Source organism: Sphingobacterium sp. Ag1, from assembly GCF_000988325.1.
In the GTDB taxonomy this organism is placed as follows: domain Bacteria; phylum Bacteroidota; class Bacteroidia; order Sphingobacteriales; family Sphingobacteriaceae; genus Sphingobacterium.
The window spans coordinates 1-82,526 of sequence record NZ_LBGU01000022.1; the positions used below are offsets into that span (position 1 = coordinate 1).

An 82,526-nucleotide genomic window follows, 5' to 3' on the forward strand; every position below is an offset into this window, starting at 1 on the left:
TTGCATATAAAAAGCAATTTACTGCGGTGAGTTAACAGCTGTAATGGAAGATGATCGTTCTCTTTTAACCAGAAGTACCAGGTCGCTATGTAAACCCATTACATGGTATTCATTAAGGTATAAATTAGAAAAATAACCTATTGTGTTAATAAATTAAGTGCTTAATAATTTTATTACACTTCTTTAATATAATCTCTCTGGAGACTGCCCAAATACTACGCAAATTGGTCATAAATACTCTTTTTTACTGAAAGTCGAGGAAAACTGGCTATAGGTAACATTAAATTAACAGCTGATTGATGTAATGGTAATTTGTTGTTAATGTTAATCTAATATTCTGCTAATAGCTTTGCAGAAACAAAAAACAAATAAATTGGAACCACAATTACAACTTAGAAGAATCGCTGCAGTCGTAACGCTAGCAGTAGCTGCGTCAACAACAGTTTATGCACAAAGTAGTGGGAAGTTAATGGGGACTATTACGAACAGTAAAACTGGTGAAACAATCACAGGAGTAACTGTGCGTATTTTAGGAACATCAAGGGGCGGAAGCTCTGATGTGTCCGGGAAATACAGTATTCCAGCTTTACCAGCAGGTAGATATACTGTAGAATATATTTATATTGGTTACTCGACGAAGCAAGTTACCGAGGTTGAGATTAAAGCGAATGATTTGACCAATTTAGATATCGTTCTTGATAATTCAGAAGGACAGGTGTTGGATCAAGTTGTGGTTACAGGATCTTTTAAGAAAGAATCTATTGGTGCATTATATTCGCAACAAAAAAATAGTGCATTGATTTCTGATGGTATTTCGAGTGAGCAGATCAGAAGATCGCCAGATAAAAATACATCCGAAGCATTGCGTCGTGTCAGTGGTACGACGATTCAAGATAATAAGTTTGTAATCGTTCGCGGTTTGAGTGACCGCTATAACGTTGCTATGATGGATGGCTCGGTATTACCAAGTACAGAAGCCAATCGTCGTGCATTTTCATTTGATATTATTCCAGCGGCTTTAATTGATAAAATTACAATTTCGAAGACTGCAACACCTGATCTTCCTGCGGACTTTGCCGGGGGGGCAGTTCAAATTTCTACAAAAGATATTCCAGATCGAAATTTTGTCTCTTTCGGCTTAGGATATGGTTATAATTCTGCATCAACATTTAAAGATTTTTTACAAACTAAAAAGAATGTTCAAAATTATTTAGGTTTTGATGATGGATCAAGTCAATTGGCTAAAAATTTTCCATCTCGTGTAGATGTTGATGGACAGCTATCTCAAAAATGGCAAAGACTGGCACTAAAATCACTTCCGAATGATTTTAGTATTCAGACAAAAAGTGCGTTGCCTTCACAGACATACCAATTTTCTTTGGGGCGTGTAAAACAATACGAAAATAATAGTCGTTTTGGAGCTTTATTTTCTGTAAACTATCGTAATTCGCAGAATATTCTTCCAAATATTGAACGCAATTGGTTTACCTATGATTATCGGGATCAACAGTACAAGTTCTCTACTAATTTAGGTGCTTTAGCGAATTTTGGTTATACATTTGGAAAGAATAAAATAACTTGGAAAAACTTGTACAATCGAACTTATGATAACACATATACGGAGCGATTTGGAACAGATGGTAGTTCATCTTCCATTAACAAGTTTTATGCATTTGATTTGATGCAAAAATCCCTGTTTAAATCTACGCTAGATGGTGAGCATGTATTGAGTGATAAAAATGATAAGATTAAGTGGACGGCGTCTTGGAGTAATATTGGGAATAACCAGCCGAATCAAACTAAAATAAATTATCAGAAACACGAGGATTATGCAAATGACGCTTCTGTTCCATATCTTGCAAATTTGACCACTGTGGGTAAAGCGAATTCAAGGCTGTTTGCTGATTTGAATGAGAATATCTTTTCCGGAGAGGCGAGTTATTCTACGCCTTTGAATTTTTTAAACGCACCAAGTACTTTTAAAGCAGGAGCTGGAAGCCAATTTAGGAAGCGTAATTTTGACGCTCGATTTGTTGGTTTTGAGTTAAATACGTTAGCGGTTAGCGGAGAGGAACAAACACGTATATTACAGCTTGCTCCGGATCAAATTTTTTCACCTTCACTGATTGATCAAAACGTATACAAATTTGGTGAAGTAAAAGGAGATGGTGATATCTATCATGCAAAATCATTATCGACGTTTGGTTATCTAATGATGGACCAAAAATTTGCAGATAAGTTCAGGATCGTTTACGGATTGAGAGTTGAAAATTACAATGTTCAAGTTGATGCCCTGCGGATATTGTCAAGTAAGATTGAAAAAAGTGTTGATGACAGCAAACTTGATTTCTTACCGTCGGTCAATATGACGTATAGTTTAACTCCCAAAACCAACATCAGAGCTTCATACTATCGTACTTTAGCGAGACCTGAATTTAGGGAATTAGCCCCATTCTCATTCTACGATTTCGAGAATATGGGAATGATTATTGGTAACGAGAAATTAAAAAGGAGTTCTATCAATAACGCGGATTTACGTCTCGAATATTATCCTTCTGCTGGCGAAATACTTTCTTTATCAGCTTTTTACAAAGGGTTTAAGGATGCAATTGAACCGTTCCGTTACGACGTGAATTCCACACCAGATATCAGTTATTTCAATGCACCTAAAGCTGACTTATATGGTATTGAAGTGGAAGCACGTAAAAATTTGAGTTTTATTGATGAACAAGAATTCTTAAAAAATACCATAGCATATCTAAATGTTTCGTTGGTACATTCTAAGGTGAAAAACCCGACTGATTTGGATTACATTGATAAATCAAGACCTATGGTAGGGCAGTCTCCATACGTTATAAATGCTGGTTTACAACACACAGCACTTGATAATAAATTAAGCCTTAATATACTTTACAATAGAATTGGTAAGCGTATAACGCAGGCGAGTGGGGTTCGTTTCGCAAGTACTTGGGAAGCTCCACGAAATGTGTTGGATTTCCAGGTGGGGTATAAATTGATGAAAAATAAAGGCGAGATTAAACTTAACGCGGGAGACATCTTAAATAATGCCATCAATGTTTATTATGATAATAAACAGTTAAATATTCCTAATGAGACCAGCTTTAAGTATAAGCCAGGTTCAAACTACTCATTGTCATTTAATTATACATTTTAGATTATAATATAAAATTAACAGGAATTTAATTTAGAGGTTAAAGTAATTGAATTTATTTGTACAGTATATAAAACTTAAAAAATGAAAAAAAGATTTTTATTCTTATCCTTATCTGCATTGTTAGTTGCAGGGGCATGTAAAGAAACTACAATTACAGATAATGGTGATGGAACAGAAACTCCGACGAATCCAGGGAATCAAAATGTGGTCGAAATTTCAGGAGAAATTACAAGTAACACCACTTGGACTTCCGATAAGATTTATGTGTTGAAGGGATTTGTGTATGTATCTAATGGTGCAACGTTAACAATTCAGCCGGGTACGATTATCAAAGGTGATAAAGCAACCAAAGGAACATTGACAATTACACGTGGTGCAAAAATAAATGCTGTTGGAACAGTTGAAAAACCAATTGTGTTTACATCAGGTTTGGCATCAGGAGCTCGCTCGCATGGAGATTGGGGAGGCCTTATCATACTTGGTAAAGCGCCTGTAAACCAAGGAAACGATGTTAAAATTGAAGGTGGTTTAGCAGCTCCAACTGGTAAAGACGACAAGAATTATATCTACTATGGTGGTACTGATGCTGCGGACAATTCTGGAACATTAAAATATGTTCGTATAGAATTTGGCGGAATTCCTTTTTCCCCAGATAATGAGATTAATGGTTTGACATTGGGTGGTGTTGGTAGTGGAACAACATTAGATTATATTCAGATATATCGTTCGGGAGATGACGCTTTTGAGTGGTTTGGTGGTACGGTAAATGCAAAACATTTATTGGCAGTAGGTACTTGGGATGACGATTTTGACACCGATTTTGGTTATTCAGGAAATGTTCAGTTTGCCGTGGCTCAGCGTGCTAATGCTGCAGCCGACGTTTCGCAATCTAACGGTTTTGAATCGGATAATAACGGCAGTGGAACAGACCAAACGCCAAAAACGGCGGCGGTCTTCTCGAATGTATCTATTATCGGGCCGATTTCTAAGGATGGATTTTCCCCAAATGCTAATTTCCAACATGGTATCCAACTCCGTCGTAATTCCTCTATCAGTGTTGTAAATTCTGTCATTTCAGGATTTCCTATTGGAATTTATGTTGATGATACAAAGGTTACTACAGCAGAGTCAACCTCGAAGAATGTTGTTGATGGAAATGCGTTATTTGCTAATAATTTGTTTTATGGAAATCCAGTAGGGATAAAGACGACTGCAGCGACGAGTATTGCAGCTCAGGTAGAAGCGTTAATTAAAGCAAATAATACCTTTGAAAATAAAATGTACGCTAGTAGTTTGTTTACATCTCCTTACAGTTTTGGAAAGGATTTCTCCAGTTCTCCGGCAAATCCAAACTTTACGTTATCAACTGGATCGGCAGCTGCAATAGGAGCAAACTTTACAAATGCGAAAGTTTCCGGTAGCTTCTTTGATAAAGTTGCTTATAGAGGTGCTTTTGGAACAGAGGATTGGACAGCTGGCTGGGCACATTTTGATCCGCAATCTTTGCCCTATACAACGCCTGGACAAGTGAAGTAATTATAGTTTAGTTAAATAGATAATAGAAAATCCTGCCTTGTGTAGGATTTTTTTTTAATGTGAGCGGTATGAAAAAGTGGTACCGGCTTCTGAGAGCTTTCTCGCTGCTACATGAATTAGTTGCGAAAAAATTGACTAGCCTTTTGTGGCAGAGGCTGGTCAACGTCTGGTCGAAGTTTATCCAAGGTCGATTGTTCATCAGAAGCAGACATGAGCATGGCCCGGACCAAAGCGCACTCAACTTAATTATTGGCTGGTGACTTATATTTCGGAAACAGATTTTTTGTCGCATTTTCAGTCGCCAAATCGTTATATAGTCAAATAAGATAAATTATAAAACATGAAAAAAGCAATTTTCTTGGTTGTAATCGGTGTTCTCCTTCTTTTTGGATGTAAAAAATCGGATGATACCAATGATTCCCCATCTTCTGGACTGAAAGTTGAAATAAAAGGAATTTCCGGTTGGGGTAATTTTGTAAATATCAGCATTGATCAAAATAAGACTGAAGTAAAATATTCTAAGTTACCTTCGGGTGCACCTCAAGATTCAAAAGATAAGAGTTATAAAACAAGTGAAGACACTTTTAGAAAGTTATCCTCTTATGTCGAAACCTATAATTTAATGGAGGCTAAAATTCAAGAATGCGCAAGTTGTGCAGATGGAACAGATTATGTGATCACAATCAAATCCAGTGGGAAGGAAAATACGGTAACAATTGCAGCCTACCGAACCGATGGTAAGTATGCAGATGTACTTGATTTTATAGGCAAGCTTTAAATCAAAAAAAAGCGATGTGGAGGATTACTTATTCTTCAACAGAGTGACGTTTTTACCTCAGTTCTTTGATATAAAGTCAATGTGAAACCCCGGTATAGAGTATCATTTTACCTCGGCTCATAATGATAGACAATCTGATAGGACTGATTTTTAAGTTGTTCGGAGAGCTGTCCAATATCCAAACTCTGTGCTTGAGGAGTAGGCTCACAGACTGAATAATATTTTCCATTGTACAAAATAGCATCACCGATGGGATGTTCAAATTGAACGGCCATGGTTACATGGGTGGGATAGAGCAGGGTGATCATCGGTAGATTGTAGATTTCCTTTACCAGATAAAAAAACAAGGCAACACGGTCATCACAGTCACTGTATTTATTCAATAGCGTTTGTTCTGCAGAAAGGCGTTTCTCGGTTCCGAAATTCTCTTCGTCATTTTCATACAAGAATGCATAGCGGGTGAACCGCATTAAATAATCGACACCTTCTTGTTGATTTTTTCCTTTTAAATTTTCCTTGAGTGCAGGAATCAGCGATTGATAAGTCTCTTTGCTGAGTGGAATATTGAAATAAGTTTCGAAATCTACACCAGGATAGTTTTTAAAAAGGTCACTGATATCTTCATTCAACTTGACGTTAAAATGGTAGGCTTTATGTCCATAATTGAACTCAATTTGCTTCTCTTTATAATTAGCTGGTACAAAATCAGGTAATTTTGTGATTTTATAACTAAAATCTTCAATAGCTTCTGGGACTTTAATCTTAACGGGGATATAGGTGTCTGCGCGTTGAAAGAGCTTCCCATAATCATGAAAATTTAAACAAGTATACTTCTTTCCGTCAATTTCAAAAAAAGGAATATCAGAAATGTCTTCTTTGTTTTGAATGAAAAATATAATCTGATTATTCCCCACAGCCAAGCGGGCATCATAACCCGATTTGCACATTAAAAACCATTTATATAAAGTATAGCGTGTATAATTTTCAGCTTTCGGGGCAATTTGTTGTGCGGTGCGACGAATCAGCTGATAATAGACCCAATCATTCAAATGATGTTCATCTTTGTATTCGAGTAAACTGTTTACAAGTTGTATGTAATCGGTTTGATCAGCGATTTGATAGAATTTTTGCACATGAGCTATCGTTAAGCTGTCTTTGAATGGAATATTAAAGGCGGGTGGAACATCAATGGATACCTTCCCATCATAAAAATCGAAATCATGATGTTGCGCCCAAAGTTGTTGTGAAGCACAGGTTAACCAAATTAGCATGGTCAAAAACATCCGATGTATTTCCCTTAATTTCAATTCTTAACAATTTGATAACATTGTAGTAATATAAAATTAACGATAAAATTTGCTTTTTTTGTGCATTGAAGGAATTATTATTAAAAAATTACAATCTATTTTTAGGTTTTAGATACTCCTTTTTCATTTTTAAAATCCGTATCTTCGTGCAATGGATAATTTTATTGTTTCTGCACGTAAATACCGCCCGATTACCTTTGATTCGGTTGTAGGTCAGCAACACATTACGGGTACCTTAAAGAATGCGATACACAACAACCAGTTGGCGCAGGCATTTTTGTTTTGTGGTCCCCGAGGTGTTGGTAAAACGACCTGTGCACGTATTTTAGCGAAAACAATTAATTGTGAAAATATTTTAGCAGGCACCGAACCTTGTGGCGCATGTGATAGCTGTAAGTCTTTCCAAAATGGAAATTCTTTCAGTATTCATGAACTGGATGCGGCATCCAATAATTCCGTAGACGATATCCGTAACTTGATTGATCAAGTGCGTATACCGCCGCAGGCTGGAAAATATAAAATCTATATCATAGATGAGGTGCATATGCTTTCTCAAGCGGCCTTTAATGCTTTTTTGAAGACTTTAGAGGAACCACCTTCCTATGCCATCTTTATTCTGGCGACTACAGAAAAACATAAGATTTTACCTACTATTCTTTCGCGCTGTCAGATTTTCGATTTTAATCGGATCAAAGTGGAAGATATGGCCAGTCATTTAGCTCGTATCGCTGATGGAGAAGGCATTGCTTATGATCAGGACGGTTTGCATATCATTGCCCAAAAGGCAGATGGTGGTCTTCGGGATGCCTTGTCGATGTTCGATCAGATCGTCAGTTTTTCCAATAAAAATGTCACGTATCAAGCGGTAATCGATAATTTGAATATCTTGGATTACGATTATTATTTTAAGCTAACAGATGCTATTTTAAGGGAAGATGCGGCACAAACTTTATTGATTTTCAATGAGATTTTAAATCATGGATTTGATGGCAGTCATTTTATAGCTGGTCTGTCAGCGCATTTCAGAAATTTACTGGTGGCTAAAGAGCCAACTACGCTTAAATTATTGGAAGTAAGTGATAGTATTCGTCAAAAGTATTTACAGCAATCCCAAAAAGCCTCTCCAGGATTTTTGTTGTCTGCATTGAATATTTCCAATCAATGTGAAATCAACTATAAGACAAGTAAAAATCAACGCTTACAAGTTGAACTTTCACTCCTCAAGACATGTCATATTGCAAGTGCAATTAAGCTGAGCCAGCTAGGGTCCATACAGATTCCTTCGGCAGCCGAGGGTTTTAAAAAAAAACTTCCTGAGCCAGTAGCGGGACAACCACAACAAAGCTCCGTAGCTCTTAGTCCGCAAGCGACTTCTCTAGCGAATGCTCCTGTCGTTGAAAACCAGGTGACACCGCGTCAGCAGGCTAACCCCGTAAATTATCAGGCTTCCGAGACAAAGGAAGAGGTGAAAAAAGATACTATTTCCAATGAGCCTCCTAAAGTAAAAAAAGGGGGCTGGGGTGCATCTACTACAGCAATTATTCCGTCTCTGCCGGATTTGAATACCATATACGATAACAATGCGGTGGCCAAGGAAGGTGATGAACCTGAATTAATACGTGGAAGCGAACAGCGTGATGTTTCATTCGGCCAATTTATTGCTGTTTGGAATAGTTATGCTGAGCAGCTGAAAGCAGAAAACAAGATTAACTTGTATACCATGATGACTGCTATGCAACCCCGTTTAAATGGAGTATTGATTGAAATTGATGTCGAAAATGGTGTTCAGATGGATGTATTGCAAAGCGCAAAGGTTGATGTGCTGAATTACCTGCGTGTGAAACTTCAGAATTTTTCGCTGGATTTGCAGGGGGTGATGATGGAACATACTATTTCACGCAAACCCTATACTTCACAGGAGAAATATCAAGCTATGGTCAACAAAAATCCGCTCTTAGATACTTTGCGGAAGGAGTTTAACTTGGGGCTAAGCTAATTCAAACACAATAGTTATTTTTTATTTTTGTACATTTGCAAACTCTTCTATGAAGAGGCAGATATTTAGTATTTATTATGCAAGGAAATTTTCAGAGACGTGATCGCGACCACGGGGAAAGACGTGAAGTGAATCAGATGGTATTTGGTATTCGTGCTGTCATCGAAGCAATCGATAGTGGTAAAGAGATCGAGTCATTATTTATACAACGTGGTTTGAGCGGTAGTTTGATTCTAGAATTGAAAGCCTTGTTAAAAGAACATAATATCGCTTCTCAACAGGTGCCAATTGAAAAATTAAACCGGATAACACGTAAAAACCATCAGGGAGTAATTGCTGTTATTTCTCCAATTACTTATCATGACATTGAGGAACTTCTCCCTCAGATTTATGAAAAAGGTGAAACTCCTTTGCTTTTGATGCTGGATGGAGTGACTGATGTGCGTAATTTGGGGGCTATTGCACGGACTGCTGAATGTTCTGGAGTACATGCCATCATTGTCCCTAAAAAAGGCTCGGCTGAGGTCAATCCTGATGCGATCAAGACATCTGCTGGCGCACTCTATAAAATCCCTGTCTGTCGCCATGATAGCCTCTCAAAAGTTGGTAAATTTTTGATTGATTCAGGTGTGCAATTGGTTGCTAGTACAGAAAAAACAACCTCGAGTATCTACGACGTAGATTATACGGCTCCAACTTGTGTTATTATGGGTGCGGAGGACGTTGGTGTTTCCAATGACCTAATCCGCATTGCCGACCACCTGGCCAAGATACCAATGTACGGTGAAATAGGTTCGTTAAATGTGTCTGTTTCGGCCGCAGTAGTGATCTATGAAGCGATTCGTCAACGGATTGTTAAAAAATAATATAATTGATTATAGAAAAGCCTTTGTTTTTGACAAAGGCTTTTTTTGTAGGCTAGATTTTATAAATTTCTTCAATCTCCAATTCGTATTTTTGTAAGATAACTTTTCTTTTCATTTTTAAAGTCGGTGTCAAGTCACCCGTTTCAACAGTCATTTCGTTGGGGACAATAGCGAACTTTTTGATCTGCTCCCAGGCGCCAAAATTTTGATTAATGCGTTTGAGTTCCGATTCGATTTTCTGCTTCAGCTCTGGGCTATTTAGAAAATCTTGTTTAGAAAGATTAGTAAGGGTGGGAAAAGTACCTTTTGACCATTCTAGTAGCTTATTATAGTTGGGAACAATCAAAGCAGCAGGAAATTTACGGGCTTCCCCAATTACCATGGCCTGCTCGATAAATGAGGATTCTACCAGCTTAGATTCGATCTGCTGAGGAACAATGTATTTTCCTCCAGAAGTCTTGAACATCTCTTTCTTGCGGTCTATAATTTTGAGAAATTTACCGTCTACCCATTGACCGATGTCTCCAGTGTAAAGCCAACCATCTTTGATCACTTCAGCTGTTGCCTCCGGATTTTTATAGTACCCAATCATGTTATTTTCACCTTTGGTTAATATTTCTCCATCGGCCGCGAGCTTAACTTCAATATGAATTAACGGTAAACCTACTGTTCCGATTTTCATACCCCGTTTGTAGCAGTTTACGGCTATGCATGGACCTGCCTCCGTGAGGCCATATCCTTCATATATTGGAATTCCTGCTGCCATATACAGACGGATCAATTTCTCCTGTAGGGCGGCACTTCCAGAAGCAATCCCCTTGATATCGCCACCCAATGCGTCGCGCCATTTTGAAAAAACTAATTTGCGTGCAATACTAAGCTGAAAATCATACCACCAAGAACGCCCCGCCAGTTTGTATTGTTCGCCGAGGCTTAAGGACCAGAAGAAAAGTTTGCGTTTAAGCCCTGTCAACTGCTCTCCTTTAGCCAATATCTTTTCATAAACTTTCTCCAATACACGGGGTACAGCCGAAAAAATATGGGGTTTTACAGATTTAAAATCTTCACCTATGGTATCCATAGATTGGGCAAAGAAGATGGTCAACCCTTTGTACATATAAACATATTGGAACACGCGTTCGTATGCATGACATACAGGAAGAAAGGAAAGGGCACGATCACCACGTTCTACCGGAAAGGAATATTCACTACTCAATGTATCTGCCAATAAATTTCGATGGGACAACATCACACCCTTAGGGTTGCCTGTGGTGCCAGAGGTGTAAATGATCGATGCTAATGTATCTGTTTGGATACCACCACGCAGTTGGTCTAGTGTTTCATCCGGAATGATTACGCCCTTCGCAACAAAGTCCTCCCAGTGATTGAGGTCATTCTCCTTGTCGAGACTGTAAATAGCGCGCAGTTGCGGGCAATCACCTTGTATCGCTGATATTTTTGTGTATAGTTTCTTTGAACTAACAATACAATTTCTGATTTCCGCATGATTGAAAATATACGTATAATCTGAAGTCGAAATATTGGGATAGATGGCGACGACGACAGCACCGATTTGCTGGATTGCAAAATCCAAAACATTCCACTCGATACGATTCTCACTTATCAATGCCACTTTCTCTCCCGGTTGAACACCTAGGGCGATCAAACCTTTTGATGTTTTATTGACCCGTTCAATAAATTCGGTATTACTTACTTTTACCCACTCGTTGTCTTTTTTGAAAGAAAACATAGGGAAATCTGGCGCAATAGCATATTGCAAGCTTGCTAAATCAAATAATCTCGTTGCTGTTGGCATGTTGGAAATCCAGTTCGTGTAATACCGCTAATTTACGGTTTTTTATAGATACTATTGTATTAGCGGGCGAGATTACGATAGCCGTACGGGGGGATATAAAAGAAAAGACTCTGGCATCGCAAGCTGATCGCTATTGTGCCAGAGTCTTTAACTCTTATGCTAAATACGAATGATTAGTATTTGCTTTTTGATTCTTTACGTTTTCCGGAGAAATCACGGAAGCCACCGCCATTGCTGCTACGCTCACCACGATCACGGCGCTCGCTACTGAATCCGCCTTCGCGTCTTCCGCCACGTTCACCGCCTCCAAATCCACCTTCACGTCTTCCGCCGCGATCACCACCACGGTATCCACCTTCGCGTCTTCCGCCACGATCACCACCCCGGCTTCTTCCGCCACGGTCGCTACGACCTTCACCTCTTGCTTCACCAGATACTTCGATACGTACTTGACGACCGTTGTAATCTACACCTTGGAATCCTTGGAATACTTTTTCTACTTCTGCATCTTGAACTTCGAAGAATGTGAACACACCTTTCAAATCAATTTTACCGATTGATTTTCCTGAAATATTCGCATTGTTACAGATGAAGCCCAACATGTCTCCACGAGAGAATTCATCTACTGAACCTAAGTTCATAAATAAACGCGTGTAGCCTTTTGAACCTTCACGTGAACGACCATCACGTCTATCACCGCGGTCTTCACGACCACCGTCACGCGCTTCGATATTTAAATCAGGTGCATTTTTGTAATAATCCAAGAAACGGTTGAACTCAAGAGAAGCGAATCTTTTGATGATATCTTCTTTTGAAAGTGACTCCAAATTTTCCATAATTGCAGGCAAGAATGGGCTGATCTGTTCGTCGTTTACTTCAACATTTTCAATCTTTTTAACGATAGAAAATAACTGTTTTTCGCAAACTTCAGCACCTTGAGGTACTTGTTTCTTTTCGAAAGGTTTACCAATTATTTTTTCGATATGACGAATTTTGCTCAATTCTTTCACATTTACTAATGAAAGCGAAATACCAGTTTTACCAGCGCGGGCTGTGCGTCCCGAACGGTGTGTATAGTTTTCCACTTCATCAGGTAAAGAGAAGTTGATAACGTGAGTTACATCATTCACGTCAATACCACGTGCAGCTACGTCTGTTGCGATCAGGAGCTGCAAGCTGCGGTCACGGTAACGTTTCATTACTTTATCACGTTGTTGTTGAGATAAGTCTCCATGCAATGAATCTGCATTATAACCGTCTTTAATCAACGCCTCAGCGATATCTTGTGTTTCAATTTTTGTACGACAAAACACAATGCCGAAAATATCAGGATTTGAATCTACAATACGTTTGAACGCAGCATATTTATCTTTTGCTTTGATCAAATAGTAATGATGCTCGATATTTGCATTACCTGTATTTTTTGTTCCTACAGTAAGCTCAAAAGGATCAGTCATGTATTTTTGAGCAATACGACGGACCTCTTTTGGCATAGTGGCAGAGAACAACCACGTTTTTTTCTCCTCAGGAGTTTCAGATAAGATATTGTTGATATCCTCTTGGAAACCCATGTTCAACATTTCGTCAGCTTCGTCCAATACCACGTATTTAACGCCTGAGAAATCAATTGCATTACGTCCAATGATGTCTAACATACGACCCGGAGTCGCAACAACAATTTGAACACCACGACGGATCTGACGCAATTGGTCAGAGATGTTTGCACCACCGTATACAGCAACAACGTGCACGTTGTCAATATACTTCGCAAAATTTTGTAAATCTTTGGCAATTTGTAAACACAGCTCACGAGTTGGACATAGTACCAACGCTTGTGGGTGTTTTTGAGAAAAGTCTAATTGTTCTAATAATGGAAGACCAAATGCCGCGGTCTTTCCTGTGCCAGTTTGGGCTAATCCGACAAAATCGTCGTTACCAGTCAGTAATACAGGAATGGCTTTTTCCTGAATAGGAGAAGGTTTTTCGAAACCTAACTCAGAGATGGCATTAACAACCTCATGACGGATTCCCAGTTCTAAAAATGGGTTCATGAAATATTTTATACAATAGGCACTATTGCCTAAGGCGTTGCAAAGGTAAGAATAATATTGGAATAAACAAATAATTTAAATAATTGATTTTTAAGATGATCGGATTCTTTTGTGCCAGGTGATAATAAATTGAGTCGTGTTACATAGATTTAGCTCACTTTGAAAAGATTTATTCCGAATGTGAAACTATTTTATAATCTAAAGTTTGTTTATTCATTTATTAATGGAAACTTAATATTTCAACCTTAAATTTGGTACCAGCATGAATCAAGGACCAGTTGTACATCAGCGTTGGCTGCAAGCTATTAAAGAGAATAACGATACGGTTGCATATGAAGAACTATACCGATATTGCTGGAAAGATCTTTATCGGCATGCTGCTCGTCGGATCCTAGACCGACAGGATGTGGAGGACATTCTTCAGGAGCTGTTTGTTCAATTTTGGGAACGACGTCATACTATCGATATACAGATGAACCTCCAGGCCTATTTGAAAGGGATGCTCAAATATAAAATTATCGATTTTTTTAATTCCAATAAAGCCAAAGATAAATTGTTGGATCATTGGAGCAAGCATATTTTTGACTATGTACAGGAACATCCAGAGGATCTCAAGACATATGTGGCTTTAGAGAAATTGTTGGATGAAGAACTGGAAATTATGCCCCATAATATGAAACAGGCGCTTTTATTGAGATGGGAACATTTATCCATTCGGGAGATTGCCACGCGTATGAACCTATCTGAGCAAACGGTCAAAAACAATCTTACGGAAGCGTCCAAACGCTTGCGGAAAGCTATCTTGGGCTACCAACATGTTCAAAACGGTAGTTTTACCCTTCTCTTGGTTTTTATTATAGACGAGCTAACTAAGTAGTTTGCCCACCGTCCCACATTCCTATTCCCTCAACTTTGATCATTTAACAATTCTTTCATGCAACATTAACTATTTCTTGAAGTACTTTGGGGCTTTTTTGCGGACTTGTATATAAACAGCAGGCATAAAAAGTGAAAAGAAGAATTTTTGAATTGCTAATAGATAGGTACCGCCAGAATAAGGCGAGTATAAGTGAACGTAGACTGATTGATCATTGGTATGCTGGACTGGACAGTGAAAAAGTACCTGATGATAAAGTTGACGAAAACCAGTTATGGGAAAGAATTCAACGACAAATTGGAAATACGTCCACTAGGCGAGTGCCCATTCAAAAGATGCTGTATTGGGCTGGTGCGGTGGCGGCATGTTTATTACTCTGTTTGAGTGTGTTATTTTGGAAAACAGCTAGTCATGAAGTTGCCCGCAAAGAAGCCTTCCTTCAGCCAGAATATCGGATTTTTGAAACAGGCGTTGCGCAACGTAAAAAAGTTCAGCTTGCCGACGGTTCAACGGTGATTTTAAACGCACGATCGAAGTTAAAAGTGGATACGGTTTCTTTCGGTCGAAAGGATCGTGTAGTGGAGCTCCTCATTGGAGAAGCTTTTTTTGATGTTAAGAAAGATTCTACGAAAGCTTTTATTGTCAAAGCTCAACAACTAGAAACTACTGTTTTAGGAACTTCCTTTACCGTGAAGAATTACACAGAACTCGATGACATTTCGGTGTCGGTATTTACGGGTAAAGTACAGATCTCAGGAAATGGTGGTCGCATAGGAATCTTGGAAAGAGGGGATCAGATTCGTTATTTCAAAAATAGTAATGCAAGCAGACAGGAGAATTTTGATCTCATGACGCGTAATAGCTGGATTGAGGGGCGGGTATACCTCAAGCAAAGCACGTTCGCAGAGTTGGCTGTGGCTGTTAGAAATATCTATGATGTGGATCTTAAAGCCGCAAATACCCCTATTTCCCAACAACTTTATAGCATGCCTTTATCTAGGCAGTTATCATGGCCGGCTACTTTAGAAAGTATAAAGGCTATTCATCACAATAAGTCCAGAAAGGAGGGGAATAAAGTGCTGATCTACTAAATAAAAACAAAAAAAGAGCCGACGACCGCCATCGTCAGCTCCGATTGATACATCCACTGGACAGCGGATGATTAGAACATATACAAAACCTGTTGAGATATTATATACGTAAACAAATTTATGAAATTTAACCAATACGTTACGCAAAACGATATTAAGTTTATGATAAAGACATCGCTGGTCGGATTACTTCTATCGATAGTTTCTGTCGAAATACTCTTGGCCTCTGTCGTACACGGACAGCTGTTGAATCGAGAAATTTCCATTTCCTTTAACGAATCTACTATTCCGAAGGCTTTTGAGCGCCTGGAATCTCAGGATATACATATTGCTTTTGATGCCTCAAAATATAATCTATCGCGTAAAAAAGTTAGTGCTAAGATTTTTAAAAATAGTAATGTCAAAGATGTCATGCGTTATCTTCTCCAGGAGACAAGTTTGATAGCGCATGACAATGGGGTATATATTACGTTGGTTGAAAAAAGCGTACAACAAAACGGACGTATCTCCGGAAAAGTCTTTGATGATCGTGGACAGCCGCTTGCCAACGCAAGTATTAGATTGATTGGTCTCAATAAAGCTGTACAGACGAGTGTAGATGGTAGTTATGTTATTGTCACAGAACCAGGTATGTATGTGTTGGAAGTGAGCTACTTGTCCTACCGCACACAACGTATTGAGGGCGTGAAAGTGGAATCAGGACAGCGCATTTCACTAAATATTGCCATGAAAGCGCAGATAAATGCATTGGAAACTGCAGTTGTTACTATTCCATTCAAAAAAGCATCTGTTGCAGGGCTCTATGCAGCACAAAAAAATGCGGCTTCAGTGACCGATGGAATCTCTGCTGAACAAATCAGCCGCACACCTGATAATGATATGGGCCAGGTGTTAAAACGTGTGACAGGACTAACAACTGTAAACAACAGAAATGTAATTGTGAGGGGCATGTCCGATCGTTATAATCAGGCGATGCTCGATGGTGTTGTGATCCCGAGCACATCGCAGAATAGACGTGATTTTTCCTTTGATATTATTCCGACGGAGATGGTAAGTTCTGTTGTTGTCAATAAAACTGCAACACCGGATGTGTCGGCCGAATTCTCCGGTGGACAGGTTTCGGTGAATACATTAGATATTCCCGAGAAGAATTTTACGACAATACAATATGGAATTGGTGGAAACTCCCGTACGACTGGGAAAGACTTTTATCGTCTCGGGGAGCGTAGATCATCGGAATTTTTTGGATTTATTCACTCGTCATCCAAACGACCTGAAAGCGTCCTGCCCTGGTTTTGGAACGGTGAAGCGAGGCGTTTAGATGCCCCCCCGGGGTATATTTTGGATGATTCAAAGTTAAATGAGGAGTTTCTGATGCCCGGTTCGAATGTGAAGTATAATCAGATTGATGCCATAGCACAATCAAAACTTGTTAATGCAGATGGGATGAAATTATATCGTTATAGAGCCAGCCCAAATCAAAATTTACGGATTGCATTGGGGCGACGATATGGTTTTTCAAATGGATTGTTATTTGGGTTCTCTACTTCTGCAAATATTCGGAATGAACAGAATATCATCCCTTTCAATAATGTTAGGGGATCTAATATCATCAATTTATACGGAGAAAAGCAGCATATGATTGAGAGTGACACCATCGGTCAAAATGGGGCTGGGACTTCCTATCGTTTTAATAGTAGCAGTGGACTGGTAGCGAATTTTGGATTGAAGGGGCAGGATTTCAAACTTGCATTTAAAAACATGTATGCCCGTACGTTCAATAATAACTATAGTGAAAACATTCGGTCGATCTTTACAAATTTGAGTAATCCTCCAACTAAAAATCAATATCAATTGCCTGAGGCAATGTCCTTACAACAACATCAGTTAAGCGGTGAGTATCAATTGCCTTGGAATGTAAAGGCTGAGGGTATGTTGGCCTATAACAGAATCAAGCAGCAGATTTTGGATGAGCGTAAATTGCGGTATGGATTGACAACAATATTGGATGATAAATATATCTTTCAGAGTCCCAATTTATTGAGTCTTTCCAATTGGTCCAATCATTCGGAAATAGGATTCGATTCTCGCATGTGGACCGAGATTAATGAACATGATTTTAATTGGGCGATGGCATTTTCGCGTATGTTCGGAGCAGGAAAACCAGTCAGTACATTGGTAAAAATTGGTTATCAAGGCTGGCAGAAAAATCGTGATCTGTCTGTTTTTAGGCTATTGCCTTTTACCAGGTCTTATATGCCTAACGACCCCTCCAAAGCAGCTCCACCAATAGAAATACCTTACGATGTTTTGTTTTCTGCAGCCAATATTGGGAATGGTGTCGGTCAGGCTTACTATTATCCAGAACCCATTGGGGGAAATGTTTACGATGGAACGATGAGTTCGCATGCGGGATATTTAATGTTCGATCAGAAGTTTTGGAATAAGTTAAGGGTGGTGTATGGGATTCGTGCCGAGTATTATAATTTACAAAATCGGCAGGATGAAATGTTTAGGAAACAGAATGGAGATCCCAATGAGGATAATAATAAACTCCTCTTATATAAACTGATGATCCGCGAAAAAAACTGGAAACTATTACCATCCATAAATGCCACCTACAGTGTTAGTAATACCTTTAATCTACGCGGAAGTTACTCAAAAACAGCGATTCGCCCAGATTTTAGGGAAACAGGCTTCTTTGGGTTTTATGATTTTGAGTTAGATGCGATCGTTTCAGGGGATAATGTAGAGTCAACTTTTATCGACAATGTTGATATGCGCTTGGAATGGTATCCGAGTCCAGGAGAGATTATTTCCTTAACAGGATTTTATAAGTATTTGGATAAACCGATTGAATTAATTGAAAATGAGGATGTCAGTCCTGGAAGTGCTTATGTTTTCAATAATATGGAGTCTGCTAAGAATATGGGGTTAGAATTTGAAATCCGTAAAAGCCTAAGTTTTCTTGGAGCGGCTGATTGGTTGTCTAAAGCTTTTATAAACGCCAATGGAACATTGTTGAAATCCGAAGTAAATGCATTGAGCCAATGGAGGCATAAGCTGGTTGATAATGTAACATTGGCAGAAAGGCAAAAAAATAGGGCGCCGAATCAAGATCGCCCACTAATGGGGCAATCTCCTTGGCTGTTGAATGTGGGGATGGGGTATTGGGGGGATGATTTTGGAATAACAGCAAGTTACAACCATAGGGGGTACCGCACCAACACAGCTTCTGTTAATCCCAATAGAGTGGAGTATGAGCTTGCGCCAAAACAGCTCGATCTTCAAGTCTATAAACGTTTTTTAAACCAACAACTGGAAGTAAAATTCAATGCTGCCAACCTCTTAGATGAATGGACAAGGTTTTATCAGAACCAATCTGCTTACAGTGAATCCATCGGCAACGATGGAGAGAAAATCTTTAAGCTCGTTAGAGGGGATAATAGATATAATAGAGCAGATGACGATATTATAACCTATCGTAAAAAGGATGGGCGGAGATTTAATTTTTCGGTGACTTATAGCTTTTAAAATAAATGACTGCGCGAGGCAGTTTCACATCACTCCTTAATAATGTACATGAGTTCCGGGATTGTCCAACTAGCACAACAGGAAAATAAAAACAGAAACAAAAAAACGGGTGATTGAAAACAACTATGCAACCTTATGAAATGCTATCCCATAGGGTGCATAGTCTAAAAAATGATCTTGTGATGGCAAAACTAGTAATTATTTAACGCAAAATGAAAAAAATCTTAACAGTAGCAAGCGTATGCGCAATCGCATTAGCTTCTTGTAACAAAGACAATGTAGGACCTAATTCAGATTTGAATGCTGGTTTGCCAAACAAACCTCAAGCAACAATTCCAACAGACGCTGCCGGTATTATTACTAAAACAACGCTTTCTGCTGATACCGTATGGAAGATTGACGGTGTGGCTTTTGTAAAACCAGGTGCTACATTAACTATTCAAGCTGGTACATATATTACTTCTGGAGTAACTAAAGCGTATAATGATCAAATCACTGGGTTGACACAAAATATCAAAGGTGTTTTAGTCGTGCCTAAAACAGCTAAATTGATCGCTAACGGTACCGCTGCTGCGCCGATCGTTTTTACTTCTCCAAATGCGGGAGGATCTCGTAATCCTGGTGATTCTGGAGGTGTGGTGTTATTGGGGAATGCAACAACAAACCAAGCGTCTACAAAAAGAATTGAAGGTATTCCGCAACCTGTTGGAGTAGATGTAACTTATGGCGGTACAAATGCTGCCGATAATTCCGGTTCATTGAAATACGTACGTATTGAATTTGCCGGTTATAATTTAACTGCGGATAATGAAATTAATGGATTGACTTTAGGTGGTGTTGGTACGGGTACTACTTTGGAAAACATCCAGGTGTCTTGGGGTAAAGATGATGGATTTGAATTCTTTGGTGGTACTGTAAATGCAAAATACTTAGTTGCCTTATCAAATGACGATGATGATTTTGATTTTGACCACGGGTATACTGGTACAATTCAATATGCATTATCACTAAAAGATCCAAATTCGACCAACAGTACTTCGGGCGGTAGCTCTGATTCAAATGGCTTGGAATCGGATAATGAAGGTACAGCTCCATATGCTGCTACACCTAAGACTCGTCCGGTATTAAAGAACTTTACATTCCTAGGTATTAAGGATGTGACAGTGGCGAGTTCTAAATTGAAATTCGGTAACCGTTGGAGAAGAGCTACGGAATATGATATCCAAAACTCAATTATTGCTGGTTATGCAACAGGTGCAGCATTTCAGGATGGCGCGACAGGTACATTCTCTGGTAATGTTGTGCATGCTTATACTGCCGCGTTTAGCGGTGCTACGCCGACTGGGAACCAAACTAATGTCTCAGCTGATGCTGCTGCTTACTTAAAGCTAGCGGGTGGTGTCAATATTTTTTATCCAACGGCGTCCTTGTTTAATCCTGCATTCCTAAGACCTCTTTCTACATCACCAGCGTATGGTAATGGAACGACAACCTATAGTGGTGCATTTCATCCAACAACTGCTCCTTGGACGGCAACTTGGACTCAATTTGATCCAAAAAATTATTAATTACCATTTGTTGAGTGGGCCATTTTAATGGCTCACTTTTTAATGCTTTGTATATGATAAAAAATATATTTTTCTATTTTATTGTCCTTTGGACCGGATGGGGGCTGTACTCCTGTCAGAAAGGTGAGTTAGTTCAAGGTGAAGAGGACCTGGCCCGTATTACTTTTAAATCTTATAGCTCCGCATCAGTAGATATAAAGCGAGTAACCGTAGATGGAAAAGTTGCGAACAACGACAATACCAATTTTATTTTTATACGAAATAAAGATGCTGACTCTTCATTGGTCGTTGCTTTTGATAGCAAGGGGCAGAAAACGCTGGAGCAACGCTTATCCATCAAATCCGGACTAAATACCTTTGGCGTGCATAGCAAAAGTCCTATCGATCCTTCACTCGTGGTGGGCGAAAACCCTTTGGGTGATGATGTGCAGCCTATTCGTGGTGTGATGCAGGTTAAAATATTGAATTTTAATAAGACGATCTCGCCCAATGGTGAACCCATTCGATTGGCAGTTTATCAAGGTAAGCCTGTTTTTGACGAAAGTTGGGGTATGGATCTGGTGAAATATGATGAAACTCCAATTTTAACCACTGACCTGATATCGGATAAAATCCCCGATAAATTTATCAAGATACCCGTAGACCCAATTTTTGCTGCAAAGGCGCAAGTATTGGATAAGGATTCTAAACCCATTCTTATCGATGGGCAAAAAGTGTATTTGTTTTTTTACTTTTCAGTAGGCGTAGCTGTTGTGTATCTCCCGCAAAAAGAATCTGATGCTCCTTTAGATGTGGACGCAGTCTCAGAAATTGGCGGTATTGGCTATAGCCTCGATAATATCTGGTTGCAGAAATAAATAACTTTGGTAGAAAAAATGTGCTGTCGATAATTAGGTTAAAACTAAACAATTATTATGAGAGGCATCAGTGATTTAAAACATCGAAAACTATTGGCTATTTCTATTAAAATTCAAGGAGAAGTAGTCGATGTTATGGATGTAGAAGTGCTTGCTAAACTGCGTGGAGAATTTGCGAATCTTAATGAGCTATATAGTCAATATAGGCAACTATTGCAACAATTGGAGGGAGTCGTGCGGGACTACGAAACGAAAGAACGCTGCATTCGTTCTGAAATCCTGTCTCGCCCTCTTCGTAAATTAGCCAAAAATGGACAAACAGGATCTAGCCTTCGGATGGTGATTAATTCGTTAAACTCCTGTGCGCATTGATTAAACTATTTTTTTGACTTATCCTGTATGCTTACATCAATAGGTCTTGTCTGATAGCTGCTGCCTATATATTTGGGACTTAAGACACTCATTTTTTCAGACGTAAGAACAGCCCTTTTAGCACGTGTGTTTTTAGTATTGATTATTTTCAAGACTTCCTGTATTAGTGGATCTCTATTGTCACCTATTGGAACCAAAGGTAAATAGGCAAACTCATCCGTTACTTTCTGCGGAGTAATCCCATTGCCATAATCTCCTTGCCCAATATTATTGTAGATTTTATAGACCATGGGGATCAAATGCCAGGAGCGCTCAGTACCGTGGATCTCTTCGGGGGTGGAAATGGTTGTTGAAGCCATATCTTTACCATAGGTCCTGGCGCCAACCTGAACAATTTGGATATATGGACTTAATCCATTAATCATCATTTCGGATGCGGAAGCCGTATTCGGGCCGGTCAGGATAAAGATTCTCTTTAGTTGTAAACCTTGTTTTAGTATCTCGGTAGCGACAAAGGAATAGCCGTCTGGTTGTCTCTTTAGCGTTGCTTCAAACGTGTCTTCAATGGATTTAAGATTTTTGTTTCCGCGATATCTGGCAAAAATATCATTTTCTTTAACATCCGCCATTAATAGTGCGCAGAATGAGGCGAAGGCGACTTGACCGCCTGGATTATATCGGAGATCGACAATCAATTCCGATATATGTTTTGATTTGAAATCTTTTATTACTTCTAATAAGGAATAGGCTCCGCCGAAATCAAATTGGCTTATAAAAATATAACCGACGTTGGGCGAAGATGAGATGACTTTTGACGTATAGACAACTGGCTGTGAGATATAGGACGATGGAAGGTTGAATATTTTGCCGTCAAGCCGTTTTACTTGGATTGCCGGTAAACGTAGTGATTTGTTTAATAGTGATTGGAAGTTCATCTGATCCATTAATATCGAATTTATATGGGTTAGACTGTCTCCCCTTTGAAGTCCTGCCAAGTCTGCCTCACTAAAAGGAACTACTTGGGTTACTAATTGAATAGGTCCCGACTGATTGTGTAATTGAACCACATCGAAGCCAAAAGTATTTGTTAGCGTATTTCCATAGGTGTCACTGTTTAGGGTTTGTAAGATGGTTGAAAAATGATCTTCAGGATATAGGATGCCTTTGAAAAACAAATCCGGCCTTTGTTGGTAACCTTCGGTTGATTCAATTTTATCGTTCCAGTAGTAGTACTGTTTCATCTGGTCTAATGTCCATCGGTTAATGGTTGCATTTGACCCTGGCTCGTTAAGTGGAGTATCTTTCTTGCATGAGAATAGAAACGATGAAAAAAAAGCTAAAACAATAATTTTTGATTTACGCATTTTTTAAAATTTTGCTGAAATAAAAATACGTATTATGTTGGTGATACTTGTGTTATCTTTTTGTTGTTCAAATGTTTAATTGCTTTAAATAGGGTGGGCTAATGTAGCTTTTACCCTGTCAAAATGAGAGTTCTATAGGGGGGATTAAAAAAAGGCATCACGGTGAAGTGATGCCTTTGGTTTGTCATAAATCGAAGAATATCGATTAGTAAAGCGTAAACTCTACGCGGCGGTTTTGTTGACGACCATCCGCAGTTTTATTTGATGCGATAGGTTGGTCAGGACCATATCCTGTAGCTTCAATACGTGATGCATTAGCACCCTGTGATACAAGGTATGCTTTTACTGATTCAGCACGTTCTTTTGATAAACGCATGTTCAATTCACGAGAACCTGTATTATCGGTGTGACCAGCTAGTTTTAAGCTGAAATTTTTCTCGATTAACAGTTCGGCTACTTTATTCAATGTCGCGTATGACGTAGGACGTATTGTCGCTTTTCCTAAATCGAATTCTAAGTTCTTAATGGCATCTGCAACGACTTTTCGGTCAGCCTCTGTCACAACAACCTTTTCAACCACTCTAGTTTCGTTTTTCACAACGATTGGACAACCTGCGCCGTCTACCTGTACACCTGAAGGTGTGCCTGGACATTTATCATACTTATTAGCTACACCATCGCCATCATCATCTTTCAAGTCACTGTTTAGGCCATCCAATTGATTTTGTAGCGCTTGGTTTTTAGCATTTAAAGCGTCATTTTGCGCCTTAAGATCATCATATTTTACCGTGTAGTCGTTCACTAAAGTAGCGACGGGGTTTGAATTGTTCAATGCAGGTTTGCTGCTGCTGCCCAATGCAAACTCTAAGCCACCGTGAATGTAAGTAAATAAATCGTTTTTATATTGGCCGCCTCGAATACCATCGAAGTTTTGGTTAACCCAGTTTAATTGGTATCCGAGCTCAAGGTTGATTCCTTTGGCAACAGCAAATTTAAGTCCCATATCCAATGGTACATATATCTTAGAAATACCATCGGCTTCTTGAGAAGTAGAACCTGTCGTCAACGTTGTTTTGCTATTCATGACACCAACACCAATTGACGCATAAGGTTTGATAAAACTGTTGAAGAATCTCCAATTGGTATTCGCCGCTTGGAACTCTCCAGACAAGGCAGCAGACCAAGGCGTTTTCGCTTCAAAAGATTGTGTACCATCTTTAAATGCACCACCTGTTTTACCACCAAAGTAGCTCGCTTTAATGCCAAAAGAAGGAGAGATTTGTTTCTTGATATAGGCACTGTAACCCAAGTTCCAAGCTAGATCGTCGTATCCTTCACGATTGAATCCAGCAATGTTAGTCTGATTTGTCACCCCCGCGCCGATACCGATAGACCATGTTCTGTATTGCGTAGCAGGACCAAATGGGGTTGTCCCTTCAATAGATGATACCTTTGTACTTTGAGCAATTGCAGTATTGGCAAATAAGCCTGCAGATGCTAAAGCAAGTGCTAATTGTAATTTTAGTTTCATAGAATTTGTATTTGTAAAACCGATGCAAAAGTAATGGATTAAAAATTAAGTTAGCAATCGATTTGTAGTTGATATATGACAATTGGTAAACAAAAAGGTGTTTTAATTTAAAAACACCTTTTTGCTGGTGTAATTTATTAGTTATTAATAAAGTGTGAACTCAACGCGGCGGTTTTGTTGACGACCCGCTGCATTTTTATTGGATGCAATTGGTTGGTCCGGACCATATCCAGTCGCTTCGATACGCGACGCATTGGCACCTTGAGATACTAAATATGCTTTTACAGATTCTGCACGCTCTTTTGATAAGCGCATATTTAATTCACGTGAACCTGTATTATCAGTGTGACCTGCGAGTTTTAAACTGAAATTCTTTTCGATTAATAATGCAGCAACTTTATTCAATGTGGCATACGAAGTGGAGCGAATCGTTGCTTTGCCCAAATCGAATTCCAGGTTTTTAATGGCATCAGCAACAACTTTTCTGTCTGCCTCAGTAACCACGACTTTCTCTACGACTTTAGTTTCGTTTTTCACAACAATTGGACAACCCGATCCGTCAACCTGAACACCTGAAGGCGTGCCCGGACATTTGTCATATTTGTTGGCAACACCGTCGCCGTCATCATCTTTTAGATCATTGTTTAAGCCATCTAGTTGACCTTGCAAAGCTTGATTTTTAGCATTCAATGCATCGTTTTGAGCTTTCAAATCATCGTATTTAACTGTGTAATCATTCACGAGGGTTGCTACAGGATTTGAATTATTCAATGCAGGCTTGCTGCTGCTGCCCAATGCAAATTCTAGCCCGGCATGTGCATAGGTGAATAGGTCATTTTTGTATTGTTGGGGTGGGTTCGTATTATAACGATTGTCAAATCGTTGATTCGCCCAATTCAATTGGTATCCTAACTCAAAGTTGATCCCTTTTGCGACAGCGAATTTCAAACCGAAATCTGCGGGTACAAAGATCTTAGAATAGGAATCCCCATATTCGCCTCTGTTTCCACCTGCAATTGCAGCAGTTTCAGCATTCATGACCCCGACACCAATCGATGCATAAGGTTTGATAAAACTATTGAAAAATCTCCAGTTGGTATTAGCTGCCAAGAACTCACCCGATAGCGCAACAGACCATGGTGTTTTGGTTTCAAAGCCAGTTTGCTTGTCGCTGTTATCATATCCAGCTGTCTTTCCTCCGAAATAAGTTGCTTTCAGTCCGAAAGATGGTGAGATTTGTTTCTTGATATAAGCACTATATCCTAAATTCCAATCCAGTTTATCATAGCCACCATTGTTAAATTTGGCGATATTCTGCAAGCTGGTAACACCGGCGCCTACACCGATAGACCAAGTTCTGTACTGTGTTGCCGAACCTAGTGGAGTTGTGCCCTCAATTGATGCTTCTTTTGTGCTTTGCGCAAAGGATGCGGTGGATAAAATTCCTGCCGCAACAAGTAATCCTGATTTTTTAAGGCTAATTTTCATAATGCGTGTTTGTAAAATTATCTACTATAATACTGTTGTTAAATTAACTCACTGAACACTCTTGCAATAAATTTGCCAAAAATTATTTGGTTACTCTACACGTCCAAAAAAGTTTGGCACCTCAATTTCAAAAGCCAGATGCTTAACAATATTTTCTGTAAAAATGTTTTGGAAAAAAGTTTTCCTACTTTTTGTAATCAAAATAACATCAACATCTTCATCCCTGATAATGGTATGAATACCGTTTGCAATATTCTCTCGGGAACCTGCAAAATAACTTGGCGATTTGATGATATAGGAAATGTCCTCGATACCGGTTTCAGCAATGATCTCTTCAATCCAATTTTCAAGTTTATTTCCTAATGTGCTGATTTCCATTTCGTTTTTATTGATGTGAATAAGCTGCAAATGAAAGTTTTTTCCGTACAATGGTATCGCTTGTTTGAGGACTTCAAGTTCTCCGGGTTTGAAATTTGTCAATAAAGCAATGTTGTCATTTTTGAATTTTATCGCATTTTTCGGGATGGCTAAAACGGGGATCTTCGACTCTTTAATGACATCATAAGTATTGCTTCCGATCAACACAGATTCGAGTCCGGTAACTCCTTTTGTACCCATAACCACGGTTTGATAGTTCTCTTTTATCTCTTGTTTTTCCAATGTTTCGGCCAAAATACCATTGGCAAATAGGGTAGAAATTTTAAGCGAAGGATATTCCTGTAGAAGTTCGGCTACAAGTTTTTCCATCTGATGGCGGGCTTCTCCCTCGGTGGGGTCCACTAAATGCTTCGCATTTGCAAATTTGTTGATATGTGAAGTGAACGAATGAAAGAGTGTAATCTCATCATGTGTTGTCGCTGCGATTTGAGCTGCATAAAACGCGGCAATTCGTGCGTTTTCGGAATAATCTACGGGTATTAATAGTTTAGACATGGCTATAAGGTTATGCTTTAGTGAAAAATATTGGAACTAAGGGATGACTAAATAGTGCTTTTGCAACTGAACGCGTAAAGACACGTTCAAAGAACGATTTTCTCGATCGTGTCACCAATAATATTTTGATCTTTTCCTCATGGATCATCTCATTAATGACTTCCGGAACTGTATCGAGGTCTTCAATATCACCCTGTATTGAATCGACCTCGATAGCAATGTTGGTCACACCGATATATTTTTTGATCTTATATTTCCATACTTCAAGCTTGTCTTCGATTCTGTTTTCTGATGAATGATCGTAGTGAACATGCATCAATTTTAATTCAAAGTCTTTGCCGATAATGTTAACAAAATCCTGTACGGTCTGTACCTCTTCTTCTTTAAAATTAGACAGTAAACCAACTTTGTCAATAGGTGTAAAGGTAGCTTCAGTTGGAATGGCCAAGACAGGTATCTTGGCTTTTTTGCTGATGACATAGGTTGTGCTGCCGATTAGCTGGCTATCGTCATTGGTGATGCCCTTAGTACCCATGATGACAAAATCAAACCGATTAGGAGTGGCGAGTTCCGGCAGCGTTTCTGTAATCATACCGCGCTCACATTGCGTTGTTAGTTCAACCGAAGGATGCTTTAATTTTATTGATTCTGCCAGATTTTTGATCAGGATATCAGCTTTGAATGTTGAAGAATTAGCCTCATTACGGCCATTTTCCTCTTCAAATACTGCAGAAGCCGAAGTATAATTGTGGTAAAGATGGAGTGAATATCCTTTTTCGAGAGCAAGATCCACTGCGTAATTTACAGCATTATTAGAATGAGCCGAAAAATCTACCGGTAGTAGAATGTTTTTTTTCATTAGAAGGAATTTAATCTACAAAATCTAATCTTATTTATTTTGCCTTTAGGGAATATGCGTGAAAGTGTACTAGATTCCCTATCTTACTATCAAATGTAATAAAACAAATGTAATTGTGAATGACCTTAAGTCAAATAGTTTTTGTTGTTTTACATGTTGAATTTGACGAGCTTTAGACAAATATGAATAACGAATAACACTTTTAAAATGTTGTATTTAATATCAGTTTGTGATTTCTATCACCTATAAAATACCTGTGCCCTAATTGTCTGTATGTTATGTCCTGATTTTTTTGTTTGAAAAGTCAATATTGATTTTTGATCGTTTAGAGAAAACAGTCGTTTCAAGGTCAATATATGGAATTCTACATTGCATAACCTACCAATTTTGAGTAAGTTTGCACATATTTTTAGATAATTAAATGACAAGTAGAGAAATTCGTCAAGCCTTTCTGGACTTTTTTAAAAGTAAAGGGCATCAGATAGTACCTTCGGCACCAGTAGTTGTAAAAAATGACCCTACATTAATGTTTACCAATGCGGGGATGAATCAATTCAAAGATTTGTTTCTTGGTGAAGCACCCATCAAATTTCCACGTGTTGCCGATACACAACGTTGTTTGCGTGTTTCCGGCAAACACAATGATTTGGAAGAAGTAGGGATTGATACCTATCACCATACATTGTTTGAGATGTTAGGAAATTGGAGCTTTGGTGATTACTTTAAGAAAGAAGCTATTGCTTGGGCCTGGGAACTGTTGACAGAAGTATATAAGTTAGACAAGGATCGTTTATATGTAACTATTTTTGAAGGGGATGCAAAAGAAGGTTTAGAACGTGATATGGAAGCTTTCGATTTCTGGAAAGAGTGGATTGGCGAAGATAGAATTCTCCTTGGAAACAAAAAAGATAACTTCTGGGAAATGGGCGAGACAGGACCTTGTGGGCCTTGTTCCGAAATTCACTTCGATATGCGCAGTGCAGAAGAGCGTAGACAAACTTCAGGACAGAGTTTGGTCAATGCAGACCACCCTCAAGTAATTGAGATCTGGAATCTTGTTTTTATGCAGTTTAATCGCTTGAAAGATGGTTCGCTTCAGTCATTACCAGCTAAACATGTTGATACAGGAATGGGCTTTGAGCGTTTGGTGCGATGTATCCAGGGTAAGACCTCCAATTATGATACAGATGTATTTACACCTACCATTGATTTTATTTCTGGGAAGTCAGGCATAAAATACGGTATAGATGAAAAGTCTGATATTGCTATGCGTGTAGTGTCTGATCACATTCGTGCGGTTAGTTTTGCAATTGCCGATGGTCAATTGCCATCTAATAATAAAGCTGGTTATGTGATCCGTCGTATTTTACGTCGCGCGGTACGTTATGCTTATACATTTTTAGGTTTTAAGACTCCTTTTATCAACGAACTCGTCCCTGTGTTGGCATCACAGTTTGCCGGTGTATTCGACGAACTGATTCAACAGCAGGATTTTGTACAGAAAGTAATCTTAGAGGAAGAAGTTTCTTTCCTAAGAACATTGTCTACGGGGGTCCAACGATTTGAAAATTATGTAGAGGATCACAGCGTAATTAATGGTGATTTTGCTTTCGAGCTTTATGATACTTACGGATTTCCGATCGACTTAACTGAATTATTGGCCCGAGAGAAAGGGCTAACGGTTGATATGGAAGGTTTCAACCAAGCACTTCAAATTCAAAAGGATCGTTCTCGTGCTGCCACTGCTATAGATACAGGTGATTGGGTTGTGGTAAATGATGATGAGGGATTTGAATTCGTAGGCTACGACACATTAACTGCCGTTACAGAGGTTATTAAATACCGTAAGGTTGTAGCAAAAAATAAAGAGCAATTCCAATTGGTGCTTTCTGTTAGTCCTTTTTATGCTGAGGGTGGTGGCCAAGTTGGTGACTCCGGAGAATTGGTTTCCGAGGAAACGGGCGAAAAGATTTATATCACGGATACAAAAAAGGAAAATGGTCTATTTGTACATTTTACAAACAAATTGCCATTAGAATTGAAAGGAACATTTGTTGCTCAGGTCGATAAAACCAAAAGAATCGATACCGAAAACAATCACTCGGCTACCCATTTATTACATGCTGCGCTAAAACAGGTGCTAGGAAGCCATGTGAATCAAAAGGGATCATTGGTCAACGCCGATATTTTACGCTTTGACATCTCTCATTTTGCGAAAATGACTGACGAAGAGATTAAACAAGTTGAAGATATTGTCAATGCTAAAATTCGTGAAAATATTCCGCTGAAAGAGGAACGTAATGTCCCTTATCAACAGGCATTAGACTCGGGTGTAACAGCACTATTTGGTGAAAAGTATGGCGATTTTGTTCGTGTGATCACCTTTGAAGATCAATATTCTAAAGAATTATGTGGTGGTACGCATGTCAAAGCAACTGGTCAAATTGGGTTTTTTAAAATTGTTTCTGAATCTGCTGTTGCAGCCGGTGTACGTCGTATTGAGGCAATTACCGGAACTCGTTCAGCTTCGGTTATCCGTGAGCATTTCGAATTGGTGCATCACCTGAAAGAGCTTATGAATAATCCAAAGGATTTCGTTTCTGCATTAGGTAAAATCATCGACGAAAATGGCGCTTTGAAGAAAGAAGTCGAGAAAAGCATTACAGAAAAATCCTTGGCATTGAAGTCAGATCTGGAAGCGAAGATTCAACAAGTTGGATCTATAAACTTCTTGTCCACAATTGTTGATCTGCCCAATGCCGAAGCTGTGAAAACCCTAGCCTATGCGGTTAAGGGGGCGGTTAACAACTTGTTTTTGGTCATCGGTGCTGAGTTTGAAGGTAAACCAAGTTTGACCGTTGTCATATCAGATGAATTGGCCAAAGAAAAAGGGTTGAACGCAAGTCATATTGTTCGTGATTTAGCGAAGGATATCCAAGGCGGCGGAGGTGGTCAACCATTTTTCGCAACAGCTGGAGGTAAGAACCCTGCTGGATTAAAGCTTGCAATTGAGCGCGCAATAGATTTTTTGAAATAAATTTTATACAATACCAAGCCATCAGATTTATTCGACATCTTCGTTGGAAGATCCGGATAAATCTGATCGTTTGCACGATTCTTTAAGTTGTGACATGTAACGTGAATCAAACGGAGCAAAGCCATTTGCGTAATGGGGAATAGGTACTTAATAAATAAAAATAAACGGATGAAAAAGGCAGTTTTTTTAGCAGTAGGGATCGTTGGTTTGATGATGGGTTGCCAAAATAAAGAGCAGTTTACCATCGCTGGAAATGTCGAAAATCCTGGCAATATCAAAGTTATTTCATTATATGAAGGTGATACCAAGCTGGATTCTATGTTTTTTGGCGATAATAACAAATTTCAGTTCATACGACCTGCTAGCCAATCCAGACTGTTGTCTTTGCGTATAGGTAAAAATCGGTATGATTTGATTGCTTCTCCGGGGGAGACGATCACATTTAAGACAGATCTTCACAAAGATGTAAATGATTATCAGGTGGATGGTTCTGAATTGTCAAAGACGATACAGCCTTTTGCCAAAGAGCGAAATTATCGCGATTATCTACAGGACTCCTTACAGTCGGTGTTTTCTAAGCTAACAGCCAATTCAACAGCAGCTGAGATCGAAAAGATTCGTGCTGAATATAAATCAAAGTTTGCTGAAGAATTGCGTACATATACAAAAAAAGCCGTCGATTTCTCTAATAAACACAATGATCTTGCAGGTTTTTATGCGATCTCTACCTTAGATCCCGAAGTCGCCGAAAATGAAATCATTACCTATGCAGAGAAAATAAAAAATGAATTTACGGAGAACAGATATGTGACACAGTTTAAAGAGGAGACCCAAAAGCTGAAAAAAATGGCAATTGGGCAACCTGCTCCCGAACTGACTTCATTTACGCCTTCCAACAAAGAGGTAAAATTGTCCAGTTTTAAAGGTAAATACACTTTAGTGGACTTTTGGGCTTCGTGGTGTATGCCTTGTCGTCAGGAGAACCCCAATCTCGTTAGGTTGTACCATACTTACCATGCTAAAGGCTTTGATATACTCTCCGTTTCATTTGACGATAATCCAGGTTCGTGGATGCGTGCTATCGAAGATGACAAGTTGACTTGGACACATGTATCAGATTTGAAAGCTTGGAGCTCACCCGTTGTTATTGATTACCGTGTGAAAGCCTTGCCTACCTCCTATATTCTCGATCCGAACGGCATTATTATAGCAAAGAATTTGCGCGGAGAGGAGCTGGAGGCATTTTTGAAGAAAACAATTAAGTAGTCAATGTGTTATTGTTAAATATTATATTACTTAATAATTTGGTAACATTAGATTAACTGATTGTTATCATTTTGTTTATAATTTAGCAAAAAAAATAAGACAAATGAGTTCTTCGAAACAAAAGATTTTAATTGTTGATGACGAAAAAGATATCTTGGATTTAATTGCATTCAACTTAAATCGTGAAGGTTATCAGGTCTCTACAGCGCAAAATGGAGAAGAGGCAATCAACGTTGCCAAACAAGTAAATCCGGACCTCATCATTTTGGATGTGATGATGCCAAAGATGGACGGAATTGAAGCTTGTCGCATCATGCGCGCAATGCCTGAATTCAAGAGTACATTCATGGTGTTTTTGACTGCTAGAAGCGAAGAGTATTCGGAGATCGCAGGATTTCATGTCGGTGCAGACGACTATATTGCAAAGCCGATCAAACCGCGTGCGCTAATGAGCCGCATCAATGCTATCTTAAGAAGAAATGCTTCCGAAGAGTCAGATGCTGCCGTTCAGGATAAAATTGAAATTGCCGATTTGGTTATTGATCGAGATTCTTTCTTAGTCTACAAAGGGGAACAAAAGATCGTTCTTGCAAAGAAAGAGTTTGAGCTATTATATTTGTTGGCTTCAAAACCGAATAAGGTGTTTACGCGTGAACAGATCTTAAAGAGCATCTGGGAAGATTCTGTTGTTGTGACTAACCGTACAATTGACGTTCACATCCGCAAGCTGCGTGAAAAGATAGGAGACGATTATGTAACCACTGTAAAAGGAGTGGGATACAAATTCGATAAAGAATAGAGAAAGAGGCCAAAGCCTCTTTTTTTATTGATTAACTTTCCGCAGTATAGATTCGATACGATTCGCCTTGCGCCAAATCTGTACAAATATGGAGCAGATGTTTCCAATTTAACATAGGGGAAAGGAGCGGATTTAGTGAAGGAATTGCCATCGTTATAGGGAACTCTTTCTCGAGATGACTTGATATCACCGCAACAAATCTTTACTTTTGACCTAAAGCAAAGTAAAAATTTCAACATGTCATCTATTCTTATAAAATCTGCACAACTAGTTAATGAAGGTAAAGTTGAGGTTGCTGACGTATATATCAGCAATGGTCGAATCGAAATGATTGCTCAGGAAATTAATCATCCTGCTGATCAGGAGATAAATGCTGAGGGGCTACACTTGCTACCGGGACTTATCGATGACCAGGTTCATTTTAGAGAACCCGGGTTAACTTATAAAGCGGATATATGGCATGAGAGTCGCGCCGCAGTTGCCGGTGGGACAACCTCCTTCATGGAAATGCCTAATACTGTTCCGAATACGTTGACCCAGCAGTTGCTTCAAGATAAATATGATATTGCAGCAAAAAATGCATTGGCCAATTACTCATTCTTTATGGGGGCGGCTAATGATAATCTTGAGGAGGTGCTTAAAACTAATCCAAGGGACGTCTGTGGTATCAAAGTTTTTATGGGTTCATCTACAGGGAATATGTTGGTGGATAATGAAAAAGCGTTGGAAGGGATCTTTGCGAATGCTCCGACCTTGGTGGCTACGCATTGTGAAGACGAGGCGACGATAAAGGCAAATCTGGCCCTATTTAAGGAAAAATATGGTGAGGACGGATTGAAAATTGAGATGCATCCATTGATTCGTTCTGAGGAAGCCTGCTATTTATCCTCGTCGAAAGCTGTCGAATTGGCAAAAAAGCATAATACACGCTTGCATATCCTTCATATATCAACAGCCAAAGAAATTGCATTATTTAGTCATGATATTCCATTAAAGGATAAAAAAATAACGGCTGAAGCTTGTATCCATCACCTTTGGTTTTCTGATCAGGACTATGCTTCAAAAGGTAATTTTATCAAATGGAATCCAGCTGTAAAAACCGCCAATGATCGCGACCAAATTCTAAAAGCTTTATTAGATGGGCATATCGATGTGATAGCGACAGATCATGCTCCGCATACAATGGAGGAAAAATCGCAGCCCTATGCTTCAGCGCCAAGCGGAGGACCTCTTGTACAGCATGCATTGCAAGCCTTGTTAGATATGGTCAAAGCGGGAAAAATGACCCTGGAACAATTGGTGCAGAAATCTGCACACAATACGGCTACATTGTTCCAAATCGAAGATAGAGGTTACATTCGTGAGGGTTATTGGGCCGATCTTGTGTTGGTCGATCTGAATAAACCTTATACGGTTTCGAAAGCAAATATCCTGTCAAAATGTGGCTGGTCACCATTTGAGGGACACACATTTAGCTCGACGATTGAACATACTTTTGTATCAGGTAAACTTGCTTTCTCCAATGGGCAACTTATTGAGAAAGGTGCTGGTGAACGTCTGTTGTTCAACCGATAGTATTTAAAGATGGAAAAAAGAGCCTTTCTAAAATCGGTTGCTTTAAGCCTGTTGTCTATTCCTGTATCGGGAATGGGATTGCCAACCGGAGACAAAAATGAATTGTACGGCCAAGCGGCTTTGCTTGCAACTAGGTTAAAATTGGGGGATACCATAGGTTTAATTACACCTGCAGGTGTATTGGATGAGGAAGAGTCCATTAGCATTGCACGTGAAATATTCGAGACACAGGGTTTTAAAGTAAAAGAGGGTAAACATATCCGCAGCCGCTATGGTAATTTGGCCGGTACCGATCAGGAGCGTATTGCCGACATACACGATATGTTTGCAGATAAGACTGTCAAAGCGATTGTCTGTATCAGGGGCGGATCGGGTACTTCGCGCCTTTTAGATCGGCTAGATTATAAACTGATTTCCAATAACCCCAAAATTCTATTGGGTTATTCAGATATAACGGCGCTTATTTTGGCCTTGTATGCCAAGACAGGACTAGTTACATTTCACGGAGCAGTTGGTATCAGCACGTGGACTAAAAAACTTGCAGAGGCTTTCAAAGCCCAGTTTGTTGCCAATCAGCCAGCGATATTTGAGAACCCCAAGTTGAAGGGCGATACGATTGTACAAACTAAAGACCGAATAGCAACAATTCATCCTGGCATAGTAGAAGGAATATTGCTGGGTGGGAATATGACCGTATTGACCGGATTATGTGGTTCGCCTTATCTGCCGGACTTTAAAGATAAAATTCTTTTTATTGAGGAGGTAGACGAGGATATGGAACGTATAGATCGGATGTTCTGCCAATTGAAAAATGCGGGTATATTAGGCGTAGTTAAGGGCTTTATTTTTGGCAAGTGCACCAATTGCAAACCATCGGCTGGGTATGGATCCGTAACACTTGATCAATTGTTCAGTGATTATATCAAACCTTTGAAAATTCCTGCGTATACAGGAGCGGTCATTGGGCATATTGCCGAACAGTTTATTTTACCCGTAGGTGCAAAAGTTCGTGTGGATGCTTCTCTAGGAACAATTGCCTTAATGGAGCCTGCATTAAGAGATTAGTATGAAATTAGTAAAGAATGATTTAATCAAAGCCTTTTCTTTGTATGAAGAAAGGGCTTTGATGCATAGAAGATTTAAACATGGCGATATATTACCGCTATTGGAAAATATCAGGAGCGCTGGGTACCTTGCTGTAACGGAAATTGGTCAATCAAGTGAAGGCCGTTCGATCTATCGGTTACAATACGGTCAAGGGCCAATCAAAATACTTTTATGGTCACAAATGCACGGTGATGAGCCTACAGCGACAATGGCATTATTTGATCTGTTTAATTTCTTTGGAGGTAAAGATGATGGTTTTGATGCATATCGAAATGAGATAGCATCAAAATTGACCCTATATTTTATTCCGATGCTAAACCCAGATGGTACTGAGCGGTTTCAACGTAGGACGGCAATGGATGTGGATATGAACAGGGACGCTCGGGCTACTGCAACTGTAGAGGGAGCTCTATTGAAGGAGCAAGCCATGTTGTTAAAGCCTGATTTTGCCTTTAACCTGCACAACCAAAACAATTACTACAATATTCCTGGGACAAATACGCCCGTGGCAATTTCCTTGTTGGCCCCAGCTTATGATTATGCGCGGAATATCAATGCAACTCGGGCGGATGCTATGCGTGTAATTGTGGGAATAAATAAGATCCTTCAAGAGGTTGTACCCGATGCGGTCGCAAAGTATGACGATGAACATACACCACGTGGCTTTGGCGATAACTTTCAAAAATGGGGAGTTCGTACTGTTTTAATTGAATCAGGAGCTTATGTAGGTGATAGCGAAAAAATGATAGTCAGAAAATGTAATTTCGTCGCATTGTTAAAAGCATTTGAGGAGATTGCTGACCAATCCTTTGAACAGTATTCGATTACCGATTACGATACGATTCCCTTTAATGATGAAAAGCTCCATGATGTGTTATTGAGAAATTTGACCATTGAGCAGGATGGAACCCAAATTGTTGTTGATATTGCCATTCGGCAAAATGAAAAGACGATAGGATCTGACTATTGTGTAGTTGGGGTAATCGAGGATATTGGCGATCTGCAGGATTTTTATGGTTACGTAGATATAGATGCTGCGGGATTGGCGTTTGCCCCGGCTAAGATTTACCTGGAGCCGTTTGCTTCCTTGGCAGATTTAGACGATACGATCGTTATGGGGTTACTTAATAAGGGATACGCAGCTGTTATTATAGATAAAATTAATCCAGACGAACTTTTACATCGCTTTCCAATCAGGGTATTAACGAAGAAAAATGTTGACTTTTCACAACGATTAGCCTTGGGAAATGCAGCAGATTTTTTCCTTCATAGAAAAGGTAAAATCATGTACGCCTTAATAAATGGCTATGTGATCGATTTGACAAAATCGCTGCAGAGGCACTATAAAAATCAGGTGCTTTAGAAATAAACAATATACTATTTAAAAAGCAAAGGTCACAACATTTCTTGTGACCTTTACTTTTTGAGACTGCTAGTAGCCAGTATTTTGTTGATTTGCAATAGCTGGATTTGCATTCATCTCATCCAATGAGATAGGAAGGATGGTTTTAAAGAAGGTTCTATCAATTGTTTTTTGTCTATTTGTTGTACTGATATTGCCCAAATCATCATCAAAAGTTATTGATTTGTTCCAACGCATCATATCAAAGAAACGATGACCTTCCCCAAGGAGTTCTTTACTTCTCTCATCGGCGATCATGTCTAAAGTGATCGTACCTGATGTTGCGGCATCCAATTTTGGTGAGCGTTGGCGTATTGCATTGAGGTAGTTTGCTGCAAGAGCTTTATCAGGCGACGGTTTTAACAATGCGGCTTCAGCAGCGATAAGATATACCTCGGATAACCGGATGACCTTAATATTGACAGCGGTGCTATTTGCAGCAGAATTTTTATCACCAGAAAGCGTTGTACTACCGCTGTATTTGTAGACTGCACCTAAATGTGTGGTACCGACCTCATCATAAGCCATAACTCCCCACCTAACGTCTGTGTCATCTTTCTTAAGTTTAGCCAAGAAAGGGTCGGCGGCTACAAAGTTCCCCAATATGGCTGTACTGCCATGTCCTTTCCGGCGAAACATAGCCCCCAATGAACTTGTTCCGGCGTCAGCCTCGTTCGGATAGACGCCCAATTCTAAGATAGATTCAGTTCCAAACATACCTGTCCAGGATTTTACCCAATTTTCATTGCTATATAATGTGTAAACTTTGGAGTCTATTACTTCTTGAGCGGATTTTAGCGCGTTTTCATAATCGTTCATGTAAAGGTACACGCGAGCTTGAAGCGCTTTATTGGCGAAAAAGTTAAAATACCCATCCGATTTAGATTTTGGCAAAATGCTTTCCGCATCCTTTAGATCCTGTACAATTTGTTTGTAGTTTTCTTCAACAGAAATGCGTTTTTCCTGCGTACTATATTCGAGGACTTTTGTCACATTAGGAATACCAAGGGAAGATTTATCCATATTGTAGGGTTTTCCATATAGCCTCACAAGATCAAAATTGATGAGGGCTCTTGCGGTCAATGCTTGTCCTTTGTAGGTATTAAAATTCTCGGTTGAACCGGCAGCGACTAGTTTATCGATATTCGTCAAAAGATTATTAATCTGTACAAGTGTATGAAATCCTTGTGTCCAGATACCTGAGTAAGGATTAGAAGAGGCTGAATGATTAAAAACATAAAGATAATCATAACCGCGACCCTGAGATGCTATCGTAAAGTCTCCTCCTTTAGCATCAGCGTAGAGCGGGAAATTTCGTCCGTAGTAGGCGACGTTTGCCATTTTACTCATTAACCCATTGATGATAACTTTTGCGTCGGCAGCAGTTTGGATAGAGGAATTAGAGTCACCCATATTGGTAGGTGTGACATCCAGAAAGTTGCTACAAGAGCTGATTGCTAATGATATTGTTATGCACGAGGCAATAAAAAGCTTTTTCATAATACTGTTTTTTTATTAAAAACTAAATTCGACACCAAAAGTATATGTTTTTGCCAATGGTGTTTCCCAACCGCGCGTACCAAACTGGTTGACTTCCGGATCCATATACTTATATTTCGAAACAGTCAGCAAATTGCTTCCATTGAAAAATACTCTTGCATTGGAAATGCCGGCCCGTTTTAAAAACTCATTTGGTAATCTATAGCTCAACGAAATGTTTTTTAATCTAAGATAGGATGCGTCAAATAGCTGCCTGCTACTGATTTGGTTAACATCTTCCAGATCTCTTCCCGTTACCATTGGGTAAGATCCTCCGGTATTTGATGGTGACCAGCTGTTTTCCGTAAAATAAGCCGCATGAATTCGCTCCCAATAATAGCCATCGTCGGCAACATCTTTGGATGTAGCGTCATAAAGTTTACCACCTATTTTATAAGCGAAATTCAGTCCTAGTGAAAAGTTTTTGTAGTCAACATCAGAGTTTATACCTCCATATAGCTTAGGATTTGCATTTCCGATGATGGTCTGTTTCGCCTTTTTGTAATCATAACTCGCCGCCTTTCCATTAAATATAAAGTCGCCATTAGTGCCATCATTTGTATACCAGACATTTTTGCCATTGGTTTGATCGGTACCAGCCCATTCCAAACCAAAGAATGATAAGGATGACTCTCCTTCACGGTAAATAAATCGGGCTCTATCGTCTCCCCCTGTGGGATCGAACCAAACGATATCCCGTCCACCATATAATTTTGTAATTTTGGATCTGATGATCGCGGCATTTGCACTTAATGTCCATTTCCAATTTTCGTTTTTAACGATATCTGAACCTAATTCAATCTCGATCCCTTTATTGTTCATTTCACCGACATTTCGCAGTATGGAGCCGAAACCAGTTATTGTGGATATCGGAACGTTCTGTAGTAGGTCCTTCGAGTCTCTGTTAAAATATTCAATAGTACCAAATAGTCTGTTGCGGAACAGGCCAAATTCTAAGGCGACGTTTGTGGAGTAATTTTTCTCCCAAGCGACGTCCGGATTGCCTAGATTATTTAGACCACCACCTGGCTGCGTCATGTATTTATTGGAATAGCTTGTCAGATTTCTCCAGGCAAAAAGATCGGTCGGTAATGTTCCATTTACGCCATACGAACCTCTAATTCTGAGGTTATTGATTTCCTCAATCCCTTTAATAAAAGATTCTTTTGCCAGATTCCAGGAGCCGGCTAAAGACCAAAAATTACCCCAACGAGGACCTGGTGCTAAGCGTGATGAACCGTCCCTTCTAAAGGATGCTGATGCAAAATAGCGTTCATCATAATTGTACTCGGCCCGCGATAGTACAGACATCATATTATTGCCCCAAGAATAAGCCGATGCATCCAATATACCTGCAGTGGCGACCGTATGAAGGGAAGAGGATGGTAGATCTTTACCCGTGGCACGGATAAAATCCGTTGTATTTTTTTCAGCCTCGAAGCCTGCTAACAACCCGATATGATGTAAGCCGAAGCTTTTGTTGTAATTGGCGGTTGTGGATGATACCAATTTCTCAATGGACGTAGAAACCTCGGTAACACGGCCATTATCTGCCATTCCGTTATAATGTTTCGCACTATAGTAAATATGATCTTTGACCTCTGTTCTGTCATAGGAGAAAATAGTCTTCAAGGTAAGTTCAGGCAATAACTTCAATGATAGAGATTCTATAGCTGATAATTTGCTTGTTTTCGAAGAGTTTTCCCATTCTTTATTGTAGTATAAAGGATTGTAAGCAAGACTACCGTAGCGAGCCGTATATTCCTTACCAGTTTTATAATCCGTTGGCCAATACATCTGCCATAATAAATTACTGGTTTGATACAGGTAATTTGTTCCTGTATTTCGGGTGTCATTCATTCCAATAAGCTTGTTTTTGGCGTAGTTGACATTTGATCCAAATTCAAGATATTTTCCAATCTTTTGCGTCAAATTGATCCGGCCATTAATTCTGTCAAAATTATTCTCGATCACCCTACTTTTGTCCTGCGTATAGCCTAAGGAAGCATAATAATTGGTTTTTTCAGTTGCTCCACTTACCGAAATATCGTTACTGTTGAATATTCCCGTTCTGAATAAAGCATTGTTCCAGTCATAATATTGACCATCTCTATTCACGACACCATCAGTTTTTCCTGAGATATGTACGTTCTCCCATTGGGTGGTTCCATTCGTACTGAATTGATAACCATGAATACCAAAACCATAAGAAGAAGTTGGCTTACCATAATTTGCCGAATTTGGATTCCAGTCCAAGGAATTTAAGCGGAATAAAGTATTTTTACTCGCCTGTTCAGCGGTTTGACCAGCTGCTATTCTAGAATCATATAAAACGCTATACAGCATGTTGATTTGATCCTGTACGGAAGCAGGTTCATTATTTTTTGTTGCCCAGGAAGGGCTAATGCCAATAGAAGACTTGACATTGATCTTTGGATCTCCATTTTTACCCCTTTTGGTGGTGATGATGATGACACCATTTGCGGCCCGGGATCCATAAAGAGAAGAGGCAGCGGCATCCTTAAGCACAGAGATTGATTCAATATCACTCGGATTTAACGTGCTCATGACATTGTTTGTATTAACAATGTAATCGCCCATTTGTCCGACACTACCCGAAATGACTGGAACACCGTCAATAACATATAATGGCTCATTCGATGCGTTCATGGAGCCTATGCCTCGAATACGAACCGCCGAAGTAGCCCCCGCTTGCCCCGATCCATTTGACATTTGTAGGCCCGCGACACGACCGGTAAGTGCTTTTTCAAAAGAGGTGACAGGTTGTTTATCAATGGCATCTGATTTTATTTGTGCCGCCGAACCAGTATAGGTGCTTTTTTTAGCCGTTCCATAAGCAATAACAATGACTTCGTCCAGTGCCTTTTCATCACCTTTAAGTGAAATACTTATAGTTTTGCGGCCATTGACCTGCACTTCTTGTGGGCTATAACCTACGGCAGATATACTCAATGTTGCATCGGGGTTTGCGCTTAGGGTAAAAAGGCCATTTTCGTTTGTCGATGTCCCTTGATTAGCGCCTTTTACATTAATCGTAACTCCGCTAATTGGTTTTCCGTTGCTGTCTGTTATTTTACCAGCAATTTGGATCTGTTGTGCATATAAAGACTGCATCGAACTACAGGCTATGAGACACAACGTTGTGAGCACATGTTGTTTCATAAAAGTGTGAATTGATTAATTTAGTTGTTAATATTTTGGTGCTGTCGAGTGTTGGTCAAACTTGCGATAGCAATTCAGTGCAATCTTTTCTTTAAGAAAAAAACATTGCACTGAATATAGGGTTATTTTCTTACAATTCCAATTCCCGGACGGTCGGGGAGAAGGCAACTGCCATTTACCACGGTCATGCCGTCGTATATATCATTTCCGATTAATAAAGCACCATCTAGATCTGCCCAGTCTGTTAATGGTGCAAGTTGTGCAGCGGCACTAATAGCGCAGGAAGTTTCGGTCATACAGCCGATCATGACTTTCATTTCCAGCGAACGGGCAAGTTCTGCCATTCGCTTCGCTTCGCGCATGCCCGTGCATTTCATCAATTTAATGTTAATACCCGAATAAACCCCCTTTAAACCCGGTACATCAACCAATCGTTGGCATCCTTCGTCGGCGATTGTGGGAATTGGGCTATGTTCTGTCAACCAGGCATTGTCATCGATCTGTTCTTTAGGCATAGGCTGTTCTAAGAAAGAAACATTTCTTTCTGCAAGCCAATGCGCCATCTCCAAGGCTTCTTCACGTGTTTTCCAACCCTGGTTCACATCGGCACATAACGGTCGATCGGTAACCTGACGGATGGTATCAATAATCATTTTGTCGGTGTCGAGCCCCAGTTTCACCTTTAAAATTTTAAACTGATCAGCCTCGGCGACTTTTGTGCGGATCATTTCTTCTGTATCGATCCCAATGGTATAGGATGTTGGTGGAATAAGATCAGGATTCAATCCCCATATCTTATAATAAGGCTGGTTCATGATTTTGCCGAGGATATCATGGAGGGCGATATCAATGGAAGCTTTAGCGGCGGTATTTTTCACAGCGAGCTGATCAATATAATGCAGGATTTCTTCGGTTTGAAAAGGTGAGTTAAAACCTGTGAGATCAATTTGATTCAAAAACGAAATGACGCTATCCTGCGACTCGCCAAGGTAGGGGGGCATACTTGCTTCACCGTAACCTGTAATGCCATCATACTCCAATTCGGTCAAAACAACCGGTGTTGTGCTTCGGCTAAAGGAAGCTACCGTAAAGATGTGGCGCAATGTTAACGTGTAAGGTCGAAACCTTAATTTAAAGGCCCCAAAATCTTTACTGATCCATTCAGATTGATTACTCATCGCCATGTTTATTTGTTGCTGTAATAATTGTTTTCAACGACTTTCTGTATTGCACTATCGTGTGCACCGAGGTAACGGCGTGCAGCCACTACGGTACGCGTTTGAAAATCATCGTAGTTTGCGGCATCCTTTAGCATGCTGTTGATCCGAACCAAGCCTGCAGCATGAATAAAGGTTCCATTGCCAATATAGAGTGCAACATGTGTTACACGCGCATTAGGATTGCTATTTTTGCCCGCTGCGAAGAATAATAAGTCTGCGGGTTTTAGATTTTTGAGTGCTTTCTCAGGGTCGAAATGCCCTTCTTGATCTAAAATATCGATTTTTTCACCTGCAAGTACTTGTTGCGATGCATCTCTCGGAATTACAAAGCCGTTCATAAAGAAGCTAGTTTTGGTAAAGCCGCTGCAGTCTACACCTTTCACCGATGTCCCTCCCCATAAATAGGGCAGACCTAACATTGTTTTTGCACTGGCAATAATATTTTCCGCCGTAGGTTGGCGTGTTTCAAACCAATTTTTTAAGGTTAGACTTTCTGATTTTTTAATATAACCTGAACGTCCATCGGGATAGGCAATTTCATAAAAATTGCCTTTCTGTCCTTTTAACTGAAGGATGTCTCCATAAACGAGATCAGACACCCGCTGGCTTTTTTCATTGGGTTCAGAATATGATTTTCCAAATTCAGCTGTATAAATTACTTTTTCTGCTTGTCGCCAATTGGCCAACATGGTCTTGTCCATGGCTTCGATGGATGAACTGGGGACCCAAGCGATATAGCCGTCGGGTGTACGAACACGGTAGTCGCCGCTCTTTTTTTGCAGAAGGTCAACTTGTGTTCCGAGTAAAACCTGGCTAGTCAGCTCCGCAGCATTATCTGGAAATGTGCGCATGTTTGCAACAGAGAGTCTGATGACTCCAGTAGTTTTTTCACCTACACTTGCATCAGGCAGCAGTTGTACTTGAATATTGGCCGATATATCTTTTGCCTTTTGTTCCAAAACGAACTTAGCATCTTTTTCAGTTGTTTCAAGCACGTATTGGTTCTGTGCTATATCCGCTTTCTGGATGGCCACGATCTTGGTTCTTTTATCGGGCGCAAATTCACGTTTTACGTTTTCTTGCAACTCTTTGATCTTGAAATAAGTCGTGGAATCCAGCTGCTGAGCCAGACCGCTTTCAACACCTATAAGGCTTGCATAAGCTAAAATAGCGAATTTAAGAGTGTTTTTCATGCGAATTAGTTTGTTTCTAAAGATAGGATTAATTCATAATATAAGTCAATTTTTATTGTCGATTTTTAAGTGATTTTGATGTTATGTTGCTAAAAAACGAATGTTTGGGTTTAATTACAATTAAATCATCTAATTGCTAAAACCATTTTGTAATATTGCTTATTGATTATGAAGGCAGTATTCTTCTTCCATTACCGACAAAGCTGCAAAAATGTAGGATGGCTTTTTCCGGCGTATATTAACGAAGTAGGTTTTGGGGTAGATCTGATGCAAGGCAGTGTATTACGCTAGAAAAGAAAGTGATGCTTTTCTGCAGTCAATGATGAAAATTTTTTGTGTTCGGTGCACTGAAAGCAGTTTTGATGATTGTTTTTTGCCGGATTAATAAATAGCGATAGATTTATAAAATAGTAATAAGGAAATGAGTTCAAGACGTGATTTTATTCGGCAAGGTTTGATTGCTGCAACCACAATGGGGACATTAACCGCATTCGATGCGAAAGGATTGACGATTGCAGCAAAAAGCAATGTTAAAAATTATCCCATTGTAATTTCAACTTGGGACTTTGGGATCGCAGCAAATAAAGCCGCTTGGGAAATATTGTCTAAAGGAGGGAAGGCATTGGATGCGGTGGAGCAAGGCGTACGCGTTCCCGAGGCTGATCTCAAGAATATGACAGTGGGTAAAGGTGGTTATCCCGATCGCGACGGTCACGTCACACTTGATGCTTGTATCATGGATGCGGATGGTAACTGCGGTGCTGTTGCCGGAATGGAAAAAATTGGACATCCAATATCCGTAGCACGGCTGGTCATGGAAAAAACACCCCATGTCATGCTGGTAGGCGAAGGCGCATTGCAATTTGCGTTAGAAAATGGTTTTAAGGAAGAAAATCTACTGACCCCAGAAGGTGAAAAAGCCTGGAAGGAATGGTTGAAGGAGAAAAAATACAAACCTGTAGCCAATATTGAAAACCAATCTTTTGCAGCAGAACGTTTGCCTGGAAACCAATACAACCACGATACAATCGGTATGTTGGCATTGGATGCTAATGGGAATATCTCTGGAGCTTGCACCACCAGCGGTATGGCTTTCAAGATGCATGGTCGGGTAGGAGATAGCCCTATTATTGGAGCTGGACTTTATGTCGATAATGAAGTAGGTGGAGCTACATCAACCGGAGTTGGCGAAGAAGTTATTCGGAATGTAGGAAGTTTTTTAGTCGTCGAATTGATGCGTCAGGGTTATTCTCCTGAAGACGCCTGCAAGGAAGCTGTGATGCGTATCGTGAAGAAGAAACCTGCAATTGCGAAGGAAATTCAAGTTGGATTCTTAGCAATTAATAAAAAAGGGGAATATGGTGCCTATGCACTACAACAAGGTTTTTCCTATGCAGTTTGTGACAGTAAACAACAAGATTTGTTGATTAAAGGAAAGCACTACTATTAATATTAAAAATAAGGGCTGATTAATCATTATATTTGTCTAAACATATAGTCGCATCGGCTGTATGTCCATAAAAGTAAGAGTAAAATACGCAAGATTATAAAAGTATGAAAGCAACATTTGGAGGAGGATGTTTTTGGTGTACAGAAGTTATTTTCCAAAACACTGAAGGGGTAACATCGGTATTACCTGGGTATATGGGAGGACATGTCGATAAACCGACTTATGAGCAGGTTTGTACGGGGACAACCGATCATGTTGAGGTTGTCGAGCTAGAATATGACGAAGAGCTGGTGAATTACGAAGAGCTCTTGAAAATCTTCTTTAGGACGCATAACCCAACGACGTTAAATCGTCAAGGTAATGATGTGGGCACGCAGTATAGATCAGTTGTTTTTTACCATAATGAAGAACAAGAGATCTTAGCACAGAATTTTATCGATGAATTGGAAAATGAGGATGTTTACGAGGACCCTATTGTCACAGCGGTAGAACCTGCGTCTACATTTTGGTTGGCAGAAGATTATCATCATAATTATTTTAATGATCATCCTGAAAATCCATTTTGTTCAGTAGTCATTGCTCCAAAACTTCAAAAATTCCTAAAAGAATTCAAAGCTTAAAAAGACAATAATAAAGGGGTTGAATCAGGTGGACCTTGGGAAATGGATGTCATAAAATTGGCTTCTGAGTTTCCTGGATTACATATACAAAACAACATGAAAATTAATAATCCACAAAAAAGGCTCGAATATTTATTCGAGCCTTTTTTGTGGATTGAACATGAGTTAGAACATTTCCATCTGTCCTTTATCATCGATTTGAATGTCATTTGGATTGGTGATCTCCAATTTGATATCATCATTTTTATCGGTTGACCCGACCTCCTTCTCTTTTACGGAACTGTCCACTGCCGTTGTACTACTATCAACCGTTGTTTCTGTGGTATCAGTACTTGATTCGGCTGCTTTTTCCTTACCTTTTTGACTTAAATCTTCATCCGCTGTCGTTAGCGTAACCGATTTCACCGTATGGAACGACAGACGGTTTCCTTGCGCTTTTATTCCCTTTACATCAATAATTTCAGTCAAAGGCTGATCGAGCGTTTCTTCCGTTTGGGATTTGCCTTTTAAAATCTCCAATTTGACCATCGGTTCAGCCGCATTACTCATCAGGATCAGTTTGGATCCTGCATCTTCATTGATAAAGGAAATACGTTTTCCAATAGGCTGGTCATCAAATTTAAAACGTTTGACAAAATACGTTCCGCTTTTGCCGTCCTGATGCACGACTGTATAGATATGGTCAGGATAGTATTTTTCTATGCGGATCATTTTCTCGTCGAAGTGGTTGCTTAGATCAAAGTTTGACAATTCGTAGCTACCATCCGAAAGGACCACTAATATCTTGTCGTCGCCGTCGAACTCGCCGAGGTATTGGCCACGCTCATCTGCGTTTAGACGTTTCATGATGCTATCATACCATATTTTTCGTCCTGCTAGTGTAGAGACACCAGAGCTTTTAAAGCTGATTTTTTTGACAGGATATTTTGAGACAATATTTCCTTGTGAAGCACGGCCTTTGATTGCAATCTCGGCAAAGTCCATGTCAAAATTTAGCTTGCGCAATTTTGTGTGCGGTTTAAGCTGTATATTAACCACCTCCGCTTCACCGTTGGGATTGGCTGTGAAATACAGAATTTTTGAGCCCTTGGATCCTTTGGACACATCATATTCTTTATCTCGCGTAACTCCTACTACTGAGAAACGTTTGATAAAACTGGTTCCAGTTTCACCTTCTTTATAGATGGCGTTATAGATTGTCCGCTCATCACCTTTTTTGAAAACAGCAACATGGATAATTCCTTTTCCAACAAATACTTTATCCTGGATTTTACTGACAACATACTTGCCATCCTCCCGGAATACAATAATATCGTCGATATCCGAACAGTCACATACAAACTCATCTTTCTTCATGCCCGAACCAATAAATCCTTCTTCGCGATTGACATATAGTTTGGTATTTGCTAGCGCAACTTGGGTCGCTTCTACTTTATCGAATACGCGCAGTTCGGTTTTACGCTCGCGATCTTTACTATATTTTTCACGCAATTTCTCAAACCATGCAATGGCATATTCTGTCAATTGACGGAGATGGCGCTTGACTTCCTTGATCTCATTTTCGAGTGCTTTCATCATTTCGTCCGCTTTTTTAACGTCGAAACGAGTGATGCTACTCATTGGTTTATCGATCAATTTTTTGTAATCTTCTGGACGTATCTCGCGGTAAAACTGGTCAAAGAAAGGTTCAAACAAGCGATTCAGAACCTGCACTACGACCTCAAAGTCACCGGCATTTTCATAATCCGGATGCTTGTACATCCCCTCCTGAATAAATATTTTTAATAAACTACTGAAAAAGATTTTTTCTTGAAGGTCGTTTAAACGAATCTCCAATTCTCGTTTCAATAAATTTTTGGTGTTTATTGTGTTTTCCGTTAGAATGTCGTTGACACTCATAAAGTGCGGTTTCTCATCCTTAATAACACAGGTGTTAGGGGAGATAGAGACTTCACAGGCTGTAAAGGCATATAAGGCATCAATCGTTACATCCGGAGAAATTCCCGGGGCCAAATGCACGATGATCTCTACATTTCCCGCTGTATTATCCTCGATTTTTTTGATTTTAATTTTTCCCTTATCGTTTGCTGTAACCACACTTTCAATCAGGCCGCCGGTTGTAGTTCCGAATGGAATTTCTGTAATTGCGAGCGTCTTTTTGTCGCGTTCTTCAATCTTCGCACGTACACGGATTTTACCGCCACGTTGCCCCTCATTATAATTTGAAACGTCGGCCATACCACCCGTAGGAAAGTCTGGGAAGATATTCGGACGTTCACCGTTTAAAACCTGAATTGATCCATCGATGAGCTCAATGAAATTGTGGGGCATAATCTTGGTCGCTAGACCAACAGCGATACCCTCGGCACCTTGAGCCAATAACAACGGGAATTTTACTGGAAGGGTGACAGGTTCGCGATTCCGTCCATCGTAACTCAATTGCCACTCAGTCGTTTCGGGATTGAAGACAACGTCATTTGCAAATTTGGATAATCTTCCCTCAATATACCGTGGAGCAGCGGCAGAGTCGCCCGTAATTGGGAAACCCCAGTTACCTTGACAGTCAATCAAGAGATCTTTTTGTCCCAATTGCACCATGGCATCACCAATAGAAGCATCACCATGTGGGTGATATTTCATTGTATTACCGATTACGTTGGCAGCTTTATTATATCTTCCATCATCCATTTCCTTTAAGGAATGGAGGATACGACGTTGTACGGGTTTCAGCCCGTCATTGATATGTGGTACGGCTCTGTCCAAGATAACATAGGATGCATAATCCAAAAACCAGTTTTCGTATAGTCCTGATATCGGTATCGTCTGACTTCCGCTTTCTGTTTTTCCAGATCCCAGTTCTTCTTGATTGTCTTCCGTTGGGAAGTTCGTTTCGTCACTCATTTACTCAGCAATAGATTAAATTGTACAATACAGAAATGTTCGAAATAGTATTTTATTCGAACGTGTAAAAATACAAAACCATTTTGTTTTATCCCAGTGAAACTATGAAAAGTTAAAAAAATTAGTTTTTATAACTAAGTATGTTAGTTTTTCGAGTTAGGTTCATCAATTTCCTATTAAGTAGTTCCCATTTTTTTGTTTCGCATATTATAAAATGAAAATAATTAATAGTTTTGTACCGTGTTAAGGACTTTAATCACATATCAAAAAATCGGGATTCCTCTTTTGTTGATGGCTCTGCTGTTGCAGACATTCAACAAAACGTTACTGGTTGGTGATTATTACCTCAATACCTCCCGATACGCGGAAAACTGTGTAAATAAGTCAAAAATTTGGATGCATTGTGACGGGAAATGTCAGCTTTCAAAATTGATAAAAAAGCAACAAGAAGAGGAAAAGAAACAGCAAGAAAAAAGGAATGAGAAGCAGAGCGAATTCTACTGTTTTAATTCCTGTATCAGTTCTCTTTCTATGCTCTTGGTTGGGGGCAGCAAACAATTGTTTAGCCCCCTGCCAGATTTAAAAACCATCGAACGCCCACGCACGATTTTCAAACCACCTACCTGCTAGTATTTCATTAAAGACTGTTGTATTTTTCGTTTCCTTAGCCTAAGGAACCGGATAATATTTTGTCCAATTTTTTTAAATAAGGCCTCATTGCCTAGCTTATACCATAGAAAGAGAGCGTTGTTTTCTTTCATATACTAATTTAATGAAATCAATAAAAAGCTATTTACTATGTGTTGTTGCTCTGGTTGTCAGCGAGCGTATAGCAGCACAGCAATATATAATTAAAGGACGGGTATTTGATTTACAAACACAAGTTCCATTAAGTGGAGCGTTAATCAATATTCCATCAAAAGAATCGGTTTCTGCCGACGATAAAGGATATTTTGAAATCAGTACAAATCGAGCTGACGGAGACTTAAATATCTCCATGCTGGGCTATAAGAAACAAGTCGTACACTATATTGCGGAAGAAAAAGAACTTCATATTCAGCTTGATGGGGACGAGGTTCATTTGAACGAAGTTCGTGTTGGTGCTTTTTTGAGCAATAAATCAATCAAAGAGACAGCAGGAGCAATTGCTGTTATTTCAGGTGATCAGATTCGCCAAGGCAGCGGAGTGTCTCTGCAAGGTGCATTAAATAGTATTCCGGGTGTTCGGATGGATCAGAGTACCTTGTCCGAAGCCCGTATTTCTATTCGTGGTAATGGTGTTAGGGCGCAGTACGGGATTAGAAATGTAAAAATATACGTTAATGATATCCCAATTACAGAGGCTGACGGGACCTCTCGCATAGAAGCACTAGATGTGAATGATCTGGGCAAAGCAGAAGTTATCAAGGGACCTGCCTCAAGCATTTATGGTGGCGGTACCGGAGGTGTGATTAATTTTCAATTGTTGCGATCTCCTTATCAAGAACAAAGTCTAGAGGTTTCCGCTTTAAGCGGCTCTTATGGACTCAAACGGCTGGCAACAGCATATCGCTCGGGTGGAGATAAAATGAACAGCTATGTCTCCTATGGTTGGCAGCAATATGATGGTTATCGAGATCATAGTAATGATAAAAGACGTTTCCTGACAGGAAACTTTCAGTTTTTTCCCTCAGCAAAACGAACGGTTACCGTTTTGCTAAATAGAACTTCCCAAGATTCTCAAATACCTGGGGCGCTCACGTCGGCACAAATGGAAGAAAATCCCAAACAGGCAAATGCGACCAATTTGGATAAGCAGGCTGCACGCTATCAAAATTGGACCCGAATAGGATTGGGACAGCAATACCGCTTCAATGATCGTTTTTCCAATTCTACTAGTATTTTTACGTATTTCTATGACCTTGATCATCCCTTGCCATACGCCTATTTAAGAAATTACTATCAGAGTTATGGTGGAAGGACCAGATTTAGCTATGATGCCGGAATAAAGCTTTTGCCGACAACCTTTACTGTTGGAGCAGAATTTAATCAGGCACTTACCAAGGGTGTTCAATATGTGAATGAACATGGGGTAGAAGGGGCTATCAGTGGTAATAGTGATTATAAAAACAGCTTATATTCCTTGTTTTACCAATCCACCACTGCAATTGGCAAAAGAACGACTTTAGCCTTGGGAATAAGTTATACCGGTATTGATTATCAGGTGAAAGACTATTTGATTTCTACACGGAGTGGTACAAAGACGTTTAAACCACAAGCTTCACCAAGAATTGCGTTAAGCCACAATTTCGGAACGGCTCTCTCGCTTCATGCAAGTATCAGTGCAGGATTTTCACCACCTTCAAGTTCTGAAATACAAAACGAAGATCGCTCTATCAATACGCGTATACAGGCTGAAAGAGGTACCAATTACGAGTTGAATGCCAAAGGTAGTTTCTTTGGTGCTAGGTTATCTTATGAGCTTGATTTATTTAAAATGGATATGAAAGGCGAGCTAATTGCTCAATCCATCCAACAAGGTATCACGATTTATAATAATTCGGGTCGTACCGATCACAAAGGAGCCGAAGCGTCAATTGCTTATTTGCCCATCCGGGAGGAAGATGGATATGCAGTGACATTGTTGCGGCCTTACATTGCATTGACGTATGCTGATTTTAAATTCGTAGACTATAAGGTGCTTGGCGAACACAATCAGGTAACGGCAGTATACGATGGAAATGATCTCACGGGGATCGCTCCTTGGGTTGCCAATATAGGTATGCATATGGAGACGAAATATGGAATATATTTTTTTGGAAGTTATTTCTTTAACGATCGACTTCCTGTAAACGATGCAAATACAGTTTTTAATTCTTCTTACCAATTGGTGAACGCTAAAATTGGATGGAGAAAAAAACTCGCTAAGCATATTACTGTCGACTTGTATGCAGGAATGGACAATATTACAAATACACGATATAGTTCCTTGACCTCCCTCAATGCGAGCGGAAGGAATGGGGGAGCAGCACCTTACTTTAACCCTTCGCCAGGGAGAAATGGCTTTGGAGGGTTTAATCTGAAATATATTTTTTAGTTGGAGATTTAAAGAAAATGAGAAAATTAATTCTTTTATATACCATAATTGCCCTCTTTTTGCAGGGTTGTGATGCGGTGGATCGGGAACAAATTAAACATAATCCCGTTCTCGTTTCCACTGTAAAATCTACCGCTTCCTGCGTATTTTTAACAAAAGACAATATGGGGTTGCCCGCTATAAGCTGGATCGAACAAGATAGTTTGAAGCATAAATACTTTTACTTTGCAAATTGGGATACAAACGCTGGCCGATTTGGTACAGCCATTGCAATACCGATTCAACCCAATACCAGTATACACGAAGAGGGTATGCCAAAAATCGCATTCAAAGGAGATGGGACTATCGTTGCTATTTATGAAACTTCTGTTCCCTCCTCTACGAGTAAATGGGGTTTAAGTGATATTCAATATACGATGTCTTTTGATAGGGGAAAGAGTTGGACTGAACGAAAATCAATCCAAGCGGATGTGCCATTGTTGGGTTCCCGTTCTTTTGCGGACATTATCCGTCTCGACGATGGAGAAATTGCGGTTTCGTGGCTTGATACTGACCCTATAAATCCAGCACTGGGACGACCCGTTAAATTTGCGAGAACACATACAAAAGAAGGTTTTGGAAGAGCCGTTTTGGTAGATTCAGCAGCCTGCCAATGTTGTCGTACCGCTATGAGTACCAATGGGCAAGGACAGGTCAATGTTGTATTTCGTGATCTTTTGCCCGGATCCATTCGCGATATTTCAATAAGTGTTTCTCCAGATAATGGATTCAATTTTAGCAAACCTATTCCTTTTAGTAATGACCATTGGGTCGTGGACGGTTGTCCTCATAATGGTCCCTCCGTTGTATTTGTTGGTGCTACAAAATATGTGTCTTGGTATACAGGGGCGAAGCGAAGTGGAGTATATTATGCAGAATTGGATGCGAACAATAAAACAGTTGTGAAGCGTGAGTTAAGTAGCGAAGCTCGATTTATACAACTAGAGCTGATGCCCACTGGAGATCGAATTGCCACATTCGATGTTGCTTATGAAAAAGGAGGGGCAACATTTAAAAAAATTATGGTGAATCGAATTAATGACAAAGGATTTTTTGAAAAAGAAATTTCATTACCGCTATCACATGCTTCGTATCCAGTTATTACAGCATTGGGAAAAGATCAAATTGTCGTTGCCTGGGCAGATGATAATAAGATTTATTATAGACTTGAAACCATCGAGACCATCAATATTGCTGTTCATAAAGAAGATGCAGCACCGTCAACTACAGAAAAGATGCCCTTACCGGAAGCGATGCCATCCGCTAAGGATCCAGTATGCGGTATGATGGTAAGTGCAGGTTCCGAACCAGAGCAAATTGTTAATCATGGCGATACCATCAGGTTTTGTAGCGCTGCATGCAAAAGAGCATTCTTAAGTAAAGCCGATTAGTATATCCACTGTAAAAAACTACTGAAAAGCAACTATGGGTAGTCCAGTCTAGTTGCTTTTCTTTTATATCCTATTGCCAGAGCTTGTCGATGTCTTTCTTCAAAATCTGCTCTTTCATCTCTTCTTCAAAATTTCCAAATTGATCCCTGGTGACAGATTTGCTGATATGGCCAGCCTCCAGCACCAAGATTTCATCGCAGGTATCTTTTAATGTGGAAAAGATATGGGATGAAATTAAGATGGTCTTGCCCATCGCTTTTAAACGTAGCATAATCTCCGTGAGAATGATGCTGCTTTGTAGATCAATGCCATTAAAAGGTTCGTCAAGGATATAATAGTTATTGTCCTGTAGCAATGTTGCCGTCAGCGCAAGTTTTTTTTTCATTCCTGTCGAATAAGAGCTAGCATATTCTTTTAAGGGCAACTCAAAAATATTCCTTTCGCTGAGGTTTTTAATCTGTTTACCACGTGCATCTGTCAGCAGATAAATATACTCTTCACCCGTGAGCTTAGAAAGGAAATACGGATCTGAAGTCAGGTAACCTAAATTGTTTTTCAGTGGCTCTAAATCAGATTTTATACTTCCTATAGCAGTTTCCAGTCCAGCAATACAACGAAACAGCGTTGTCTTTCCGGCACCATTTTCACCGACAATACCGTATATTTTTCCGCTATCAAAGGTGTAAGTAACCTCGTGGAGTATTTGATGCTGTCCAAAGGACTTGCTAATATTCGTAAGCTCGATCATAAGTGATTTTTTAAATTGTTGATTGCTTTGATATAGTAAAAGGGCAAGAGTGCGAGGATCAAGGGGTAAAAGCTAAAGCACAGTGCCAAAGCAAAACCTTCGGGGAAATTGATCTCCCGTGGGTAAGCAACATATTTTAAGGTGATTGCAAAAGGAAGTAAAAGTAATATTCCGCCCAATACAATACACACATTAAATAACTCCGATGGAAAGATTATAACATACAGAAAAAGAAGGGGCAGTACCAAGAGTAGACATTGTAAAATTCCTCTTTTAAACTTTCGCATCAGAAAGACTGTCGGTGTATAATGGTTATTCCAGAGGTAAAAAATAGGTTCCGGTAATTGATAATAGAAAACACAGGCGAGCGCAATGCAAACCACACAAAATAAAACAAGATTGGAATTGGCTACATAAAAGCCGATTCCGGCCAAGAGATACAATACAAGCAAGAGCAGGTAGCTTCGTCGGAACCCAATGATAAATTCAAAAGGTTTTTTTGCGAAAGGTGTCGGAATAGATTTGCCGAAAGCCTTAAATGTCAAAAATGCAAAGATAATAGCCAAAATAGCTAATAACACTGCATAGCCCCATTGGTTATGGAGGAAAAGAATGATGAAAGACGGCAGCGTTAATAAGCCATTCTCGAATATTCTGATCTTGTGAAAATCTCGCTTACTGTATGTATTTTTGAGAAAGTCATTTCTGTTTTTTTCTGTGAGCAGAAACAGTACCTGAAAATTGCCAAGCAGCAGCGCATAACAGCCAAAAAGGGGATATTGAACCAATGCATAATAAGCAAAATAGGCTAATCCAAACACGATGAAAAAGGCGAGCCAAACAGGCAGTCCTGTAGCCCGAATATGCCGAGAAAGTAAAGTATATTGAAGCTTTAAATAGTTGCTAACCATGATACAATCAAAAGTAAAAAATCGAAGTTAAAACAAGGGACTGTTCCCTTATTTTTATTTCGGCTTTGCAACGATCGATTGCTGGTCGTTTTGACGCTTGAATTTCTTTATTTTACGGCCCTGTGTCTTTTCTGCCAGCTCAGCATATAGGTCAGAGCAAGTAGCAAAACTACGGCATTGGCATACATAATGACTGGAATTCGCAGGATAACATCACTATAGTACAATCCAGCAAGCAGTGCGCCAAGTCCTATTCCGGCTTCAAGGGAGATATACATGGTTGCAACCGCCTTGCCACGATGCTCGGGTAAACTAAGGTCAATCGTCCAGGCGTTCACAGCAGGAGAGAGTATGCCCGTGCCGACGCCATAGATGCTTGCTCCGATCATCATGCCAATAAAACTATTTCCGATGCCAATGGCAACCAGAGCGATCGCAATAATGACTAATCCGACAATAATAACCTTAGGTCTTCCATAACGGTCCGAAACTTTGCCGGATACAAAACGTATCAATACCGATGCAATGGTGAAAGCCAGGAAAAATAGCCCTTTATTTTTGAGTCCAAGGTATTCACTCCAGTCTGGAATTAGGGTTAAAATGACTCCATAAGCGGTGTAAGATAAAAACGTGACGATTCCCGCAGGTAGTGCACGCCATTCAATGATATCTTTACGGTTTATTTTGAGCATGGAAAGATTGAATTTCTCTTTTTTCGCCAGTGTTTCCTTCATGTTAATGACAATAAGGATGGAGAGAAGTGCCATGAAAGAAGAGCAATAAAACATCACATTGATACCAAAGGCCTCGAAAATAGCACTGCCAATTGCTGGGCCGACAGCCGTACCGACGCTAAAGGCCAATCCATGCATTCCGAGCGCCTCACCCCATCGTTTTTGTGGAACCAGATCGGCGACATAAGCAGAAGTTGAGGTAGGTTTAAAACCAGTGGAAAAACCATGTATCAAGCGTAAGAATAGAAAGCCCGCGACTGATGTTAAAATGGGATAAAGAAAACCACAGATGAAACAGACGATGGATCCAATGGCCATGACTGGTACACGTCCCCAGCGATCGGTCAATTTACCACTAAAAGGTCGCGAAATTCCAGCAGTCAATGTAAATAACGCGATGATCAACCCTTTGTATTCCGCTCCGCCCAAACTGCTCAGATAATTGGGAAGTTCGGGGATAATCATATTGAAGCTCGAAGAAAATAGGAGTGAGCTTAAGCAAAGTAAAATAAATTGAAGCGTATAGATGGATTTCTGTTCAGCTGGCATGGCGCTATTTTTAACGTGTGTGAATATTCAAAAAAGGACAATGGATGTTGGCGATTATCCATCCTTCAAGGGAATGGGTCAAATGTACAGTTTTTGGAGCGATTAAGCTGTTCTTTTGGCGGAAAATAATTGAATTCTTTTATGGGATGGAAAATGCGGCGTTGAGGTCTTTCCTGCCTAAAAAAAGGTTATTTTTGTTGAGACCTTTTGTTTAAAACATGCAAGAACATAGAAATCCAGGTGTTTATTTTGAAATTCCGGTATCAGATTTGAATCGCGCAATTGCGTTTTATAGCCAGTTATTCAATTTTACCTTTGAACAAGAAGATTTTGACAATAATCACATGGCTTACTTTCCATTTCAAGAAACCTTATCTGGGATTACTGGCGCCCTCGCGAAAGGCGAAATTTATAAACCTACACGCGAGGGAATACTCCTTTATTTACATGTAGAAAATATATCAACGACGTTAGAAAAGGCCATGAGCTTGGGTGGAAAAGAGCTATATCCCGTCACCTTTCATACCGATCTGGGATTTGCTGTCGCGGAGATTGAAGATTCTGAAGGAAATAGGATCGGGCTACATCAAAAGTTATAAATGGCGAATCAGGACCATATCACCTATTAGGTCAACTGTTGTCGGGCTATTTCGCTGCAGAAGATGGTTGCTGCAACGGCCACGTTGAGTGATTCGGCTTGGCCTATGCGCGGAATAGTGACGGCTTGATCGATCAACGCTATTATTTCATCACTGATGCCATTTCCTTCGTTGCCCATAACAATTAACCCCTCATTAGCCCACATAGTCTGATAAATGGATTGACCATTAAGTAGGGCACCATAAACTTTCAATCCAGTAGCCGGAATAAAATCGGTTAAATCAGTATAGTGGATCTGCAGTCTGGCCAGTGAGCCCATGGTTGCTTGCACTACTTTAGGATTGTATGCGTCTACAGTTCCAATGGAACAGATAATATGTTCGATTCCAAACCACTCCGCCGTGCGGATAATTGTACCCAGATTGCCTGGATCCTGCACATCATCGAGTACAAGGCTAAACTTGTTTTTTAAATTACTTGGTACAATTTTTTGCTGTAAAGGAAGTTTGACCAAAGCGAGGATACCTTGTGGCGATTTCAGTGTACTAATCTTTTGAAATTCAGTATCTGTTAGTTCATGGGATTTTATATTATGCAAGATTTTACCCACTTTTGTGTTTGCGTCGCCCGTGTAGAAAATAGACTCAACCTCATAGCTTGATGAAATAAATTCCATCACGGATTTTATACCCTCAACGATAAACAGGCCGTGTTGTTTTCTATACTTTTTATTTTGTAGAGACGTTATTAGACTGATTTGCGCTTTTGACAACATTTTTATTGATGATTAAGTATCCTCGTTTTATCGGATTTGCAAGTATAACGCTTTTAGTGTTATTTTTTGCATCATGCCGTTCTTCAAAATATCTTGACGATGACCAAGCTCTGGTTACAAAAGTACAGATTTCTGGTGTCACCCCTGCATTGAAAGAATCATCCGAAACGTATATTTCCAATCAAATAAGACCTAATTCAAGGGTAAATCTATTTATTTACAATACATTCAATACTAAAAACGGGCGTTATAAAACCAAGAAAATTCGGAATGTTGGCGAACCACCTCATTTGTTGGATTCGGCAATGGTCGATTTATCCGCCAATCAAATCCGACGCTTTCTATTTTCAAAAGGTTATTTTAAAGCTAAGGTCGAACCAACGATTTCAGTTTCCAAAAAGCGAGCACATATCGATTTTAAAGTGGATGAAGGAGTCCCATATCAAGTTAGAAATATAGATCGAAAATTTGAGGATGAAGATATTAAGGCAATATTTGAACGGGAGGTACTCCCCAAAACTGCTGTAAAATCCAATACCCAGTATGATGCCGCAAAGTTGCTCGATGAGCGGGAGAAACTTTATATTTCGATGCGTAACAATGGATATTACGATTATTTAAGGCAATACATGCGTGCTGGGATTGATTCCACGATCGATGGACCTTTGATCGACCTGAAAATTAATGTCGAAAATCCGTCTGATTCAACGATACATAAAAAGTATCAAATAGACAGTGTTTATATGACGATAAGGAATTATGGAACAATGTCGAAGAAGGAGCCACGTCGTATACTAGATTCTGCAAAACGTCTTTTATTTGTTGATGAAACAAATAGTTTCAGGTGGAAACCTTTGGAACGTTATATGTATCTACGCTCAGGTCAGTACTATTCCTTGCGGGAGGAAAATAAGTCCTATGACCGATTGTATGAGATGAATGGTTTTCGTTCTGTCAAAATGCAGTTTGTCAAAAAAGATTCCAATAAACTCGATGTGCACTATGATTTCGTTCCAAGACCGCGTATGGGAAACCAGATAGAGGGCGAGTATACCTTTAGTTCGGGTATGAGCGGATTTAATATTGGAAATACATTCTCTCAACGTAATATCTTTGGTGGTTCGGAGCAATTGGAAGTGAAATTACGTTATGGTGTATTGTTTGATCCGCGTCTCGCAGGTGGGCTTTCCAGCAAAATATTCAATAACGATTTTCAAGCGGGCGTGAATTTAGTTATTCCTCGTCTGATGGTTCCCTTTCATATTAATCCGGGCGGGAAGTTTGGTTTGCCCAAAACGACCTACTCGATGACATTGCAATTGTTCGATCAAGATAAAACCTATTCAAACCGCTATTTTATCACGTCTCTGAATTACTCATGGTATGAAACAGAAAATAAGTACCATAGTTTTACGCCTATTGTGTTGGAGTATCGGGATGGACGCTTAGATTCCAATTTTCGGAACAAGCTTGTACAGGAAGGCTATCAGCTGTATGTCCGTAGCAACGACCGTCAGTATTTTGGTTTAGGGACACAATATACCTTTATATTGAATGGCAAAAAACTGAATAGCAAGGAGGACTTTCAATATTTCAGAGGGACATTGGACGTGAGTGGAAACGTATTGGATCTTATTAGCTCCTTGGCAAAATTGCCTAAGAATGCCGATGGTGAGAAAAAAATATTCGGTGTGCCCTTTCTTCAATACGCCAAGACAGAATTCGATTATCGTTTATACCGAAATCTCGGTGGAAATAGGCAGTTTGTCTTCCGTTTTAATCCGGGGATAGCGATTCCTTATGGGAATAACTCTAAACTGTTAATTTTTGAAAAGAGCTTTTATAGCGGTGGGATGAATGGCATACGCGCGTGGCAGGCGCGTACCTTGGGGCCAGGTGCCTACAATCGGCAGAGCCTTAGTGAGGATTTGCGTTTAAATCTGCGTAATTTGGATCAGCTGGGGGAGATTAAACTGGAAGCGAATGCCGAATATCGGTTCAGATTACTCAATAACTTCCTGGGAGCAAAGATGAATGGGGCGACATTTGTGGATATGGGAAATGTTTGGCGACTGAAGAAGGATGAAGAGCTGAATCCGGGTGGGGAGTTTAAATTCAATAAATTTCTTGGGCAAGTCGCCATTGGTACCGGCTTCGGACTTCGTTTCGATTCGGACTATTTTGTCATTCGCTTAGATGCCGGGCTTAAACTAAAAGATCCGCAATTCTCAGGTGCTGATCAATGGGTTATCAAGCATTTCTTTGATTCCAAAGAATTTAAGGCCCAATATTACGAAACCCATAGGCCTGACAGATACAATTTTATTCAATACAATTTTGGAATCGGTATGCCGTTCTAATGTCTAACCGTTTCGGCATGATTTACTTTGATCCCATCAGTTGATGGGATATTCAGGCAAACCACGTTGTTAACCAATGAGATTTTTGAGACTTGAAAATATAGATTCAAAAATTTTACTCAAGTCCAAACCTTGCGAATGGTTGAATAAAAAGAAAACTATAGCCAGCGCGATGGCCGTCATAATCACTTTTTTAAACATGTAAGCTATCCCTAACACAATGGCCGGGATAATCAAAAACATCAATCCACTGATGGCAAAAGGAGAGAGTCCGCTATCGCTCTTATAGATATAGAATAAACGTCCCTTGGAAGTTTGTTGATTCTTATGGCTAAAGAAAACAAAGGTTGATGACTCAATTTTCTGATTAGGGACAGCAACACCCTCATGAAATTGTAGTGCTTGTGAGAAACCATTGATTGTAAATAGGTAATTGCCATTAATGGTCTCATTGGTATTTCCCGATGAATCCAATGCCACTACAGCGAGTTTTCCATTTTTGGAAAGGTTTTCTTTTACAATAAAGTTTTGGATATTTTGTTCTTGAGCAGCCGCCCAAAAAGGTATCAGTAACAGAAAAAATATAATCTTTTTCATCTTATTATAAGCGTTTAATTTTAGCCCATTTGTAGCAAGAGATTTAACTTATTTGCTTACATCACGTTCTTCAAGCCAGGACAGATTCATGTTGACGGTGTCGAAACAGATCTTATCGAATGAGCATGCAATTTTAGGGATTTTAATTTTCTTTTGAAAATCTTTAACTATACGAATGTTGAAACGCCTGTAAATAGGTTTGTGAGCCTTTCATTATTCCTCAAAAAGAAGATGAATGTTTTAACCCTATTTGCAATAAAAAGTTGATGGTATAGATAGTCTTTCATCTAGGTTGTAATCTATTTTCATTATTCATGTTTTGGTGCTAATACATATCATCTTCATCAATAAAATTGCAACCACTATTGATCAGTAGCAGGAGATACTCATCGAAACTATCCGCTATGACACGAAACTCATCAGGGGCATGCACGAAAAACGCACGATTTGTCCTTTTTACCTGGAAAAGCTTCTTGGAGTTTCGCTAGAGCTGTTTTTCTTGTACCATGTTTAATCTGTTCAAAATGATTCCAGGTTTCTTTGCCACCATTGTCATAGTATGCTTGAAAACAGATAAATAATTGTCGGCTATTTTCATTTGCATTTCTTCTTGTGAGTGAAGTTAGCCAAACATTATAATCGATTAAAAGTAAATTGCGGTGTATCTCCTTTTAAATCTCAAACATCAGGGAAGCATCGTTTAATTGTTTGCTAAAATAATTAGTATTTTAATTGTTTTTTAACTATCTTTGTATTGTTCATTTACAGAAGTAATACCAAGAAATAAACAATTATGTTGTCCGATCAAACTTTAGTATCCGATATAAAGACAATTATTGCGCAATCCAAAGAAAATGCTGTGCGTGCTGTCGATCATCAACGCACATTGATGTACTGGCACATCGGAAAACGTATTTTTGAGCAGGAGCAGGGAGGCAAAGATAGAGCCGATTATGGGAAATACATCATAAAGTATCTTTCAGCGGAGTTACAGCCTGAGTTTGGTAGTGGTTTTTCATCAAGACAGTTAAATTGGTACCGTCAGTTTTATCGCACATTTCCAATTGTGTCTACACTGTGGACGCAATTGAGTTGGAGCCAATATAAGCTGCTTTTAAGTCTTGGTAACGAGGAACAACGGGAGTTTTATATCGCAGAGACCATAAAGAATAATTGGACAGTTCGGCAGCTTGAGCGACAGATCAACACGAATCTATATGAACGCCTGTTGCTTAGCAACGATAAAGAAAGTGTGTTGGCTGTAGCAAAAAAGGAAAAGATGCCTTCTGACGCGAAGGAGATCATCAAAGATCCGATGGTACTGGAATTTTTGGGTTTGAAACGCGAAAGCGCTTACTATGAGAAAGATCTTGAGGGCGCCATTATTGCCCATCTTCAGGAGTTCTTACTCGAATTAGGAAATGGGTTCTCATTCGTCGCTAGACAAAAACGCATCCATATCGAGGGCGATGAGTTTTTCGTTGACCTGGTCTTTTACAACCGTCTGCTGCAAAGTTTTGTGATCATTGAAATAAAAACCCATAAATTAACGCATCAGGACATCGGTCAATTGCAGATGTACGTGAATTATTATGACCGTATTGAAAAGCTTCCGCATGAACATCCGACAGTTGGCATTTTACTTTGTGCGAGCAAAAACGATGCAGTCGTCAAATTTACCCTTCCGGAAGACCAAAAACAGATTGTCGCCAGTCAATACGAACTTTATCTACCGACAGAGCAGCAGCTGCTGGACGAGGTGAACAAAGAGTTGGATAGTTTTGTAGGTAAAGGTGACGCTGAGTAGATTTTTCAAGCGTCTATACGGCGCCATTTAAAGATATTTTAAATGCATTAAACGAGGTTAATTTATCAGTATTAGGGGATGAAATGACTGTGGTTCCGCTTTTTTCATTTTTATTTTTCTAACATAGATTATTTTGTACATTTGTATCGAATAAAATCGAAATTGAAATGGCAGAAACTGTACAACCAAGAGGTCCAAAGACAACTGATAATAATGCGAACCAAACTCATTACTACAAAACATTGGTAGTAGCGATCGCTTTAGGTTTAATAGGTACATTTATCCGTTTTGTACCGGATGTATGTACGGCATTGGGCCAACAAACTTTTTTGTTTTCCGCAATAGCTAACATCTCCATGATCGTAGGTGCACTTATCGCATTCAAAACCGTTTTCGGAATTTTGGGATTTGGAAAAAACCGTGACTAATTAAAAAGTCAAACTAAGATATTTGAAAGCCTCAGTTTTTTTACTGGGGCTTTTTCATGTGATAAAATCTGGGTACACTATCGTCATATAAGTAACAAAAAAAGGCCTCACAATCGTAAGGCCTTCTTTTTGTATGATTATCGCAGACTATGCGAAAAATGACCAAGTAGACCAGGGAATACGTGAAAGAATCAAAATCAAACCGATGATATAGAAAATAACAATCGTTTGGTTTGCTTTTTTTGCATTTTCAATCTTTTTAGCTTTAGAGTAACCGATTGTGATCAATACAATTGCAATGATCATGGTTAAAGGGTGTTCGATGATTTTAAAACGTAATGTCGGATCTTTCATTACGGCGCCAGAGATCATCGATGGATACTTTAAATAAAAGAATAAGATCAATCCCACCAATAATTGAATATGCGATGCAATGAAACCCAATAAAGCAATTTTACGGTTGTACGGTTTGTTGCCTAAATAATTTGATAGGGTGATCACGATCGATATCACCAGGGCTAGCAATAATACAATTGCTATAGTCGAGTGTAAGTGTAACATAAAAGCTCTCTTTAATTGTTTCCTAAGTTAGCAAAGATAAAAATATAATGAATGTATTTATCAAAAATCATTGTTCGAGCAGAAATACCTCCGCTATTGGATTGAATAGGTATATGCGTTTGCTGCTCAATTCCATGCATTTATAGCGTTTTCTTATCTTTTCAATGCGTTGAAATGAACGACCATTTTTTAGTCTAAAGAAATGTCCATCCTCCAGGGATTCTACCGTAAGGGTACTAGTTTTGACGGTATCGTATGATTTTAACGTTCGAAACAGATGAAGGTCCGTGCAGCTCGAAGCCGCAGGATTTTCCATATAACGATGAATAGCATTGCTGATATCGATTGGGAAAATATTCAATTTAAGGAAGGGCTCCATCAGTTCCTTGAAATTATTTTTCCATTCTGTACCATGTGGCTTGACACGATGCTGGTGTTTATTCCACGTTTGTAAGTGTGCAAATTCATGGATTGTCGTAATCAAAAATGAATAGCAATTTAAGTCATGGTTGACAGAGATACGGTGCGGACTTCCTCTAAACGGCGCGCGGTAGTCTCCTAGCTTGGTACTCCTTGAACGAGAGATCTTAAATAAGCAGCGGGTATGATTAATCCAGTTGGATATAATCGGCGCTGCTTCTTCGGGCATGTATTTTTTGAGCGTAGCACTATAATCTTGCATGCCATAAAAATAGGGATTTATTCATGTCAATAGTGCCGAAGGAGAACATTCTTTTGTCAAAAAAAGAATGTTATTGCTAAAAATAATAGCTTTATTTTCCGTTTTCGTTTGGATAATTGATATTATTTTTAGTATTTAGTGCTTGTAAATGTCAAAATTGAGAAAGTCGGTAAGGAGAATTTATGTTTTTTTAAAATAAAACATATTGAAATTGCCTGAGTTTTAGGTAAATTACCTACAGAAAGGTTCATAAATATAGGATCCGATAGAGGAACGGTTTTTCCTCCAAACTGTAAAAATAGACCTGCAAGAATATGCTAGATACCTTACATATTAGAAATTATGCACTCATCAACGAATTGGAAATCCAATTTGATAAAGGTTTGAATATGATTACCGGTGAAACCGGTGCCGGTAAATCTATTATCATGGGCGCATTATCGTTGATCTTAGGAAATAGGGCCGAGGGGAAGCATTTTTTCGACCCAACCAAGAAATGTGTGATTGAAGGGGAATTTAAAATTGGGTCTTATCAACTCCTTCGTTTTTTTGAGGAAAATGATCTTGATTACGCGGACAACAGCATTATTCGAAGAGAAATCTCTCCCGATGGTAAGTCCCGGGCATTTATTAATGATTCACCGGTCACACTCGCTATCCTCAAAGCTTTAGGTGAGCAGTTGATTGATGTACATTCGCAACATGCAACATTGCAGATTAATACAGAAGATTTTCAGTTCCTTGTGGTCGACAGTGTGGCAGGAGCTTTTGTGCTGAAACAAAACTATCGAGAGAGCTTCTTTGCTTATAAGAAGGCAAAAAGAGAACTCGAAGAATTTAAGGAGCTGGTAAAAAAAGCTGCAATAGAACAGGATTATTTTCAGTTTCAATTTGATGAGCTTGACGCCGCCCGATTGGTAGCAGATGAGCAGGGACAACTCGAAGTACAGCAGCGGCAGTTGGAAAATGCAGAAGATATTAAGCGTGCACTAACTGGGGCATCACATCTATTGGAAAACGATGATACGGCAGTTTTAAGCCGTTTAAAAGAGACGATGAGCCAAGTGGAAAGCATCGCTGCATTTCTCCCTGAGGCGGCAGATTTAGCTGCACGATTAAAGAGCACATGGATTGAGCTGAAGGACGTCGCAGCAGAGCTGAGTTCGCTTGAAGAAGATACTCAAATTGATGAAGGTACTTTATTGGAGATCAATGAACGCTTGAGCTTGTTGTATTCCTTGCAAAAAAAACATCATGTGGACTCGGTTGAAGAGCTGATCAAATTACGTGATGATCTGGAATCCAAACTGTTTGCTATAAATTCCTCCGATGAGCAATTGGAGCGACTGGAAAAAGAAGTAGTAGCTAAATTAGCCATTGCACAAACGAAAGGAAAAGAACTCTCTGTAGTCAGAAAGAAAGTACTGGAATTAATCGCAAAGGATGTGCAAGCTACTTTGTCAAATGTGGGGATGCCCAATGCATTGCTGCAAATTAATCTCGAGCCATTGAAGGAAGGGGATATGCGGGAATCGGGAATAGATTCAATACAGTTTTTATTTTCGGCTAATAAAGGACAGGCATTGCAATCCATTCATCGGGTTGCCTCTGGCGGAGAGTTATCCAGGGTGATGTTGGCCATTAAATCCTTGGTTGCTAAAACCTCTGCATTACCGACCATTATTTTTGATGAGATCGATACCGGAATCTCTGGAGAGGTGGCGCTACGTGTAGGGGAGGTGATGGAAAGCCTTGCAGAGAACATGCAGGTCATTGCTATTTCCCATTTACCCCAAATCGCAGCTAAAGGTGCTGCACATTATAAAGTGTATAAGGAAGATAAAGCCAATCGGACAATCTCTAACATTGTTCGATTAGATCAAGAAGGGAGGGTCAAGGAAATTGCTCAGATGCTCAGTGGTACCAATCCAACGGATGCGGCACTTGAACATGCGGAGTTATTGCTGAAAGGATAGCTATCAAATAAAAAAAGGTCTTAGAGATTTTCTAAGACCTTTTTTTATTTAGTTTCCACCGTTATCAGCATCCGTTAATGTTACTTTTACTAACATATTGTCCGGACGGACTGGTTTATTGTCGCTACCCACATAATCAGCATAGAGATATACTTTACCAATTTTATACTCCACGCGATAATTATAAGGGCCGATAGCTGAAGGAATGTTAATGAAATAATTTGGATCATTATCAAATGATACAGCTACTCCTACGTGTCCGTAGTCGAAATATTTTGCATCTAATTCGGGAAAGTCCAATTCATTTGAGAAAGAATATCCGGTTTTGTCAACTCCCCAAGAAGAGGAGACTACCTTCGTATTAAAAGTTACTCCCGGTAAATAGTTTGTAACGTATTCTTTCTTACAAGAAGAAAATGAAACCAAGGCTGCGGTTCCAATTAATGCTGCTAATAAAAGTCTTTTCATATTGTTCGTGTTATTTGTGACAATTTTATTATAGGACGATAAAATAGTGCAAAAGTTTAACGCCAACTTTCTTTACAACAAAAAATGCACCATAAAGGTGCATTTTATCGAAATTATTTTTAAAGACAGCTTAGACCTACTTCTCAGCGGTGTCTTTTGAAGACTTTGGATCTGAGCTAGAAACCTCAATATCTTTGGTTTCCGGATTAATGCTCACAGTCAAAACTGAACCAGTTTGCACATTTCCTTTGAGGATTTCTTCTGCAATCGGATCTTCGAGATATTTCTGGATTGCTCGTTTTAATGGACGTGCACCAAAATTACTGTCGTAACCTTTATCTGCAATGAAATCTTTTGCCTCATCTGTCAAATTGATCGTATAACCCAAATCAGCGATACGTTTGAACAAGGACCTCAACTCAATATCAATGATTTTGAAGATGTTTTCTTTTGTCAATGAGTTGAACACAATCACATCATCAATACGATTCAAAAATTCTGGAGCAAAGGCTCTTTTCAAAGCGGTTTCAATAACTCCACGTGAATGCGCATCAGATTGTTGTGATTTTGCCGCAGTCGTAAAACCAACACCTTGACCAAATTCCTTCAATTGGCGTGCACCAATATTTGAAGTCATAATGATTATGGTATTTCTGAAATCTACTTTACGACCCAAACTATCTGTCAATTGACCTTCGTCCAATACCTGTAACATGAGGTTAAATACATCCGGGTGAGCTTTCTCAATCTCATCCAGTAAAACAACAGCATACGGTTTACGACGTACTTTTTCAGTCAATTGACCACCTTCTTCGTAGCCGACATATCCTGGAGGCGCTCCAACAAGGCGAGATACCGCGAATTTTTCCATGTACTCACTCATGTCAATTTGGATCAGCGCATCTTCTGTATCAAACATAAATCGCGCTAATTCCTTAGCCAATTCTGTTTTACCGACACCAGTAGGACCTAAGAAGATAAACGAACCGATTGGTTTTTTAGGATCCTTCAAACCCGCACGTGTACGTTGTATCGCTTTCACCAATTTACCTACAGCGTCGTCTTGACCAATGATTCTTCCCTTCATCAACTCAGCCATATTCAACAGTTTTTGACTGTCTGTTTGACTAACACGTTGTACCGGAATACCCGTCATCATGGCCACTACTTCAGCAACATTTTCTTCTGAAACAGTATAGCGTTTAGACTTCGTCTCTTCTTCCCAAGCGATTTTTTCTTTCTCGAGCTCCTCGATCAATTTTTTCTCCGTATCACGCAATTTGGCAGCCTCTTCGTATTTTTGACTACGAACGACTTTGTTCTTTTCCAATTTGACCTCTTCAATTTTATTCTCAATGTCAATAATGGACTGCGGTACATGAATATTGTTTAAGTGCACGCGAGAGCCTGCCTCATCTAAAGCATCGATAGCCTTATCGGGTAAGAACCTGTCTGTAATATAACGTGTTGTTAATGACACACAGGCTTCGATTGCTTCAGGAGTGTAAGTCACGTTGTGGTGGTCCTCATATTTCTCCTTGATACGATTTAATATTTCAACCGTCTCGTCATGTGTAGCCGGTTCAATTGTTACACGTTGGAAACGACGGTCCAAAGCACCGTCTTTTTCAATGTATTGACGATATTCGTCCAATGTGGTTGCACCGATACATTGGATTTCTCCTCTTGCCAAGGCTGGTTTGAACATATTGGAAGCATCTAATGACCCTGAAGCGCCACCTGCACCAACGATGGTGTGAATCTCATCGATAAATAAGATGACATCCGCCGATTTCTCCAGTTCATTCATGACCGCTTTCATACGCTCTTCAAATTGACCGCGATATTTCGTTCCGGCAACCAATGAAGCCAGATCCAATGTGACTACACGCTTATTGAATAGTACACGTGAGACCTTCCGTTGGACAATACGAAGCGCAAGTCCCTCCGCAATAGCTGATTTACCAACTCCCGGTTCACCGATTAACAACGGATTGTTCTTCTTGCGTCGGGATAAAATTTGAGATACACGCTCAATTTCTTTTTCGCGACCCACAATAGGATCCAATTTACCCTCTTCGGCAGCTTTGGTCAAATCACGGCCAAAGTTGTCCAACACCGGAGTTTTGGATTTGATATCCGAAACTTTTTTAGGTTGGATATATTGATCATCCTCAGCAAAATCATCATCGCCGGTAGGAGAGCCCGGAGCTTCGTCCTTGATCGTCGTTCTATTTTGCTCAACTTCAGATTTGAAGATGTCGTAAGTCACATTGTATTGTTGTAAAATCTGAGAAGCAATATTATCTTCATCCCGTAAGATAGCCAATAATAGATGCTCCGTTCCGATGATATCCGATTTGAATATTTTAGCTTCCAAATAAGTGATCTTCAAAACTTTTTCAGCCTGTTTTGTTAATGGCATATTGCCAATAGGTGCACGTGAAACCGATGCCCCCTTCACTGCGTCCTCCACAGATTGACGTAGTGCTGCCGTGTCAATGCCTATGTTTTTAAGGATCTTTATCGCCATTCCATCGCCTTCACGAATCAATCCAAGCAATAAATGCTCTGTTCCTATATAATCGTGACGCAATCTTAAAGCTTCCTCTCTACTGTACGATATGACATCCTTTACGCGCGGTGAAAATTTTGCTTCCATTGAATACCTTTCTGTTTTATATTAAGGATATATAAATGTAGTAAATTCTGCATTTCAAACCTTAAAATTATTTTAAATAATGTCATCAACAATTAAGCCATGACCGTTATACGTCCAAAATGTCAGTATAAAAGATTACATTTGTATGTTAATATAACAAGAGTTTTCGAATTTTTTTAAATTTTATGTCAGACGAGAAGATCATTTTTTCGATGGCGGGTGTCAACAAGATCTATCCGCCTCAAAAACAAGTTTTAAAAAATATCTATTTATCTTTTTTCTATGGTGCGAAGATCGGTGTGATCGGTTTGAATGGATCAGGTAAATCTTCCCTATTAAAAATTATCGCTGGATTGGATAAGTCATATCAAGGCGAGGTGGTGTTCTCTCCTGGTTATTCTGTGGGTTATTTAGCACAAGAACCTCAATTGGATCTTGAAAAGACTGTTCTTGAAGTGGTACAGGAAGGTGTTGCCGAAATTACAGCCATCTTACAGGAATACGAAGAAATCAACGAAAAATTTGGCCTGCCGGAGGTTTATGAAAATGCCGATGAGATGGACAAATTGTTGGCAAGACAAGGTGAACTTCAGGATATCATTGATGCCACTAACGCTTGGGAAATTGATTCGAAATTGGAAAGAGCAATGGATGCTTTACGTTGCCCTGAACCGGATGCGAAGATTGTCAATTTGTCAGGTGGTGAGCGCAGACGTGTAGCATTATGTCGCTTATTATTGCAGGAACCAGACGTATTGCTCTTAGATGAGCCGACCAACCACTTGGATGCCGAGTCGATCGATTGGTTAGAACAACACTTAAAACAATATAAAGGAACGGTTATTGCCGTTACCCACGACCGTTATTTCTTGGATAACGTAGCCGGATGGATTCTTGAGTTGGATCGCGGTGAAGGTATTCCCTGGAAAGGAAATTATTCTTCTTGGTTAGATCAAAAAGCAAAACGTCTCGCTCAGGAAGAAAAGCAGGAAACCAAACGTCAAAAAACCCTGGAGCGTGAGCTGGAATGGGTGCGTATGGCACCGAAAGCGCGTCACGCCAAATCGAAAGCACGTTTGCATAACTATGAAAAATTAGCTTCTGAGGAAACGAAAGAGCGCGAAGAAAAATTGGAATTGTTTATTCCGCCGGGACCACGTCTGGGTAATTCTGTCATTGAGGCAACGAATATCTCCAAAGCCTATGGCGATCGCATTTTATTTGAGAACTTAAGCTTCATGTTGCCGCCGGCAGGTATCGTAGGGATCATTGGACCAAATGGTGCGGGTAAAACAACTTTATTCCGCTTGATCACAGGACAGGAAACTCCGGATACAGGTTCTTTCAAAGTCGGAGAAACAGTGAAATTGGGCTATGTGGACCAAATGCACCACGACCTCGATCCGGAGAAATCGGTTTGGGAAAACATTACGGGTGGCAGCGACAATATGATGTTGGGCAACCGCTCGGTAAACTCCAGAGCTTATGTTTCCAAATTTAATTTTAACGGTGCTGATCAACAAAAGAAAGTAGGTGTGCTTTCGGGTGGAGAACGTAACCGTGTTCACCTGGCTATTACGCTTAAAGAGGGATCAAATGTACTCTTGCTCGATGAGCCGACCAATGATATTGATGTAAATACCTTGCGGGCACTGGAAGAAGGCTTGGAGAACTTCGGCGGTTGTGCCGTTGTGATTTCCCACGATAGATGGTTCCTGGATCGTATTTGTACCCATATCCTTGCTTTTGAAGGCGATTCACAGGTTTATTTCTTCGAAGGTAACTATACTGAATATGAAGAGAACCGTAAAAAACGCGTGGGTGATGTAACTCCGCATCGTATTAAATATAAGAAATTAGTTAAATAGCGGAGTGGATTATGGAGAGCGGAAGGCTTTTGGCTGCTATAATAGACCACGCTATTGATGGAATAATAACCATAGACAACAGGGGAAATGTGGAAAGCATTAACCCTGCTGCCTTGGAATTGTTCGGTTATCAGGCTGAAGAGGTAATCGGACACAATATATCCATGTTAATGCCTGAACCTGATCGTGGCAATCACGATGGTTATATACATAATTACCAAACCACAGGCCACAAGAAGATTATCGGAATCGGCCGCGAAGTGATGGGCTTAAAGAAAAATGGAAAAACATTCCCATTTCGTTTGGCAGTCAGTGAAGTATGGCTAAAAGATAAGAATATCTTTACAGGCTTTATTCACGATTTATCGCGTGAGAAAGCCGCCGAAGATATGCTCAAGCAACATGCCGCCGAACTTGAGCATAAAGTCAGTGAACGCACACGGGATCTGATTTCTTTGGTGTCCGAACTTGAAAAGGCGAAGGCAGAGGTTTCTAAATCACTGGAAAAAGAAATTGAGCTCAGTCAGTTAAAATCGCGTTTTGTGTCTATGGCGTCGCATGAGTTCCGCACGCCTCTAAGCTCCGTTCAGCTTTCGGCTTCGCTGATTGAAAAGTATGCCGAGCGACCGGACGATAAAGCTAATATCATTAAACATACCAATAAAATCAAAGGTGCTGTTCAATTGCTGACGAGCATTCTGAATGATTTCCTATCCCTGGAGAAACTGGAAGCTGGTATCGTTGTGATGAATAGGCAATACATCAATCTGGTCGAATTGGCGGAAGAGATTACCGAAGAAATGCAATTGATCTGTAAGAAAAATCAGCATATTGTATATCAACATACGGGAGAAATTGGGCACTTTACCTTAGATCCAAATCTGTTGAAAAATGCTTTGGTCAACTTAATTTCCAATGCAATCAAATATTCAGGAGAAGATACATTGATTGAATTTACCACATGTATTGACGCAGAAGGCTGCTTGATATCAGTAAAGGATAACGGAATTGGTATTCCTGAAGAAGATCAGGTACATTTGTTTGAACCATTTTTTAGAGCACATAATACCGGCAATATCCCCGGGACAGGCTTAGGTCTGAATATCGTAAAACGGTACATCGAACTGATGGAAGGTCAGATGGAATTTGAATCGGAAGTACATAAAGGAACTTCATTCCGGGTTCGCTTCAAGGAGAGCACGGTTGATGAATAAAGGCGAAGCATAACGCGGTCTAAAACTTAAAAGGACAGTATAAATAATTGCAGATGAGAAATAAAAAGACAATTCTAATTATTGAAGATAATATTGATATCCGAGAGGGGACTACCGAAATATTGGAGTTGACAGGGAGGTATGATGTCATTACTGCTGAAAATGGACGTGTTGGAGTCGACCTGGCGACAAGACATATTCCTGATCTGATTCTCTGTGATATCATGATGCCTGAATTAGATGGTTATGGCGTCTTATTTATGTTAAGCAAAATTGAAAGTACGGCTAAAATTCCGTTCATTTTTCTGACCGCCAAAGCGGAACGCGCAGACATGCGCAAAGCGATGGAGATGGGAGCAGATGATTATCTGACCAAACCTTTTGATGATGTTGAATTGATGAATGCAATAGATGTTCGTCTCAAAAGACATGAGCAGCTGGCAGCAGATGTTCCGCGGGAAGATGATTTGAGTTTGAGTGCCGAAGAGCAGGTTTTATTGCTACAAGAGCTCCTGGCCAATTCACGGGTGAAGACCGTGAAGAAAAAACAGTCTATTTATGAAAAAGACGATTCGCCAACATACGTCTATTTCGTGAAATCGGGTCAGGTACGTAGCTTTAAATCGTATAAAGATGGACGCGAGCTGTCTACGGGTATTTTTATTGCAGGAAATTACTTTGGCTATGCCTCGATCTTGTTGAATGATAATTATGAAGACTACGCCGAAGCAGTTGAGCCAAGTGAAATTGTCTTGATACCAAAAGACAGTTTTCTGGAGCTGTTATGGAAAAAGCCTGCAATAGCCAGTAAATTTATTAAACTTCTTTCTGTCGATTTGCGGGAAAAGGAAGAGCAATTGCTTGGCTTTGCCTATCATTCTGTCCGTAAGCGGGTCGCCAATGCTTTGATTAGCGTTGCTGAAAAAAGTGGAATCAATATAAACGAGGTCAATGCATGTACAATTGATGTGACACGGGATGGCCTAGCTTCAATTGCAGGGACAGCCAATGAAACTGTTTCCCGTATGCTCTCCGACTTTAAAGAAGAAAAACTGATTTCAAAAGAAAAAGGTAAAATATACATCAATTCGATCAAGAATCTCCGTGACGTGAAGCAGTAGCGATCAGAAGTGAGTATTTAAAAACGATAGCTAAAAAAAGGCATGTGCAGTAGAACTGAACATGCCTTTTTTTATGAACGTGTATATTTATTTGAATCCCACTATTAAAGTGCCGATGTGTTAGCAATACACAGTTTAAAGAAATTGTTTGGTCTCATCGGTTCCAATGAACGCGTTGCACACGGTTATTGGCCAAAAAAGAACGTTCGGTTGATTTTTACAGCTGTTGGTATTTGCGAAATCATGCAAGTTTTTGTGAATTGTGATAAATATCATTTTAAGGTGTGGTGCTACATCATCTTTTTGCCCATACGCATGATTTACTTTTGTTCTTAGGATAAACCTTAATGGTTGATTGTAGAATCAGAATGAAAGTAGTAGTATATAATGTAAGGTCATTTGAAAAGGAGTTTTGGGCATTGGCAAATGCCAAACAACATGATTTGACTTTGATTTCAAATGGATTAAATGCGGAGACACAGAATTACGCGCGTGGAAAAGATGCGGTAGTTATTTCCGTAAGCGATATTTTGGACGAGAATATGCTACTTAATTTAAAAGGGTTGGGAATCAATAAAATTATGACCCGGAGTAAAGATACTGCTCATATCGATTTGGTGAAAGCCGGAGATTTAAATATTCAGATTGCCAATGCACCGTTCGAAGACCAGAGTCCCAAAGGACTGGCCGAGCAGACCGTACGGAATCTCAACTTATGGGGAATAGAAAAATGTGTTGGTAAAGCCTGTTGTTGTATAAGCGACTGCGCTAAAAAAATAAAATAAAAATGGTTACATCGCAGGTTAAAATGGAAGAATTGGTACAAAAATATAATGTTGCCGCACCGCGCTATACAAGTTACCCAACCGTTCCCTTTTGGGATAATGACGCATTTTCCAGGGTAGCTTGGACCGATCAAGTCTTTCGTACCTTTGGGCAATCGAAAGAGAAAGGAATTAGCCTGTATATCCATCTTCCTTTTTGTGAAAGCCTCTGTACGTATTGTGGCTGCAATACGCGCATTACAAAGAACCATCGTGTTGAAGAACCCTATATTGTGTCCCTTTTGAAGGAATGGGAAATGTATGTCGCTTTATTTAAAGGAGAAAGACCGTTATTGGCAGAAATACATTTGGGTGGTGGCACGCCTACCTTTTTCCATCCAGATAATTTGAAGGTACTCATTGAGGGGATCCTTAAACATGCAGACCTGGCCCCTGATCGTTCGTTCTCTTTTGAAGCTCACCCCGCCAACACAACGATCGCGCATTTACAAACCTTATTTGATTTGGGATTTCGGCGCCTGAGCCTGGGAATACAGGATTTTGATCCACTTGTACAGTTTGTGATCAACCGGCATCAAACATCGGCGGAAGTGGAAGAGGTTATGCTGAATGCGCGGAAAATCGGATTTGAGTCCATTAATTTTGACCTGATTTACGGATTGCCTAAGCAGACGCTTGCGACCGTTGCCGATACCATTCAAAAGTCGATGCTGCTCGCTCCAGACCGGATCTCTTTTTATAGCTATGCCCACGTGCCATGGATAAAACCTGGTCAACGACATTATACCGAAGCAGATCTACCGAATGGTGCGGCCAAACTTGCCCTGTATAATCTTGGGAAAAAAATGATTTTAGCCCATGGCTATGAAGATGTCGGTATGGATCATTTTGCGAAAAGAGAGGATGAGTTATTTGTGGCTTTTCAACAAGAGCGATTACATCGCAATTTTATGGGGTATGCTGATCGGTTTAACCCCCTGTTAATCGGTATTGGCGTCTCTTCGATCAGTGATGCCTGGGGGGCTTTTGCCCAAAATGTGAAGACCGTCGAAGAATACCATAAACTTATTGATGCAGGGGTACTGCCAGTTGTAAAAGGACATATACTCAATGAGGAGGATCTTCTCGTAAGACGTTATATCCTGGATATGATGTGTAAAGGTAAGGTGCAGTTGCAGACGGGGTCGTTGTTGAATGAACAGATTATTGAAGAATTGTCCGAACTCGTTGCAGATGGTTTAGTCTCCATAACGGGCGACCTTATTCAATGTACTGCCGTTGGGCGCTCTTTTTTGAGAAATATCTGTATGGCCTTTGATCAGCGATTATTGCGTTCAAGGACGCAAAATCAATTATTTAGTCAGGCAATTTAGAACGAAGGTATGGCAGAGCTAAGGGATGAAATACAACTTGCAGAAAAATGTTTCCATTGCGGCGATAAAATTGAGGAAACGGGCTACCAGCTCGATCATCACGATTTTTGCTGTCTGGGATGCCAGACCGTTTACCAAGTACTGAACGATAGTGGTATGCAGCAATACTACCGGTATAATCAGCATCCCGGTAAATCGAATAAATCCAAGCAAGAAGATTTTTCTTATCTGGATGAACCACAAATCGCTGATAAATTAGTGGATTATAAAGATGATAAGATGACTATCATCACCTTTTATATTCCGGCTATTCACTGTAGCTCCTGCATCTGGTTGCTGGAAAATTTATATAAACTCAATCCCCATGTACTACAGTCCCGCGTGGACTTTATGAAGAAACAGGCGAGCATTACATTCAATCACAATGAGCTGCCATTGAAAGATTTGGTTTATCTTTTGGTCAATATCGGCTATGATCCTAAAATCACCTTGCAAGATGTTGTGAAGGAAGGGAATCGAAATAATCTGAATCCATTGGTCGCAAAAATTGCTGTTGCCGGTTTCTGTTTTGGAAATGCTATGCTATTCAGTTTTCCAGATTATTTTGGAATGGGGAGTTTTGAAAAGGAATATGCCAATTTTTTTGGGTATATAAACCTTGCCTTCGGTCTGCCCGTTTTATTGTATTGTGCATCGGATTATTTCAAATCGGCCTATTGGAGTCTGAAACAAAAGCGTTTGAATCTGGATGTGCCATTGGCCCTGGGAATCCTTGTGTTATTTTTACGTTCGGCGTTTGAGGTGCTCACACAGACAGGAGCTGGTTTTACGGATACACTCTGTAGTCTTGTGTTCTTTATATTGATCGGAAAATGGGTACAACAACGTACCTATTATCATATCTCTTTTGAACGGGATTACCGGAGTTATTTTCCCGTGGCTGTAACAGTACTGACCGAATCAGGGGATAAACCTGTACAATTGGCCGACGTGCATATCGGTGACCGTATCTTGGTTCGGAACAATGAAATTATACCTGCCGATGCTATGCTTTTAAAAGGTGATGCTGCGATAGATTTTAGCTTTGTAACGGGAGAATCAAGTCCGGTCAGTAAGACCTTGGGCGAAATTATCTATGCCGGCGGACGCCAGACGGGGGAAGCGATAGAACTTGAAGTGGTCAAACCGATTTCCCAGTCCTATTTGACCAAATTATGGAATAATGAGAATTATAAAGATTATGACAAGCATTTTCAGACTTTTGTCAACTTTATAAGTAAATATTTTACTGTTGTTTTATTGGCTATTGCACTATTGGCTGCCTTATTTTGGGCCGTTGATGGGAGTGCAAGCAGGGCTTGGGGAGCTTTTACGGCGGTATTGATTATTGCATGCCCATGTGCGTTAGCGTTGAGCTCTCCATTTACCCTTTCTGCAGCATTAAGTATTTTTGATCGAAACAAGTTTTATGTGAAAAATACAGCTGCGATTGAGCAGATGGCGACGATTGATACGCTGGTATTCGATAAAACTGGCACAATATCGTCGCCTAAAGCAACCTCAATTTATTTTGAAGGTAGCCTTTCAGCAGTTGACAAAAAGCTACTGAATGCGGTATGTAGAAACTCTAGCCATCCGTTGAGCCGCGAGATTGTCAAGTGGCTGAATGTCTCTGCTGCTATTTCGATACAGGATTTTAAGGAATTTCCGGGTAAGGGGATGCAGGCTAATGTAATTGGCAAGGAAATTAAAATCGGTAGTGCTAACTTTTTGAATATTGGCAACATAAAAACGGATGGATCTGTGGTTTTTATTCGCATAGGTGAGGAGTTAAAAGGGTATTTTACCATGGAGCAATCCTGGCGGGATGGCCTTTCGGCTTTGATTGAAGATTTTAAAGTCGAATACGACCTTCATTTAATCTCAGGGGATAACGATAGACGTCTGGATGCGCTACAGCTAATTTTTCCATCAAATGCAAATTTGCTTTTCAATCAATCACCCATCGAAAAACTGGAAACGATCCAAAGCTTTCAAACAGCAGGAAAGCATGTTTGCATGATCGGTGACGGCCTTAATGATGCCGGAGCATTGCGTAAAGCAGATTTGGGCATCGCCGTGAGTGATGATATCAATAACTTCTCCCCCGGTTGCGATGCGATACTGGATGGGGAGTCGTTTTCAAAAATGCCGGATTTCTTTGCTTTTAGTAAAGATGCGGTAAAAGTAATACATATGAGCTTTGGAATATCTCTTTTATATAATGTAATTGGATTGAGCTTTGCCGTGCAGGGTATTATGTCGCCATTATTTGCAGCGATTCTAATGCCAATCAGTACGGTAACGATCATCTCCTTTACAAGTCTCATGACGAGATGGTATGCCAAACGCCGTAAACTCTAATTGTTATGGAAATAATGTATATTTTGATCGGTTGTAGCGTTTTGTTGGCGTTGATTTTTCTATGTGCTTTTTTCTGGGCAAATAAAAGCGGTCAGCACAATGATACCTATACACCTTCTATACGGATTCTGTTTGATGATGAAACGACAGAAGGGGAAAATAAATAACACAACGTAACTAAAACGTTATCGTAATTAAATCAATTACTTTTTTTTGTATTTAAGGTTATTATCAATAAAATTGGGGTAAATACCAATTTGAAATAAAAAACACATGCATAATAATCCATTTTCATTAAAAGATAAAGTAGTTGTCATTACGGGTGGTACCGGGATTTTGGGCGAGGCCTTTGTTGAGGCTTTGGCCGAGGCCGAAGCCAAAGTCGCGATCCTCGGGCGTAATGGACAAATCGGGGCCGAACGTGTTCAGCAGGTCGAGTCTGTTGGCGGCGAAGCGATATTTGTTGAAGTTGACATCATGGACGAACAGGATGTCACTCGGGCGAAAGATGAAGTTTTGCAAAAATGGGGTAGGATAGACGCTTTAGTAAACGCCGTTGGAGGCAACATTCCTGGAGCAACGATTGGTGCTGATCAAGATTTATTTGCGAGCAATATTCAGGATACCATTAAAGCAATTGAGCTTAATCTGTATGGTACAATGATTCCTACGCATATTATCGGTCGCGTGATTGCTGAAAGCGGAAAGGGGGTTATCATTAATATTTCTTCCCTCACAGCCAGTCGTCCTTTTACACGTGTTTTGGGCTATACTGTGGCAAAACATGGGATCGATGGCTATACAAAATGGATGGCTACCGAACTCGCTCAGCGTTATGGCGATCAAGTCCGGGTCAATGCAATCGCTCCTGGCGTATTCTTAACCAAACAGAACAAAAACCTATTGGTTAATCCAGATGGTACTTATAGCGACCGAACCAAACGTATTCTTCATGGAACCCCCTATAACCGTTTAGGCGACCCGCGTGAGTTAAAAGGAACTTTAATCTATCTGCTGAGCGATGCATCGGCATTTGTGACGGGAGAGACTGTCTTTGTGGACGGTGGTTTTAATGCATGGTGCGGCGTTTAAATTAAACTTTAAGATGAAAAAATTAGAACAAACCTGGCGTTGGTATGGACCCAATGACCCAGTATCTTTGCAGGATATCAAACAGGCGGGAGCTACCGGTATTGTTACAGCATTACATCATATTCCTCATGGTGAGGTATGGCCACTGGCCGATATTCAAGAAAGAAAACGCATTATAGAAGAGGCTGGTCTAACCTGGTCAGTGGTGGAAAGTGTGACTGTACACGAGGAGATTAAGACAAAAGGTGCTAAAGTAGATGAATACCTCCAAAAATATCAAGAGACATTAACCAATCTCGCCCAATGTGGTATTAAAACAATCTGTTATAATTTTATGCCGGTGCTAGACTGGACACGTACACAATTGGACTTAACGATGTCGGATGGTTCAAAAGCACTGTATTTTGACTGGATTGATCTGGCCCTCTTTGATATCTTTATATTAAAACGTGACGGAGCCAGGGCAGCATATCCAGTGGATGTTGTAAAACGTGCAACTTTGCGATTTGATGAAATTACCGAACAGCAAAGAGAAGAATTGGCAAATGTTGTCTTAATGGGAATCCCCGGGGAGAAGAATGTGGAATTGGAGGCCTTAAAAGCGAGTATTGATACCTATAAGCATATTGGAAAAGACGGTTTACGCGAGAATTTGGTTTATTTTCTTCAGGGAATTTCGGCAACCTGTGAGGAGTATGGTATATGTATGACCATTCACCCAGATGATCCCCCGTACCCTATCTTAGGTTTACCCCGCATTGCCAGCAATGGTGAGGATTTTGACTATTTTCTGAATGCAGTTCCACAACGATTCAATGGCGTTTGTTTTTGTACGGGGTCTTTGGGGGCTAGTCAGACAAACGATCTGCCTGCTATCTTAGAAAACATTAAAGGGCGTGTAAACTTCGTTCACTTACGAAATGTGAAGAAAGATGCGATAGGAAGTTTTTATGAGGCAGACCATTTGGATGGTGATGTCAATATGTATAAAATCATGAAAATCCTGATTGCTGAAAATCAATTGAGATCTACAGCTATTCCATTCAGACCAGATCATGGTCATCAGATGCTGGATGATCTGAATAAAGTAACAAATCCAGGGTATTCTGCTATTGGAAGATTGAGAGGGCTTGCAGAATTACGGGGCCTGGAGTATGGTATTGTTGGTGAATAATGCTAATAATTCAGGCGAAGATTGGATATTATGACTTGTAATGTAGGTCTAGCATAAAGACAGTCGGGAAATAAGAAAGCTAACATCTTATTTCCGACTGTTTTTGTTCTACGAGACTATAATCGAAAGAATTATAAAGATGATTTGCGAATGATAAGCTGTGTTGGAAGCTCAATCGTTTCAAATTCATGTATAGGTCTTGTTTGGTTAATAGTAGCGATTAATTTATTTGTTGCCAGTTCCCCAATTTCTGTTGCTGGTTGTACAACGGTGGATAGGGCTGGATTTAACGAAGCTGCTATTTGTGTGTTTGAAAAACCAATAACGGCGACCTCTGAAGGGACTTGAATCTGAAGTTCAGCCAAAATACCCAATGTTCGGGTTGTAATAACATCTGTGGCACCGAAAATAGCATCTATATTTTTATGCTCAAGATATTCTTTGAGCAAAATCTCTCTTATTGTTTGGTCGATATCCGCGGTATTATTAAAGCTACATTCGATGTAATGCCGATTATCAAAAGGAATACCCGCATCTGATAAAGCAGATTTAAAGCCATTTAATCGTTCGGCTGCCACCCCTAAGTTCTTTCCCGTGATATGCAGAATATTCTTTTTGCCCTGTTCGATGAGATGTTTTGTGGCATTATATGCACCTTGGAAATTATTGACCCCGACCTTGAATGTATCAAGCTGATGATTGATGCGATCAAAAATAACCACAGGTATCTGCGACTTTATCAGTGCTTTTAATTCTTCAATATTTGAATCAGAAGAGACTGGAGATATCATTAGGCCGTCAATGCCGCGCATGCGTAAAACATCAATACAATTTTTTTCAATCCGTTCGTCTTCCCGGCTTTGCATGAAAATAACGTCATAGACGGTCTGCTGAGAGGCGATCTGAATTCCATCGAGGATTTGTGAAACGAATGTATTGCTAATGTTGGATACAATAACCCCTATTGTATTGGATTTTCCTATTTTTAAGCTCCGTGCCAATTTATTGGGATGGAAATTATGCTTTTTGGCATATTCCTGAACCATCTTTTTAGTTGCTTCACTTATTTCGTAGCTGTCTGATAATGCTTTGGAAACCGTCGAAACAGAAATATTGAGTGCCAACGCTATATCTTTCAGGGTAGTTCTGCTCATCGCTCTGGTGGTTATTTTAAGAAGATAAATCTACATAAAAAAATAGATAAATAGGTTTTTTATCTTGATAAGTGAACCAATGCTGTTATTATTTGGCTTTTCATATTGATATTTTGCTTGTTTCATCGGCAGTTTTGACAAAAGGGGAGGCCTGTTGTTACGTCGCTTAGGTTCAAATTGTATACGGGTTTATAATTAACACCATTATGGCACCGTTTTAACAGGGGGTTAATAGGGGTATAACCCCTATTAACCCCCTGTTAACCCCCTGTTATACCCCTGTAATACCCCTATCAATTACTAACAAAAGTTGAACGGAATTGGTAATAGATCCGGTGCGAAGCCTGTACCGAAGCCCGGTTCCCGGTATGTACGCAGCACGCCGCGGTCCCCGGCAATGTCCAGGTTAGATCCCGGTTCCCTGCCTATTCTGCCCCGGAACCAGCCATCCCAGCCTCCCGACCACCTGTTTTACAAAAAGAATCTTGCACCGTTACAGGCAGTTAAGGGAAAAATGAAATAAATAAGAACAAAAGGCTTGGAAGTTTGTTAACAAACTCCCTATCTTTGCACCACTCCGCAAGGGAGGGACGGTTACTTCGCAGGAAGAAACCATGAAAAAAGAAGGGTTTAAGGGAGTTTGGCAGGATTTAAAATCCCGCTGGGTTTATTTTAAACGCGGAAATC

58 protein-coding genes are annotated in these 82,526 nt (G+C 39.8%); 35 read left to right on the forward strand and 23 right to left on the reverse strand.

Going from position 1 to position 82,526, the window contains the following annotated elements; genetic code table 11:
• Positions 1 to 373: 373 nt before the first annotated feature.
• The 3 genes from AAW12_RS03225 to AAW12_RS03240 all read left to right on the forward strand — a co-directional run bounded on the left by AAW12_RS03225 (position 374) and on the right by AAW12_RS03240 (position 5,489).
• On the forward strand, positions 374 to 3,175 hold the full coding sequence (locus AAW12_RS03225) for a TonB-dependent receptor (RefSeq protein ID WP_231585193.1): 2,802 nt from the start codon (positions 374 to 376) through the stop codon (positions 3,173 to 3,175).
• A gap of 81 nt (positions 3,176 to 3,256) precedes the next feature.
• Positions 3,257 to 4,711: a hypothetical protein gene (locus AAW12_RS03230; protein WP_046672178.1), complete on the forward strand. Its 1,455-nt coding sequence runs from the start codon at positions 3,257 to 3,259 to the stop codon at positions 4,709 to 4,711.
• 340 nt (positions 4,712 to 5,051) lie between these two features.
• On the forward strand, positions 5,052 to 5,489 hold the full coding sequence (locus tag AAW12_RS03240; RefSeq protein WP_046672180.1) for a hypothetical protein: 438 nt from the start codon (positions 5,052 to 5,054) through the stop codon (positions 5,487 to 5,489).
• Positions 5,490 to 5,596: 107 nt separating this feature from the next.
• Here AAW12_RS03240 and AAW12_RS03245 read toward each other — a convergent pair whose 3' ends face one another.
• A complete protein-coding gene (locus AAW12_RS03245; protein ID WP_046672230.1) occupies positions 5,597 to 6,760 on the reverse strand; it encodes a hypothetical protein in 1,164 nt (387 codons plus the stop codon).
• Positions 6,761 to 6,947: 187 nt separating this feature from the next.
• Between AAW12_RS03245 and AAW12_RS03250 the strand changes: the two genes are divergently transcribed.
• Positions 6,948 to 8,792 (forward strand): DNA polymerase III subunit gamma/tau, encoded by a 1,845-nt coding sequence (locus tag AAW12_RS03250; RefSeq protein WP_046672181.1) that lies wholly within the window; start codon positions 6,948 to 6,950, stop codon positions 8,790 to 8,792.
• A gap of 77 nt (positions 8,793 to 8,869) precedes the next feature.
• On the forward strand, positions 8,870 to 9,658 hold the full coding sequence (gene rlmB / locus AAW12_RS03255; protein ID WP_046672182.1) for a 23S rRNA (guanosine(2251)-2'-O)-methyltransferase RlmB: 789 nt from the start codon (positions 8,870 to 8,872) through the stop codon (positions 9,656 to 9,658).
• Positions 9,659 to 9,710: 52 nt separating this feature from the next.
• Here the strand turns inward: rlmB and AAW12_RS03260 are convergent, their stop codons facing one another.
• Both AAW12_RS03260 and AAW12_RS03265 read right to left on the reverse strand, forming a co-directional pair.
• On the reverse strand, positions 9,711 to 11,474 hold the full coding sequence (locus AAW12_RS03260) for an AMP-dependent synthetase/ligase (RefSeq protein WP_046672183.1): 1,764 nt from the start codon (positions 11,472 to 11,474) through the stop codon (positions 9,711 to 9,713).
• 173 nt (positions 11,475 to 11,647) lie between these two features.
• Positions 11,648 to 13,525: a DEAD/DEAH box helicase gene (locus tag AAW12_RS03265; RefSeq protein ID WP_046672184.1), complete on the reverse strand. Its 1,878-nt coding sequence runs from the start codon at positions 13,523 to 13,525 to the stop codon at positions 11,648 to 11,650.
• A gap of 262 nt (positions 13,526 to 13,787) precedes the next feature.
• Between AAW12_RS03265 and AAW12_RS03270 the strand changes: the two genes are divergently transcribed.
• From AAW12_RS03270 to AAW12_RS03295, 6 genes are all read left to right on the forward strand, one after another.
• The gene (locus AAW12_RS03270; RefSeq protein WP_053003512.1) at positions 13,788 to 14,402 is read left to right on the forward strand and encodes an RNA polymerase sigma factor; all 615 of its coding nucleotides are present in this window, start codon (positions 13,788 to 13,790) and stop codon (positions 14,400 to 14,402) included.
• Between the two features lie 131 nt (positions 14,403 to 14,533).
• Positions 14,534 to 15,493: a FecR family protein gene (locus tag AAW12_RS03275; protein WP_046672185.1), complete on the forward strand. Its 960-nt coding sequence runs from the start codon at positions 14,534 to 14,536 to the stop codon at positions 15,491 to 15,493.
• A 162-nt stretch (positions 15,494 to 15,655) separates the two neighbouring features.
• Positions 15,656 to 19,027, forward strand: a complete 3,372-nt coding sequence (locus AAW12_RS03280) for a TonB-dependent receptor (protein WP_231585194.1) — start codon at positions 15,656 to 15,658, stop codon at positions 19,025 to 19,027.
• A 212-nt stretch (positions 19,028 to 19,239) separates the two neighbouring features.
• A complete protein-coding gene (locus AAW12_RS03285) occupies positions 19,240 to 20,595 on the forward strand; it encodes a hypothetical protein (protein WP_046672187.1) in 1,356 nt (451 codons plus the stop codon).
• A gap of 53 nt (positions 20,596 to 20,648) precedes the next feature.
• The gene (locus AAW12_RS03290) at positions 20,649 to 21,452 is read left to right on the forward strand and encodes a hypothetical protein (protein WP_046672188.1); all 804 of its coding nucleotides are present in this window, start codon (positions 20,649 to 20,651) and stop codon (positions 21,450 to 21,452) included.
• 57 nt (positions 21,453 to 21,509) lie between these two features.
• A complete protein-coding gene (locus AAW12_RS03295; protein ID WP_046672189.1) occupies positions 21,510 to 21,824 on the forward strand; it encodes a hypothetical protein in 315 nt (104 codons plus the stop codon).
• A 5-nt stretch (positions 21,825 to 21,829) separates the two neighbouring features.
• On the opposite strand, the gene AAW12_RS03300 is transcribed toward AAW12_RS03295, so the two are convergent.
• The 5 genes from AAW12_RS03300 to AAW12_RS03320 form a co-directional block, all read right to left on the reverse strand.
• Positions 21,830 to 23,188: a S41 family peptidase gene (locus AAW12_RS03300; RefSeq protein WP_053003513.1), complete on the reverse strand. Its 1,359-nt coding sequence runs from the start codon at positions 23,186 to 23,188 to the stop codon at positions 21,830 to 21,832.
• A 205-nt stretch (positions 23,189 to 23,393) separates the two neighbouring features.
• Positions 23,394 to 24,719: an OmpA family protein gene (locus tag AAW12_RS03305; RefSeq protein WP_046672190.1), complete on the reverse strand. Its 1,326-nt coding sequence runs from the start codon at positions 24,717 to 24,719 to the stop codon at positions 23,394 to 23,396.
• A gap of 144 nt (positions 24,720 to 24,863) precedes the next feature.
• Positions 24,864 to 26,207 (reverse strand): OmpA family protein, encoded by a 1,344-nt coding sequence (locus tag AAW12_RS03310; protein WP_046672191.1) that lies wholly within the window; start codon positions 26,205 to 26,207, stop codon positions 24,864 to 24,866.
• A 90-nt stretch (positions 26,208 to 26,297) separates the two neighbouring features.
• Entirely contained in the window at positions 26,298 to 27,140 is an 843-nt protein-coding gene (locus AAW12_RS03315; protein ID WP_046672192.1) for a universal stress protein, read from the reverse strand.
• A 10-nt stretch (positions 27,141 to 27,150) separates the two neighbouring features.
• Positions 27,151 to 27,999 (reverse strand): universal stress protein, encoded by an 849-nt coding sequence (locus tag AAW12_RS03320; RefSeq protein WP_046672193.1) that lies wholly within the window; start codon positions 27,997 to 27,999, stop codon positions 27,151 to 27,153.
• Positions 28,000 to 28,420: 421 nt separating this feature from the next.
• Between AAW12_RS03320 and alaS the strand changes: the two genes are divergently transcribed.
• From alaS to AAW12_RS03350, 6 genes are all read left to right on the forward strand, one after another.
• Positions 28,421 to 31,036, forward strand: coding sequence for an alanine--tRNA ligase (gene alaS, locus AAW12_RS03325; RefSeq protein ID WP_046672194.1), 2,616 nt, complete (start codon positions 28,421 to 28,423; stop codon positions 31,034 to 31,036).
• 168 nt (positions 31,037 to 31,204) lie between these two features.
• Positions 31,205 to 32,302, forward strand: coding sequence for a TlpA family protein disulfide reductase (locus AAW12_RS03330; RefSeq protein ID WP_046672233.1), 1,098 nt, complete (start codon positions 31,205 to 31,207; stop codon positions 32,300 to 32,302).
• A 103-nt stretch (positions 32,303 to 32,405) separates the two neighbouring features.
• Positions 32,406 to 33,101, forward strand: coding sequence for a response regulator transcription factor (locus tag AAW12_RS03335; RefSeq protein WP_046672195.1), 696 nt, complete (start codon positions 32,406 to 32,408; stop codon positions 33,099 to 33,101).
• A gap of 237 nt (positions 33,102 to 33,338) precedes the next feature.
• Positions 33,339 to 34,676, forward strand: coding sequence for a dihydroorotase (locus AAW12_RS03340; protein WP_046672196.1), 1,338 nt, complete (start codon positions 33,339 to 33,341; stop codon positions 34,674 to 34,676).
• 9 nt (positions 34,677 to 34,685) lie between these two features.
• Positions 34,686 to 35,741 carry an LD-carboxypeptidase gene (locus AAW12_RS03345; protein WP_046672197.1) on the forward strand — a complete coding sequence of 352 codons (1,056 nt, stop codon included), beginning with the start codon at positions 34,686 to 34,688 and terminating at the stop codon, positions 35,739 to 35,741.
• Position 35,742: 1 nt separating this feature from the next.
• The gene (locus tag AAW12_RS03350; protein WP_084823064.1) at positions 35,743 to 37,146 is read left to right on the forward strand and encodes a M14 family zinc carboxypeptidase; all 1,404 of its coding nucleotides are present in this window, start codon (positions 35,743 to 35,745) and stop codon (positions 37,144 to 37,146) included.
• Positions 37,147 to 37,215: 69 nt separating this feature from the next.
• Here AAW12_RS03350 and AAW12_RS03355 read toward each other — a convergent pair whose 3' ends face one another.
• The 4 genes from AAW12_RS03355 to AAW12_RS03370 form a co-directional block, all read right to left on the reverse strand.
• Positions 37,216 to 38,685, reverse strand: coding sequence for a RagB/SusD family nutrient uptake outer membrane protein (locus AAW12_RS03355; protein ID WP_046672199.1), 1,470 nt, complete (start codon positions 38,683 to 38,685; stop codon positions 37,216 to 37,218).
• Between the two features lie 15 nt (positions 38,686 to 38,700).
• A complete protein-coding gene (locus AAW12_RS03360; protein WP_046672200.1) occupies positions 38,701 to 41,907 on the reverse strand; it encodes a SusC/RagA family TonB-linked outer membrane protein in 3,207 nt (1,068 codons plus the stop codon).
• Between the two features lie 122 nt (positions 41,908 to 42,029).
• Positions 42,030 to 43,085, reverse strand: a complete 1,056-nt coding sequence (locus AAW12_RS03365; protein ID WP_231585195.1) for a dipeptide epimerase — start codon at positions 43,083 to 43,085, stop codon at positions 42,030 to 42,032.
• Between the two features lie 8 nt (positions 43,086 to 43,093).
• Entirely contained in the window at positions 43,094 to 44,320 is a 1,227-nt protein-coding gene (locus tag AAW12_RS03370) for an NlpC/P60 family protein (protein WP_046672202.1), read from the reverse strand.
• Positions 44,321 to 44,741: 421 nt separating this feature from the next.
• Between AAW12_RS03370 and AAW12_RS03375 the strand changes: the two genes are divergently transcribed.
• The gene (locus tag AAW12_RS03375) at positions 44,742 to 45,770 is read left to right on the forward strand and encodes a N(4)-(beta-N-acetylglucosaminyl)-L-asparaginase (RefSeq protein ID WP_046672203.1); all 1,029 of its coding nucleotides are present in this window, start codon (positions 44,742 to 44,744) and stop codon (positions 45,768 to 45,770) included.
• Between the two features lie 104 nt (positions 45,771 to 45,874).
• A complete protein-coding gene (gene msrA, locus AAW12_RS03380; protein ID WP_046672204.1) occupies positions 45,875 to 46,390 on the forward strand; it encodes a peptide-methionine (S)-S-oxide reductase MsrA in 516 nt (171 codons plus the stop codon).
• A 165-nt stretch (positions 46,391 to 46,555) separates the two neighbouring features.
• Here msrA and AAW12_RS03385 read toward each other — a convergent pair whose 3' ends face one another.
• Positions 46,556 to 49,291, reverse strand: coding sequence for a DNA gyrase/topoisomerase IV subunit A (locus AAW12_RS03385; protein WP_046672205.1), 2,736 nt, complete (start codon positions 49,289 to 49,291; stop codon positions 46,556 to 46,558).
• 772 nt (positions 49,292 to 50,063) lie between these two features.
• Here AAW12_RS03385 and AAW12_RS03395 point away from each other — a divergent pair.
• Together AAW12_RS03395 and AAW12_RS25310 are read left to right on the forward strand one after the other, a co-directional pair.
• On the forward strand, positions 50,064 to 52,367 hold the full coding sequence (locus tag AAW12_RS03395; protein ID WP_046672207.1) for a TonB-dependent receptor: 2,304 nt from the start codon (positions 50,064 to 50,066) through the stop codon (positions 52,365 to 52,367).
• A 17-nt stretch (positions 52,368 to 52,384) separates the two neighbouring features.
• Positions 52,385 to 53,797, forward strand: coding sequence for a YHS domain-containing protein (locus AAW12_RS25310; RefSeq protein ID WP_053003514.1), 1,413 nt, complete (start codon positions 52,385 to 52,387; stop codon positions 53,795 to 53,797).
• A gap of 70 nt (positions 53,798 to 53,867) precedes the next feature.
• Here the strand turns inward: AAW12_RS25310 and AAW12_RS03405 are convergent, their stop codons facing one another.
• From AAW12_RS03405 to AAW12_RS03415, 3 genes are all read right to left on the reverse strand, one after another.
• Positions 53,868 to 54,545, reverse strand: a complete 678-nt coding sequence (locus AAW12_RS03405; protein WP_046672208.1) for an ATP-binding cassette domain-containing protein — start codon at positions 54,543 to 54,545, stop codon at positions 53,868 to 53,870.
• Positions 54,542 to 55,456, reverse strand: coding sequence for a hypothetical protein (locus tag AAW12_RS03410; protein ID WP_046672209.1), 915 nt, complete (start codon positions 55,454 to 55,456; stop codon positions 54,542 to 54,544). The genes AAW12_RS03405 and AAW12_RS03410 overlap by 4 nt, the downstream gene beginning before the upstream one ends.
• Before the next feature lie 107 nt (positions 55,457 to 55,563).
• Positions 55,564 to 56,739, reverse strand: coding sequence for an MFS transporter (locus AAW12_RS03415; protein WP_046672210.1), 1,176 nt, complete (start codon positions 56,737 to 56,739; stop codon positions 55,564 to 55,566).
• 218 nt (positions 56,740 to 56,957) lie between these two features.
• On the opposite strand from AAW12_RS03415, the gene AAW12_RS03420 reads away from it, so the two are divergent.
• On the forward strand, positions 56,958 to 57,338 hold the full coding sequence (locus tag AAW12_RS03420; RefSeq protein WP_046672211.1) for a VOC family protein: 381 nt from the start codon (positions 56,958 to 56,960) through the stop codon (positions 57,336 to 57,338).
• Positions 57,339 to 57,364: 26 nt separating this feature from the next.
• On the opposite strand, the gene AAW12_RS03425 is transcribed toward AAW12_RS03420, so the two are convergent.
• On the reverse strand, positions 57,365 to 58,114 hold the full coding sequence (locus AAW12_RS03425) for a TrmH family RNA methyltransferase (protein ID WP_046672212.1): 750 nt from the start codon (positions 58,112 to 58,114) through the stop codon (positions 57,365 to 57,367).
• Positions 58,115 to 58,122: 8 nt separating this feature from the next.
• Between AAW12_RS03425 and AAW12_RS03430 the strand changes: the two genes are divergently transcribed.
• Positions 58,123 to 60,474: a BamA/TamA family outer membrane protein gene (locus AAW12_RS03430; RefSeq protein WP_046672213.1), complete on the forward strand. Its 2,352-nt coding sequence runs from the start codon at positions 58,123 to 58,125 to the stop codon at positions 60,472 to 60,474.
• Between the two features lie 69 nt (positions 60,475 to 60,543).
• Here the strand turns inward: AAW12_RS03430 and AAW12_RS03435 are convergent, their stop codons facing one another.
• Positions 60,544 to 61,071, reverse strand: a complete 528-nt coding sequence (locus tag AAW12_RS03435; protein WP_046672214.1) for a hypothetical protein — start codon at positions 61,069 to 61,071, stop codon at positions 60,544 to 60,546.
• A 793-nt stretch (positions 61,072 to 61,864) separates the two neighbouring features.
• On the opposite strand from AAW12_RS03435, the gene AAW12_RS03440 reads away from it, so the two are divergent.
• Positions 61,865 to 62,878, forward strand: a complete 1,014-nt coding sequence (locus tag AAW12_RS03440) for a YhcG family protein (protein ID WP_046672215.1) — start codon at positions 61,865 to 61,867, stop codon at positions 62,876 to 62,878.
• Positions 62,879 to 63,045: 167 nt separating this feature from the next.
• Positions 63,046 to 63,306, forward strand: a complete 261-nt coding sequence (locus AAW12_RS03445; RefSeq protein ID WP_046672216.1) for a hypothetical protein — start codon at positions 63,046 to 63,048, stop codon at positions 63,304 to 63,306.
• A gap of 147 nt (positions 63,307 to 63,453) precedes the next feature.
• Here AAW12_RS03445 and AAW12_RS03450 read toward each other — a convergent pair whose 3' ends face one another.
• A complete protein-coding gene (locus AAW12_RS03450; protein ID WP_046672217.1) occupies positions 63,454 to 63,867 on the reverse strand; it encodes a hypothetical protein in 414 nt (137 codons plus the stop codon).
• A gap of 67 nt (positions 63,868 to 63,934) precedes the next feature.
• Complete coding sequence (locus AAW12_RS03455; RefSeq protein WP_046672218.1) at positions 63,935 to 64,549, reverse strand: hypothetical protein; 615 nt, start codon at positions 64,547 to 64,549, stop codon at positions 63,935 to 63,937.
• Between the two features lie 314 nt (positions 64,550 to 64,863).
• Here AAW12_RS03455 and recN point away from each other — a divergent pair, with 314 nt between their 5' ends.
• Positions 64,864 to 66,525, forward strand: coding sequence for a DNA repair protein RecN (gene recN, locus AAW12_RS03460; protein WP_046672219.1), 1,662 nt, complete (start codon positions 64,864 to 64,866; stop codon positions 66,523 to 66,525).
• A 48-nt stretch (positions 66,526 to 66,573) separates the two neighbouring features.
• Here the strand turns inward: recN and AAW12_RS03465 are convergent, their stop codons facing one another.
• Together AAW12_RS03465 and AAW12_RS03470 are read right to left on the reverse strand one after the other, a co-directional pair.
• A complete protein-coding gene (locus tag AAW12_RS03465; protein ID WP_046672220.1) occupies positions 66,574 to 66,993 on the reverse strand; it encodes a hypothetical protein in 420 nt (139 codons plus the stop codon).
• Positions 66,994 to 67,129: 136 nt separating this feature from the next.
• Positions 67,130 to 69,655 carry an ATP-dependent Clp protease ATP-binding subunit gene (locus AAW12_RS03470; protein WP_046672221.1) on the reverse strand — a complete coding sequence of 842 codons (2,526 nt, stop codon included), beginning with the start codon at positions 69,653 to 69,655 and terminating at the stop codon, positions 67,130 to 67,132.
• Positions 69,656 to 69,840: 185 nt separating this feature from the next.
• Here AAW12_RS03470 and ettA point away from each other — a divergent pair, with 185 nt between their 5' ends.
• The 9 genes from ettA to uxuA all read left to right on the forward strand — a co-directional run bounded on the left by ettA (position 69,841) and on the right by uxuA (position 80,685).
• Positions 69,841 to 71,523, forward strand: a complete 1,683-nt coding sequence (ettA, locus tag AAW12_RS03475) for an energy-dependent translational throttle protein EttA (RefSeq protein ID WP_046672222.1) — start codon at positions 69,841 to 69,843, stop codon at positions 71,521 to 71,523.
• An 11-nt stretch (positions 71,524 to 71,534) separates the two neighbouring features.
• Entirely contained in the window at positions 71,535 to 72,737 is a 1,203-nt protein-coding gene (locus AAW12_RS03480) for a PAS domain-containing sensor histidine kinase (RefSeq protein ID WP_046672223.1), read from the forward strand.
• A gap of 53 nt (positions 72,738 to 72,790) precedes the next feature.
• Entirely contained in the window at positions 72,791 to 73,858 is a 1,068-nt protein-coding gene (locus AAW12_RS03485) for a response regulator (protein WP_046672224.1), read from the forward strand.
• A 368-nt stretch (positions 73,859 to 74,226) separates the two neighbouring features.
• On the forward strand, positions 74,227 to 74,643 hold the full coding sequence (locus AAW12_RS03490) for a lactate dehydrogenase (RefSeq protein WP_046672235.1): 417 nt from the start codon (positions 74,227 to 74,229) through the stop codon (positions 74,641 to 74,643).
• 2 nt (positions 74,644 to 74,645) lie between these two features.
• Positions 74,646 to 76,016: an oxygen-independent coproporphyrinogen III oxidase gene (gene hemN / locus AAW12_RS03495; RefSeq protein WP_197083966.1), complete on the forward strand. Its 1,371-nt coding sequence runs from the start codon at positions 74,646 to 74,648 to the stop codon at positions 76,014 to 76,016.
• A 9-nt stretch (positions 76,017 to 76,025) separates the two neighbouring features.
• Positions 76,026 to 78,419 (forward strand): heavy metal translocating P-type ATPase, encoded by a 2,394-nt coding sequence (locus AAW12_RS03500; RefSeq protein WP_046672225.1) that lies wholly within the window; start codon positions 76,026 to 76,028, stop codon positions 78,417 to 78,419.
• A gap of 5 nt (positions 78,420 to 78,424) precedes the next feature.
• Positions 78,425 to 78,586, forward strand: a complete 162-nt coding sequence (gene ccoS / locus AAW12_RS03505) for a cbb3-type cytochrome oxidase assembly protein CcoS (protein ID WP_046672226.1) — start codon at positions 78,425 to 78,427, stop codon at positions 78,584 to 78,586.
• A 106-nt stretch (positions 78,587 to 78,692) separates the two neighbouring features.
• Complete coding sequence (locus AAW12_RS03510; RefSeq protein WP_046672227.1) at positions 78,693 to 79,511, forward strand: SDR family oxidoreductase; 819 nt, start codon at positions 78,693 to 78,695, stop codon at positions 79,509 to 79,511.
• A gap of 13 nt (positions 79,512 to 79,524) precedes the next feature.
• The gene (uxuA, locus tag AAW12_RS03515) at positions 79,525 to 80,685 is read left to right on the forward strand and encodes a mannonate dehydratase (RefSeq protein ID WP_046672237.1); all 1,161 of its coding nucleotides are present in this window, start codon (positions 79,525 to 79,527) and stop codon (positions 80,683 to 80,685) included.
• Positions 80,686 to 80,816: 131 nt separating this feature from the next.
• On the opposite strand, the gene AAW12_RS03520 is transcribed toward uxuA, so the two are convergent.
• Positions 80,817 to 81,839, reverse strand: a complete 1,023-nt coding sequence (locus tag AAW12_RS03520) for a LacI family DNA-binding transcriptional regulator (protein ID WP_046672228.1) — start codon at positions 81,837 to 81,839, stop codon at positions 80,817 to 80,819.
• Positions 81,840 to 82,526 lie beyond the last annotated feature (687 nt).

Coding starts and splice junctions, on each gene's coding strand:
- AAW12_RS03230 (WP_046672178.1), top strand. CDS start 3,257: ATGAAAAAAAGATTTTTATTCTTATCCTTATCTGCATTGTTAGTTGCA.
- AAW12_RS03240 (WP_046672180.1), top strand. CDS start 5,052: ATGAAAAAAGCAATTTTCTTGGTTGTAATCGGTGTTCTCCTTCTTTTT.
- AAW12_RS03245 (WP_046672230.1), bottom strand. CDS start 6,760: ATGCTAATTTGGTTAACCTGTGCTTCACAACAACTTTGGGCGCAACAT.
- AAW12_RS03250 (WP_046672181.1), top strand. CDS start 6,948: ATGGATAATTTTATTGTTTCTGCACGTAAATACCGCCCGATTACCTTT.
- rlmB (WP_046672182.1), top strand. CDS start 8,870: ATGCAAGGAAATTTTCAGAGACGTGATCGCGACCACGGGGAAAGACGT.
- AAW12_RS03260 (WP_046672183.1), bottom strand. CDS start 11,474: ATGCCAACAGCAACGAGATTATTTGATTTAGCAAGCTTGCAATATGCT.
- AAW12_RS03265 (WP_046672184.1), bottom strand. CDS start 13,525: ATGAACCCATTTTTAGAACTGGGAATCCGTCATGAGGTTGTTAATGCC.
- AAW12_RS03270 (WP_053003512.1), top strand. CDS start 13,788: ATGAATCAAGGACCAGTTGTACATCAGCGTTGGCTGCAAGCTATTAAA.
- AAW12_RS03280 (WP_231585194.1), top strand. CDS start 15,656: ATGATAAAGACATCGCTGGTCGGATTACTTCTATCGATAGTTTCTGTC.
- AAW12_RS03285 (WP_046672187.1), top strand. CDS start 19,240: ATGAAAAAAATCTTAACAGTAGCAAGCGTATGCGCAATCGCATTAGCT.
- AAW12_RS03290 (WP_046672188.1), top strand. CDS start 20,649: ATGATAAAAAATATATTTTTCTATTTTATTGTCCTTTGGACCGGATGG.
- AAW12_RS03295 (WP_046672189.1), top strand. CDS start 21,510: ATGAGAGGCATCAGTGATTTAAAACATCGAAAACTATTGGCTATTTCT.
- AAW12_RS03300 (WP_053003513.1), bottom strand. CDS start 23,188: ATGCGTAAATCAAAAATTATTGTTTTAGCTTTTTTTTCATCGTTTCTA.
- AAW12_RS03305 (WP_046672190.1), bottom strand. CDS start 24,719: ATGAAACTAAAATTACAATTAGCACTTGCTTTAGCATCTGCAGGCTTA.
- AAW12_RS03310 (WP_046672191.1), bottom strand. CDS start 26,207: ATGAAAATTAGCCTTAAAAAATCAGGATTACTTGTTGCGGCAGGAATT.
- AAW12_RS03315 (WP_046672192.1), bottom strand. CDS start 27,140: ATGTCTAAACTATTAATACCCGTAGATTATTCCGAAAACGCACGAATT.
- AAW12_RS03320 (WP_046672193.1), bottom strand. CDS start 27,999: ATGAAAAAAAACATTCTACTACCGGTAGATTTTTCGGCTCATTCTAAT.
- alaS (WP_046672194.1), top strand. CDS start 28,421: ATGACAAGTAGAGAAATTCGTCAAGCCTTTCTGGACTTTTTTAAAAGT.
- AAW12_RS03330 (WP_046672233.1), top strand. CDS start 31,205: ATGAAAAAGGCAGTTTTTTTAGCAGTAGGGATCGTTGGTTTGATGATG.
- AAW12_RS03335 (WP_046672195.1), top strand. CDS start 32,406: ATGAGTTCTTCGAAACAAAAGATTTTAATTGTTGATGACGAAAAAGAT.
- AAW12_RS03340 (WP_046672196.1), top strand. CDS start 33,339: ATGTCATCTATTCTTATAAAATCTGCACAACTAGTTAATGAAGGTAAA.
- AAW12_RS03345 (WP_046672197.1), top strand. CDS start 34,686: ATGGAAAAAAGAGCCTTTCTAAAATCGGTTGCTTTAAGCCTGTTGTCT.
- AAW12_RS03350 (WP_084823064.1), top strand. CDS start 35,743: ATGAAATTAGTAAAGAATGATTTAATCAAAGCCTTTTCTTTGTATGAA.
- AAW12_RS03355 (WP_046672199.1), bottom strand. CDS start 38,685: ATGAAAAAGCTTTTTATTGCCTCGTGCATAACAATATCATTAGCAATC.
- AAW12_RS03360 (WP_046672200.1), bottom strand. CDS start 41,907: ATGAAACAACATGTGCTCACAACGTTGTGTCTCATAGCCTGTAGTTCG.
- AAW12_RS03365 (WP_231585195.1), bottom strand. CDS start 43,085: ATGAGTAATCAATCTGAATGGATCAGTAAAGATTTTGGGGCCTTTAAA.
- AAW12_RS03370 (WP_046672202.1), bottom strand. CDS start 44,320: ATGAAAAACACTCTTAAATTCGCTATTTTAGCTTATGCAAGCCTTATA.
- AAW12_RS03375 (WP_046672203.1), top strand. CDS start 44,742: ATGAGTTCAAGACGTGATTTTATTCGGCAAGGTTTGATTGCTGCAACC.
- msrA (WP_046672204.1), top strand. CDS start 45,875: ATGAAAGCAACATTTGGAGGAGGATGTTTTTGGTGTACAGAAGTTATT.
- AAW12_RS03385 (WP_046672205.1), bottom strand. CDS start 49,291: ATGAGTGACGAAACGAACTTCCCAACGGAAGACAATCAAGAAGAACTG.
- AAW12_RS03395 (WP_046672207.1), top strand. CDS start 50,064: ATGAAATCAATAAAAAGCTATTTACTATGTGTTGTTGCTCTGGTTGTC.
- AAW12_RS25310 (WP_053003514.1), top strand. CDS start 52,385: ATGAGAAAATTAATTCTTTTATATACCATAATTGCCCTCTTTTTGCAG.
- AAW12_RS03405 (WP_046672208.1), bottom strand. CDS start 54,545: ATGATCGAGCTTACGAATATTAGCAAGTCCTTTGGACAGCATCAAATA.
- AAW12_RS03410 (WP_046672209.1), bottom strand. CDS start 55,456: ATGGTTAGCAACTATTTAAAGCTTCAATATACTTTACTTTCTCGGCAT.
- AAW12_RS03415 (WP_046672210.1), bottom strand. CDS start 56,739: ATGCCAGCTGAACAGAAATCCATCTATACGCTTCAATTTATTTTACTT.
- AAW12_RS03420 (WP_046672211.1), top strand. CDS start 56,958: ATGCAAGAACATAGAAATCCAGGTGTTTATTTTGAAATTCCGGTATCA.
- AAW12_RS03425 (WP_046672212.1), bottom strand. CDS start 58,114: ATGTTGTCAAAAGCGCAAATCAGTCTAATAACGTCTCTACAAAATAAA.
- AAW12_RS03430 (WP_046672213.1), top strand. CDS start 58,123: ATGATTAAGTATCCTCGTTTTATCGGATTTGCAAGTATAACGCTTTTA.
- AAW12_RS03435 (WP_046672214.1), bottom strand. CDS start 61,071: ATGAAAAAGATTATATTTTTTCTGTTACTGATACCTTTTTGGGCGGCT.
- AAW12_RS03440 (WP_046672215.1), top strand. CDS start 61,865: ATGTTGTCCGATCAAACTTTAGTATCCGATATAAAGACAATTATTGCG.
- AAW12_RS03445 (WP_046672216.1), top strand. CDS start 63,046: ATGGCAGAAACTGTACAACCAAGAGGTCCAAAGACAACTGATAATAAT.
- AAW12_RS03450 (WP_046672217.1), bottom strand. CDS start 63,867: ATGTTACACTTACACTCGACTATAGCAATTGTATTATTGCTAGCCCTG.
- AAW12_RS03455 (WP_046672218.1), bottom strand. CDS start 64,549: ATGCAAGATTATAGTGCTACGCTCAAAAAATACATGCCCGAAGAAGCA.
- recN (WP_046672219.1), top strand. CDS start 64,864: ATGCTAGATACCTTACATATTAGAAATTATGCACTCATCAACGAATTG.
- AAW12_RS03465 (WP_046672220.1), bottom strand. CDS start 66,993: ATGAAAAGACTTTTATTAGCAGCATTAATTGGAACCGCAGCCTTGGTT.
- AAW12_RS03470 (WP_046672221.1), bottom strand. CDS start 69,655: ATGGAAGCAAAATTTTCACCGCGCGTAAAGGATGTCATATCGTACAGT.
- ettA (WP_046672222.1), top strand. CDS start 69,841: ATGTCAGACGAGAAGATCATTTTTTCGATGGCGGGTGTCAACAAGATC.
- AAW12_RS03480 (WP_046672223.1), top strand. CDS start 71,535: ATGGAGAGCGGAAGGCTTTTGGCTGCTATAATAGACCACGCTATTGAT.
- AAW12_RS03485 (WP_046672224.1), top strand. CDS start 72,791: ATGAGAAATAAAAAGACAATTCTAATTATTGAAGATAATATTGATATC.
- AAW12_RS03490 (WP_046672235.1), top strand. CDS start 74,227: ATGAAAGTAGTAGTATATAATGTAAGGTCATTTGAAAAGGAGTTTTGG.
- hemN (WP_197083966.1), top strand. CDS start 74,646: ATGGTTACATCGCAGGTTAAAATGGAAGAATTGGTACAAAAATATAAT.
- AAW12_RS03500 (WP_046672225.1), top strand. CDS start 76,026: ATGGCAGAGCTAAGGGATGAAATACAACTTGCAGAAAAATGTTTCCAT.
- ccoS (WP_046672226.1), top strand. CDS start 78,425: ATGGAAATAATGTATATTTTGATCGGTTGTAGCGTTTTGTTGGCGTTG.
- AAW12_RS03510 (WP_046672227.1), top strand. CDS start 78,693: ATGCATAATAATCCATTTTCATTAAAAGATAAAGTAGTTGTCATTACG.
- uxuA (WP_046672237.1), top strand. CDS start 79,525: ATGAAAAAATTAGAACAAACCTGGCGTTGGTATGGACCCAATGACCCA.
- AAW12_RS03520 (WP_046672228.1), bottom strand. CDS start 81,839: ATGAGCAGAACTACCCTGAAAGATATAGCGTTGGCACTCAATATTTCT.